At 71.7% G+C, this 115343-nt stretch carries 95 protein-coding genes and 1 pseudogene (2 of these 96 cut by a window edge); 56 read left to right on the forward strand and 40 right to left on the reverse strand.

The annotated features are described in order from the left end of the window. Both ACGFNU_RS16400 and ACGFNU_RS16405 read right to left on the reverse strand, forming a co-directional pair. Nucleotides 1-333: the start of an Nramp family divalent metal transporter gene (locus tag ACGFNU_RS16400; protein WP_392594260.1), read on the reverse strand. The gene continues 1209 nt to the left of window position 1, outside the view; only the first 333 of its 1542 coding nucleotides appear in the window; it begins with the start codon at nucleotides 331-333; its stop codon lies off the left edge, out of view. A 12-nt stretch (nucleotides 334-345) separates the two neighbouring features. Further along, nucleotides 346-531: a hypothetical protein gene (locus tag ACGFNU_RS16405; RefSeq protein ID WP_392594262.1), complete on the reverse strand. Its 186-nt coding sequence runs from the start codon at nucleotides 529-531 to the stop codon at nucleotides 346-348. Nucleotides 532-643: 112 nt separating this feature from the next. On the opposite strand from ACGFNU_RS16405, the gene ACGFNU_RS16410 reads away from it, so the two are divergent. Then, a complete protein-coding gene (locus ACGFNU_RS16410) occupies nucleotides 644-1201 on the forward strand; it encodes a CGNR zinc finger domain-containing protein (protein ID WP_392594264.1) in 558 nt (185 codons plus the stop codon). A gap of 131 nt (nucleotides 1202-1332) precedes the next feature. On the opposite strand, the gene ACGFNU_RS16415 is transcribed toward ACGFNU_RS16410, so the two are convergent. After that, nucleotides 1333-2439 (reverse strand): M14 family zinc carboxypeptidase, encoded by a 1107-nt coding sequence (locus ACGFNU_RS16415; RefSeq protein ID WP_392594266.1) that lies wholly within the window; start codon nucleotides 2437-2439, stop codon nucleotides 1333-1335. A gap of 172 nt (nucleotides 2440-2611) precedes the next feature. On the opposite strand from ACGFNU_RS16415, the gene ACGFNU_RS16420 reads away from it, so the two are divergent. The 5 genes from ACGFNU_RS16420 to ACGFNU_RS16440 all read left to right on the forward strand — a co-directional run bounded on the left by ACGFNU_RS16420 (nucleotide 2612) and on the right by ACGFNU_RS16440 (nucleotide 7946). Then, nucleotides 2612-3925 (forward strand): aromatic acid exporter family protein, encoded by a 1314-nt coding sequence (locus tag ACGFNU_RS16420; RefSeq protein WP_392594268.1) that lies wholly within the window; start codon nucleotides 2612-2614, stop codon nucleotides 3923-3925. A 93-nt stretch (nucleotides 3926-4018) separates the two neighbouring features. Continuing rightward, the gene (locus ACGFNU_RS16425) at nucleotides 4019-4684 is read left to right on the forward strand and encodes a response regulator transcription factor (protein WP_392594270.1); all 666 of its coding nucleotides are present in this window, start codon (nucleotides 4019-4021) and stop codon (nucleotides 4682-4684) included. After that, nucleotides 4674-6002: a sensor histidine kinase gene (locus tag ACGFNU_RS16430; protein ID WP_392594272.1), complete on the forward strand. Its 1329-nt coding sequence runs from the start codon at nucleotides 4674-4676 to the stop codon at nucleotides 6000-6002. The genes ACGFNU_RS16425 and ACGFNU_RS16430 overlap by 11 nt, the downstream gene beginning before the upstream one ends. 223 nt (nucleotides 6003-6225) lie before the next feature. Beyond that, entirely contained in the window at nucleotides 6226-6555 is a 330-nt protein-coding gene (locus tag ACGFNU_RS16435) for a hypothetical protein (protein ID WP_392594274.1), read from the forward strand. 5 nt (nucleotides 6556-6560) lie between these two features. Then, nucleotides 6561-7946 carry a hypothetical protein gene (locus ACGFNU_RS16440; RefSeq protein WP_392594276.1) on the forward strand — a complete coding sequence of 462 codons (1386 nt, stop codon included), beginning with the start codon at nucleotides 6561-6563 and terminating at the stop codon, nucleotides 7944-7946. A gap of 310 nt (nucleotides 7947-8256) precedes the next feature. Here the strand turns inward: ACGFNU_RS16440 and ACGFNU_RS16445 are convergent, their stop codons facing one another. Continuing rightward, nucleotides 8257-9705, reverse strand: a complete 1449-nt coding sequence (locus ACGFNU_RS16445) for an LVIVD repeat-containing protein (RefSeq protein WP_392594277.1) — start codon at nucleotides 9703-9705, stop codon at nucleotides 8257-8259. A 266-nt stretch (nucleotides 9706-9971) separates the two neighbouring features. Next, nucleotides 9972-11429: an LVIVD repeat-containing protein gene (locus tag ACGFNU_RS16450; protein ID WP_392594281.1), complete on the reverse strand. Its 1458-nt coding sequence runs from the start codon at nucleotides 11427-11429 to the stop codon at nucleotides 9972-9974. A gap of 162 nt (nucleotides 11430-11591) precedes the next feature. Here ACGFNU_RS16450 and ACGFNU_RS16455 point away from each other — a divergent pair, with 162 nt between their 5' ends. Together ACGFNU_RS16455 and ACGFNU_RS16460 are read left to right on the forward strand one after the other, a co-directional pair. Then, nucleotides 11592-13124, forward strand: coding sequence for an ABC transporter substrate-binding protein (locus tag ACGFNU_RS16455; protein WP_392594283.1), 1533 nt, complete (start codon nucleotides 11592-11594; stop codon nucleotides 13122-13124). 510 nt (nucleotides 13125-13634) lie between these two features. Further along, nucleotides 13635-14042: pseudogene (locus tag ACGFNU_RS16460) on the forward strand (NADPH-dependent FMN reductase); the annotation flags it as partial. Between the two features lie 50 nt (nucleotides 14043-14092). Here ACGFNU_RS16460 and ACGFNU_RS16465 read toward each other — a convergent pair. Further along, nucleotides 14093-15487, reverse strand: coding sequence for an MFS transporter (locus ACGFNU_RS16465; protein WP_392594285.1), 1395 nt, complete (start codon nucleotides 15485-15487; stop codon nucleotides 14093-14095). A gap of 48 nt (nucleotides 15488-15535) precedes the next feature. Here ACGFNU_RS16465 and ACGFNU_RS16470 point away from each other — a divergent pair, with 48 nt between their 5' ends. Continuing rightward, the gene (locus ACGFNU_RS16470; RefSeq protein WP_392594287.1) at nucleotides 15536-16096 is read left to right on the forward strand and encodes a TetR/AcrR family transcriptional regulator; all 561 of its coding nucleotides are present in this window, start codon (nucleotides 15536-15538) and stop codon (nucleotides 16094-16096) included. Nucleotides 16097-16622: 526 nt separating this feature from the next. On the opposite strand, the gene ACGFNU_RS16475 is transcribed toward ACGFNU_RS16470, so the two are convergent. After that, nucleotides 16623-19391, reverse strand: a complete 2769-nt coding sequence (locus tag ACGFNU_RS16475) for an AAA family ATPase (protein ID WP_392594289.1) — start codon at nucleotides 19389-19391, stop codon at nucleotides 16623-16625. A 261-nt stretch (nucleotides 19392-19652) separates the two neighbouring features. On the opposite strand from ACGFNU_RS16475, the gene ACGFNU_RS16480 reads away from it, so the two are divergent. Together ACGFNU_RS16480 and ACGFNU_RS16485 are read left to right on the forward strand one after the other, a co-directional pair. Beyond that, a complete protein-coding gene (locus ACGFNU_RS16480) occupies nucleotides 19653-20708 on the forward strand; it encodes a glycosyltransferase family 2 protein (protein WP_392594291.1) in 1056 nt (351 codons plus the stop codon). Between the two features lie 272 nt (nucleotides 20709-20980). Beyond that, the gene (locus ACGFNU_RS16485; RefSeq protein WP_392594293.1) at nucleotides 20981-23074 is read left to right on the forward strand and encodes a M28 family peptidase; all 2094 of its coding nucleotides are present in this window, start codon (nucleotides 20981-20983) and stop codon (nucleotides 23072-23074) included. Nucleotides 23075-23591: 517 nt separating this feature from the next. Here ACGFNU_RS16485 and ACGFNU_RS16490 read toward each other — a convergent pair. Then, a complete protein-coding gene (locus ACGFNU_RS16490; RefSeq protein WP_392594295.1) occupies nucleotides 23592-24581 on the reverse strand; it encodes an NAD-dependent epimerase/dehydratase family protein in 990 nt (329 codons plus the stop codon). 80 nt (nucleotides 24582-24661) lie between these two features. Continuing rightward, on the reverse strand, nucleotides 24662-25930 hold the full coding sequence (gene mtnA / locus ACGFNU_RS16495; protein WP_392594296.1) for an S-methyl-5-thioribose-1-phosphate isomerase: 1269 nt from the start codon (nucleotides 25928-25930) through the stop codon (nucleotides 24662-24664). A 634-nt stretch (nucleotides 25931-26564) separates the two neighbouring features. On the opposite strand from mtnA, the gene ACGFNU_RS16500 reads away from it, so the two are divergent. Continuing rightward, nucleotides 26565-27122, forward strand: coding sequence for a hypothetical protein (locus ACGFNU_RS16500; RefSeq protein WP_392594298.1), 558 nt, complete (start codon nucleotides 26565-26567; stop codon nucleotides 27120-27122). A gap of 365 nt (nucleotides 27123-27487) precedes the next feature. Here the strand turns inward: ACGFNU_RS16500 and ACGFNU_RS16505 are convergent, their stop codons facing one another. Then, nucleotides 27488-27868: a MerR family transcriptional regulator gene (locus ACGFNU_RS16505; protein ID WP_392594300.1), complete on the reverse strand. Its 381-nt coding sequence runs from the start codon at nucleotides 27866-27868 to the stop codon at nucleotides 27488-27490. Between the two features lie 47 nt (nucleotides 27869-27915). Between ACGFNU_RS16505 and ACGFNU_RS16510 the strand changes: the two genes are divergently transcribed. The 5 genes from ACGFNU_RS16510 to ACGFNU_RS16530 all read left to right on the forward strand — a co-directional run bounded on the left by ACGFNU_RS16510 (nucleotide 27916) and on the right by ACGFNU_RS16530 (nucleotide 38138). After that, a complete protein-coding gene (locus ACGFNU_RS16510) occupies nucleotides 27916-29058 on the forward strand; it encodes an alkene reductase (RefSeq protein ID WP_392594302.1) in 1143 nt (380 codons plus the stop codon). Nucleotides 29059-29203: 145 nt separating this feature from the next. Then, on the forward strand, nucleotides 29204-30157 hold the full coding sequence (locus ACGFNU_RS16515) for a hypothetical protein (protein ID WP_392594304.1): 954 nt from the start codon (nucleotides 29204-29206) through the stop codon (nucleotides 30155-30157). Then, nucleotides 30154-31716 (forward strand): DNA polymerase Y family protein, encoded by a 1563-nt coding sequence (locus ACGFNU_RS16520; RefSeq protein WP_392594305.1) that lies wholly within the window; start codon nucleotides 30154-30156, stop codon nucleotides 31714-31716. The genes ACGFNU_RS16515 and ACGFNU_RS16520 overlap by 4 nt, the downstream gene beginning before the upstream one ends. Before the next feature lie 776 nt (nucleotides 31717-32492). Then, the gene (locus ACGFNU_RS16525; protein WP_392594307.1) at nucleotides 32493-35831 is read left to right on the forward strand and encodes an error-prone DNA polymerase; all 3339 of its coding nucleotides are present in this window, start codon (nucleotides 32493-32495) and stop codon (nucleotides 35829-35831) included. Between the two features lie 153 nt (nucleotides 35832-35984). Beyond that, the gene (locus tag ACGFNU_RS16530; protein ID WP_392594309.1) at nucleotides 35985-38138 is read left to right on the forward strand and encodes an MMPL family transporter; all 2154 of its coding nucleotides are present in this window, start codon (nucleotides 35985-35987) and stop codon (nucleotides 38136-38138) included. Nucleotides 38139-38311: 173 nt separating this feature from the next. On the opposite strand, the gene ACGFNU_RS16535 is transcribed toward ACGFNU_RS16530, so the two are convergent. Beyond that, nucleotides 38312-40966, reverse strand: coding sequence for a protein kinase (locus ACGFNU_RS16535; RefSeq protein WP_392594311.1), 2655 nt, complete (start codon nucleotides 40964-40966; stop codon nucleotides 38312-38314). 255 nt (nucleotides 40967-41221) lie between these two features. On the opposite strand from ACGFNU_RS16535, the gene ACGFNU_RS16540 reads away from it, so the two are divergent. Then, complete coding sequence (locus ACGFNU_RS16540) at nucleotides 41222-42706, forward strand: polysaccharide deacetylase family protein (RefSeq protein ID WP_392594313.1); 1485 nt, start codon at nucleotides 41222-41224, stop codon at nucleotides 42704-42706. Between the two features lie 63 nt (nucleotides 42707-42769). Here the strand turns inward: ACGFNU_RS16540 and ACGFNU_RS16545 are convergent, their stop codons facing one another. Continuing rightward, nucleotides 42770-43699, reverse strand: coding sequence for a Ppx/GppA family phosphatase (locus ACGFNU_RS16545; RefSeq protein WP_392594315.1), 930 nt, complete (start codon nucleotides 43697-43699; stop codon nucleotides 42770-42772). Between the two features lie 152 nt (nucleotides 43700-43851). On the opposite strand from ACGFNU_RS16545, the gene ACGFNU_RS16550 reads away from it, so the two are divergent. Then, nucleotides 43852-44268 (forward strand): PH domain-containing protein, encoded by a 417-nt coding sequence (locus ACGFNU_RS16550; RefSeq protein WP_392594317.1) that lies wholly within the window; start codon nucleotides 43852-43854, stop codon nucleotides 44266-44268. Here ACGFNU_RS16550 and ACGFNU_RS16555 read toward each other — a convergent pair. Then, nucleotides 44252-44779: a WYL domain-containing protein gene (locus ACGFNU_RS16555; RefSeq protein ID WP_392594319.1), complete on the reverse strand. Its 528-nt coding sequence runs from the start codon at nucleotides 44777-44779 to the stop codon at nucleotides 44252-44254. The genes ACGFNU_RS16550 and ACGFNU_RS16555 overlap by 17 nt on opposite strands. Before the next feature lie 114 nt (nucleotides 44780-44893). Here ACGFNU_RS16555 and ACGFNU_RS16560 point away from each other — a divergent pair, with 114 nt between their 5' ends. The 4 genes from ACGFNU_RS16560 to ACGFNU_RS16575 all read left to right on the forward strand — a co-directional run bounded on the left by ACGFNU_RS16560 (nucleotide 44894) and on the right by ACGFNU_RS16575 (nucleotide 46842). Next, the gene (locus ACGFNU_RS16560) at nucleotides 44894-45205 is read left to right on the forward strand and encodes a hypothetical protein (RefSeq protein WP_392594321.1); all 312 of its coding nucleotides are present in this window, start codon (nucleotides 44894-44896) and stop codon (nucleotides 45203-45205) included. Nucleotides 45206-45261: 56 nt separating this feature from the next. After that, a complete protein-coding gene (locus ACGFNU_RS16565) occupies nucleotides 45262-45543 on the forward strand; it encodes a hypothetical protein (RefSeq protein WP_392594322.1) in 282 nt (93 codons plus the stop codon). A gap of 64 nt (nucleotides 45544-45607) precedes the next feature. Further along, nucleotides 45608-46099 (forward strand): DedA family protein, encoded by a 492-nt coding sequence (locus tag ACGFNU_RS16570; protein WP_392594324.1) that lies wholly within the window; start codon nucleotides 45608-45610, stop codon nucleotides 46097-46099. Beyond that, a complete protein-coding gene (locus ACGFNU_RS16575) occupies nucleotides 46099-46842 on the forward strand; it encodes a PIG-L deacetylase family protein (RefSeq protein WP_392594326.1) in 744 nt (247 codons plus the stop codon). Before ACGFNU_RS16570 ends, ACGFNU_RS16575 begins: the two co-directional genes overlap by 1 nt. Here the strand turns inward: ACGFNU_RS16575 and ACGFNU_RS16580 are convergent. After that, a complete protein-coding gene (locus ACGFNU_RS16580; protein ID WP_392594328.1) occupies nucleotides 46826-47266 on the reverse strand; it encodes a VOC family protein in 441 nt (146 codons plus the stop codon). The two genes, ACGFNU_RS16575 and ACGFNU_RS16580, sit on opposite strands and share 17 nt — an antisense overlap. Nucleotides 47267-47342: 76 nt before the next feature. On the opposite strand from ACGFNU_RS16580, the gene ACGFNU_RS16585 reads away from it, so the two are divergent. Beyond that, nucleotides 47343-47921, forward strand: coding sequence for a TetR/AcrR family transcriptional regulator (locus tag ACGFNU_RS16585; protein ID WP_392594330.1), 579 nt, complete (start codon nucleotides 47343-47345; stop codon nucleotides 47919-47921). An 89-nt stretch (nucleotides 47922-48010) separates the two neighbouring features. Here ACGFNU_RS16585 and ACGFNU_RS16590 read toward each other — a convergent pair whose 3' ends face one another. The 5 genes from ACGFNU_RS16590 to ACGFNU_RS16610 form a co-directional block, all read right to left on the reverse strand. Continuing rightward, complete coding sequence (locus tag ACGFNU_RS16590; RefSeq protein WP_392594332.1) at nucleotides 48011-48895, reverse strand: ribokinase; 885 nt, start codon at nucleotides 48893-48895, stop codon at nucleotides 48011-48013. Nucleotides 48896-48903: 8 nt separating this feature from the next. After that, nucleotides 48904-50835 (reverse strand): substrate-binding domain-containing protein, encoded by a 1932-nt coding sequence (locus tag ACGFNU_RS16595; RefSeq protein WP_392594334.1) that lies wholly within the window; start codon nucleotides 50833-50835, stop codon nucleotides 48904-48906. A gap of 4 nt (nucleotides 50836-50839) precedes the next feature. Further along, nucleotides 50840-52423, reverse strand: a complete 1584-nt coding sequence (locus ACGFNU_RS16600; protein ID WP_392594336.1) for a sugar ABC transporter ATP-binding protein — start codon at nucleotides 52421-52423, stop codon at nucleotides 50840-50842. Then, nucleotides 52420-53463: a LacI family DNA-binding transcriptional regulator gene (locus tag ACGFNU_RS16605; protein WP_392594338.1), complete on the reverse strand. Its 1044-nt coding sequence runs from the start codon at nucleotides 53461-53463 to the stop codon at nucleotides 52420-52422. The genes ACGFNU_RS16600 and ACGFNU_RS16605 overlap by 4 nt, the downstream gene beginning before the upstream one ends. Nucleotides 53464-53552: 89 nt before the next feature. After that, the gene (locus tag ACGFNU_RS16610) at nucleotides 53553-53732 is read right to left on the reverse strand and encodes a hypothetical protein (RefSeq protein WP_392594340.1); all 180 of its coding nucleotides are present in this window, start codon (nucleotides 53730-53732) and stop codon (nucleotides 53553-53555) included. Between the two features lie 121 nt (nucleotides 53733-53853). Here ACGFNU_RS16610 and ACGFNU_RS16615 point away from each other — a divergent pair, with 121 nt between their 5' ends. Further along, a complete protein-coding gene (locus ACGFNU_RS16615) occupies nucleotides 53854-54918 on the forward strand; it encodes a DUF2293 domain-containing protein (RefSeq protein WP_392594342.1) in 1065 nt (354 codons plus the stop codon). 9 nt (nucleotides 54919-54927) lie between these two features. On the opposite strand, the gene ACGFNU_RS16620 is transcribed toward ACGFNU_RS16615, so the two are convergent. Then, nucleotides 54928-56073 (reverse strand): glycerophosphodiester phosphodiesterase, encoded by a 1146-nt coding sequence (locus ACGFNU_RS16620; protein WP_392594343.1) that lies wholly within the window; start codon nucleotides 56071-56073, stop codon nucleotides 54928-54930. Between the two features lie 235 nt (nucleotides 56074-56308). Between ACGFNU_RS16620 and ACGFNU_RS16625 the strand changes: the two genes are divergently transcribed. The 8 genes from ACGFNU_RS16625 to ACGFNU_RS16660 all read left to right on the forward strand — a co-directional run bounded on the left by ACGFNU_RS16625 (nucleotide 56309) and on the right by ACGFNU_RS16660 (nucleotide 70340). After that, entirely contained in the window at nucleotides 56309-57127 is an 819-nt protein-coding gene (locus tag ACGFNU_RS16625; protein WP_392594345.1) for an SAM-dependent methyltransferase, read from the forward strand. 41 nt (nucleotides 57128-57168) lie between these two features. Continuing rightward, on the forward strand, nucleotides 57169-57849 hold the full coding sequence (locus tag ACGFNU_RS16630) for a dual specificity protein phosphatase family protein (RefSeq protein WP_392594347.1): 681 nt from the start codon (nucleotides 57169-57171) through the stop codon (nucleotides 57847-57849). A 242-nt stretch (nucleotides 57850-58091) separates the two neighbouring features. Further along, complete coding sequence (locus ACGFNU_RS16635; protein ID WP_392594349.1) at nucleotides 58092-58823, forward strand: BTAD domain-containing putative transcriptional regulator; 732 nt, start codon at nucleotides 58092-58094, stop codon at nucleotides 58821-58823. A 94-nt stretch (nucleotides 58824-58917) separates the two neighbouring features. Beyond that, nucleotides 58918-61845 carry an AAA family ATPase gene (locus ACGFNU_RS16640; RefSeq protein WP_392594351.1) on the forward strand — a complete coding sequence of 976 codons (2928 nt, stop codon included), beginning with the start codon at nucleotides 58918-58920 and terminating at the stop codon, nucleotides 61843-61845. 119 nt (nucleotides 61846-61964) lie between these two features. Beyond that, on the forward strand, nucleotides 61965-63335 hold the full coding sequence (locus tag ACGFNU_RS16645) for a cytochrome P450 (RefSeq protein ID WP_392594352.1): 1371 nt from the start codon (nucleotides 61965-61967) through the stop codon (nucleotides 63333-63335). Between the two features lie 306 nt (nucleotides 63336-63641). After that, nucleotides 63642-66608, forward strand: coding sequence for an AAA family ATPase (locus ACGFNU_RS16650; protein WP_392594354.1), 2967 nt, complete (start codon nucleotides 63642-63644; stop codon nucleotides 66606-66608). A gap of 188 nt (nucleotides 66609-66796) precedes the next feature. Beyond that, entirely contained in the window at nucleotides 66797-67891 is a 1095-nt protein-coding gene (locus ACGFNU_RS16655) for an alpha/beta fold hydrolase (RefSeq protein WP_392594356.1), read from the forward strand. A 16-nt stretch (nucleotides 67892-67907) separates the two neighbouring features. Next, nucleotides 67908-70340, forward strand: coding sequence for a GMC oxidoreductase (locus tag ACGFNU_RS16660; protein ID WP_392594358.1), 2433 nt, complete (start codon nucleotides 67908-67910; stop codon nucleotides 70338-70340). A gap of 72 nt (nucleotides 70341-70412) precedes the next feature. Here the strand turns inward: ACGFNU_RS16660 and ACGFNU_RS16665 are convergent, their stop codons facing one another. Beyond that, a complete protein-coding gene (locus tag ACGFNU_RS16665; protein ID WP_392594359.1) occupies nucleotides 70413-72446 on the reverse strand; it encodes a CehA/McbA family metallohydrolase in 2034 nt (677 codons plus the stop codon). 169 nt (nucleotides 72447-72615) lie between these two features. Continuing rightward, entirely contained in the window at nucleotides 72616-73167 is a 552-nt protein-coding gene (locus ACGFNU_RS16670) for a CGNR zinc finger domain-containing protein (protein WP_392594361.1), read from the reverse strand. Nucleotides 73168-73238: 71 nt separating this feature from the next. Between ACGFNU_RS16670 and ACGFNU_RS16675 the strand changes: the two genes are divergently transcribed. Continuing rightward, nucleotides 73239-74015 carry a class I SAM-dependent methyltransferase gene (locus ACGFNU_RS16675; RefSeq protein ID WP_392594363.1) on the forward strand — a complete coding sequence of 259 codons (777 nt, stop codon included), beginning with the start codon at nucleotides 73239-73241 and terminating at the stop codon, nucleotides 74013-74015. 18 nt (nucleotides 74016-74033) lie between these two features. Here the strand turns inward: ACGFNU_RS16675 and ACGFNU_RS16680 are convergent, their stop codons facing one another. The 3 genes from ACGFNU_RS16680 to ACGFNU_RS16690 all read right to left on the reverse strand — a co-directional run bounded on the left by ACGFNU_RS16680 (nucleotide 74034) and on the right by ACGFNU_RS16690 (nucleotide 75991). Continuing rightward, nucleotides 74034-74588 carry a hypothetical protein gene (locus tag ACGFNU_RS16680; RefSeq protein ID WP_392594365.1) on the reverse strand — a complete coding sequence of 185 codons (555 nt, stop codon included), beginning with the start codon at nucleotides 74586-74588 and terminating at the stop codon, nucleotides 74034-74036. Nucleotides 74589-74770: 182 nt separating this feature from the next. Continuing rightward, entirely contained in the window at nucleotides 74771-75205 is a 435-nt protein-coding gene (locus ACGFNU_RS16685; RefSeq protein ID WP_392594367.1) for a PPOX class F420-dependent oxidoreductase, read from the reverse strand. 81 nt (nucleotides 75206-75286) lie between these two features. Next, nucleotides 75287-75991 (reverse strand): hypothetical protein, encoded by a 705-nt coding sequence (locus ACGFNU_RS16690; RefSeq protein WP_392594368.1) that lies wholly within the window; start codon nucleotides 75989-75991, stop codon nucleotides 75287-75289. Nucleotides 75992-76293: 302 nt separating this feature from the next. On the opposite strand from ACGFNU_RS16690, the gene ACGFNU_RS16695 reads away from it, so the two are divergent. From ACGFNU_RS16695 to ACGFNU_RS16705, 3 genes are all read left to right on the forward strand, one after another. Next, nucleotides 76294-77124 carry a hypothetical protein gene (locus ACGFNU_RS16695; protein WP_392594370.1) on the forward strand — a complete coding sequence of 277 codons (831 nt, stop codon included), beginning with the start codon at nucleotides 76294-76296 and terminating at the stop codon, nucleotides 77122-77124. A 166-nt stretch (nucleotides 77125-77290) separates the two neighbouring features. Next, the gene (locus ACGFNU_RS16700; RefSeq protein ID WP_392594919.1) at nucleotides 77291-77779 is read left to right on the forward strand and encodes a sigma-70 family RNA polymerase sigma factor; all 489 of its coding nucleotides are present in this window, start codon (nucleotides 77291-77293) and stop codon (nucleotides 77777-77779) included. Then, the gene (locus ACGFNU_RS16705; RefSeq protein WP_392594372.1) at nucleotides 77776-78504 is read left to right on the forward strand and encodes an anti-sigma factor family protein; all 729 of its coding nucleotides are present in this window, start codon (nucleotides 77776-77778) and stop codon (nucleotides 78502-78504) included. Before ACGFNU_RS16700 ends, ACGFNU_RS16705 begins: the two co-directional genes overlap by 4 nt. A 4-nt stretch (nucleotides 78505-78508) precedes the next feature. Here the strand turns inward: ACGFNU_RS16705 and ACGFNU_RS16710 are convergent, their stop codons facing one another. The 3 genes from ACGFNU_RS16710 to ACGFNU_RS16720 form a co-directional block, all read right to left on the reverse strand. Beyond that, entirely contained in the window at nucleotides 78509-79201 is a 693-nt protein-coding gene (locus tag ACGFNU_RS16710) for a hypothetical protein (RefSeq protein ID WP_392594374.1), read from the reverse strand. A gap of 149 nt (nucleotides 79202-79350) precedes the next feature. Continuing rightward, entirely contained in the window at nucleotides 79351-80184 is an 834-nt protein-coding gene (locus tag ACGFNU_RS16715) for an ABC transporter permease (protein ID WP_392594376.1), read from the reverse strand. Continuing rightward, entirely contained in the window at nucleotides 80181-81134 is a 954-nt protein-coding gene (locus ACGFNU_RS16720; protein WP_392594378.1) for an ATP-binding cassette domain-containing protein, read from the reverse strand. The genes ACGFNU_RS16715 and ACGFNU_RS16720 overlap by 4 nt, the downstream gene beginning before the upstream one ends. A gap of 78 nt (nucleotides 81135-81212) precedes the next feature. Here ACGFNU_RS16720 and ACGFNU_RS16725 point away from each other — a divergent pair, with 78 nt between their 5' ends. Then, entirely contained in the window at nucleotides 81213-81977 is a 765-nt protein-coding gene (locus tag ACGFNU_RS16725; RefSeq protein WP_392594380.1) for a TetR/AcrR family transcriptional regulator, read from the forward strand. 58 nt (nucleotides 81978-82035) lie between these two features. Here the strand turns inward: ACGFNU_RS16725 and hrpB are convergent, their stop codons facing one another. After that, nucleotides 82036-84591 (reverse strand): ATP-dependent helicase HrpB, encoded by a 2556-nt coding sequence (gene hrpB, locus ACGFNU_RS16730; RefSeq protein WP_392594382.1) that lies wholly within the window; start codon nucleotides 84589-84591, stop codon nucleotides 82036-82038. Nucleotides 84592-84795: 204 nt separating this feature from the next. On the opposite strand from hrpB, the gene ACGFNU_RS16735 reads away from it, so the two are divergent. Then, on the forward strand, nucleotides 84796-85560 hold the full coding sequence (locus ACGFNU_RS16735; protein ID WP_392594384.1) for a nuclease-related domain-containing protein: 765 nt from the start codon (nucleotides 84796-84798) through the stop codon (nucleotides 85558-85560). A gap of 33 nt (nucleotides 85561-85593) precedes the next feature. Here the strand turns inward: ACGFNU_RS16735 and ACGFNU_RS16740 are convergent, their stop codons facing one another. Further along, the gene (locus tag ACGFNU_RS16740; protein WP_392594386.1) at nucleotides 85594-86037 is read right to left on the reverse strand and encodes a hypothetical protein; all 444 of its coding nucleotides are present in this window, start codon (nucleotides 86035-86037) and stop codon (nucleotides 85594-85596) included. Further along, nucleotides 86030-86392 (reverse strand): hypothetical protein, encoded by a 363-nt coding sequence (locus ACGFNU_RS16745; protein ID WP_392594388.1) that lies wholly within the window; start codon nucleotides 86390-86392, stop codon nucleotides 86030-86032. The genes ACGFNU_RS16740 and ACGFNU_RS16745 overlap by 8 nt, the downstream gene beginning before the upstream one ends. 167 nt (nucleotides 86393-86559) lie before the next feature. Here ACGFNU_RS16745 and ACGFNU_RS16750 point away from each other — a divergent pair, with 167 nt between their 5' ends. Then, nucleotides 86560-87270, forward strand: a complete 711-nt coding sequence (locus ACGFNU_RS16750; RefSeq protein WP_392594389.1) for a histidine phosphatase family protein — start codon at nucleotides 86560-86562, stop codon at nucleotides 87268-87270. Here the strand turns inward: ACGFNU_RS16750 and ACGFNU_RS16755 are convergent. Further along, nucleotides 87267-88775, reverse strand: a complete 1509-nt coding sequence (locus ACGFNU_RS16755) for a GAF domain-containing protein (RefSeq protein WP_392594391.1) — start codon at nucleotides 88773-88775, stop codon at nucleotides 87267-87269. The genes ACGFNU_RS16750 and ACGFNU_RS16755 overlap by 4 nt on opposite strands. Nucleotides 88776-89106: 331 nt before the next feature. After that, on the reverse strand, nucleotides 89107-89238 hold the full coding sequence (locus tag ACGFNU_RS16760) for a hypothetical protein (protein ID WP_392594393.1): 132 nt from the start codon (nucleotides 89236-89238) through the stop codon (nucleotides 89107-89109). A 98-nt stretch (nucleotides 89239-89336) separates the two neighbouring features. Between ACGFNU_RS16760 and ACGFNU_RS16765 the strand changes: the two genes are divergently transcribed. The 6 genes from ACGFNU_RS16765 to ACGFNU_RS16790 all read left to right on the forward strand — a co-directional run bounded on the left by ACGFNU_RS16765 (nucleotide 89337) and on the right by ACGFNU_RS16790 (nucleotide 95694). Continuing rightward, a complete protein-coding gene (locus tag ACGFNU_RS16765) occupies nucleotides 89337-89903 on the forward strand; it encodes a hypothetical protein (protein WP_392594395.1) in 567 nt (188 codons plus the stop codon). A gap of 24 nt (nucleotides 89904-89927) precedes the next feature. Next, nucleotides 89928-90704 carry an SDR family NAD(P)-dependent oxidoreductase gene (locus ACGFNU_RS16770; RefSeq protein WP_392594397.1) on the forward strand — a complete coding sequence of 259 codons (777 nt, stop codon included), beginning with the start codon at nucleotides 89928-89930 and terminating at the stop codon, nucleotides 90702-90704. Beyond that, nucleotides 90685-91746, forward strand: a complete 1062-nt coding sequence (locus tag ACGFNU_RS16775; RefSeq protein WP_392594399.1) for a threonine aldolase family protein — start codon at nucleotides 90685-90687, stop codon at nucleotides 91744-91746. Before ACGFNU_RS16770 ends, ACGFNU_RS16775 begins: the two co-directional genes overlap by 20 nt. 124 nt (nucleotides 91747-91870) lie before the next feature. Further along, nucleotides 91871-93064, forward strand: a complete 1194-nt coding sequence (locus ACGFNU_RS16780) for a beta-ketoacyl synthase N-terminal-like domain-containing protein (protein WP_392594401.1) — start codon at nucleotides 91871-91873, stop codon at nucleotides 93062-93064. Nucleotides 93065-93247: 183 nt separating this feature from the next. Next, complete coding sequence (locus ACGFNU_RS16785; RefSeq protein WP_392594403.1) at nucleotides 93248-94162, forward strand: oxygenase MpaB family protein; 915 nt, start codon at nucleotides 93248-93250, stop codon at nucleotides 94160-94162. Nucleotides 94163-94530: 368 nt separating this feature from the next. Next, complete coding sequence (locus ACGFNU_RS16790) at nucleotides 94531-95694, forward strand: YbhN family protein (RefSeq protein ID WP_392594405.1); 1164 nt, start codon at nucleotides 94531-94533, stop codon at nucleotides 95692-95694. Here ACGFNU_RS16790 and ACGFNU_RS16795 read toward each other — a convergent pair. From ACGFNU_RS16795 to ACGFNU_RS16805, 3 genes are all read right to left on the reverse strand, one after another. Beyond that, nucleotides 95648-96601, reverse strand: a complete 954-nt coding sequence (locus tag ACGFNU_RS16795; protein WP_392594407.1) for a hypothetical protein — start codon at nucleotides 96599-96601, stop codon at nucleotides 95648-95650. The two genes, ACGFNU_RS16790 and ACGFNU_RS16795, sit on opposite strands and share 47 nt — an antisense overlap. A gap of 255 nt (nucleotides 96602-96856) precedes the next feature. Then, nucleotides 96857-97666, reverse strand: coding sequence for an amidohydrolase family protein (locus ACGFNU_RS16800; RefSeq protein ID WP_392594409.1), 810 nt, complete (start codon nucleotides 97664-97666; stop codon nucleotides 96857-96859). After that, nucleotides 97656-98231, reverse strand: a complete 576-nt coding sequence (locus tag ACGFNU_RS16805; RefSeq protein ID WP_392594411.1) for a TetR/AcrR family transcriptional regulator — start codon at nucleotides 98229-98231, stop codon at nucleotides 97656-97658. The genes ACGFNU_RS16800 and ACGFNU_RS16805 overlap by 11 nt, the downstream gene beginning before the upstream one ends. Nucleotides 98232-98329: 98 nt before the next feature. Between ACGFNU_RS16805 and ACGFNU_RS16810 the strand changes: the two genes are divergently transcribed. After that, nucleotides 98330-99163 carry a hypothetical protein gene (locus ACGFNU_RS16810; protein ID WP_392594413.1) on the forward strand — a complete coding sequence of 278 codons (834 nt, stop codon included), beginning with the start codon at nucleotides 98330-98332 and terminating at the stop codon, nucleotides 99161-99163. 197 nt (nucleotides 99164-99360) lie between these two features. Next, nucleotides 99361-99954 carry a gamma carbonic anhydrase family protein gene (locus ACGFNU_RS16815; RefSeq protein ID WP_392594415.1) on the forward strand — a complete coding sequence of 198 codons (594 nt, stop codon included), beginning with the start codon at nucleotides 99361-99363 and terminating at the stop codon, nucleotides 99952-99954. A gap of 126 nt (nucleotides 99955-100080) precedes the next feature. Here ACGFNU_RS16815 and ACGFNU_RS16820 read toward each other — a convergent pair whose 3' ends face one another. After that, nucleotides 100081-101283: an MFS transporter gene (locus tag ACGFNU_RS16820; protein ID WP_392594417.1), complete on the reverse strand. Its 1203-nt coding sequence runs from the start codon at nucleotides 101281-101283 to the stop codon at nucleotides 100081-100083. Nucleotides 101284-101343: 60 nt separating this feature from the next. Here ACGFNU_RS16820 and ACGFNU_RS16825 point away from each other — a divergent pair, with 60 nt between their 5' ends. Further along, nucleotides 101344-102312 carry an ArsR/SmtB family transcription factor gene (locus tag ACGFNU_RS16825; RefSeq protein WP_392594419.1) on the forward strand — a complete coding sequence of 323 codons (969 nt, stop codon included), beginning with the start codon at nucleotides 101344-101346 and terminating at the stop codon, nucleotides 102310-102312. Nucleotides 102313-102345: 33 nt separating this feature from the next. Here ACGFNU_RS16825 and ACGFNU_RS16830 read toward each other — a convergent pair whose 3' ends face one another. Beyond that, nucleotides 102346-103782 (reverse strand): PLP-dependent aminotransferase family protein, encoded by a 1437-nt coding sequence (locus ACGFNU_RS16830; RefSeq protein ID WP_392594421.1) that lies wholly within the window; start codon nucleotides 103780-103782, stop codon nucleotides 102346-102348. Nucleotides 103783-103850: 68 nt separating this feature from the next. Between ACGFNU_RS16830 and ACGFNU_RS16835 the strand changes: the two genes are divergently transcribed. Beyond that, nucleotides 103851-105137, forward strand: coding sequence for an MFS transporter (locus ACGFNU_RS16835; RefSeq protein WP_392594422.1), 1287 nt, complete (start codon nucleotides 103851-103853; stop codon nucleotides 105135-105137). Between the two features lie 185 nt (nucleotides 105138-105322). Here ACGFNU_RS16835 and ACGFNU_RS16840 read toward each other — a convergent pair whose 3' ends face one another. Then, nucleotides 105323-106078: an alpha/beta hydrolase gene (locus ACGFNU_RS16840; RefSeq protein WP_392594424.1), complete on the reverse strand. Its 756-nt coding sequence runs from the start codon at nucleotides 106076-106078 to the stop codon at nucleotides 105323-105325. 180 nt (nucleotides 106079-106258) lie between these two features. Between ACGFNU_RS16840 and ACGFNU_RS16845 the strand changes: the two genes are divergently transcribed. The 6 genes from ACGFNU_RS16845 (at nucleotide 106259) to ACGFNU_RS16870 (ending at nucleotide 114359) form a co-directional block, all read left to right on the forward strand. Further along, nucleotides 106259-108133: a potassium transporter TrkA gene (locus tag ACGFNU_RS16845; RefSeq protein WP_392594426.1), complete on the forward strand. Its 1875-nt coding sequence runs from the start codon at nucleotides 106259-106261 to the stop codon at nucleotides 108131-108133. Between the two features lie 70 nt (nucleotides 108134-108203). After that, complete coding sequence (locus ACGFNU_RS16850; RefSeq protein ID WP_392594428.1) at nucleotides 108204-108896, forward strand: hypothetical protein; 693 nt, start codon at nucleotides 108204-108206, stop codon at nucleotides 108894-108896. 14 nt (nucleotides 108897-108910) lie between these two features. Continuing rightward, nucleotides 108911-110578 carry an ABC transporter ATP-binding protein gene (locus ACGFNU_RS16855; protein WP_392594429.1) on the forward strand — a complete coding sequence of 556 codons (1668 nt, stop codon included), beginning with the start codon at nucleotides 108911-108913 and terminating at the stop codon, nucleotides 110576-110578. 10 nt (nucleotides 110579-110588) lie between these two features. Next, complete coding sequence (locus ACGFNU_RS16860) at nucleotides 110589-112415, forward strand: ABC transporter ATP-binding protein (RefSeq protein ID WP_392594431.1); 1827 nt, start codon at nucleotides 110589-110591, stop codon at nucleotides 112413-112415. A gap of 167 nt (nucleotides 112416-112582) precedes the next feature. Continuing rightward, nucleotides 112583-113803 (forward strand): hypothetical protein, encoded by a 1221-nt coding sequence (locus ACGFNU_RS16865; RefSeq protein WP_392594433.1) that lies wholly within the window; start codon nucleotides 112583-112585, stop codon nucleotides 113801-113803. Nucleotide 113804: 1 nt separating this feature from the next. Beyond that, nucleotides 113805-114359, forward strand: coding sequence for a hemerythrin domain-containing protein (locus ACGFNU_RS16870; protein WP_392594435.1), 555 nt, complete (start codon nucleotides 113805-113807; stop codon nucleotides 114357-114359). A gap of 74 nt (nucleotides 114360-114433) precedes the next feature. On the opposite strand, the gene ACGFNU_RS16875 is transcribed toward ACGFNU_RS16870, so the two are convergent. Next, nucleotides 114434-115343 carry the 3' portion of a hypothetical protein gene (locus tag ACGFNU_RS16875; protein WP_392594437.1) on the reverse strand. The gene runs 80 nt beyond the window's last position, so 910 of the gene's 990 nt are visible here — the last part of the coding sequence; its start codon lies off the right edge, out of view — the gene reads right to left on this strand; the stop codon is at nucleotides 114434-114436.

Here is a 115343-nt window from a genome sequence, read left to right on the forward strand (position 1 = left end):
GCGCGAGCACTCGATGTTGTAGAGCGTCTGGAGCACGGCCGAGACGACGATGACCCAGCCGACGCCCTCGAAGCCGTACTTGCCGACCGCCTGCGGGCCCAGCAGCCACTCGCCGCTGCCGATCGAGATCCCGAGCGCGATCAGGCTCGGGCCGAGCGCGTACCGGAACAGCTCCTTCGGGCCGATCCGGTGGACGCCGAACACCTCCTCCGGGGTGGGGAGGTCGGCGACGGCCAGATCGGGCCGGCTGACGCCGAGGGGATGGGCCGTGTCGGGGGCGTGGTCGGCCATGGTCGCCTCCTGGGCGTACCTGCCCCCGAATCGTTCGGTCACCCGGATGATGCGTCAGGGCGAGGGCCGCGACAACCCCCCGGCGGTGACGACCTGGCCGAGGTCGTAGGGCTGGAAGCGCATCTGCACCTCACCGCAGGCACAGCGCGTGTAGCTGACGACGCCGTCGGAGGTGAGGTGCCTCGACAGCACTTCGTAGGTCTCGTCCTCGGGCCAGCCGCACCGCGGGCAGTCGTCCACCGTGATCCCGTCGCTTCTCCCGGGTGTCGCACCGGGCTGTAAGGGTTAAACTTCAGTAAGAGACGTACACACATTAACACTTACGGCACCACGTGTGCGATAGTCGGGGCAAATGGCAACGCAGATCACCGGATACAAGAGCAAGGCCGTCGCCGCGGCGGTCGCTTTGGTGAACGCGGTCACGACGGCCGAGGGCGACGACGGCGAGGACGCCCTGCGCGAGATCCTGCGCGACAACGAGTTCTTCTGGCAGCAGCTCGAGCCCGGGGACGTCGAGTCGTTCCGCGAGTGGGGCCGCACGCTGCGCCCGTTCTTCGAGGCCGGGGAGCTCATGGAGGCCGCGGAGCTGCTCAACGACCTGATGTTGCGGATCCCGATGCATCCGCACATCTCCAACCACGAGCCGCACGGCGTGCACATGCACTACGCGCCGCCGTCGTCGCGGCTGCCGGACCGCTTCCGGGCGGCCACCCTCATGAAGCTCTCGGAGCTGATCTGCCAGTACGGGCTAGGCCGCACGGGCGTGTGCGCGGCGGACGGATGCGAGAACGTCTACGCCGACACGTCGAAGGCGGGGCGGCGGCGCTTCTGCTCGGAGGCGTGCGCCAACCGCACCAACGTCGCCGCCTTCCGCGCCCGCAAGCGCACCGTCCCCGACACGACCGGCTAAAAGCCGAACACGGGGCACGGCGCCACTCACGGACGCGGTGCTGCCCACAAGACCGTCCGCTCACAGGTCGGCTCTGCTCGCGGTGCTTGCGGACGCGGTGGTGGGACTGGCGAGGTGGGGGTGGTGGGGCCTCAGCTTCCGTCGGCGTGCTCGGAGTGGGCGCTGTTCGTGCCGGGCAGTTCCGGCCCGCGCAGCGGGATCTTGTCGGCGGCGGCCGGGTCGATGCCGTCCAGCCGCCGGTAGGCGGCGGCCTGGGCGAGATCGACCATGGACACGTACGCGGTCTGGACCTGGAAACGCTGCCGCTCGGGCGGCAGGTCGCTCAGCTCGATGAGCAGCGAGGCCCCGCCGAGGATGCCGTAGGCGTTGCGGGCGATGCCCTCGTAGTCGCCGCCCGGGTACTGCGAGACGACGGCGCCGGCGCGGGTGAACGCGTTGTACACGCGGACGCCGACCTGCTTGGAACGCTTGAGCGCGTCCGCCGGGACGGTGGTGTTGGTCGGCCACAGGATGGACGTGGTGATCTCCCGGCCGTCCGGCGGCGGGAAGGCGTACCGGCCCTGCATGTGGTAGTCGACCATGATCGACGGACGGAACCGGTCGAACGTGCGGCGGATGGCGGCGGCCTCCGGCACCGGGTTGTCGGCGGGCTTCATCGACGGGTTGTGGTAGCGGTTGATGTCGTAGCCCTTGCCGGGCTCGCCGTACTCCGGCTTGGCGTCCGGGTCGTAGTTGTAGCGCCACTGCCGCTGGTGCCCGTCGGGGTTGGCGCGGACAAGGATGCCGAGGGTGATCTTCGACCGCAGCCGGCGGGCGTCCCGATCGTCGCGGACGCCGAGGGTGTCGAGGGCCTTGAGGGCGGACTCGGTGCCGAGGGGCTCGTCGCCGTGCTGCTGCGTCACGTACATCAGCCGCTTGGGCCCGTCGCCCAGGGTGGCGAACCACAGCGGACGGCCCTCGTTGCTCTTGCCGACGCTGCGGACGCGGACACGGCCGTGGCTCGCGCGCTCGATCCGCTTCAGGGCCTTGGCGAGCTCGGCGTTGGTGTGGAGCCGTACGCCGCCCTTCTGCCCCGTCGCACTCTGCGGCGCGGCAGGCGCGGCAGGCGCGGCGGGTGTGGCGGGGGCCGCGGGCGTGGCGGGGGCGGCGTGGGCCGGGGCGGCGAAGACTCCGGCGGTGAGCGCGAAAGCGGCAAGACCGGCGAGGGGACGGGCCGTACGGCCCGGGAGCGAGGTCACGAGCTGCCTCCATTGGCATCGGTGACGGCCGGGCCTCCCCCGCGCGGCCCGTTGATCATCTCGATCGGACGCTATCCGATAGAGATGCCGTTTGCGAAGCCGTTCATCCCTTTAGTCATCTTTTGTGCTGGTCAGGCCCTCCGTACAGGCCGGCTGCGGTTGAGTGGCAGAGATGACCACCGTTCACCTCCGCCCACCCCATGTCCATGCCGTCCGATCGCCGCTGCGGGTGACGACCGAGATCCAGTCGAGAGCGTTCTTCATCGCCCGCCTGACGGTCACGGCCGTGGCCGCCTACGTGCTGGCGCTGGCCGTGTTGCCCGATTCCGGCGTCCCGCCGCTGCTGGCACCGCTCACCGCGCTCCTGGTCGTCCAGTACTCGGTGTACGAGACGATCAAGTCGAGCGTGTCCCGGGTCGGCGCGGTCGCCTCCGGCGTGCTGGTGGCGGTGTTCTTCGCGGGCGCGATCGGATTCAGCTGGTGGAGCCTCGGCCTCAGCATCCTCGCCGCGCTCGTCCTCGGTCATCTGCTCCGCCTGGGCGACCAGGTCCTGGAGGTGCCGATCAGCGCGATGCTGATCTTCGCGCTCGGCGCGGGCAGCGGGATCGCCGCGTTCGACCGGGTGCTGGAGACGCTCGTCGGCGCGGCGGCCGGGCTGGTCGCCATGCTGGTGGTGCCCACGGTGCGGGTGCGGCCCGCCGAGCAGGCGGTCGAGGATCTCGGCACCCGGCTGTCGGAACTCGTCGCCCGGATGGCCGGCGACGTGCGCCGCGAGCCGGGCGCGCGGGCCGCCGAGCACTGGCAGCAGGCGGCGCAGCGCCTCTGCCGCGACATCGCCCGCACCGACCGGCAACTGGGCGCCGCCGAGGACAGCATCCGGCTCAACCCCCGCGCCCGCGGGCTCATCGACGCGGGAGTGGCGCTGCGCAACGGCCTGGAGACGATGGAGCACGTCACGCTGACCCTGCGCATGCTCACCCGGGCGCTCGCCGACATCTCCCGGCTCGGCGAGGAGGACCGCCTGCTGACCTTGGAGCCTCTCCGCGGCGAACTGGCCGCCACGCTCGACGACATCGCCGCCAGCATGGCCGCGTACGGCTGCCTGGCCCGCTCCGACCTGCGCAGGAACGCCCTGCCCGTCGACGCCGAACGCGAGCTCGCCAAGCACGTCCGCGCCGCCGAAGGACACCGCGACCGGCTGTACGAGCTGCTCGGCGAGCCGACCGCCGGGGACGACCAATGGCCCCTCTACGGCGAGATCCTCATGCAGCTCGACCGCCTGATCGACCAGTTGCGCGTCGAGCACCGCACCCGGGCGCGCGAACGCTGGCGCCGCCGCCGTGGCGCGGCCCTGTACCTCCCCGAGCCTCAGGCCCGGATGGTGCACCGGGCGGGCCACGGCCTGCGCCGCGCCGCCACCGCCGCGCAGATCGCCGCCGAACGCCACGCCCGCGCCATCGACAACGGCTCCCTGCGCCTCCGGTGACGCACGTCCCGCCGTTCAGCCTGGAGTCAGCTAGCTCCGGCCAGGATTGCCATCTATCTCGTGCCCGGCGACAGTGGACACGGAGGCGCGGGCATGCGAGTCCTGGTGGTCGAGGACGAACGGCGGCTGGCGTCCGGGCTGCGCACCGGGCTGGAGGCGGACGGGTTCGCCGTCGACGTGGCCCTGGACGGCACGGACGGGCTCTGGCTCGCCCGCGAGAACCCCTACGACGCGATCGTCCTCGACATCATGCTGCCCGGCGTCGACGGGCACCGGATCTGTGCCACGCTGCGGGCCGAGTCGGTGTGGTCGCCGATCCTGATGCTCACCGCGCGCGACGCGGAACGGGACGAGATCAGGGCCCTGGACGCCGGCGCCGACGACTACCTCACCAAGCCGTTCTCCCATGCCGTGCTGGTCGCGCGGCTGCGCGCACTCATGCGCCGGGGCGCGCCGGAACGGCCCCCGACGCTGACAGCAGGCGATCTGCGGCTCGACCCAGCGACCCACCAGGCGTGGCGGGGCCCAAACCCGATCATGCTCACCGCACGCGAGTTCGCGTTGCTGGAGTTCCTGTTGCGGCGGCCGGGCGAGGCGGTGTCCAAGCGGGAGATCCTCGCGCACGTCTGGGACTTCGACTTCGAGGGCGACCCGAACATCGTCGAGGTCTACGTCCGGCGGCTGCGCGCCAAGGTCGGACGGTCCGCGATCGAGACTCTGCGGGGCGCGGGTTACCGGCTGGCCGCCGATGGCGGCTGACCGGTCCTTCGGCACCGTGCGGATGCGGCTCACGCTGACCGCCGTGGTGATCGTCGGCGTGGCCCTCGCGGCCGCCGGCCTGATCCTGGTGAACGTGCTGAGCACCACGCTGACCGGCGAGGTGCGGTCAGCCGCGCGGGTCCGCGCGACGGACATCGCCGCACAGCTGACGGCGGGAGCCCGGTCACCCGCGCTCACGGTCACCGATAGCGAGGAGGAGCTGATCCAGATCCTCGACCGGAACGGCGTCGTGACCTCCGCCAGCGCCAACATGGCCGGCCGGCCCGCCGTCGCGAGGCTCCATGACGGCGAATCGGCGGAGATCGGCAAACCCTTGGACGAGGACCCGTTCATCGCCGTCGCCGCCGACACCCCGGACGGCCGCCTCACGGTCATCGTCGGACGCGCGCTGGCGGACGTGCTGGAACCGACCGCGATCGTCATCCGGTCGCTGGCAGTGGGCCTTCCCGTCCTACTGGCCCTGATCGCGTTGCTGACGTGGACGATGATGGGCCGCGCGCTCGCCCCGGTCGAGGCCGTCCGGCGGGAGGTGGACGCGATCTCGGCGGCGCAGCTGCACCGGCGCGTGCCGCAGCCCCCCGGCGCCGACGAGATCGCCCGGCTGGCCGCCACCATGAACCGCATGCTCGACCGGCTCGACCGGGCGGCGGCCGCGCAACGGCGCTTCGTGTCGGACGCCTCGCACGAGCTGCGCTCCCCCGTCGCCTCCATCCGGCAGCACGCCGAGGTGGCACTGGCGCATCCCCGCCACCTCGACGGCCTGGCCGAGACCGTCCTGATCGAGAACGCCCGCGTCCAGCGCCTGGTCGACGACCTGCTCATACTGGCCCGAGCCGACGAGCAGACACTCGCGCCGAAGCGCGTCCCCGTCGACCTCGACGATCTCGTCTTCGACGAGGCCCGGCGCCTGCGCTCCGGCACGACACTCCGGATCGACACCGCCCGGGTCTCGGCGGGACGCACGCTGGGCGACGCGGACGCACTGCGGCGCGTCCTGCGCAACCTCGGCGACAACGCGTCCCGCCACGCCTCGCGACACGTGGCGTTCTCCCTAGCGGAAGAAAAAGGCACAGCCCTGCTCACCGTGGAGGACGACGGCCGAGGCATTCCGCCAGCCGACCTTGAGCGAATCTTCGAACGCTTCGTCCGCCTGGACGAGGCACGCACCCACGACGGAAGCGGCCTCGGCCTCGCCATAGTCGCCGAACTCATCCACGCCCACGGCGGAACGGTAACCGCGTCCACCTCAAATCTAGGCGGCGCAAGAATCACGATCACCCTGCAGACATCTACCTAACACAAGCGAGGCAGCACGGGGCCCGACGGACGCGGGGGCGCGACGGACGCGGGGCGCGGCGCAGGACCCAGCGGGCGCCGCAGGTAGCGGAGACGGTGAGCGCGGGACTCAGATACGTGAGGCGCGGGGATCTGAGGGCGCGGGGTGTGGGGGCGGATTCAGGTTCTGGTCAGCGGGCCGTCTGCATCGTGGGAGCCAACGGCCACGCCTCAGGGAGGATCTGATGAGCCGCAGAAGCAGATGGATCACAGCGGCCCTGCTCGCCGTCGCGCTCACCTGCGCCGGGGCGGCGATCACTGCCGCGACGGCCGGTGACACCGAGCGGCCCATCACCGGCGCCGCCTACGCGAAGGCCACCCGGGCCGCCCTGGCGCATACCGGCGGCGGACGGGTCACCGGCACCGAGGCGGGCGACGAAGACAGCCACTACGAGGTCGAGGTCACCCTTTCCGACGGATCGCAGGTCGACGTGCAACTCGACCGCGGCTTCGGCGTCGTCGGCAGCAAGACCGACCATGAGAGCCCAAATGACCGCGACGGTACCGGTCGGTGAGCGTCATGACCGAGACGCGGCGTACGAGAGCGGCGGCGCTGACGGCCTTCGGCCTGGCCGGGGCGCTGACAGCCGGTGCCTGCACCGGCGGCGGGAACTCGTCGAAGGCCGCCGCACCGGTGACGAGCCCGAAGGCCCCCGCCTGCATCAAGGAGGAGAACGGCGGCAAGTGCCTGCCGCTGGCACCGGACGGTAAGCGGGTCGACCTGATCAAGCCCGTCTTCTCCCGTCCCACGTCGATCACCAACCGGCTGCATCCCACGAGCGGCCTCGACCAGGTTTTGTACGGCGGCCAGGTGGACGGCGAGCCGTTCCGGACGGAGTTCACCCGGCTGCCCGGATCCAAGACCTACACCTGGGACGGCCAGCGGATCGAGACGGTCGTCGTGCAGTACCTCGCGTTCTCCGGCGGACGGGTGACCGAGGTGGCCACCGACGCGTTCGCGCAGGCCGACGACGGGGCCGTCTGGTACTTCGGCGAGGACGTCACCGATTTCGAGGACGGCCTCCCCGTCTCGCACGAGGGCACCTGGCACGCCGGCACGCACGGACCGCCGGCGATGATCATGCCGGCCGCGCCCCGGGTCGGCGTGGTCTACCGGTCGGAGAACATCCCCGGCTTCGTCTTCGAGGAGGTGACGGTGAAGGCGGTCGGCGGCCGGGTCGCGGGGCCGAGCGGGCCGGTCACCGGCACGATGACCGGCACCGAGCTGCACATGGACGGGCAGCGCGAGGACAAGATCTTCGCTCCCGGCTACGGCGAGTACTCTACGGGCAGCCCGAAGGGTGATCTGGAACAGGCCACGCTCGCCCTGCCCACCGACGCCCGGCCGGGACCGGTTCCGGCGCGGCTCGCCGCCCTGTCCAAGGCCGTGCACGAGGTGTATGAGGCCGTCGGCAAGCGCGACTGGTCCCGGGCGTCGACAGCGGCCGGGTCGCTGCGGACGGCGTGGGACCCCTACCGCGCGGACGGCCTGCCCTCCCTGCTCGAAAAGCAGATGACCAGGGACATCGCCTCGCTCGGTACGGCGGTGGGCTCGCGCTCGTCCGCCGAAGCCCGCGGCGCCGCGCTCCGCGTCGCGCAGAACGACCTGGATCTCCACGCCCGGCACGAGCCGGTGGCCAAGGTGGATTTCGCCCGGCTGGGCCTCTGGACCCGGCAACTGGTGATCGACGCCGCCGCCCGTGACACCGGGTCTGCGGCGGGAGACATCACCACGTTCGAACTGACCCGCGACCGCGTCCGGCACACCATCGACCCGGCCACCGCCGCGAAGCTCGACGCCGCGTTGCGGAACCTGCGCGGCGCGATCAACCGCAAAGACTTGGCGGCGGTCACACGTTCGGCCCCAACGCTCGTAACCATGGTCGCCGACCTCCACCAGAGCTGACGCTTCGCCAGCCTGATTGACGACAGCCGCCAGGCTGGCCGTCGCTGCACACAAGGGCCACCGCGCGTGGGGCCGCAGCGCATGAACGCCGCTGTACACAAGGGCCGCCACACGTGAAGGCCGCCCCGTGTGAGGGCTGCCGCGTGTGGGGCAGCCGCGCGTAGGGCAGCTGCACGCGAGTGCTGTGCAGGAAGGCTGCTGCGCATGAGCGCTGCTGCGTATGAGGGGCGCGGTGTATGGAGGAGGTAGGGCATGCGGAAGGGCCCGCCCCTTGGGGTGGGCCCTTCTGCTCGTGCGGGTTCTGGGACGCTCAGAAGTTCGCCTTCAGGATGTCGATGCCGCGGGCGTGGTCGACCACGTAGATGTACTTGCCGTGGTAGTACGCCGCCCAGGTGCGGGCGTCGTCCGGCCGGTAGTAGGCGATCTGCTTGATGTTGGTGGGGTCGCGCACGTCGAGGAAGCGGGTGCCCTGGGTGTAGAACGCCTGGGCGAGGATGCCGTTCTTGACGTCGAAGTAGTGCGCCGAGCAGTCGTCGGTGTCGGTGCGGCTGCCCTCCTTGCCCGCGACGCCCCAGGTGCCGAGCGTCCTCAGGCGGAACTTGTTGTCCGGCGTCGAACGCCAGCCCTGCCCGCCGTACGAGCCCTTGAGGGAGGCGATGACCAGGAGGCCGTCGGCGGCGCAGCCGTCGTTGAAGGTCTCCTCGGTGATGACGAGCGTCTGGCCGCGGCCCCACTTGCGCGGGTCGGGGCCCTGGTCGGCGGTGCGGCCGACGGGCCGGAAGCTGTTGTGCATGAACGAGGAGTTGACGGTCGCCTCGTCGAGGCCGCCGCCCGCGTACGGCACCGGGTTCCACGGCACGGCCTTGCGGACCTTCTTCAGCACCGGGTCGTAGTGCCAGCCGGAGGTGTGGTAGCCGCGCACGCCGCCGCGTCCGGACGCCCAGGCGATGCCTGAGGAGTCGACCTGGATGTCGTGGGTGTAGTCGGTCTTGCCGTCGTTGCGCCCGGTGTCGATCGGGTCCTTGAAGACCTTCGGCTTGCGCGGGTTGCGCACGTCGGTCACCCAGACCGGACGGCCGCCCCAGTCCGCCGGCTGCCAGTCGGCCTTGGCGGGCCCACCTGTCCAGAGGTACTGGCAGTCGTTGATGCAGGACGTCGTGTGGCCCGCCGGGAGCACCTGGTAGGCGATCTGCTTCAGGCTCTCCGGCTTGGACACGTCGACGACGTACACGCCGGACTCGCCTGTGTTGGTCGTGCCGCCGAACGCGCGCGGGTCACGCGAGAGGTAGAAGATCTTCCGCTTGTGGTCGGCCTCGCTGTCCTCGCCCTGCCAGAAGCCGGGCAGGTCGAACGAGCCGACGAGCTTGGGGCTGCGCGGGTCGGCGGAGACGTCGTAGGCCTTCAGCCCGAACCGGCCGCTGATGAACATGATCGTGCGCTTGTGCCGGCCCTTGCCATAGTCCATGAACACCAGGGAGGTCCCCTCCTTGGCGTCCGGCACGTTCCCGACCCGTTCGACGCCCTTGACCGCGTCGGAGACCCGGGTGGAGGTCTTGCCCACCTCTCCCGCCCCGTGGCCCGCGTGGGAGTTGAGATCACGTCCCTCCCCGGCCGCCTGCGCCGCGCCGGTCGTCGCCGTCTGCGAGGCTCCGGGATCGGGCGGGCAGGCCCACGCCGTCCCGGCGGCCAGCAGTACGGCGGCCGCCGCGCCGGCGACGCTGCCGGAGAAGACACGCCTCGTTCGTCTTCGGGGGAACATTCGTGCCTCCAGGTCGCGCGGATGTCGCCGACGCAAGTCTGAACGGAAGGATCAAGCTGATCAAGGGGCTAAGTGTCACAACGAAACCCCTCGCGGCTGTGAGCAGATGACGGAAGGCCCGCCCCCGGACGGGGACGGGCCTTCACGCCTGCACGACCTGCCTTGGCCGGTTTGTGCCGTGGCCGAGGCAGCTGCGCCAAGGCAGCTGCGCCGTGGCCAGCGGACGACGCCTAGGCGTAGTGCTTGGGCGTCGCCGAGGCGGTGCTTCAGCGGAACGCGGGCTTCAGTACGTCGATGCCACGGTTGTTGTCGGCGACGTAGACGTACTTCCCGTGCCAGTACGGCTGCCACGACTGGGCGTCGGCGGGCCGGTAGTAGGCGAGCTGCTTGATGTTCGTGGGGTCACGGACATCGAGGAAGCGGGTGCCCTGGGAGTAGAACGACTGCGCGATCACACCGTTCTTGACGTCGAAGTAGTGGGCGGAGCAGTCCTTGCTGTTGGGGTCGCTGCCCTCCTTGCCCGCCACGCCCCAGGTCGCGACGGTGCGCAGCCTGAACTTCTTGTCCGGGGTCGAACGCCAGCCCTCGCCCTTGTAGGAGCCCTTGAGGGACGCCACGACCAGCAGGCCGTCGTTGGCGCAGCCGTCCGCGAAGGTCTCCTCGGTGACGAAGAGCAGCTTGCCGTTGCCCCACTTCTTCGGGTTCGCCGCCTGGCCGGCGGTGCGGCCCACGGCGCGGTAGCTGTTGTGCATGAACGAGGAGTTGGTGGTGGCCTCGTCGATCCCGCCACCCGCGTACGGCACCGGGTCGGACGCCGTGGCCACGCGCGACTTCTTCTTCAGCGGGTCGTAGTGGCGGCCCTTGGTGTAGTAGCCGCGCACGCCGCCGCGTCCGGACGCCCAGGCGACGCCGTTGGAGTCGACCTGGATGTCGTGGGTGTAGTCGGTCTTGCCGTCGTTGCGTCCGGTGTCGATCGGGTTCTTGAAGACCTTCGGCTTGCGCGGGTTGCGCACGTCGGTCACCCAGACGGGACGTCCGCCCCAGTCGGCGGGCATCCAGCTGGCCTTGGCGGGGCCGCCGGTCCACAGGTACCGGCAGTCGTTGACGCAGGTCGTGGTGTGCCCGGCCGGGACCTTGACGTAGGTGATCTGCCGGAGCTTCTCGGGCTTGGAGGCGTCCACGATGTAGACGCCGGATTCGCCGGTGGCGGTGTTGCCGCCGAACGCGCGCGGGTCCCGGGACAGGTAGATGATCTTTCGCTTCGGGTCGAAGTCGGTGTCCTCGGTCTCCCACATGCCGGGCATGTTGAGCTGCCCGACGAGCTTGGGGCTGCGGGGGTCGGCGGTGATGTCGTAGGCCTTCAGCCCGAAGTCACCGGTCGCGTACATGATCGTGCGCTTGGCCCGGCCCTTGCCGTAGTCGATGAACATCAGCGAGATGGCGCCCTTGGCGTCGGTGACGCCGCCGACGCGCTGGACGCCCTTGATCGCTTCGGACGTGACCGCGGCCGACTTCTCGACGCGGCGCGTATGGCCGGCGTGACCGCCGGCGTTCTGTCCCTCGGCCTGGGCGCTCGCGGCGCCGGCCTGGGTGGTCTTGGTCTGCGGATAACCGGGCTCGGGTGGGCAGGCCCAGGCGGTACCGGCCGTCAGCGCCAGGCACGCGGCGACCGCGCCGGTGCCCTGTGCCAGCCGCCGGGCGGGCTTTGAGTTGCGGGGGGACATCGAGCCTCCACATCGACGATCTTGACCGATCCATGGGATCAGAGATCCTCCGCCGCGTTCAATGGGATCCGCGTCACGAAACGGCCTCAGCACCGTAGACACACCACGCTCCTGTCACAGTCCGGTGGCCTCAGGCCGCGGTGGTGCCGTACGCTCACCCGCGTGAAGAGCACCACCCGTACCGCCGCACTCCTCGCCGGGGGCGTGGTGATGCTCGTGAGCCCGGTCGTCGCCATGAAGGCCCTGGACGATCCGGCCGACCCGCGCGTCTCGGTCGGCGCGGCTCCGGCCGCCAGCCTCATGCCCGGCGACGTCCGCGACGGCACCGGGCGCATGATCGCCGGCGCCGTCTGGACCGGGCTGGTCGCCTACGACCCCCGCACGGGCGTGCCCGCGAACGCCGCCGCCGAGGCCGTCACGAGCGACGATCGCAAGGTCTGGACCGTCAAGCTCAAGGCGGGCGGGCGGTTCCATGACGGCTCGCCGGTCACCGCCCGCTCGTTCACCGGCGCCTGGAGCGCCGTGCTGCGCGAAGGATGGGCCGGGGCGCGGCTGTTCACCGAGGTGGCGCATGTGCGCGGCGCCAAGGTGAAGCAGGAGCGGATGGACGGGCTCAAGGTCGTCGACGACCTCACGTTCAAGATCACCCTCGACCGGCCGATGAACGGTTTCCCGGCGCTGCTGGGCGATCCCGCGTTCCTGCCGATGCCGGACGGGGTGCTGCGGTCGCGCGACTGGGCCTCGTACGGGAAGCGGCCGATCGGCAACGGCCCGTACCGCGTGCGCGCCCACGACCAGCGCGAGACGGTCCTCGACCGTGACGGCGCCCGCACGATCGTGGTGAAGACGATGCCGGACGCGGCCGCGCAGTACGCCGCGGTGCAGGCGGGCGACCTCGACTTGGCCACGGCAGTACCGGCCAACCGGCATGAGTCGATGGAGGCCGATTTTCGCCGCCGGCACCTCATCGTCCCTGGCCGAGCCATGACTTACCTGGCGTTCCCGCAATGGGAGAAGCGCCTCACGAACCCGTCGATCCGGCAGGCGATGTCGATGGCGATCGACCGGAACGCGGTCTCGGAAGGGCCTCTCGGCTACCAGACGAGCCCTGCGAACGCCTTGGTCCCGCCAGGGGTACTGCCTGGCCGCCGCGACGAGGGCCAGTGCCGTCCATGCGTCCACGACCCGGCCGCCTCCGCCGCGACCCTCGCGGACGCGGGCGGGCTCAGCGGGCCGGTGCCGATCTGGTACGAGGCGGGCGCGGGCGACGACGCCTGGGTGAAGGCCGTCGCGGACCAGCTGCGCAAGCAGTTGAAGCTCGATGCCCAGCCCAAGGCCGTCGCGACGGCGGAGCTCCAGAAGGCGCTCGCAGACCGCAAGGTGGACGGGCCGTTCGTCCTGAAGTCGGCGCCGGCGTACCCCGCCCCGATCGCGGCGCTGGCGCCCCTGGTCGACGCGCGCACGGGCTATGACGACGACTACGCCCTCGACCTGATCGGCGAGGCCGAGCGGGCGGCGACGCCGGACGAGGCCGTGACACCGGCACGGCTTGCGGAGACGGCGCTGCTGCGCGACATGCCCGCGATGCCGCTGTGGACCGTCCACGATCACCTCGTCTGGTCGGAACGGCTGCGCGGCGTCACCGCCGACGCCTTCACCGGCGTCCGCCTCGACCGCCTGACGATCAAGGATTGACCCGGCAGGCCGGCAGAGCCGAAACTCGAGCTGGCCTTCCAGGGCAGACAGAGCCGGAACACGGGCTAGCCGCCTGAGACAGACAGGGCGCGAACGCGGACTGACCACCTAAAGCAGACAGCGCCAGAACGCGGGCTAGCCGTCACAGGCAGACAGCGCCAGATCGTGGGCTGGCCGCCTGAGATAGGCAGGGCCGGAATGTGAGCTGGCCACCTCAGGCAGACAGGGCTGGAACGCGGACCGGCTGCCTGAGACAGACAGGGCCGGAACATGGGCTGACCGCCTCGGGCAGACAGGGCGCGAACGTGGGCCGCCGCCTCAGGTAGACAAGGCCGGAACGTCGGCCGGTCACCTCAGGCAGACAAGGCCCGAACGTGGGCTGGCCGCCTTAGGCAGACCGGACTCGGACCAAGCCCGGCCAAGGAGGCGAACCTGCTCGAACGTAAGGCTCGCCGCCAGGGCTGACCTGGCCCGAACGTAGGCTGGCCTGTCATGACGTACCGAATCCTGATGGTGTGCGGGAGCCTGCGGGCCGGATCGACGAACGAGGCCGCGCTGCGCACCGCGCTGGAGGTCGTGCCGGCGGGCGCCGAGGGGGCGCTGTTCGAGGGGCTCGGGGCGCTGCCCCACTTCAACCCCGACGATGACCGCGAGCCGCTCGATCCCGCGGTGGCGTCGTTGCGGTCGGCCATCGGGGCGGCCGACGCGCTGCTGATCTGCACGCCCGAGTACGCGGGCGCGCTGCCCGGATCGTTCAAGAACCTCCTCGACTGGACGATCGGCGGGGGCGAGATCTACGAGAAGCCCGTCGCGTGGATCAACGTGTCGGGGCCCGCCGCGCCGACGGGCGGGGCCGACGCGCACGACTCGTTGCGGAAGGTCCTCGGCTACGCGAGCGCCGACATCGTCGAGGAGGCCTGCGTCCACATCCCGGTGACCCGCGCGAACGTCGGCCCGGACGGGCTCTTTCACGACCCGGCGTTGCGCGACCGGCTCGCGGGCGTCCTCACCGCGCTCACCTCGTACCTCTCCCGGCGTCCGAGCGCCGACGACGCGCACAGCGCCAGCGCGGGGATCGACCCCAGCGCGGCGATCGCGGCGGCGGCGAACATGACCGTCCCCAGGCCGCCGGCGTCGTAGGCGATTCCCAGCACCGCCACGCCGACGGCGATGCCGACCTGCTTGGCGGTGTTGGTGATGCCCGACGCGATGCCGGCCCGTTCGGGGGGCGCGGCGGCGAGCGCGACCTGCCCGGCGACGAGATTGCCGATGCCGCCGCCGATCCCGCCGAGGACGAAGCCGGGAGTCAGCGCGGGCCAGTTGTGGCTCTGGTAGGTCGCCGCGACGAGAAGGCTGGACGCGGTGATGAGCAGCGGTCCGGCGGCCACCAGGACGGCGGGCGGTATCCGGTGCGCCCGCCTGGCGAGCAGCAGCGGGGTGGCGAGGGCGGGCAGGCTGTACGAGAGGAACCACAGGCCCGCCACGGCGGGTTCGGCGCCCATCGGGCCCTGCACGTACATCGAGAAGTAGGCCAGCGACCCGGCGCCGGCCACATGCGCGACGAACGCCCCGGTCGCGTTCGCCGCGTACAGCCGGTCGCGCAGCAGCGACAGGTCGATCATCGGATCGGCCACCCGCCGGGTGAGGAGCCTGCCGAGCGCGAGCACCGCGACCAGGAGCGCGCCGATGACGAGCGGCGACGTCCAGCCGCCGCCGTGCCCCTCGATCAAGCCCCACATCAGCAGGACCAGTCCGGCCGTCAGATAGCCGGTCCCCCGCACGTCGAGCGGCCGCGGCCGGCGTTCGTACGACTCCCGCAGTGCCGGTAGCGCCACCGCGAAGGTGGCCACTCCCACCACGGCGGTCAGGACGAAGATCGCCCGCCAGCCGAACAGCGCGGTGAGGGCCCCGCCGATCACCGGGCCGGAGGCCAGGGCACCGCCCGACCCCGCCGCGAAGACCCCCAGCGCACGATTGCGTTCACGTCCCGCCGGAAAGGCCGCGGCGATCAACGGCGCCGCGCTCCCGTACAGGACGGCGGCGCCGCCTCCTTGCACGGCCCGGAGCAGATCCAGGGCGAGCGCGGACTGCGCCAGAGCACACGCCGCTGACGCCAGCGTGAAGATGCCCAAACCGGTCAAGAAGAGCCGCCGCCTGCCAAGACGATCCGAGAGCGCCCCGGAGAGCAACAACAGAGCGGCCAGCGGCAGCGCGTACCCATCGATCGTCCACTGCGCCTCAGCGAGGCCCGCACCCAGGTCCTCCCGCATGTCGGGCAACGCGAGCGTGACCCCGATGAGGTCGAGTATCAGCAGAAATCCTGCCGTCGTCGCCACCGCGAGCGTCCAGGCACGTCGTTCCATCGCCGCCTCCTAAATATACGGCGTATATTAACGGCTAGACTGCGGTCCGTGAAGACTCGTGGACGCGGCACCCGGGGCCTCACCCGCGACGAGGTGCTCGACGCCACCCTGGCCCTGGCGGAGGAACGCGGCCTCCCCGCCGTCAGCATGCGCGCGGTCGCCGACCGCCTGGGCGTGACCCCGATGGCGCTCTACCGCTATGTCGGTGACAAGCAGGGCCTGCTGGACGGCCTGGTGGAACGCATCGTCAGCGAGATCCCGCTAGATGACCCGGCACTGCCGTGGCGGGAACGCCTGCGCGTCTTCGGCACCGCGATCCGGGAGGTGGCCCGCCGCCATCCGGACGTCTTCCTGCTGCTGTTCCAGCGCCCGACCGTCACCCCGGAGGCCCGGCGCCCGCGCAACTCGGTGCAGCACATCCTGCGCGACGCGGGCGTCCCCGAAGACAAGATCGCCCCACTCCAGCGCCTGCTCGACACGGTCGGCATGGGCCTGGCGGCCTCCGAGGCCAGCGGCCGCTTCACCGGCGACCAAGACGACGTGAACGCCGTCTTCGACATGGCCGAGGACATCTTCATCCAAGCCATAGAACGCTACGCCGAATCCTGACCCACCCAGCACAACCACCCGCCGCAAGGTCACCCCCAACACAAACTGGCCCCTGCCCCAACCCGGCCAGCCAACGTCACCCTGAGCCACCCGCCCAACCCAGCCCAGCGGCCCAGCCACCCAACCCAGCCACACAACCCAGCCCAGCGGCCCGACCCAGCCGCCGTACGTCACGCCGACCCCACCTTGAGCCAGCGCGGCAAACCGCCAGCAACGCCAGCCCTGAGCAACCTGACGCACACGAACCTCTGGCCCAAGCCAGTACAGCTATCGCACGCAACGCCGGGCGCTGACCAACTCGGCCCAGCCATCGAACGTCGCGCCAGTCCTCAGCCCAATCCAGGACAGCCACCGCTTGCCGAGCCCCGGCCTCAGCCCAGCACGGACAACGCGCTATTCCAGCCGCAATGTCACGCGCCCCGCCTGCCTCGGCACAGACACCGGACGCAACGCCAGCTCATGCCTCCAGCCCAGGCAGCTAACGTGACACCAGCCCTCCGATCCGAACCGGCGCAGCGGTCGCGCGCTATGCCGGTCTCTGGCTCAGCCGGTGGGAGAGGGCGGTGAAGCGGCGGCCCGCACCTGCCGTCCGCACAGCGGCGGCGAGCGCGCGCCGGGAGCCGACCAGGACGACAAGTCTCTTGGCGCGGGTGATGCCGGTGTAGAGGAGGTTGCGGCGCAACATCATCCACGCGCCCGTGGTCAGCGGGATGACCACGGCCGGGTATTCGCTGCCCTGCGACCGGTGGATCGTGATCGCGTACGCGTGGGTCAGCTCATCGAGCTCGTCGAAGCCGTACTCGATGTCCTCGTCCTCGTCCGTCCGCACGGTGAGCGTGTGCTCTTCGACAGACAAGGCCGTGACCACGCCTACAGTGCCGTTGAAGACACCTGCCTCTCCCTTGTCGTAGTTGTTGCGCAGCTGCGTGACCTTGTCACCGATGCGGAAGACTCGGCCGCCGAAGCGTTTTTCGGGTCCCTCCCCTGGTGCCAGGGCCTCCTGGAGGAGGCCGTTGAGCGAGCCGGCCCCCGCCGGACCGCGGTGCATCGGAGTGAGCACCTGTACGTCGCGCCGAGGGTCGAGCCCGAACTTGCGCGGTATCCGGTTGGCGACGACATCCACGGTGAGCTCAGCGGTCTCCTCGGCGTCGTCGGACGGAAAGAGGAAGAAGTCCTTGAACCCCCGTGGATGCTGACCACGGTTCACGCTGTGGGCGTTGACGACGATGCCCGACTCCTGCGCCTGCCGGAAGATCCTCGTCAGCCTGACACGCGGAACGATCTCCGAATTGAGCAGATCGGCGAGCACCTCACCGGCACCGACCGACGGCAACTGGTCGACATCCCCCACGAGCAGCAGATGAGCACCCCGCGGGATCGCCTTGACCAGCTTGTTCGCCAGGATGAGGTCGACCATCGAGCTCTCGTCGACCACGATCAGATCGGCGTCCAACGGTTTGTCCCGGTCGTACTTGGCGTCCCCGCCGGGCTGGAGCTGCAGCAGCCGATGGATGGTCGCGGCCTCATGCCCGGTGAGCTCGGCCAGTCTCTTGGCCGCCCTCCCCGTGGGCGCCACCAGCACGATCTTCGCCTTCTTGGCCGCGGCGAGCTCTACGACGGACCGCACGGTGAAACTCTTGCCGCAGCCGGGCCCGCCCGTGAGCACGGCCACCTTGGAGGTCAGCGCGAGCTTGACCGCCTCCTCCTGCTCGGCCGCCAGCTCGGTGCCCGTGCGCTGCCTGAGCCAGCCGAACGCCTTGCCCCAGTCGACGTCCGCGAACGCCCCGAGCCGGTCGTCACCCGCATCCAGCAACTCCCGCAGGCCCCGGGCCAGCGACTGCTCAGCCCGATAGAACGGCACGAGATAGACAGCCGGAACAGTCAGCTCCCCACTCTCGAAGAAATCGCCCCACCCATCTTCATCAGAGCCCTGAACCGAAGTGCCGGTCATGGCCCGTGCAGCGGAATCCGACACCGGCGCGCCGCTCATGGTCTCTGCCGCAGAATCCTGCACCGGCGTCTCAGTTACGCTCCCCGCAAGGGGACTCTGCGCCAACGACTCGGTCACGGCCTGGCCCGCGGAATCCTGCACCGACTCGCCGCTCATAGACTCCGCGCCGGGACCCTGCACCGGCGCCTCCGCCACGGCCCGTGCACCTTTGTCCGACATTGGCGCGCCGCTCCTAGTCCGCGTTGCGGAATTCTGCGGCGGCGCACCCGCCACGGTCCCCGATGTGGAATCCAGTTCCGGCCCGCCGCTCATGGTTCCTGCTGCGAAGCCCTGCATCTGCGTTCCGGTCGTGGGCCGTGCTGCGGATGGTGTGGCATCTGCGGGGGCGGGCGGCTCCGTGGCAGTGGTTTCTGTGTCGGTCTCTTGAGGGTGGTCGCTGGCGGGCTCGTTGCGTGAGGTGGGGCCGTGGGCGGCTTCGGAGGCGGGGATGTTCGCGCGGTCGCTGGGCGGGATGGAGACGCGTTCGCGGATGACTCCGCCCTCCGCCGCGAGCGTGTCGAGGGCGGGGACGATCAGGGTGCGGGGGACGGCGAGGATCTTCTCGGCGTCGGTGATGAGGTTGGGCTCGGGCAGGAAGCAGTGCCCGGCGTCAGCCGCTTCGGACAGGGTGTACTGCAGGCCCGCCTTGATGCGTTCGGGACTGTCGTGGGGGATGCCGACCGCCTGCGCGATCGTGTCGGCCGTCTTGAAGCCGATGCCCCACACGTCCGTGGCGAGCCTGTAGGGCTCGCGGCGAACCGTGTCGATGGAGGCGTCGCCGTACTGCTTGTAGATGCGCACGGCGAGGGAGGTCGAGACGCCGACTCCCTGCAGGAAGACCATGACCTCCTTGATGGCCTTCTGCTCTTCCCAGGCATCGGCGATCCGCTGGGTGCGTTTGCGGCCGAGGCCCCGTACCTCGATCAGGCGTTCCGGCTCCTCCTCGATGATCCGCAGAATGTCGAGGCCGAAGTGCTCCACCATCCGGTCGGCCATGACCGGGCCGATGCCTTTGATCATCCCTGACCCGAGATAGCGCCGGATGCCCTGCACCGTGGCAGGCAGGACGGTGGTGTAGGACTCGACCTCGAACTGCCGACCGTACTTGGGATGCGAGCGCCAGCGGCCCGTGAGCTTCAGGCTCTCCCCCACCTGGGCACCGAGCAGCGCGCCGACGACGGTCAGCAGGTCGTGCCCCGTCTGCGCGGTGGCGACGCGGGCGACGGTGTAGCCCGTCTCCTCGTTGGCGTACGTGACGCGTTCGAGCACCGCCTCCAGTACGGCCGGTCTCACGGGGTTGGTCATGAATCACATGATGTCGGGTCCGCACGGATGGATCCAAGCGAATCGAATTCTGTGGATAACCCGGCCGCTGAGTTATCCACAGATTCGCCGGGGTCTGGAATTCGATCTCGGGCCGAGTCCACGATGGCGAAGTCCGATCGAAGAAAGGGGCCACGAAATGCATGGCGGAATGCCCGGGCTTGGGCTGAGCACTCTCGTTTATGGCGCGGTCTGGCTCGCCACCAGCGGCGGCCGCGCGTTCCTGCGCCTGAGGGGGCGTCGATGATCACGGTGACCGTCATCGTTCCCGCGCACAACGAAGAGGAGGGGCTGCCCGCGACGCTGGAGTCCCTGCTCACGCAGACCGTACCGGCCGAGGAGATCATCGTCGTCGACGACGGCTCCTCCGACCGCACGGGCGACGTCGCCAGGTCGTACGGCGTCACCGTGCTGCGTCCTGAGCACAACCTCGGCAGCAAGGCACGCGCGCAAAACCATGCCCTTCCCTACTGCCGGACGGATTTAGTGTTGGCGGTCGACGCCGATACCGTCCTGGCGCCGGACTACATCGAACGTCTGAAACCCGCGTTCGACGATCCGGACGTGGTGATTGCGGCGGGCAACGTGCAGACACGCTTCACCCATACGATCTGGGAGCGCGGCCGTTCGATCGAGTACCTCTTCGGGTTTCATTTCCACCGTCCCATCCAGGCCGCGGCCGCCAGCCCCATGGTCTGTTCCGGCTGCTGCTCGGCGTTCCGCCGCGAGGCCCTCGTCACGTTCGGCGGATTCCCGGAGCGCACCATCGTCGAGGACATGGACGTCACCTGGTCGTGGCAGATCGGCGGCCGCAAGGCGATCTACGTCTCCGACGCGGTGGCGTGGGCCGCCGACCCCGAGTCGCTCACCTACCTCCGCAAGCAGGTATGGCGCTGGATGGCGGGCTTCTTCCAGAACGTGCGCCTGCACCTGCGCCCCATGGTGAGGCGCAAGCCCATGCTCGCGCTGTGGGTCGTCCTCGCCGTCCTGGAGATCCTCCTCGCCCCGATCTGGTGGACGACCCCGCTGCTGCTCACCCTCGTCTGGCGGGTCCCGTTCACCGAGACCCTGGCCTGGTGGCTCGGCACCGAGCTGCTGCTCTTCATACCGCCGCTGGTGTACGCGGCGCGTCGCCGACATCTCTCGGTCCTACGTGTTCTCGCCAACATCCCGTTCGCCTACCCGACGCGGGCGGTCAACACTTACTACGCCTGGAAGGGCCTGCTGGTCGAGCTGGTTCTCGTCCCTCTGGGCCTCGCGAAAACCCTCACCGTCTACGAGAAGGGCCGAGCCGGCTGACCCGACGCCACCCTTTCCGCGCAATGGTGAGCTCCGGCCGTCCGAGGACAGCCGTCCGGGAGGCAGCCGTCCGGGGCCAGCCATCCAAGGCAGCCGTCCCGGAAGCAGCCCGTCCCGGGGCCCTCGGCCGGCTCATGAGAAGGCCCCAGTGGCGGTGAGATGCCACCGGGCGGGGAGAGGGTGGCCGGTTCCGGCAGGCGATCTGGATCTCCGTGTGATCGCGACGTACGTTCCGGGCGCACGCGTATCACGAGTGCCGGGAGGTTTCTCTGATGTTCCGTTCCCGCTCCTTGGCGCTGGCGGCCGCCGCTGCCACCGTCCTCACTGTGGTCGCCGCTCCCCCGGCGGCCGCCGCCGTCTCCATTCCGGGCTTCACCGCCGACAACGCGCAACGGCAACGGCAGCTGGAAAAGCTGTTCAGCGCCATACCGTCCAGCGACAAGGCCCGGCGGCTGGACGCCGAGCTGGCGAGCGAGCCCGCGCTCACCACGACGACAGGCGACCGGCACCGGGTCGAACGCATCGTCCGGGAGCTGCGTTCTTACGGGCTCAAGCCGGAGGTGAAGACGTACTACACCTACCTGTCGCTGCCCAAGCACCTCAAGGTCGAGATGACGGCACCGACCCGGCAGGCACTGCCGACCAAGGAGAAACAGCGTCCCTGGCAGCGATATTGGGAAGACGTCATCCCCGGGCACAACGGATTGTCGCCGTCCGGCAACGTCGAAGGTGACCTCGTCTACGCCAACTACGGGCGCCCCGAAGACTTCGCGCTGCTCGCCAAGAACGGCATCTCGGTCAAGGGGAAGATCGTCCTTGCCCGTTACGGTCAGGTCTTCCGTGGCGTCAAGCCGCGTGAGGCCGCCAAGTACGGGGCCAAGGGCGTGCTCATCTACTCCGACCCAGCCGATGACGGCTTCACCAGGGGCAAGGTGTATCCGGAAGGGCCGTGGCGGGCGGCGGACGGGATCCAGCGCGGCAGCGTCGCGCAGATCATGCTCGCCGCCGGCGACCCGCTCACGCCGGGCTGGGCCGCGACCAAGAACGCCCGCCGGCTCAAGCCGTCCGAGGCGCCGATGTTGCGCGGGCTCGTTCCCACGACGCCGATCTCGTACGGCGCGGCCGAGCCGTTGCTGCGTGCCCTCAAGGGCAGTCAGGTGCCGAAGGAGTGGCAGGGCGGGCTGCCGTTCCCGTACAAGTTCGGTCCGGGCGGCACCCGCGTGCACCTGGACGTGCGGCACGACTACAAGATCAGGCCGCTCTGGGACGTGACCGTGCGGATCCCGGGCAAGGAGCGCCCCGACCAGGAGGTCATCCTCGGCGCGCACCACGACTCCTGGACGTACGGAAGCGTGGACAACCTCTCCGGCACCGAGAACGTCCTGCAGATCGGCCGTGCTCTGGGGCAACTGCTCAAGAAGGGCTGGCGGCCCAAGCGCACGATCGTCCTCGCCACTTGGGACGGCGAGGAGTACGGCATCTACGGTTCGACCGAGTACGCCGAGGAGCGGGGCAGCCAGCTTCGCAAGGCCGTGGCGTACGTGAACATGGACGGCGCAGGCGGATCGACGTTCGGTGCCTCCGCGACTCCCGCGCTCGACCAGTCGGTCATCGACGCGACCAAGGAGGTGCAGTGGCCCGGCACCGGTAAGTCCCTCTACGAGGTGTGGAAGCAGCAGAACGACGGCAAGACGCCCATCAGCCGGATCGGCGGCGGCTCCGACTTCCAGCCGTTCTTCCAGCGCTTCGGCGTACCGGCGATGGACATGGGCTCGGCCACTCCCGGCTCCGCCGGCAGCTACCACTGCGCGTGCGATGACTTCTATTGGACGAGCCACTTCGGCGACCCCTCCTTCGAATACCACGCGGCCATGTCGCGGCTCGTCGGCATCGCCGTCCTCCGCCTCGCCAACGCCGACGTCGTCGCCATGCGCTACCAGCCGTACGCGGCGGAGACCGCGACCTACCTCAGCGACTTCACCGACCAACAGCGGCAGAAGTATGGGCGCGTCGTGGTCGACGTCTCACGCGACATCGCGCAGGCCAAGGCGTGGCAGCAAGCCGCGCAAGCACTCCAGGCCCGTGCCGACGCCGCGCTCAGCGCCGGTGACACCGCCGCGTTCCGCCGCCTCAACGACAAGCTCATGCAGGCCGAACGCGATCTGCTCACCCAGGTGGGACTACCGGGCCGCCCCTGGTACCGGCACCAGATCTACGCGCCCGGCATCGACACCGGCTACGCGACCCAGCGCCTCCCCGCCCTCAACGACGCGCTGATCCTCAACAACGACGTCCGAACGGCCAAGGCGTACGAGGCCCGCCTCTACGCAAGCCTCCGCGCCGCCACCCGAACCCTCACCCCCTGACCTGGTGCTGCGGCGCGCCACAAACCGCGCCGCAGCCCCCACCCCCGTCCCACAAAAGGAGGCCCACCCCCAACCTGGCCCCCGCCCCAGGCAGGCCCGTCCCAAGCCCAGGCAAGCCCGTCCAAGACACGCACGAGCTGGGCACGCGTGACCTGGGCATGCGTGACCCAGGCTGGTGTGTCCCTGGCATGCGTGACCCAGGCAGGCGCGTTCAGACACGCGTGTCCCAGGAGGTGCATCCCAGACACCGCGTCCCAGACACGCACGCCCTAGACACGCGTGGTCTGGGCTGGCGCGTCCCTGGCACGCGCGATCCAGGCCAGCGCGCCCAGACACGCGTCTCCCAGGCGGGCGCGTGACGTGGGCGGGCTTGTCGCTTACGGATGGGTGAAGGCGGGGCTGCGCTCTCTATGTGAACACGACCGAGCCGAAGGTGCGGCTCTGCACTGGCGACCTTCTGAGGCGGCACGCTTGTCGGTCTGGGTACTACCACGGCGACGCGTCTTGTCAGTGCGGGTCAGCGCTGGGCTTGGGCCATGGCCTGGAGGGTCTGCTGAGCGGTGTGCCGCGGGGCCCAGCCCAGTTCGCGGCGGGCCTTGGCGGTGTCCATGATCATCGGGTGCCGGACGGCGTGGATCCATTCGGCCTGGGAGGGCACGAGCGGCAGGAGGTTGACCAGCTCGGCGGTCAAGCCGACCAGGCCCGAGGGGATCGGAACGGAGTACGCACCTATCGCGCGGGCCAGGTCACCGATGGTGAGCTCACCGTCGGCGGCCAGGTTGTACGCGCCTGGCGGGCCGTCCCCGGCGACGGCCGCGGCCAGCGCGGACGCCACGTCGTCATGGTGAACGAGCTGGAAGCGAACCCCGGGATCGGGGAGAACCGGGCGCAGGCCGGGGACGACGCCGAGGAGGCGGCGGAGCGGGTCGGGAACGTAGGGCGCGGCCTGTTCCCACGGCATGTTGCGGAGGAGGACGGTCGCCTCAGGACCGGCGACGATGCAGGGACGCAGAACGTAGACGTCCAGCCCCTCGGTCGTCTCGGCCAGGAGCTTCTCGCACGCGGCCTTCTGCGCGGAGTAGTAGTGCGCGTCCGAGCCACGGGGCGGGATGTCCTCGGTCAGCGGCACCGGGTTGTCGGCGTGGTAACCGTAGGCGGCGACGGAGGAGGTGTAGACGAGACGAGACGGTCGTACCGCTGCCTGAGTGGCCTCGAAGACGTTGCGGGTGCCGGCCAGGTTCACCCGTTCGCTCTCCTTATGGGAGCCCAGAATGATGAACGCGAGATGCAGGACCACGTCAACCCCGGCCACGAGGGCGTCGGCGGCGGAGCGGTCCTGGATGTCGCCCTGGTGGTAGACGGTCTTCTTCCAACCTCGGCTCGCCGGATCGAACGGCCTGCGCGCCATCCCGATGATCCGTTCGACACGGTCGTCGTCTTCGAGCGCGTGCACCGCCGCCGTGCCGATCTCACCTGTCGGCCCGGTCACCGCAACCGTCAGTCCCATGGCGTCTCCTCGCGTCGGCCGGGATCTGCCCGCAGTCTGACGGCCCACACCCGCGCAGGGAACAGCCGTGTGCGCCAAAGTCAGCGCTGACCAGGCGTCTCTCCCGCAGAGATTTCCATCACCCCGGTTTCGGTCACGAGCGCGCTCACCAAACGGGCGGGCGTGACGTCGAAGGCGGGGTTGAACGCGCGGGAGCCGGCAGGCGCGGTCCGGACGTCGCCCCAAGCGAGAACCTCGTCCGCCGCCCGTTCCTCGATGGGGATGTCGGCGCCGGAGGCGGTTCCGAGGTCGATCGTGCTCCAGGGGGCGGCGACCACGAAGGGGATGCCCGCGTCGGCGCAGGCCAGCGCCAGCCCCACCGATCCGATCTTGTTGGCGGTGTCGCCATTGGCGGCGATCCGGTCGGCGCCGATGATCGCGACGTCGACCAAGCCGCGCAGGATGGTGCTGGCGGCGGCCCCGTCCGCCTGGACCACATGGGGAATGCCGAGCTGGCCGAGTTCCCAGGCCGTAAGCCGGGCGCCCTGGAGCAGTGGCCTGGTCTCATCGGCATAGACCAGATCCAGCCTTCCACGGGCATGCAACTCGCGGACGACCCCGAACGCGGTCCCCCAACCCGCAGTGGCGAGCGCCCCGGCGTTGCAGTGAGTGATCACGCGAAGAGGCCGATCCTTGGATCGTTCCAATAGCCAGTCGGCGCCGAACGCGCCAATGGCCCGGTTGCCGCGCACATCCTCGTCCAGCAGCGCCTGTGCCTCCGCGACGACGGCCTCCACGCCCTTCGACATGAACGGGATCACCCGGTCCACGCCCGCCGCGAGGTTGACCGCCGTCGGCCGCGCGTCCCGCACCCGCGCGACCGCCGCCGCGAGCGCATCCTGGCCCCAGCCCTCACGACCGGCCTGGATCATGGCGATGGCGACACCAAAAGCACCCGCGACCCCGATCGCCGGCGCTCCCCGCACAGACAACCGCTGAATCGCCCCGACCAGCCCCTCAACATCACGGATGTCCAAGTGATCCAGCCGACCAGGCAGCTGAGTCTGGTCGATCAGCCGCAGCCCCTCACCCGTCCACTCGACCGCCCGCACATCCTCAACCATGGCCGCAGCATACGACCCGTCCCGCCGGTCGAATGCCCGCGCCGCACCCGACGCCACACCGTCCGCCATGCCGTACGACTTTGACTCCGTACGACTTTGACTCCGTACGACTTTGGCGCCATGCGCCTCCACCCCGCGGCCAGTTCGTGCGTCGCCGAGCGGTCGCGCCCCCGCCCTGCGCACCTTCTTGCCATATCGGGCCGCCATGTCCTCGCGCCGCATGGCCCACGGCATGTCCTGCTCCATGCACCTCGACCGTTTCCCGCCCAATGGCCCCATAGGGCGTGCGCCACGCCTCCGAGCGTCCGCCTACGCCATACGCCGCACTACGCTCCCCGCACTGCGCACCCCGCTTAACGCGCCCGCACCACGCACTACCGCTTGATACGCCCGTGCCACGCACCACCTCTTAATGCGCCCGTGCCACGCACCACCTCTAAATGCGCCGTGCCACGCACCACCGCTTGATGCGTCTGCGCCACGCGCGTTCGCGCCATATCCCGCTTCATCCCCTGCCGCGTCCCCGTTCCATGCGCCTCCGCCGCGTGGGCCCACGGCGCGTCCCGTTCCATGTGCCGCCGCCCTCCCGCACCATGTGCCCGCGCCGCATACCTCACGGGGCGCGTCTCCGCGCTGTGCGGCCCCCCGTTGCCCCGCACGCGCGTGCTCTGCGCCCTTTGCTCACGCACTGCCGCGCTGCGCTGCTGCGGGTTTGCCTTGCGCCGGATGTCTCGCGTGTGTGTTTGAGCGGATTGCTGTGGCTGGGGAGAGTCGCAGGGGGCGGCTCCTCACCGCTTGGTGATGGCGGTCTGACGTGGTTGACGTCCGGCTTTGCTTGAATGCGGCGGAATCCGACGCTTGCGCCCCTAGGGTGGTGGCCATGCGCGGGCGATCTTGGCTCATCGTCGGGGCGGTGCTCGCCGTCGGTGGAGCCGCCACTGGGATTGTGGCGTGGCCGGACCCCGAACCACCCACTGTCGAGGGGCACCTGCGCACCGAATTGATTCCGCTGATCCAGGCGCATCTTGAGACCAAGGCCAAGCTCGGCGGCGCACTTGACGCGCAGCCCGAGCTGAAGAGCCGATGGTTCTGCGATCTCGAACTGATCGAGATCGAACAGCGCGGTCCCGACCTGCTGGCCGGCGTTTACACGTCCTGCCAGGAGTACGCCAGGAAGGGCACCTCGCTCCTCGCCGGCACCGGTTTCCTTTCGCCGATGCGAATCACGGTTCGTTCAGGCGGGGTCACGGCGATCGAACAACCCCTCGACGGGGCCGGGTTCCGGCCCACAATGAGCCGCATGTTCTCCGCGGCCGGCGAGCGGAGGGTCTTCGACCTCATCGACTCGGGCAGCCCGTTCGGAAGCGACCATCTCCCCACCCGCGCCCGCCGGGCCTTCGTCCTTCCCGGCAATGCCCCCATCCGCGACTTCCCCTAGCCGCACCCGACGCCTCAGGCAGGCGCGCCACGGAGCCAGGTTGGACGCGGAAGACACTCGCCGCAGGGGTAGGCGCAGAGCTGACGCGGACCGTGGTCGTTGCGGTTGACCTTGTCGTCATCAAGCGCGGCGGCGCGTCAGCAGATGGAGGCATCGCGGCCTGGCGGGCCAGGGATATTGGTATGGCCTGGCCGTATGTTCTGCGGTGCTCGTCCCCACTCCGCCAAAGACCGAGTCGCGTGCGCCACGGGTGGAGGGCGCATGTAGACGCGACTGGACGGACGCGATGCGGGGGGTGACAGCATCGTTGAGCGCTGCAGATGCCCCTCGCAGGTGCGGAGACTCGCGGACGGCTGTGGTGGAGGTCAGAGGGAATGCACGTCTGCGGGGCGGCCTCCGGCCGTGTCGATGACCTCGTCCAGGACGTCCCGGGAACGGATCAGGTCGTTGATCATCCGGTCGATGCGGTCGCGTTCCTCGGACAGCTCGGTGACCAGGAGCGGGGTGGCGATCTCGGACGGGCCGCCGTCGGTGTCGCGCATGCAGGGGAGCAACCGGGCGATCTTGGTGCTGTGCAGGCCCGCGGCGAAGAGCTCCTGGATGCGGATGACCCGGTCGACCGCGCTCTCGGGGAAATCGCGGTGGCCACCGAGCGTACGATCTGCTGAGAGCAGGCCCTGCTGCTCGTAGTAGCGCAGCGAACGTTCACTCACGCCGGTGCGCCGGGCCAGTTCACCGATGCGCATTCCCACCCCTTGAATTTGACACCAATGTCAGCTTCTACCGTACCGGCATGACGAACGCACCGGTTGCCCGCAGCCTCTTCGAACCCGCTCAACTCGGCGACCTGCGCCTTCCCAACCGGCTGGTCATGGCGCCGATGACCCGCAACCGCGCCGGTTCCGACGGCGCCCCTCAGCCGATCATGGCGACCTACTATGCGCAGCGCGCCACCGCCGGGTTGATCATCGCGGAGGCGAGCACGCCGAACGCCGTAGGGCAGACGTATCCCGACATCAGCGCGATCTACAACGAGAGGCATGTGGCCGGATGGCGGCAGGTGACCGATGCCGTGCGTGTTTCTGGTGGCCGGATGTTCCTGCAGTTGCAGCACGGTGGGCGGGTCGGGCATCCCGACACCAGCGGCCTGATGCCCGTCGCGCCGTCGCCGGTCGCCTTGCCCGGCACGATCTTCACCCCGAGCGGACACCAGGACGCCGTGGTCCCGCGCGAGATGACCGCCGAAGAGATCCGGTCCACGATCGCCGACTTCGCCGCCGCGGCTCGCCGTGCCATTGACGCTGGGTTCGCCGGGGTGGAAGTGCACGCAGCCAACGGCTACCTCGTCCACCAGTTCCTGGCCAAGGGCACCAACCACCGCACCGACGCCTACGGGGGTCCGGTCGAGGGCCGGATTCGCTTCGCGCTCGAGGTGGTTCGTGCCGTCGCCAGCGCGATCGGCCCCGAACGGGTAGGAGTGCGCATCTCCCCAGGGGTTACGGTCAATGGCATCGAGGAGGGCGACACCGAGAGCATCTATCCCGCGTTGATCGGCGCCTTGGCCGATATAGGGCTCGCCTACCTGCACTACGTCTTTGCCGATCCGGAGCAGACTCTGTTTCACGAGATCCGGAAGGCATGGACGGGCACGCTGATCGCCAATCCAAGGTTGCCGTGGCCCGGGCCGCTCCCCGCCGACGGCGGCAAGGAGGCGGGTGAACGGCTGCTGGGCGCCGGGGCCGATCTGGTGTCCCTCGGCCGCGCGTTTCCGGCCAATCCCGATCTGGTCGAACGGCTGCGCGTCGGCGCACCGCTCAACCCCGTCCGGGACCGGTACTTGATGTACGTGGGCGGCGAAACCGGATATACCGACTACCCGACACTGGCCGTCCGCCGGGAGGTCCACGATCTCGAACCGGCCGGTCTCCGAGCCTGATTTTCGTCGGATTCCCTTGCGCCGTAGGCCGATCGGACGATTCAGACCACCCCCTTGTCCAGCCTGTGACCTGCAACAACTTGACATACTCGAACCTATGTTCGACATTATGGGAGAGGTCGAGGCGACGTCGTAGGGAGGGACCGTGGCGGACGCGGCGCTGGCCAAGGCCGCGCTCGCGAACGCGACGGCGCTCGGCCTGGAGACCGCATCCCGGCTCGACCTCGTGCCGGTCCTGCCGGCGCTCCGCCCGGTCGTTCCGGGGCTCCGGCCCGGCTCGATCGTGGGGGTGGCGGGGGCGGGGGCCGCCTCCCTCGGGCTCGCGCTCGTGGCGGGTGTCTCGCGGCACGGCGGCGAGAGCGGGACGGGAGGGTGGTGCGCGGTGGTCGGGATGCCGGAGTTCGGTGTCGCCGCCGCCGTCGGGATGGGCGCGGCACCCGAGCGGCTCCTCCTGGTGGACGAGCCGGACGGGCGATGGCCGGACGTGGTGGCCGCGCTGATCGAGGCGGTCGACCTCGTCCTCGTCCGGCCGCCGGAACGTCCCGGCACCGCTGCCGTACGGCGATTGACGGCCCTCGCGCGCAAGCACGGGTGCGTCCTCACCGTCACCGGGCACGATTGGCCGGGCACAGCGGTCCGCCTGCGGATCGACCAGGCCGAATGGATCGGTCTCGGCGACGGTCACGGCCGCCTGCGCGGGCGGCGGGCGCGGATCGTCGCGGAAGGACGCGGAGCTCCGGGCGCGGGCCGCCGCACGTGGGTGTGGCTGCCGGGCCCGGACGGCGAGGTGGCCCCGTACGAGCCCGCCGTGCCCGCCGACCTGCGTCCGGTCGAACCGCCCGAGGGCGAGCGGCGGACGGTCGGACGACGCACGGCCGGACCACACCCCGTCGGCCCCCCGACGGCCGCGCCACCTCCGGCCACGCCACATCTGATCGGGCCCCAGACAGCCGGGCCACGCTCGGTTGACCAGGAGGCGGTCGAGCGGCGCGCTGCTGGGTCACTCGCGGTCGATCAGCAGACGACTGGCGCGCGTTCGGCCGAGTCGCGGCCGGCGTTGGAGGTCGTGCGGGAACCGCCAGGCGAGGACGTCGCATGAGCCGGACGCTGGTGGTGTGGTGCCCGGACTGGCCGGTGACGGCGGTCGGGGTGGACGCGGCCACGGCCGGGGCGGTGGTCGTCCAGGGGCAGGTCGCGGCGTGCACGGCGGCCGCGCGGGCGGAGGGCGTCCGGCGGGGGCAGCGGATTCGGGACGCGCAACGCCGCTGCCCTGACCTGGTCGTACGCGAACGTGACACCGATGCCGAGGGACGGTTGTTCGAGACGGTCGTGGCCGCGGTGGCGGCGCTGACGCCGAAGGTCGAGGTCGTCCGGCCCGGGCTGTGCGCGATCGCGGCCCGTGGCCCGGCGCGGTTCTACGGCGGTGAGGAGTCGCTGCGGCTGATGGTGCAGGACGCGGTCGTGGAGGCCGGGTTCGACTGCGGTGCGGGCATCGCGGACGGCCTGTTCGCGGCCGAGCTCGCCGCCCGAACCGAGGACGGCGGGACGGTCGTGCCGCAGGGCGGGGCGGCGGGTTTCCTGGCTCCCTACCCGCTCTCGGTTCTGGGGCGGCCGGAGCTCGCCGATCTCCTCAACCGCCTGGGCGTGCGGACGCTGGGCACGTTCGCGGCGCTTCCGTCCGGGCATGTGGCGGGACGGTTCGGGGCGGACGGCGCGCTGGCCCAGCGGCTCGCGAGGGGTGAGGAGCCACGGCCGCTGGCGCCGGGACACTCGGTCGTCGACCTGTCCGTGCGGGACGAGTTCGACCCGCCCGCCGCACAGGCGGAACAGGTCGTCTTCGCGGCCAAGCGCCTGGCCGGGGAGCTGCACGAGGGGCTGGGCGCGGGCGGGCTCACATGCGTCCGGCTCTGTGTGGAGGTCGGCTTCGCGGACGGGCACGTGCTCGAACGCGTGTGGCGGCATGACGGGCTGCTCTCCACGCTGGCGATCGCCGAACGGGTGCGATGGCAGCTCTCGGCGTGGCGGTCGGAGCGGCCCACGCCGGGGGTGGATGCCGACGGCGTCGAGCTCGCCGGGGACGAGCAGGCGATCTGGGGCGGCGTCGCGTGGCTGGAGCTGACCCCCGACCAGCTCGTTCCGGACGAGGGCAGGCAGCAGGCGCTCTGGGGGCAGAGCTCGGTGACCGACCGGATCGCGCGAGCCGCCGACCGCATCCAGGCGCTGCTCGGCCACCGCGGGATCACCCGTCCCATCCTGACCGGCGGGCGCGGGCCCGGCGAGCAGGTGACGAAGGTACCGGTCGGCGACCTGATCCCCGGCGGCATCCCGGACGGCCCGTGGCCGGGCAGGATCCCCACGCCCGCGCCCGCCTCCGTCCCGCCCGCGTCCCTGGCCGCGGAGGTCACGGACGCGGCGGGCACGCCGGTGGTGGTCTCGGCGCGCTGCACGATGTCCGCGCCGCCCGCACACGTCTCGTTCGGCGGCGGGACGGGCGCCGCCGTGGCCTCCTGGACCGGGCCCTGGCCGGTGGACGAACGCTGGTGGGACCCGGCCCGTTCGCAGCGGCGCGCACGCTTCCAGGTCGTGACCGATGACGGACGCGCGTTCCTGCTGGCCGTGGAGGGCGGCCGCTGGCTGGTGGAGGCGGCCTATGACTGAGGAGACACCCCGTGGGCTGGCATAACCCCCCGATCTCCTGGCGGGACTTCGAGAAACGACTCACCTGGAAGCCCAGCCCCGAATCCCAGGAACCGCCGCCCGGCAACGCAACTGGCGCCGAAGCGCCCGGCGGCGCGACGGCTGGCGCCAGCGGAACCGGCAGCGAGACGTCCAGCAGTGAAGCGCCCGGCGCCAGCGCGCCCTCCGGCGACGCCAAGGCACCCGGCGGCGCAACCGGCAGCGAGGCGGCAGGCGGCGGCGGAGCTGGCGGTGACGTAACCAGTGGCAAGGCGCCCAGTGCCGAGGTGACTGGCACTGAGGTGGCTGGCGTTAACGCAACCGGCAGCGAGGCGCCAGGCAGCAGCAAGACGCTCAGCGGCACGATTGACAGTGAGGTACCCGACGGCGAGACGTCCACCGGCGCAGGCGACGGCAAGGCGCCCGGTGCCACAGCCGACGGCGAGACGCGTGGCGGCACAACCGGCAGCCAGACGGTTGGCGGCGCAGCCAGTGGTAAGGCGCCTGGCGGCACAACGGGCGGCGAGACGGTCGGTGGCACGACTGGCGGTGAGGCGGTCGGTGGCGCAGCCAGGGGTGGGGCGGCTGGCGGCTCGAACGGCAGCGAGGTGTCTGGCGGCACAGCCGGTGGTGACACGTCCGGTAACGCAACAGACGGCGAGGCGGGAGGCGGTGAGAGGCCCGGCAGGGCAACCGACAGCGCGGCTGGCGGTGTGGCGGAGTGCGGTGGCGCAACTGGCGGCGAGGCGGCTGGTGGGGTGGTTGGTGGGGGTGAGCGGGCGCGGGGGCGGCGTGGTTTTGGGCGGCGGGCTGGGGGTGGGGTTCCGTGGGCGGAGTTGCATTGTCACTCCTCGTTCAGCTTCCTGGACGGGGCCAGTGAACCGGCTGCGCTGGCGGAGGAGGCGGCGCGGCTGGGCGTGGAGGTGATGGCCATCACCGACCACGACGGGATGTACGGGGTCGTGCAGTTCGCGCAGGCGGCGAACGAGCTGGGCGTCCGCACGATCTTCGGCGCGGAGCTGAGTCTGGGTCTGCCCGCCCCGCAGACCGGTGAGCCCGATCCTGTCGGGGAGCATCTGCTCGTCCTCGCCCGCGACCCCGTTGGGTATGGGCGGCTCTGCTCGGCGATCACGGCGGCGCAGCTCGAGGGTGGGCAGAAGGGGCGTCCGCTGTACGACGTGGACAAGCTCGCCGGTGCGCACGACGGGCATTGGGCGGTGCTGACCGGGTGCCGCAAGGGCGCCGTTCCGGCGGCGTTGGCGGCGGGCGGCCCGGACGCGGCCGAACGGGAGCTGCGGCGGCTGGCGGAGATGTTCGGCCGCGACAACGTGTTCGTCGAGCTCATCGACCATGACCAGCCCGACGATGACGTTCGCGACGACGTGCTCTTCGAGCTGGCGGCCCGCACCGGCCTTGGTGTTGTGGCCTCCAACAACGTCCACTTCGCGGCGCCCGGCCCGGACGCCCGGCTCGCCCAGACCCTCGCGTCGGTCCGGGCGCGGCGCAGCCTTGACGACATGGTCGGCTGGCTGCCCGCGGGCGGCACCGCGCATGTGCGCACCGGTGCGGAGATGGCGGCCCGGCTCGCCCGCTTCCCCGGTGTGCGCGAACGCACCGTCGAGCTGGCGTGGGCGTGCGAGTTCGACTTCGAGGTCGTGGCTCCGCGGCTGCCCGACTGGCCCGTGCCGGAGGGGCACTCCGAGGCGAGCTGGCTGCGGCACCTGGTCGCCGAGGGCGCGCTCAAGCGGTACGGGCCACCTGAAAGCGAGCGGACGCCCGGTGCGTATGCCCAGATCGCCAAAGAGCTCAACGTCATCGAGGAGCTGGGATTTCCGGGCTACTTCCTGATCGTCCACGACATCGTCCAGGCGTGTGAGAAGCGCAACATCCTCTGCCAGGGACGCGGTTCGGCGGCCAACTCGGCGGTCTGTTACGCGCTCGGCATCACCGGTGTCGACGCCGTCCGGCACGGGCTGCTCTTCGAGCGTTTCCTGTCGCCAGGACGCGACGGGCCGCCCGACATCGACCTCGACATCGAGCACCGCCGCCGCGAAGACATCATCCAGCACGTCTACGACAAGTACGGGCGCAAGTGCACGGCGCAGGTCGCCAACGTGATCAGTTACCGGCCCCGGATGGCGGTACGGGACGCGGCGCGCGCGCTGGGCTTCTCCCCCGGCCAGCAGGACGCCTGGTCGAAGGGCATCGACTCGCGCGATCCGGTGGGCACCGAGACCGAGATCCCGACCGCGGTGACCGAGCTGGCCGGCCGCATGCTCAAGCTCCCCCGCCATCTGGGCATCCACTCGGGCGGCATGGTGATCGCCGACCGGCCCGTCGGCGAGGTCTGCCCGATCGAGTGGGCGACGATGGCCGACCGCAGCGTCCTGCAGTGGGACAAGGACGACTGCGCGGCGGCCGGGCTCGTGAAGTTCGACCTCCTCGGCCTCGGCATGCTGGCCGCGCTGCACGACACGTTCGACCTGGTCGCCGAACACCACGGCCAGCGCTACGACCTGCAGTCGATCCCCCACGAGGACTCGCAGGTGTACGACATGTTGTGCGACGCCGACACCGTCGGGGTGTTCCAGGTGGAGTCGCGGGCGCAGATGTCGACGCTGCCCCGGCTCAAGCCGCGCAAGTTCTACGACCTGGTGGTGGAGGTCGCGCTCATCCGTCCCGGCCCCATCCAGGGCGGCTCCGTGCACCCGTACCTGCGCCGCCGCAAGGGCGCCGAGCCCCCGCTCTGCCCGCATCCGCTCATGCAGAACGCGCTCGCCCGCACCCTCGGCGTTCCGCTGTTCCAGGAGCAGATGATGCAGCTCGCGGTCGACTGCGCGGGCTTCACCCCCGGCGAGTCCGACCTGCTGCGGCAGGCGATGGGCGCCAAGCGCGCGCCCGAACGGGTCGAACGGCTGCGCACCCGCCTCCTCGACGGCATGGCCGAACGCGGCATCCCCGCTGGCATCGCCGAGGACATCTACGAGAAGATCCTCGGCTTCACCGGGTTCGGCTTCCCCGAGTCGCACGCGCAGAGCTTCGCGCACCTGGTGTACGCGAGTTCGTGGCTCAAGCGGCATCACCCGGCCGCCTTCACGGCCGCGCTCGTCCGCAACCAGCCGATGGGGTTCTACAGCACGCAGTCCCTGTACGCCGACGCCCGCCGCCACGGCGTGGTCGTACGTCCCGTGGACATCAACGCCAGCGGCGCCCACCCCACGCTCGAAGAACCGGTTCCGGTCGACAGCGACCACCCGCACGCCCCCGAAAAGCCGCAGCCCGCGATCCGGATGGGCCTCACCGGCATCCGCAACCTGGGCTCCGACGCCGCCGAGGCGATCGCCGCGGGCCGCCCGTACGAGAGCATGGAGGACCTCGCCCGCCGCGTCCCCCTCTCCTCGGCCGCCCTGGAATCCCTGGCCACCGCAGGCGCCTTCAGCAACCTCGAAGTCCGCGCCCCCGCAAAACACCCGGCAAGGCACTGGCGCCAAGACTCCCTAGCACCAGCCGAAGACGAACAGCTCACAGATCACGATCCCCCCGTGGCGGACGAGCAGCGGGTGGATGGGGAGCGGGTCGGGTTGAGTAGGCGGGAGGCATTGTGGGCGGCGGGGGCACTGGCGGGGGCCGGGCCGGGGCAGCTCGAAGGGGTCACCCCCGGCGCGGCCGCGCCCGAGTTGCCTCCGATGACGCCGGTCGAGGAGACCTTGGCGGATCTCTGGGCGACGGGCGTGTCGCACACTCATCCGATGGCGCACGTGCGGGAGGCGCTGGACGAGCTCGGCGCTTACTCGTCCAAGCGGCTGGAGAAGGTGCCCGGCGAGACGAACGTCGTGGTGGCCGGGCTCGTCACCCATCGGCAGCGGCCGCCGACGGCGGGCGGCATCGTGTTCATGACGCTGGAGGACGAGACCGGGATCATCAATGTGACGTGCCCGCCGCAGGTGTTCCAGCGCTACCGGGGGCTGGCCGTCGACTCGCAGGCGCTGCTGGTGAGCGGGCGGCTGGAGAAGGCCGACGGGGTGACCAGCGTGCGGGCGACACGGCTGCGGCGGCTCCCCGTCCCGGGCAAGGTCAAGGCGCGCAACTTCCACTGACGCTGTCCGGATCCGGACGCATAGCACCTGACCTGCAATGTCACCCTAAATGTCGGCTTTGAAGAGATTCAAAATAACGCGATATGTCTTGACGTCGGGGAGGCGCGGACGTAGGTCTGAGGGTGCGGGCGGCGCACACCCAGGGGGTCCTTCATGTTCGGCGGGTACCGGTTCTCGTCCATCCCATGCGGACGCATCAGCAAGTGGATCGTCCTGGTGGTCTGGCTCGTGCTCTTCGTCCCCTCGATGATGCTCGCGTCCAAGCTGACCGACGCCCAGAGCAACGAGGCGTCCGCGTGGCTCCCCAAGAACGCCGAGTCCACCCAGGTCGTCGACCTGTCGAAGAAGTTCGTCCCGAGCGACACGTTCCCCGCCGTGGTCGTCTACCACCGGGACGGCGGCGCGATCACCGCCGCCGACCGCGCCAAGGCCACGGCCGACGCGGCCCGGCTGGCGCAGGTGATGGGCGACCCGCCCGGCGACGGCGGGCCTCGCAAGATCGTGCAGAGCATCCAGGGACCGGCACCCTCCAAGGACGGTCAGGCACTCCAGACGCTGGTCAACGTCAAGGTCGGCAACGACGGCTGGGAGTTGCTGGGCCCGGCGGTCAAGGACTTCCGCGCCATCGTCCAGTCCGGCGGCAACGGGCTCGAAGCGCACGTGACCGGCCCGGCCGGGTACGGCGGCGACTTCAGCAACGTGTTCTCCGGCTTCGACGCCACCCTGCTCTACATCACCGCCGCCATCGTCATCGTCATCCTGCTGATCACCTACCGCAGCCCGATCCTGTGGCTGGTGCCGCTGATCTGCGTGGCGTTCTCCCTCCAGGCGGCGGAGGCGGTGGTCTACCTGCTCGCCGAGCACGCGGGCCTGACGGTGAACGGGCAGGCCGCGTTCATCCTCACCGTGATGGTGTTCGGCGTCGGCACCGACTACGCGCTGCTCCTCATCGCCCGCTACCGCGAGGAACTGCGCCGGCACGAGGACCGTCACGAGGCGATGGCGTTCGCGCTGCACCGCGCCGGGCCGGCGATCGTCGCCAGCGGATCCACCGTGGCGCTGAGCATGCTGTGCCTGCTCCTCGCCATGCTCAACTCGACCAAGAGCATGGGCCCGGTCATGGCGATCGGCGTGGGCGTGGCGCTGCTCGCGATGGTCACCCTGCTGCCCGCGCTCCTGGTGATCTTCGGCCGCTGGATGTTCTGGCCGGTCCGGCCCCGGTTCGGCTCGCAGGAGCCGGCCGAACGCGGATTCTGGGCCCGGGTGGGCGCCTTCATCACCCGGCGCCCGCGCATGACGTGGGTCGTCACCGCGGTGGTGCTCGGCGTCATGGCGATCGGCCTGACCTCGCTCAAGACCGACTACCTGGCGCAGAAGGACTCGTTCAGCGCGGGCAAGCCCGACTCGGTCGCCGGCGAGGAGGTCCTGGTCGCGCACTTCCCGGCGGGCACCGGCGCCCCGATCCAGGTGATCGCCGACGCGCCGGCGACGAGCGGCGTGCAGGCGGCGCTGGCCGGCGTGCCGAAACTCAGCGACGTCAAACCGGTCGGGAAACCCGTCGACGGCCTCGTCTACTTCGAGGGCACGCTGAACGCGCCGCCCGACACCGAGGAAGGCTTCTCGATCGTCAAGCAGGCCCGCGACGCGGTCGACCGGGTCCCGGGCGCGGACGCCAAGGTGGGCGGTTCGAGCGCCATCACCCTCGACATCAACGACGCGTCCCGGCGCGACCAGAACCTGGTCATCCCGATCGTGCTCGTGGTGGTCTTCGTGATCCTCGCGCTGCTGCTGCGCGCGCTGGTCGCGCCGCTGATCCTGGTCGCGACCGTGGTCCTGTCGTTCGCGGCGGCGCTCGGCGTGAGCGCCCTGGTGTTCACCCACGTCTTCGACTTCGCGGGGGCGGATCCGTCCTTCCCGCTGTGGGCGTTCGTGTTCCTCGTGGCGCTCGGCACCGACTACAACATCTTCCTGATGACCCGCGTCCACGAGGAGGCCAAGCAGCACGGCACGCGCCGCGGCGCGCTCATCGGGCTGGCCGCCACCGGCGGGGTCATCACCTCGGCGGGCGCCGTCCTCGCGGGCACCTTCGCCGCGCTCGGCTCGCTGCCCCTGGTGTTCGTCGCCGAGCTCGGCTTCGCCGTCGCGTTCGGCGTGCTGCTCGACACGCTCGTCGTGCGGTCGGTGCTGGTCACCGCCCTCAACCTGGACGTCGGCGCGCGCATGTGGTGGCCGAGCTCACTGGCCCGCGAGCCCGCGGCCCTCCAGACCGACACCGCCGAGGACGAGACCGCCCCGGTCTCCCGCTGAGCGAACCGAGCCGCCCGAGACCGGGCGGCCGCCAGACCCGGCGCGCGCCGGTCCCACACATCCCCCGGCGCGCGCCGTCCCCGCCACCGCCGGTCGCCAGGCCTTGCGTGCTTCAGCGCGCGGGCGCTGGAGGCGGCGGTCACGACCGTCCAGGTACATGTCCTAGGGGCGGGTCACCAGTTGGGGTGGGCGATCTTGGTGTCGTCGGTGACCGCGCGGTCGCCGGTGCCGTCGAGTCGGACGGCCCGGATGACGGGCTTGGCGAACGTGCCGCGCACGTACGCGAGCCACTTGCCGTCACGGGACCAGTTCGGGTCCATCTCGTGCTCGGAGCCCTTGGTGAGCTGGTGGTCGTTGCGGCCGTCGGCGTCCATGACCCAGATATGGCCCTTGGGGTAGGTCCCGCGCGTGTAGGCGATCTGCTTCCCGTCCGGTGACCATTCGGGGTCGTTCGTCTTGACGCCCGGCTGGGAGATCCTGGTCCACTTGCCCGGGTTCCGGACGTCGAGCGTGTAGATCGTCTGCTCCCCGTCCCGGCTGCTCCAGAACACCAGCTTGTTCGGGTCCGTCGGCGACCACATCGGGTCGTCCTTGACCGAGCCGTCCGAGGTGACCTTCTGGGGCGTCGAGCCGTCGAGCGGGATGATGTAGATCTGGCGGGCGCCGCCGCCGTCCTTGCGCATGCCGGCCAGCTTCGTGCCGTCCGGCGACCAGGTCAGCCGCCCGCCCGCGAGGTCCGCGTCGACCTCCTCCAGGTTGCCGCCGTTGGCGTCCATCACCCACGCCGACTGCTTGTCGCCGGCCTGCCGGGTGAACGCGACCTTGCCGCGGTCGGGCGAATGCTCGGGCAGCATGTCGCACGTGGATCCGCTGACCAGCGTCTCGGCCTTCTTACTGGCGGGCGTGAAGCGGCCGATGTCCCCGTAGCACTTGCTGGGCCAGCCCGGCTTGGAATCGATCCGGACGAACATCGGATCGGTCGGGAACGGCGCGGGCCCGGCGGACGAGTTGCCGGTGGGGGCCGCCTTCTTGTCGTCCGACTGCAGGAACCAGACGGCGGCGCCCGCTCCCGTGGCGGCGACCAGCGTGAGCGCGGCGGCGCCCGCCACGACGAGCCCGTTGCGCCTGGGCCGCTCATGCCGGGTCGACGGCTGCCTGCTCACCGGCCGTGCGGCCGGTGGATGCGTTGGTGCCTCGACCGCGTGCACGGCCTGCGGGTCGGGCGTCGGACCGGGCGGGGGAAGCGCGGAAGGCCGGCGCAATGACGGGTCGGTGATGGTCTCCCCGGCCGGATCCGTGTGCTCGGGCAGAGGCCAGCCGCGGGGATCGGCAGGCGCGACCGCGCCGTTCGCGCCCGCCTCGGCCTCGTGGGCGGCGGCCGCGTCTCCCGCCTTCGGCTGCGGTTCCGCGGGGCGCTGCGAGGCCGGTGGCGCCGGTATCTGCCAGCCGGGAGCCGCCCCCTGCCCTCTCTCGGGCGCCTGCGGAGGCGCAGGTTGCGGGGATGCCGAGGGCGAGTTCTGCGCGGCGCCCCCGCGTTCGGGCGGCGACGCCCACGGAGCGGGCGGAGGGGGCTGCGGCGAATTCTGCTCGGCGGCCGCGGGCGGCTGGGATTGCTCACGTTCAGTCGGCGGCGCCCAGGCAGGCGGCGGAGGAGAGGACGCCTGCGGCGAACTTTGCGCGGCTGCGGGTGGCTGAGACTGCTCGCGTTCAAGCGGCGACGCCCAGGCAGGCGATGGCGGAGAGGACGCCTGCGGCGAGCTTTGCGCGGCTGCGGGTGGCTGGGACTGCTCGCGGTCAGGTGGGGGTGACCAGTTCGGGGTGGGCGGAGCTGCCGGTGGCGCGCTCTGCGGCTGGGACTGCTCGCGGTCGGGGGACAGGGCCCACGGGGCCGGTGGCGGGGTCTGGAGGTTGACCGGGGGCGGGCTCGCGGGCGTCTCGTCCGGGGCGGCGAAGGCCTCACCGAGGTGGGTGGTGATCTCGCTTTCGCCGCCGGCTCCGCCCACCAGGGAGAGGAGCAGGCCCCGTGCGGACGGGCGGTGCTCCGGCTCCTTGCTCAGCGCGGTGCGGACGAGCGAGGCCAGCGGGTCGGTGAGGGCGCCGAGCTCGGGGTCGGCGTGCAGGGCGCGGCCGACCATGATCTGGAACGAGCCGGTGCCGAACGGGTTGCGGCCGTTCGCGGCGTACGCGACGAGGCAGCCCCAGGCGAAGATGTCGACCGCCGGCGAGATCTGCTGGGTGAGGATCTGCTCGGGCGCGATGTAGCCGGGCGTGCCGACGACCTGGCCCGTCTTGGTGTGGGACGTGGCGGCGTCGAGCGCGCGGGCGATCCCGAAGTCGATGACGCGCGGGCCCGAGATCGACAGCAGCACGTTGCTCGGCTTGAGGTCGCGGTGCACCAGCCCGGCCGAGTGGATGGCGACGAGGGCGGCGGCGACGCCGACCGACACCCCGTGCAGCATGCCCGGCGTGAGCGGCCCGTTCTCCTGGATGTGCTGGAGCAGCGAGGGGCCGTCGATGTACTCGGTGACCATGTAGGCCATGCCGAGGTCCTCGCCGTGGTCGAGGACCTGCGCGGTGCAGAACGAGGCGACCCGTTCGGCGTTGGCCATCTCGTCGTTGAACCGGGACAGGAACGCCCGGTCCTCGGCCAGCTCCGGCCGGACGACCTTCACCGCGACGAGCTGGCCCCCGGGCGCCCGGCCCAGGTAGACCGCGCCCATCCCGCCCTCGCCGATCTTGGCTTCGAGCTCGTACGGACCGACCCGTGTCGGGTCGTCGGAACGCAGGTCACGCAACCCCGCGCTCGGCCGGGACCGCTGGTCCGACATGCGACTCACCCCTTGCACCCCGGGGGCCGCCCGCCCGTACGACGACACGGTCCCCACCCCGTGTCAACACGATGGCAGAGGAGAAGCGGTTCAGCCAGATGTCCGGGGAGGTCAACGTTGCGTCAAGTCCGTCTCGATCCCAGGCAAAACCCTGGGCGGTGGATGTGAATACGCCATTTTGTCGACTCTACGGACATACGCTGACGAATCAGTCACGTCTGGTCAAAATTCGTCACAAGGTCATCGGGGGATGCTTTGCTCACGCCAGGACGGCTGCTCAATCTGGCAACGTCCAGCGCCGGAGTGCTCGTCGTGCTGGCGGGTTGCGCTGGGGCACCCGCGCACCGGACGGCACGTCCGATCGTCGACGTCACCGCCGTCCACACGGTCGATCCGGGATCCGTGCCGGGCCTGTCCACGGTGACGCGGAGCGAGCAGAACGACCGCCGTCACGTCTTCGCCGGTTATCCCAGGATTCCCGGGGCCGAGCCGCTCACCGACGCGCTCGCCAAGGCGGTGGAGGCCCAGGTCCGGCCGTTCGAGGCGGCCACGAAGAGGCCTGGCACGCTGCCCGGCGCGAGCGTGCCCGAGCTCAACGTCCGGTGGTCTCTCGCGGCCGCGTCGGGCGACGTCGTCGGGGTACGGCTGCTCGCGGACCAGTTCCTGGGAGCGTCCGGCGGGGAGTCGCGCCAGACCCTCTGGTACGACGGGTCCGCGCGGGCCGTCCGGCCCTCCGCCGCGCTGATCGACGGCAAGGCCGGGCTGGCCGGGCTCACCGAGGCGGTCCGCGCCCGGCTGGGCACCGAGACCAACCCCTCCCGGGTGCGGGCCGTTCCGGACACCTACTCCTCGATCGCCTTCAACGACGACGGCGACATGGTCGTGGAGTTCAGCGACTACTCGGTCGCCGCCGGCGCCGCCGGCCGGATCGCGGCGGCCCTGCCCCGCGCCACCTACGATCCGCTGCTGTCGGAGTTCGGCCGCCGTGCCCGCGACGCCGCCGTGGCCACCCCGTCCAAGCTCGCCCTCGGCTCGCGGGCGCCCGCGGCCCGCTCGTCCGCGCCTCCCTCCGCCCGTCCGTCCGCGCCACCCTCGACGCGCACGCCCCCACCCGCGCGGACCGACTGCACCAAGGTCAAATGCGTCGCCCTCACGTTCGACGACGGGCCTGGCCCGTACACCGCGCGGCTGCTGGACATGCTGGCCGAACGCAAGGCCCGCGCCACGTTCTTCGTCGTCGGCACCAACGCCGACGCCCACCCCGAACTGCTGCGCCGCGAGGCCGCCGGAGGCCATGAGATCGGCAACCACACGCAAAGCCACCGCGACCTCAGCCGGCTCCCCGCCATGCAGGTGAACTCCGACATCCAGCGCACCGACGAGATCGTCCGGGCGGCGACCGGCAGGGCCCCGACTCTGCTGCGGCCCCCGTACGGCGCGACCAACGCCACGGTCGCCGGGGTGGCGCGGTCGCTCGGGATGCCGCAGATCCTGTGGAACGTCGACACCCGCGACTGGCACGACCACGACGCGCGGATCGTGGCCGATCGCGCCGTGTCGAACGCGCGGCCCGGCGCGATCATCCTGATGCACGACATCCATCGCACCTCGGTCGAGGCGGTCCCGCGGATCCTCGAGCGCCTGCGGGACAAGGGCTACACGTTCGCGGCCGTCTCGGAGCTGCTCGCCGGGCGCACCGTCACCCCCGGCGCCCGTTACCGCGACGGCGGCGACCGCTGACCCGCGTCCACGGCGCCCGTGACCGCGGCGCCCGTGACCGGCGCGAGCCGGCGGGCCCGGACGTCATGTCGTGATCTTGTCGAGGCGGCGGAGGATGACGCCCTCGCGCAGAGCCCAGGGGCACACTTCGAGCTGGTCCAGCCCGAAGAGGTCCATGGCCGCGTCGGCGACGATCGCCCCCGCGGGCAGCTGGCCCGCGCGCCGTTCAGAGACGCCGGGGAGATCGCAGCGTTCCGCCGGGGTGATCTTGGCGAGCTGGTCCGTCCACTCGGTGAGCGCCTCGTGCCGCAGCGTCCGCCGGATGAACGGCCCCTCCGAGGACGGCGCGGCCCCGGCGATGCGGGCGAGCTGCTTGAACGTCTTGGACGTGGCCACCGCGTGGTCGGGCGCCCCGTACCGCACCACCTCCCCGACGTGCCGCGCGATCTCGGCCCGCACGTGGCGGCGCAGCTTGCGCGCCTCGTCGGCGGACGGCGGATCGGAGGTGAACCAGTCGCGGGTGAGCCGCCCCGCGCCGAGCGGCAGCGAGATCGCCACGTCCGGGTCCTCGTCGATGCCGGACGCGATCTCCAGCGAGCCGCCGCCGATGTCGACCACCAGCAGCCGGCCGGACGACCAGCCGAACCAGCGCCGGACGGCCAGAAAGGTCAGCTTGGCCTCGTCCGCCCCCGACAGGACCTTGATGTCGACCTGCGAGCGTTCGCGGATCCGGTCGAGGACCTCCTCGCCGTTGGAGGCGTCGCGCACCGCCGAGGTGGCGAACGCGACGAGGTTCTCCACGCCCTTGTCCTCGGCGATCTGCAGGGCCTCCTCGACGAAGGCCCTCAGCAGCCCCTCACCCTCGGCGGACAGCTTGTCGCCGTCCTCGAGGTGGGCCGCCAGCTTCAGCTCGGCCTTGTGGGAGAACGCCGGCAGCGGGCGCGCCCCCTGGTGCGCGTCCACCACCAGCAGATGCACCGTGTTCGAGCCGACGTCCAGCACTCCCAGTCGCATGGGCATGACGCTACCGAACCGGCGGACCGGAAAATGCCGCCGGACCACACCTAACGTGGACAGATGCCGCCCGCAACCGCCCGACGTGCATGATCATAAAGATCCCCGGCCGGAAGCCACCGATCTTCACCGCCTCGGCTACCGTGGCGGTCGTGGACGAAGAGCGCAGCTGGCGCGTGCCGCCGCCCCAGATCGTGGTGAAGTGCGCCGCGACGGTGGCGCTGGCGGTGCTGGCCGTCCTGTCGATCGACGACCCCCAGCTGCTCTTCCTCGCCGGGATCGCCACGGCCGGCGCCGGCGCCCTCGCCCTGCGCGACCTGCTGGCCCCCGTACGGCTGACGGCGGGCGCCGACGGGCTCACGGTGATCAGCGGATACGCGGGCAAGCGGCACATTCCGTGGTCCGAGGTGACCGCGATCCGGGTGGACGAGCGCCAGCGCCTGCTCATGCGCACCCGCCTGCTGGAGATCGAGACGCCGGACGACCTCCATCTGCTCAGCACCTTCGACCTGGGGGACCACGTCCGGGATGTCGAAGCCGAGCTGCTCAGGCTCAGCGCCCGCGACTGACCTCCCCGCCGTTCGAGCCGTCCCCGCCGGTCGCGGCGTCCTCGGCGCGGCGAACGGCCCCGGCCGCCGCGTCTGCCAGGCGATCGGCGAGGACGGCGATGCGGTCGACCAGCTCCGGTGGTTCGTGCACCTCGAAGCGGAGGCCCGTCAGCGCGACCCAGACGGCGAGTTCGTCGAGGGTGTGGGCACCGCAGCGCAGCGTGCAGGTCCGCTCGTCGATCGGCTCGACCGCGCCCATGGTCGGAGGGATGCGCCCGGCCACGGCCCCGGCAGAGGCGTGGACGGTGAAGACCCCCTGGTAGCGGTACGGGGAGCTGGCGATCGCGCGGGAGGTGTAGGCGGCCACGTCCTCGTCCGGCGGGTCCCGGGGGACGAAGCGCGGGCCGTTCGGCGTGCGGAGCCGCAGCCGGTCCACCCGGTACGTTCGCCAGTCCTCCCGGTCGATGTCCCAGCCGACGAGGTACCAGCGGCGCCCGGAATGGACGAGGCGGTGCGGCTCGGCGGCGCGCACGCTCTCCGCACCGTCGGTGTCGGCTCAGGCCCCGCGCATGATCTTTGGCAGCGGTCCAGGTTTTGGCCGGTGAAGACGGCCCGCCGGTACTAAGTGGCGCTTGTGAAGCTAGTGGTGCAGGTGAAACTGGTGCCGACATCCGAACAGGCGCTGGCGCTGGCGGAGACCCTGGACACGGCCAACATCGCGGCGAATTTGGTGTCGGGGGTGGCGTTTGAGAAGAAGGTGTTCTCCCGTGCCGGGCTACAGAAGCTGCTGTACCGCCAGATAAAGGCGCAAGGGTTGTCGGCGCAGCCTGCCTTGCACGTAATCCGTAAAGTTGCCGACGCTTACACCACGCTGCACGCCCAGGTCGACGCGGGCTTGTTGGGACCGGAGAGCTCCCAGCCGAGCCGCAAGCTCGGCCGTTCACGGCCGAGAAGCTGACGGAGTGGACCGACCCCGCCCGCGAGCCGCCCGAGGACGCCGTCGACCGCGACCAGATGCTCACCGACGTCACGATCTACTGGCTGACCGGAACCGCGGGCTCGTCCGCGCGCCCCTACAAGGAGGGCGCCACCGACTGGGGCCAGCCGGTCGGGCAGTCCGCGCTGTCTCACGGCGTCGCGGTCTTCCCCGGTGATCCCGGCATCCGCCGGCTCGCCGAGCGCGAGCACCGGGTCGTCCACTGGTCGGAGTTCGACCGCGGCGGCCACTTCGCGGCCATGGAGGTCCCGGACCTGCTCGTGGACGACGTCCGGACGTTCTTCCGCCTGGTCCGGTGAGTTAGGTTTACCTAAGCTCGGGGAAGCCGGAGCCGCCGCCGACCGAAACGAGGCCGCCCACGCCATGCCGAAAGATCTCTTTGGGCTGCCGCTGTGGGCGGCGCTCGCCGTCGCGATCCTGATCATCTTCGTCCGGGGCCAGGCGTACTACTGGATCGGCCGCGGGCTCGGCGCCAGGATCCACACCTCCCGGCTGGGCCGCCGCGTCGGCGAGGAGCGGCTGCGCTCGGTGGAGGCCCTGGTCGCGCGCCGGGGCGCCCTCGCCGTCTTCGCCGCCCACTGGGTCGTGGGCCTCCGCCACGCGATCCCGATCTGCGCCGGCGGCATGCGCATGCCGCTCCCCCGCTACCTGCTCGCCACCGTCCTCGGCTCGATCCTGTGGACCTCCATGGTCATGCTCGGCGGCTACGCGCTCGTCTGGGGCTGGCTGGAGATCGCCGCCCGGTCACCGCTGATCGCGGCGGCCGTTGTCGTCGTCCTCGCCCTCCTCGGCGCCTACGCCATCTACCGGCGGCGCCGCGCTCCCGCCGACGACAAGGACGAGGCGCACGTCTGATGGCAGTGATCGTGGCGTTCCACGCCCATCCCGACGACGAGGCGATCCTCACCGGCGGCACGCTCGCCCGCGCCGCCGCCGAGGGGCACCGCGTGGTGATCGTGGTCGCCGCCGACGGGCTCATGGGCCCGCGGCCGCCCCACGAGCCGCCCCGCTTGCGCGAGCTCCGCACCAGCGCCGCCGTCCTCGGCGCGGCACGCGTCGTCCACCTGGGCTACGCCGACAGCGGCCACGGCGCGCTGCTCTATCCCGACCCGCCGGACCGGCCGCGCTTCATGCGCGCCGACCCCCGCGAAGCCGCCGGACGCCTCGCCGCGATCCTCCGCGAGGAGAGGGCCGACCTGCTGCTCAGCTACGACCCCAACGGGGGCTACGGCCACCGCGACCACGTCAGGGTGCACGAGGTCGGGGCGCTCTCCGCCGAACTCACCGGGGTCCGCGTCCTCGAAGCCACCATGCCGCGCGACACCGCCGCCCGGCTGCTCTCCCTGGCACGCCGCCTGCGCATCCCCGTCCGGTACGACCCGGCCGCGCTCGACTCCGCCTTCAGCCAACGAGCCGAGATCACGCACGTCCACGACGTCCGCCGGTTCGCCCGCCGCAAGCAGGTGGCCCTCGCCGCCCACCGGTCACAGCTGAACGGCACCGGCCGGCTGGCTCCTGTCGCGCGGGTCCTCACCCGCCTCCCGGCCCCGGTCTTCGGCCTGCTCTTCGGCCGCGAGTGGTTCATCGAACGTCACTGACCCCGCCGTCGCCGACCACGTAGTTGCCCGCGTACGACGCGGCGGGCGGGATCTCCTTGATCACGTCGATGAGGACGCCGTCGGGGTCGGCGACGATGAAGTGGCGCTGCCCGAACTCCTCGGTCCGGATGCCGAGCTGCGGCTTCAACCCCTCGCCGACGACAAGCCGCTCCCATTCGGCGTCCACGTCCTCGACCTCGAAGTTGAGCAGGAGTCCCTGGACGGGCTTGCGGTAGGCCTCGGGCACGGTCGGGTGGGTGTGGTCGAGCAGCGCCAGCTCGTACGGCCGGTCACCGCCGCGGCGCAGGCTGACGTACCAGTCGGCCTCGAACGTCACCTCGAACCCGAACAGCCGGGTGTAGAAGTCGCGTGACTCGGCGAGCCGGGTGGCGGCGAGGACCGGATAGAAGCTGGTCAACCTCATGGGGATCCCTTTCACATACCGATGGTATGCGACGGTAGGCTATTGACCTACCATCGGTATGTCAATGGGAGCGCGGATGGCGAGCAGGGCGGAGCAACGCGAGCAGACCCGGCGGGTCCTCCTGCGGGAGAGCAGGCATCTGTTCGCGACGAAGGGCTACGCCGCGGTCGGCCTGGCGGAGATCGTCCAAGCGGCGGGGGTCACCAAGGGGGCGCTCTACCACCACTTCGAGAGCAAGACCGAACTCTTCCGGGTCGTCCTGGCCGAGGTCCAGCAGGAGGTCGCCGCCACGGTCGCCGCGACCGCGGACGCGCGGAACGACCTCTGGGACAGCTTCACGGCCGGCTGCCAGGCGTTCCTCACCGCCACCACCGACCCGGACATCCAGCGGATCATGCTCATCGACGGCCCGGCCGTCCTGGGCTGGAACGAGTGGCGCGCCATGGACGAGGCGGGCTCGGCCCGGCACCTGGCCGAGGCCCTCGCCGACCTGATCGAGGCGGGCCTCATCGCCCGCCAGCCCGTAGCCCCGCTCGCCCACTTGCTGTCGGGCGCCATGAACGAGGCAGCCCTGTGGCTCGCGACCGCCCCCGAAGCCCTCGATGACACCCGCACAGCCCTATCGCGCATGCTGGACGCCCTCCGCACCGGCTGAGCCGGACGGATCGGCCGCAGGTGGCGTCTTCGGCACGGCCGAGCCCCGGGGCCATGAGGCTTAGGCGCCCGCAACGCACCCGCTTCGATTCAGGCGGGGAGGTCCTCGTCGGCGGTCGGGTAGGAGCTCTGCGCGCCGGGCTTGCGGACGGCGGCGGCGCCCACCCGGACGGCGAAGCGGGCCGCGTCGGCGAGGGTGTCGCCGCGCGCGAGGCGGAGGCAGAGGGCGGCGGTGAACGCGTCGCCGGCGCCCGTGGTGTCGACCGCCTCGACCTTGGGCGACGGGACGGCGGTGATGCCGTCGGCGTCGGCCGTGAGGGCGCCCTCGGGGCCGAGGGTGATGACGGCGGAGCGGGGGCCCCGGGCCAGGAGCGCTTTGGCCATCGCGGGTGGGTCGTCGTTGGCGTCCAGGAGGAACGCGGCCTCGTGCTCGTTGACCACCAAGGGGTCGCAGAGGGCCAGAAGGTCGTCCGGGACGGCGGCGGCCGGCGACAAATTGAGGACCACCCGGGCGCCGCCCTCGGCGGCGGTGCGGGCGGCGGCCTCGACCGTGGGCAGCGGGATCTCCAGCTGGAACGAGACGACGGCGGCCGAGAGGAGCCCGGGGTCGACGTCGGAGGGTTCCAGGTGGGCGTTGGCGCCGGGCGAGACGATGATGCTGTTGTCGCCGTCCGGGCCGAGGGTGATGAGGGCGACGCCGCTCGGGCCGGGGGTGACCAGGAGATGGCCCAGGTCGACCCCGGCCTCGGCGAGGGCACTGCGAAGCAGGTCGCCGTGGCCGTCGTCCCCGATGCGGGCGAGGATGGCGGTCCGGGCCCCGAGGCGGGCGGCGGCGACGGCCTGGTTGGCGCCCTTGCCGCCCGGATAGGTGGCGAGGTCGGAGCCGAGGACCGTCTCTCCCGGGGAGGGGCGCCGGTCGACGCCGACCACCAGGTCCGCGTTGACCGACCCCACGACGACTACTTCGTGCGTCACCTGATCTCCTAGGAGGCGAACTCGGACGCGTTCGCCTTGGTCGCGACCTTCACCGGCACGGCATAGGTTGACCCGATCTTGTCACCCTTGGCGGCCTTGATGGCGCTCTGCACCGCGATCTGCCCGAGAAGCCGGGGCTGCTGGGCGATGGACGCGGTCATCGTGCCGGCCTGGACCGCCTTGATCCCGTCCGGAGTGCCGTCGAAGCCGACGACCTTGACCTGGCCGCCTGACTTGCCGCCCAGCGCCTTGACCGCGCCGAGAGCCATCTCGTCGTTCTCGGCGAAGACTCCGGTGACGCCGGGGTGCGACTGCAGGAGGTTGGTCATGACGTCCAGCCCCTTGGTCCGGTCGAAGTCGGCGGGCTGCTTGGCCACGACCTTGACGCCGGGAAAGGCCTTGATGCCTTCTGCGAAGCCCTGGCCCCGCTCACGGGAGGCCGACGTGCCCGCCTGGCCCTGGATCCAGGCGACCTCGCCCTTGCCGCCCATGGCCTCGGCGAGGGTCTTGGCCGCGTCCCTGCCTCCGGCGACATTGTCGGACGCGACGAGCTGGGCGATGGTGGCGTTGTTCACGGCGCGGTCGGCCGCGATCACCGGGATGTCCGCCTTGTTGGCCGCCTTGACGGCGGGCGAGGCGGCGTCGGAGTCGACCGGGTTGACGATGATCGCCTTCATGCCCTGAGTGGTGAAGTTCTGCAGCTGGTTGGCCTGCTGGGAGGCGTCGTTCTGCGCGTCGCCCACGGTGAGGTCGACGCCCTGCCGCTTGGCCTCGGCCTCGGCGCCCTGGCGGAGCTGCACGAAGAACGGGTTGTTGAGCGTCGAGACCGACAGGCCGATCTTGGTGTCGCCGCCCGTGCCCGAGCCGGTGCCGTTGACCGCGACGGCGATCGCCAGCGCGGCGACGGCCGCGACCACGACGCCGCCGCCGGCGTAGAGGGTGCGCGGGCTGAACGAGGTGCCCCGGCGGCGCAGGGTGTCGAGGAGCACGGCAAGCGCGATGACGACACCGATCACGACCTGCTGCCAGAACGCGTTGACCGACAGCAGGTTGAGGCCGTTGCGAAGCACCGCGAGGATGAGCGCGCCGACGAGGGTGCCGAACGCCTTGCCCTTGCCGCCCGACAGGCTGGCGCCGCCGATGACGACGGCGGCGATGGCGTCCAGCTCGTAGCCGGAGGCCGCCTGCGGCTGGGCGGAGGAGAGACGGGCGGCGAGCACGACGCCCGCGACGGCGGCGAACGCGCCGGACAGGCCGTAGGTGACGAGCTTCTGCCGGGAGATCTTGATCCCGGACAGCCGCGCGGCCTCCTCGTTCCCGCCGATGGCGTACATCGCCCGGCCGCTGTAGGTGCGGGCCAGGACGAGCGCGGTCAGCAGCCCCATCACCGCCATGACGATGACCGGGACGGGCAGGTACGAGCCGATCGTGTCGCCCAGATGGGTCACCGCGCCCGGCACCGCGATCGGGCTGCCCTCGGAGATGACCAGCGCCAGGCCCCGCGCCACGCCGAGCATCGCGAGCGTGGCGATGAACGGCGGCAGCTTGCCGTACGTGATGAGTGCGCCGTTGACCAGGCCCGCGGCGATGCCGACGGCGATGGCGATGACGAGCGCGATCGGCCACGGCACGCCGTGGTCGGTGGCAGTCCAGGCCAGCACGACGGCGGAGAGCGCCGCCACGGCGCCGACCGACAGGTCGATGCCGCCGGTGACGATGACGAACGTGACGCCGAACGCGAGGATGGCGACCACGGCCGCCTGCACCCCGACGTTCAGCAGGTTGTCGACGGTCAGGAAGTCGCCGGACAGCAAGGCCAGGGCCACCACCAGGATGACCAGGCCCGCCAGCGCCCCGTTCTCGCCCAGCAGCCGCGCGGCGGTCTGCCTCGACCCGCCGTTCCGCGAAGAAGGCTGCTCGCGCAGCGTGTCAGTACCCACCCGATCAGTGGACATCGGTTCCCTCCACCGCGGCCGTGCCGCCGTTCACGTCGCCGCTCGTCGCGTCGCCGTTCCCTGCGCCGGTGACGGCGAGCGCCATCACCGCGTCCTGTGTCGCCTCGCCGGCCGGCAGCTCGCCGGCCAGCCGCCCGCGCGCCATCACCAGCACCCGGTCGCTCATGCCCAGCACCTCGGGGAGGTCGCTGGAGATCATGAGGACCGCGTGCCCGGAGGCGGTGAGCCTGTTGATGAGCTGGTAGATCTCGACCTTGGCGCCGACGTCGATGCCGCGGGTCGGCTCGTCGAGGATCAGCACCTTGGCGTCGGCGAGCAGCCACTTGCCGATCACGATCTTCTGCTGGTTGCCGCCGGACAGCGTGCGCGCCTCCTGGCGCAGCCCGCTCATCCGCACGTTCAGCTTCCCGGCGATCTCCTCGGCCGCCCGGTGCTGCCCGGCGCGGTCGACGAACCCGCCGCGGGTGGCGCGGCCGAGGGTGACCAGGCCGAGGTTCTCCCGCACGTCGGCGCCGAGCACGAGGCCCTGGCCCTTGCGATCTTCGGGGACCAGGCCGATCCCGGCCTCCATCGCCGCGTGCACGTCGCCGCCGCGCAGTGCCTCGCCGCCGACCAGGACGTCGCCGCCGTCGTACCGGTCCGCGCCGAAGATCGCGCGGGCGACCTCGGTGCGGCCCGCGCCGACCAGCCCGGCGAGGCCCACGACCTCGCCCGCCCGGACCTCGAACGAGACGTCGGCGAAGGCGCCCTTGCGGGTGAGCCCGCGCACCTGGAGCAGGGGTTTCCCCGCCTCGGCGGGCTCGCGCGGATACTGCTGCTCGATCGAGCGCCCGACCATCAGCCGGACGAGCTCGTCGTGCGGGGTGTCCGCGGGCACCTCCGCGACGGACCTGCCGTCGCGCAGCACCGTCACCCGGTCGCCGATGCGCGGAATCTCCTCCAGGTGGTGGGTGATGAAGATGATCGCCACGCCCTGCTCGCGCAACTGGCGGACGATCGCGAAGAGCCTGTCGACCTCGCTCGTGGTGAGCACGGCGGTGGGCTCGTCCATGATGAGCACCCGCGCCTCCTGGCCGAGCGCCTTGGCGATCTCGACCATCTGCGCGCGGGCGATGCCGAGGTCGCCCATCCGCTGCCGCGGGTCGGCGTCGACGCCGACCCGGTCGAGCATCGCGCGGGCCCGCTCGGCCATCGCGCGCTTGTCGACGAGGCCGAAGCGGCGCGGCGGGCGGCCGAGGAACAGGTTCTCGGCGACCGTCAGCTCCGGCACCAGGTTGAACTCCTGGTAGATGGTCGCGATGCCGAGATCCTGCGCGTCCTGCGCCGAACGGATCCCGGTCTCCCTCCCGTCCACCACGATGCGCCCGGCGTCGGGCTGGTACGCGCCGGAGAGCGACTTGATGAGGGTGCTCTTCCCGGCCCCGTTCTCGCCGAGCAGCACATGGACTTCGCCGGGCCGCAGGTCGAAGTCGACCCCGTCCAGCGCGACCACGCCGGGGAAGGCCTTGCGCAGGCCGTGCACCCGCAGGATCTCGCCGGCCGTATCGCCCGGCGCTCCGGATTCCGCTGTCATTCCGGACCGCTCCCTTCCATCGAGTCGTTCTCTCCGCATGACCGGCGCACCACCAGCCGTGCCGACAGCACCACCGGCTCCACCGGGCCGCCGCCGACGCGCTCGACCAGCCCGCGGACCGCCCGGCGGCCGAGGTCCTGGACGGGCTGCGCGATGGCCGTGATCGGCGGATCGACGTGCCTGAACCACGGGAGGTCGTCGTAGGAGGCCAGCGCGACGTCGCCCGGGACCGCCAGGCCCCGCGCCCGGATCTCGTCGAGTGCGCCGAGGGCCATCAGGTTGTCGCCGGCGAAGATGACCTCGGGCGGCTCGGGGAGGTCGAGCAACCGCGCCGCGCTGGCCCGGCCGCTCGCCGCCTGGAAGTCGCCCGCCTCCAGGTACTCGTCCCGGACGGGCAGCCCGTGCTCGGCGAGGGCGGCGGCGAACGCGGCCGTGCGCTCGCGCCCCGTGGACAGGAACGCCGGGCCCGAGATGAACGCGATCCGCCGGTGCCCGAGGCGCCGCAGATGGCCGACGAGCTCGCCGATGGCCGCCGTCCCGTCCGCGCGCACGGTGGGCACGTCCAGGCCGGGCAGCGTCCGGTCGAGGAAGACCAGGGGCTTGCCGTCGCGCACCAGGTCCCGGACGAGCGGGGTGATCTCGGCGGTCGGGCAGAGCAGCAGCCCGTCCACGCGCTGCTCCAGCAGCGTGCGGACGTAGTGGTCCTGGCGGTCGGGGCGCTCGTCGGCGTTGCCGATCACGACCGAGTAGCCGAGTCCGCGCGCCTCGTCCTCCACGGCCCGGGCCAGCTCGGTGAAGAACGGGTTGAGGATGTCCCCGATGATCAGGCCGATGGTCCGGGTGGCGTCGGTGCGCAGCGACCGGGCCACGGCGTTGGGCCGGTAGCCGAGCTCCGCCACGGCCGCCAGGACGCGCTCCCGCGTCTCGGGCGTGACGGGCGCGCTGTCGTTGAGGACGCGGGACACCGTGGCGACCGAGACGCCCGCCAGCCGGGCGACGTCCTTGACGCTCGCCATGCCCGCCACCTCCCGCGATGTCATGTGAACTACCGTGTAAACGATTACATCGTGCTCTGTGTAAACGTTTACACGCATCTCGCTCATCCCGCAAGTGCCGGCCGTCCGCGATCTCAGCGGGCGGAGAGCGTGGAGAGATCGACGACGTCCCCCAGCGCCTCGACGGACGCGTAGTAGCCGCGCCCCACAAGCCCGCCCTCGTCCGTCACCAGGAACGCGCTCGTCACCTCGGCCGGAATCCCCGCGAAGTCGGCCCACACCCGATGCGCGCCCACCAGACGCACGCCGGTCACCCGTAAGGCCCCCGGTCCCGCCCAGCAACGCGACTCCCCCCGATCACTCTCCATAAGATCAAAGTTACGTTCCGTGACAATGCCACTACGACGTCACCCCCACCCGGTAGCGTGTGCGGGCGTGAGGGAGGTCCATGAATCACGGCTTGCGCGACGGGTGACGGACGCGGCCGAGGCACTCCTCGAGCAGTCGAAGTCCGTGGCGCCGGTCGACGTCTTCCTCGGCATCGGATGGCTGCGGCGGCCCCGCGTCGACGAGTGGCGCCAGGGCAGGCTCGACCATCTCGAAGCGGCCCTCTCCGTCCGCCCCGACAAGATCTCGACCGCTCTCCAGGCCCTGCGCGCCTGGGCCGAGCGCAACGGCCTGGAAGCGAGCGAGACGGCCTACATCGCCGCGACCCGCGACCGCAGGCCCCTGCGTTTCACCGCGTCCGGCGATGAGGCCGCCGAACGCGCCTACCGCACCCACTGGATCTCAGCCGGCCTCTCCCCCGCCCAGCGCGAACGGCTCACCGCCAAGGAGAACAAGGTCCCGGACCTGGTGGCGATCCTGCCGCTCAAGGAGTGGACCTGCGCGGGCTGTCACGGCACCGGCGAGTTCCTCGTCATGGAGGATTCCGAACCGCACTGCCTCACCTGTGCCGACATGGACCACCTGGTCTTCCTCCCCTCCGGCGACGCCGCGCTGAGCCGCCGCGCCAAGAAGGAGAGCGGGCTGTCGGCTCTGGTGATGCGGTTCAACCGGCGGCGCAAGCGCTACGAGCGGCGCGGCGTCCTCATCGAGGAGGCGGCGCTCGAACGCGCCGAAGAGCAGTGCCTGGCCGACGAGGACGCGCGCGCCCGCCGCCGCGACCGCGACCGGGAGCGGCGCGAACGGCTGGACGTGACCTTCCAGGGCCAGATGGCCGCCGAGATCCTGCGGCTCTTCCCGGGGTGCCCGGCCGGGCGCGCCGACGAGATCGCCCGGCACGCGGCGGTCCGCGGCAGCGGCCGCGTCGGCCGGTCGGCGGCGGGCCGTGCCCTGGACGAGAACGCGGTCACCCTCGCCGTGGTCGCCTCCATACGCCACCTCGACACCGACTACGACGAACAACTGATGTCGGGCGTCCCGCGCCAGGACGCCCGCGCCGCCATCCGCACGACCGTCGACACGGTCCTCGACGGATGGCGGCGACCGCCCGGCTGAGCCGAGCCGCTAGCCGCGGGAGCCGAGGAACTCGGTGCGGGCGACGATGGCGGTGTCGGGGTTGTCGCTGAAGAGGGCGTCGATGCCCGTGCGGTAGAAGAGGTCGTACTCCTTGAGGGCCTGGCCGTAGTCGCTCTTCACCGTGCCGTTCCGCAGGTCGGTCGGCAGGAAGTCGTTCTCGTTGCGGAAGGTGTACGGGCAGACCTTGAGGCGGGCGGCGTGCGCGTCCTTGACGAGTGACGACGGGGTGCCGAGGGAGCCGTCCGCCTTGCGCGGGATGACGAGGTTCTTCTCCGGCCCGATCCAGTCGGCGTACGTGCGGACCTGCTTGAGCCCGGCCGGGGTGATCATCTGCGCGAAGGTCGGGCCGGTGCCGTTGGCGATGGTGTCGTAGGGAGCGCCCGTGGCCGAGATCGCCTGGAGCGCGGGGACGCGCAGCGACTTCGTGAGCATCTGGAGGCTGGTCGGCTCGAACGACTGGACGATGGCGCGGCCGTCCCGGTGGTCGAGACCGTTGCGCTTCAACGTCCGGATGACCGCGGGTTCGAGCGGCAGCCCGATCGAGCGGAAGTACGTCGGGTGCTTGGTCTCGGGGAAGATGCCCACGCGGCGGTCGTTCTTGCGGCTCAGGCGCTTGGCCAGGTCGATGACCTCCTGGAGGGTCGGCACCTGGTAGCGGCCGTTGTAGAGGGTGTTCTCCTGCCGGATGTCGGGCAGCCGTTCCGCCGCGCGCAGCGTCTTGAGCTCGGCGAGCGTGAAGTCCTCGGTGAACCAGCCGGTGACCTTCGCCCCGTCGATGGTCTTGGTGGTCCTGCGGCCCGTGAACTCGGGGTGCTTGGCGACGTCGGTCGTGCCGCTGATCTCGTTCTCGTGCCGGGCCACGAGCTGGCCGTCCTTGGTCGGCACCAGGTCGGGCTCGATGTAGTCGGCGCCCAGCCGCACCGCGAGCTCGTACGAGGCGAGCGTGTGCTCGGGCCGGTAGCCGGAGGCACCCCGGTGGCCGACGACGAGCGGCCCGCGCGCGGCGGCCGCGTTCCCCGCCGGAGCCGCCTCGGCGGACCCCACGACCGCGAGCATCGGCAGCAGCATCGCGCCCGCCGCCAGCAGGGCGGCCTTGGCGCGGACCCTCCCTCTCAGGGCTGTCACGGCGACCATCTCGGCTCCTCTCCCGCGGCGCTCCCCCGGACGACCGTCGCCGGGCGGATCACCGCCGCCCGGAACGTATCCGGCGGCGGGTACCCGGGCCAGGGCCTGACCGATGACGGCCCGGCCAACCTTGATCGTCTTCTCGGTGAACGGCGCCGCCACCGCCGCGCACGGGGGCTGATCGTTTCTGCCACAATTCCTCGCAAAAAGGGCACAATGACGGGGCGAGGACGGGGAGGAAGAGGTGAGCGGACCGCGGAGTTTCGACCAGCGGAGTTTCGACCAGCGGAGCTTCGACGCGAACGTGCCGAACGCGGCGCGGATGTACGACTACTGGCTCGGCGGGAAGAACAACTTCGCCGCCGACCGCGACGCCGCCGAGCAGATCGTCAAGATCACGCATGGCTGGATCCGCCACGACGCCCACCTCAACCGCGCCTTCCTCGGCCGCGCCGTCCGCACCATCGCCGCGAGCGGCGTCCGGCAGTTCATCGACCTCGGCTCCGGGCTGCCCACGCAGGAGAACGTGCACGAGGTGGCCAAGCGGGCCGATCCCGCCGCGCGGGTCGTCTACGTCGACTACGACCCGATCGTCACCGCGCACGGTCAGGCCCTGCTCGCCGGAGCGGACGGCGTCGGCTTCGTGCAGGCCGACATCCGCAAGCCCGAACTGATCCTCGACGACCCGGCCGTCCACCGGCTCATCGACTTCGAGCAGCCCGTGGGCCTGCTCGCCGTGGCCGTGCTCCACTTCGTCTCCGACGAGGAGGATCCGTACGGCATCCTCGCCGCGTTCCTGCGCCGGCTGGTCCCCGGCAGCCATCTGGCCGTCTCGCACCTGGAGAAGGACTCCTACCCGAAGATCATCGACCGGGCGCAGGAGGTCTACCGCCGGGTCAGCACGGGCTTCACGGTGCGCGACCGCGACGAGCTCACCCGCATGTTCGAGGGCTTCGAGCTGCTGGAGCCCGGCCTCACCCATCCGGCGAAGTGGCGGCCCGACGACCAGATCGAGACCGCCGAGACGTTCGCCCGCCTCGTCGGCGTCGGCGTGCTGCGCTGACTCAGCCGAGGCATCGCGCGGGCGGGGTTATTGTCGGTTCCGTGCCGATCCCACGCCCGCGTCCGCCGAGACCGCGCGCGCTCGGCTGGTTCCTGCTCGCCGGCGTGACGGGATACGCGCTCGCGTGGATCGTCGTCAGCCTCACCATTCTCGCGATGAGCACCTCCGCCCGGTCCGCCGAACGCGCCCAGCGCGCGCCGGCCGGCGTCCCCGGGATCCACAACTTCGCGCACGTCGATTCCCACCTCTGGCGCGGTGCCGCCCCGACCGCCGAGGGCTACCGCCGCCTCGCCGACCTCGGCGTGCACACGGTCGTCGACCTGCGCGCGGAAAATCTGGCTCCGGCTGCCCTGCGGCTTCCGGTGGACGCCGGGCTGACGGTCGTGCGGCTGCCCATGCGCGACGGGCAGGCGCCCGCCCCCGGCCAGGTCGAGCGGTTCCTCGCGACGGTCAAGGCGGCGCGGGGCCCGGTGTTCGTGCACTGCGGCGCGGGCGTCGGCCGGACCGGCACGATGTCCGCCGCCTACCTCGTCCGCACCGGCCAGGCGGACGCGGCGGAGGCGACGGCGCGCAGCCTGGCGGTGGGCCCGCCGACCCTCGAGCAGGTCGCCTTCATGCGGGGCCTGACCGGCGACCGCGTCGCCCGTCCCCCGGCGGCCGTGGTGGCGCTCAGCCGGGTCGCCGACTCCCCTCGCCGATCCTGGGCCCGCCTGGGTTTCTGACCCCTCGAATTCCGGCAGCGAAAACCAGGGATAGACGCCATCCCATAACCGCGCCGCCTCCCCGGCGCCCGCGATCCTCACCCCGTTCATGCCGTTCACCTGCGACGGAAGGCCCGCGAGCCACCCTCCTCGTAGGTGTCTCCCGCTAATCGGGGTCGGCCACGATGCGTGCTCGTCCGCCCCGCCGACATCCTCGTCTCCGTTGGCAGTCATCGAGTCTCGGTTCCAGCGGGGAGACACAGTTGAAGGAGCACGCATCACCATCACCGGCGGTCGTCGGGCTGCTCCCGGAGTTCGGGTGCTATCTGAACGACGCGCACGTGGCCCTGCCTCACACGCCGGGCAGGCTTCTGATCCGGCTCGCGCTCGGCGGTGAGACGTCCCGGAAGGCCATCGCGGCGAGCCTCTGGCCGGACACCGAGCCCTTCCAGGCGGCCAAGCGGCTGAGCCAGGCGCTCTGGCGGATCCGCGACAGGACCGGCGACCTCCTGCTCATCTCCCAGGCGGACCGTTTGCGCCTGGCCGAGGACGTCTCGGTGGACTACTGGGCCGCCAAGGCGATCGCGCACTCCATCCTCAAGGGCGTCAGCCGGCCCGTCGACCCCGATCCCGTGGTGGTGCGGATGCTCGGCACCGAACTGCTGCGCGGGAGGGACGACGACGGCATCGACCGCGAACGCGAACGGTGGGACCGCCTCCGGACGCTGGCCCTGGAGAGGATGGCGGCCGAACTCCTCCGGCGCGGCGAGCCGGACAAGACCATCGAGATCGCCCTCCTCGCGTCGGAGGTCGACGAACTCGCGGAGGGGCCGCATCTGCTGGTGGCGTCCGCGCACCTCACCCGCGGCGACACGATCGGCGCGCGCCGCGTCTACCGGCGCTACACCACGATGGTGCGGCGCGAGCTGCAGGTCGACCCGAGCGCCGCGTTCCGCGACCTGATCTCGCTGGGAGGGGACGTGCGAACCCGCTGAGAACGGGCGTATGGATGTCGCCACCGTTCCATGGAAAGATGCGGAACCGCCGAAGCACCGATCTTGTTCGCGCATCCGGAACGGAAGAGGTGACATGGCGCCGCCTGCCGCCACGACGCCCCCGCAGCCGCCTCCCCTGGTCGGACGGCACGACGTGCTCCAGGTGTTCGATCAGACCCTGGACTCCTGGCGGGACGGCGGGTTCCGGCATCTGACGCTCGTCGGGGAACCCGGGATGGGCAAGACCCGGCTGCTGAAGGAGCTCCAGCGGGCCGCCCGGGCACGGGGCCTGCCGACCCTGGCGGGACGGGCGGCGCAATTCGAGCAGGACACGCCGTTCGGCCTGGTGATCGACGCCCTCGACGACCTGATCGAGGGGGCGGACGCGGACCTCGGCGCGGACCTCGACGCGGATCTGCGCCGGCTGCTGTCGCCGGTCTTCCCCGTCCTGGCGCCCGATCCGGCGGCGGCGCGATCGGAGGGGGCGCGGATCGAGGATCTGTCGGGGCTCGCGCGGCACCATCTGCACAAGGCGATGCGGAAGCTGCTGGACCTCATCGCGGGCCCCGCGGGCCTGGTGCTCCTCCTCGACGACGTCCACTGGGCCGATGAGCCGTCCGTCGACCTCCTGGACTACCTCGTCCGGCACCCTCCGCGCTCGAAGGTCCTGCTCGCGATGGCCTACCGGCCCGCGCAGGCCGCGCCCCGGCTGATGACGATCACCGGCGGGCGCCGGATCCCGGTCCGGCCGCTGACCGAGACCGAGGCCGCGGAGGTCGTCGGCCCGCGGGTCGAGGGGGCGCGCAGCCGTGAGCTCTTCCGGGCCAGCGGCGGCAACCCGTTCTATCTGGAGGCCCTCGCCCAGCTGGACGAGGCGACGACCGCCGCCCCCGGCGGGGACGGCGGCTCGATGCCGGACCTGCCGCTCGCCGTGCGCGCGGCGCTCCAGGCCGACTTCGCCGGCCTGACCCCCGCGGCGCTCACGGCGGCCCGCGCGGCGGCGGTGGCCGCGGGCGAGTTCGGCGCCCAGGTCGTGGCGGTGGCCATGGGAGCGTCCGAGGACGAGGCGCTGGCCGCCCTGGACGAGCTGGCCGCGCGCGACATCATCCGGCTCACCGCGCCCACGCGCTTCCAGTTCCGGCATCCGCTCGTCCGGCAGGCCGCCTACGAGTCGGCGCCCGCCGGCTGGAGACTCGGCGTCCACGCGCGCCTCGCCGGATATCTGGCCGAGTCGGGCGCGCCGGCGACAGCGCGGGCACGGCATGTCGAACGTTCCGCCCGCGACGGCGACCAGGCCGCCATCACCACCCTGATCAAGGCCGCCCGCGCCGTCTCCACCCACGCGCCCAGCACCGCCGCGCACTGGCTGAAGGCGGCGCTCGGGCTGATGCCGGAGAGCCCGGAAGGATCCGCCGGGGAGATCGGCGGGCAGGACGCGGTCCCGTCGCGGAGCGAGCTCCTCTTCGAGCTTCTCCAGGTCCAAGCGGTCAGCGGGCAGGCGGAGGAGGGCACCGTCACCGCGCGAGCGCTGCTCCGGATCCTCCCCGTCCACGATCACGTCCGCCGCGCCAAGGCGGTCCAGCTGTGCGGGGTCATGCAGCGGCAGCTCGGCAGGCACCCGCACGCGCGGGCGCTCGTCCGCGAGGAGCTGGACCGGATCTCGGACCCGAAGACGGCGGCGGCCGCGATGCTGAACCTCCGGCGGACCGCCGACCTGCTGCAGCGCCTGGACATCGTGGGCGCGCAGGCCGCGCTCGACCAGATCCCGGACGACGCGCCCGGCCGGGACCCGGGCCTGGAGATCGCGATCGCGGCCATGCGCCCGCTGGTCGCCTACGGCGAGGGACACGTCCTCGACGCCCTCCGGCAGGTCGACCTGGTCGGCGCGCTCTTCGACCGGACCTCGGACGATCAGCTGGCCCGGTACATGGACTCCCTGGTCTGGCTCGGCTGGACCGAGGTGCTGCTGGGCAGGTACGACGCCGCGCTCCGGCACCTCGAACGGCTCACGACGATCACGCGGGTGACGGGACAGAGCTACATCCTCGCCTACCTCCTCTCGGCCCAGGCGAGACTGTTCGTGCTGCGCGGGCAGCTCTCGGACGCGGTGACCCCCGCTGAGGAGGCCGCGGAGATCGCCCGCCTCCTCAGGTCGCGCGAGAGCCTCACCTACGCGCTCACGCAGCAGTGCCTGCTGGCGAGCTACGAGGGCGACCACGACCAGGCCCTCGCGCTGGGCGAGCAGGCCGTGGACAACGATCCCGGCGTGGGCGAGTGGGGCGGCAGCATGGCCCGCTTCGCGCTCGCCGCGGCGCTGGTCGGGGCCGGGCGGCTGGACGAGGGCGCGGCGGCGATCCGCGAGATCTGGAGCGACGACACCGCCTCGCGGCTCGACCCCGGCACCCAGGTCTCCTGCGCCGAGCGGATGGTCTACGTCCAGGGTTCGCTCGGACGATCCGAGGAGGCCCTGCGCTGGGCGAGCCTCGCCGAGGCGATCGCCCATCCCGATCTCGCGGGCGAGACCGGGCTCGCCCGGCTCGGCCGCGCGCACGCGCAGCGCCTGGCCGATCCCGGTGCGGCGGCGCGGTCGGCGGCGGACGCGGCGGAGCTGCTCCTGGCGGCCGGACGCAAGCCCGAGGCCGGGCAGGCGGAGCTGACCGCCGGGCTCGCCCACAGCGAGGCCGGCCAGCGCGACGCCGCCCGGCGGCGGCTGCAGGCGGCGAGGGAGATCTTCGAAGAGTGCTCGATGCGCGGCCTGCACGCCCAGGCCGTCCGCGAGCAGCGCCGCCTCGGCGTCTACGTGCCGGCGGCGACGAGCCGTTCGGGGGGCGGCCACGGGCTGTCCCGCCGGGAGCTGGAGGTGGCGACGCTGGCCGTCGCGGGCGATTCCAACCAGGAGATCGCGGAGAAGCTCTTCATCAGCGTCCGCACCGTGGAGACGCACATGTCCCACATCTTCGCCAAGCTGGGCGTCACCTCCCGCGTCGGCGTGGCCACCGCGCTGGCCGACGCCGCGCGCTGAACACGCGCTGAACGCGCGAGACGGATGAGACGGGGGGAATGTCGGGGTTTCCCACGATGCGACACCTGGAGGCAGCACGAAGGATCGAGGTGACACCGTGTAGCGACAGGAGTCCCCCGATGCCAGCTCCCCCCGGTTTCCGCCTTCCCCCGCCGCTCCAGGTCGCCTGGCTGATCAAGGATCCAGCGGGCTTCTACGAGGCGGGGCGGCGCCGGTACGGTCCCGTCTTCCAGGTCCGCTTTCCCGGCCTCCCGCCCGAGGCCTGCGTCGCGAGCGCCGAGCTCGCCGAGGAGGTGTTCGCCGTCGACGGCGGCGCCGGGCGCGCCGGTGACATCCGCCGCACCTTCGTGGGGCCGCTCGTCGGCGAGGAGTCGCTGCTCTGCCTGGACCGCGAACCCTGGTGGCGGCACCGGCGGCTCATCAGCCCGCCGCTGCACGGCCGGGCCGTCGCCTCCTGGCGGGACACGATCGCCGAGATCGCCGCGGCCGAGGTCGCGGGCTGGCCGGCCGGCACGCCGTTCGCGCTGCGGACGCGGATGGAGCGGATCACCCTCGAGGTGATCATGCGGGTGGTCTTCGGGATCCGGGACGCCGAGCGGCTGAGCCGGCTGCGGGTCCTGCTGCCGGAGCTGATCGCCCTCGGCGGATCGGCCGCCCTGCTGCGGCTGCCGCCGAAGACGCGCGAGCGGGCGCTCTCCTCGCCGGCGCTGCTGCGGATGGGGGCGCTCCCCACCACGCGGTACGTCCGGGCACGGGACGCGGTCGACACGATCCTGTACCAGGAGATCGCGCGCCGCCGGGCCGCGCCGATCCCCGGCGCGACCGACGTGCTGTCCCAGCTGGTGGCGGCCCGTGACGAGCACGGCGAGCCGCTGACCGACCAGGAGCTGCGCGACGAGCTCATGACCCTCCTGCAAGCGGGTCACGAGACCACCGCCACCGCCCTCGCCTGGACGTTCGAGCGGCTCCTCCGGACGCCGGAGGCACTGGACACACTGTGCGAGGAGCTGACGGTCGACGACGACGGGCCCTACCTCGGCGCGGTGGTGAAGGAGGCGCTGCGCGCCCGGCCGGTGATCCTGGGCGCGCCCCGGACGCTGGACGAGCCGGTGCGGATCGGCGGCTACGACATCCCGGCGGGCTGGTACGTCTCCGCCTCGATCCCGCTCATCCTCAGCGACCCGGACGTCTTCCCGGAGCCGGGCGAGTTCCGCCCCGAGCGGTTCCTCGGCGAAAACGCGGCAGGGGCGAACAAGGGCTGGGTGCCCTTCGGCGGCGGCCGCCGCTACTGCGCCGGGGCACAGCTGGCGACCCTGGAGATGCGGGTCATCGTCAGCGAGGTGCTGCGGCGGGTGCGGCTCACCGCCGTCCGGCCGGGCCCGGAGCGGCCCAGGCTCAAGAACGTCACGCTGGTGCCCGCGCGTCTCACCGAGGCGGTGGCGTGGCCCGTCAATGCCAGGTTCGGCTCGGTGGGCGTGGGCGGAGTGTGACGAACTCGGTACGGTTCTCATTTCCCGGTTGACAGAGCGTTCCCGACAGCGGTTGATAGCACTGGAAGGCCGACCGCGCGGAAGGCGGCCCGCGCTGGCCGGCGAAACGCCCGAGACGCGTGACCTGGAGGCGGTATGCCGCCGCGCGCCGGGCCGGTGGCTCGGTAAAGTGGCCCCCACGATTCCCGGAATCGTGACACGTGGGACAATCACGGCGTATCGACCGCCTGTCACTGGTGGGGTGTGGACATGGAGGGTCGTTCGGGCCGGTCGTCAGGCCGGTCATCAGCCAGTGGCCCCGGCAACGTGCCACTCGTCGGACGGCAGGACGTTCTCCACGTACTGGAAGAGGCGCTCGACGCCACCGCGGCGGGCTCCTTCCGGTTCCTGTCGCTGATCGGCGAGCCGGGCGCGGGCAAGACCCGCCTGCTCGGCGAACTGTCGGCGGCGGCGAGCGCCCGCAAGCTCACCCCGCTGTCGGGGCGGGCGGCCGAGTTCGAGCAGGAGATGCCGTTCGGCGCCGTGGTCGACGCCCTGGACGACCACCTCGAAGACCACGTCCCCGATCTCGCCCCCACCGCCGCGCAGTTGCTGGCCACGGTCTTCCCGGCGATGTCCGCGACGCTGACCGGCCAGCCGCTCCTGGGCACCGCCCCGCAGCCGCCTGCCCCCGTCTCCGGCGACGCCAACGGCGTGACCCACGTGGCCCGCTACCAGCTGTACCGGACGATCCGGCATCTGCTCGAAGAGCTGGCCGCCCCGTCCGGGCTGGTCCTCATCCTCGACGACGTGCACTGGGCCGACGACGCCACCATCGAGCTTCTCGACCATCTCGCCCGGCATCCGCCGCGGGCCAGCATCCTGATCGCCGTCGCCTACCGGCCGGCCCAGGCCGCGCCGCGGCTGGCGGCGCTCGTCCAGGTCGCCGTCGCCACCGGCGGCGGCGACCAGATCGTCGTGCGGCCGCTCACCGAGGCCGAGGTCGCCCAGCTGCTGGGGCCCGAGGTCGGGCGGGCCCGCTGCAAGGAGCTGTTCGAGGCCAGCGGCGGCAACCCCTTCTACCTGGAGGCGCTGGCGCGCAGCGACGAGCCCCTCGCCGGCGGGCCCCGGGAGAGCGACCTGGGCGATCTCCCGCCGGCCGTCCGCGCGGCCCTGCAACTGGAGCTCAGCGGGCTGTCGTCGGCGGCGCTGCGGGTGGCGCAGGGCGCGGCGGTGGCGGCCGACGAGTTCTCGCCCCTGCTCGCCGCGGCCGCCGCCGAGGTCGGCGAGGAGGTGGCGCTCGACGCGCTCGACGAGCTCGTCGCCCGCGACATCGTGCGGCCCGAGGCCGAGCGGTTCCGGTTCCGGCACCCGCTCGTCCGGCACGCCGCCTACGGGTCGGCCGCGGCCGGGTGGCGGCTGGCCGCGCACGGCCGCATCGCCGCCTATCTCGCGGAGATCGGCGCCCCGGCGGCGCTCCGCGCCCGGCATGTCGAACGGTCGGGACGGGTCGGCGACCGGGCCGCGATCATGACGCTGGTCGAGGCCGCCCGCGCGTTCTCCGGGCAGGCGCCCACCACCGCCGCGCACTGGCTGCAGGCCGCGCTGCGCCTGATGCCCGAGAACCTCGCCATCGACCAGGCCGAGGCCCCCGCCGGGTCGCCGGCGCTGCCGTCCCGCCTGGAGCTGATGCTCGAACTCGCCCAGGTCCAGTCGGTCGGCGGGCACCTGACCGAGGGCCGCGAGACCGCGCGGACGCTGCTGCGGCTGCTGCCGCTCGACGACCACCACCGCCGCGGCCGCGCCGCGCGGTTCGCCGCGCTGATGGAACGCCAGCTCGACCGCCCGCACGAGGCCCGCGCGCTGCTGCTCGACGAGCTGCGCCGGATGCCCGACCCGCGCTCTCCCTCGGCCGTGCCGCTGCGCATGCGCCTGGTCGCCGAACGCATGATGCGCCTCGACCATCGCGCCGCGCAGGCCGTCCTCGACCTGATGCCCGACAGCTCCGAGGACTGGGAGCCCAGCCTCGAACTGGCGGTCGCGTCACTGCGCGTCATGCCCGCCCTCAGCGCGTTCCGCATCGACGACGCGCTGCGTTACCGCGAGGCGGCCGACCGGCTGCTGGCCTCGGCGCCGGACGAGCACCTGGCCGAGTGGATGGACGCCGTCGCCTGGCTCTGCTGGGCCGAGACGATGCTGGGCAACTTCCAGAGCGCGGCAGAGCACTTCCGCCGCGCGGTGGCCGTGGCCCGCGCGACGGGGCAGCAGTACGTGGTGACGAACCTCCAAGCGGGGCTGGCCAGGTCGTACGGGATGCTCGGCCGCCTCGCCGAGGCGGCGGCCGCGGCCGAGGAGGCCGTCGAGGAGGCCCGCCTGCTGACGTCCGGCCAGCAACGGGTGTTCGCGCTCACCCAGCAGAGCCTGGTCGCCGGCTGGTCGGGCGACGAGCAGGCCGCCCTGCGGCACGCCGAGGAGGCCGTCGAGGTCGGGGCGGGCGTCGGCGAGTGGTGGGGCTCGATGGCCCGCTACGCCAGGGGGATGGCCCTCATCTCGGGCGGCCGGCCGGAGGAGGGCGAGCAGGCCTTCATGGAGGCGACCAACGGCTTCCAGCTGCCGATCTCCCTGGACCCCGGCACCCTGCTGTCGGTCTGCGAGACCATGGCCGGCGTCGAGGCGGGACGGGGACGGCATCCCGAGGCCACGGCCTGGGCCGATCGTGCCGACAAGCTCGTCATCCCGCGGCTCGACGCCAACAACGCGCTGGCCACGCTCGCCCGTGCGCACGCCCTCCAGGCCGACGATCCGGCGGCGGCGGCGCGCGAGGCGACCACCGCGGCCAAGGCGTTCGGCGCCGCGGGCCTGCGCGTGTGCGAGGGACGGGCCCGGCTCCGGGCGGGCATCGCCCACGCGGAGGCCAAGGACCGCACGGCCGCCCGCGAGGAGCTGCGGACCGCCAACGAGATCTTCACCGCCTGCGGCGCCCGCGCCCTCCAGGGGCTGGCGGCGCGCGAGCAGCGCCGGCTCGGCGTGCGCGTGCCGACGGCGGGCGGCGGCCGGAGCGCGAGCGGCCCCGGCGGGCTGTCCAAACGCGAGTCCGAGGTCGCCGCCCTCGTCGGCGAGGGCTACACCAACTCCCAGATCGCGGAGAAGCTCTTCGTCAGCGTCCGCACCGTCGAGACGCACCTCTCCCACATCTTCGCCAAGCTCGGCGTCACCTCCCGGGTCGGCGTGGTCAGCGCGCTCAACCGGACCGGCGACCCGGGCGCGGGCGACCCCGCCGAGCCACAGGACTGATCGCCGCGTCTTCGGATACCGGCGAGAACCTATCCGCTGTACGTCCCGTCTCAGAGATATCGGACGACTGCACGGATCCGGCGGGGAGCACAACTGATCAGGGTCGTGGGCACAAGTCAGGGTTTCCCACGATGCCGTCACGGCCGGCGGGCCGCATTATCTTCTGGGGCAATCACGGAGGCGACGACATGACAAGCACGATCGCGCGGTTCACTCTCGAAGGCGTCAAGGACGCCGACGTCACGGTGTACCCGTTCGCGACCGAGGACGGGCTCGGGCTGGAGCTGACGCGCTTCCTGCGCGCCGAGTCCGACGACGTCGTCCTGCTGGTCCATGGCCTGACCTCCGCGAGCGACGTGTTCATCATGCCGGAGCACCGGAACCTGGCGTCCCATCTGCTCGACAACGGCTACACCGACGTGTGGGCGCTCGACTTCCGGATGAGCGGCCGGTTCCCCTACGACACCGAGACGCACCGGTACACGCTGGACGACATCGCCCTCTACGACTTCCCGGCCGCGCTCCGGGTGCTGCGCCGCCAGATCGGCGACCGGCGGATCCACGTGATCGCGCACTGCCTGGGGTCGGTGTCGTTCACGATGAGCCTCTTCGGCGGAGCGGTCGACGGCATCGCCAGCCTCACCTGCAACAGCGTGTCGCTGACCCCGCGCGTCCCGGCGTTCTCGAAGCTGAAGCTCACCTTCGGCCCGAACTTCATGGAGTACGTCGTCGGCCTGCCGTTCATCGACCCGCGCTTCGGCAACGCGCCGGTCCTCACCCGCGGCTGGATGATGTCTCGGCTGATCTCGCTGTTCCACAACGAGTGCAAGGAACGCGCCTGCCACATCCAGAGCTTCCAGTGGGGCGCGGGCAAGCCGGCGATGTACGAGCACGAGAACCTGCTGCCGGTGACGCACGAGCGGATGGCCGACATCTGCTGCGCGTCCGGGCTCCACTACTACCGGCACATCCGCAAGATGATCCAGGCCGGCAACTCGGTGAAGTACGACCCGGACAACGCGCGGCACGACGCGCTCCCGGACGACTACATGGAGAACGCCGCCGACATCCGGACGCCGCTGCTGCTGCTCGCCCCCGAGCGCAACAAGGTCTTCACCGACTCCAACAACCACTTCCACCGGCTCCTGGAGAAGGCGGCGCCCGGCCGGCACGAGCTCGCGGTCCTGCCCGGTTACGGGCACCTGGACCCGCTCATCGGCAAGAACAGCCACATCGACGTCTTCCCGCGCATCGTCGACTTCATCAAGCGCCACGGCGCGTGATCGGACCGGCGGACACATGACGAAGCAGGAGCAGAACATGGAGCAGGTCGACGCGCTCGTCGTCGGCTCGGGATTCGGCGGCTCGGTCGCCGCGTACCGGCTGGCCGAGGCGGGGCACTCGGTCGTGCTGATGGAGCGCGGCCAGCCGTTCCCGCCGGGCAGCTTCCCGCGCTCCCCCGCCGAGATGGGCCGGGCGTTCTGGGACCCCGACGCGGGCCTCTACGGCATGTACGACGTGTGGAGTTTCCGGGGTTACGACTCCGTCGTGTCCAGCGGGCTCGGCGGCGGATCGCTGATCTACGCGAACGTGATGCTGCGCAAGCCCGAACGGTGGTTCGTCAACGAGACGCCGGACGGCGGATACGAGCCGTGGCCGATCACCTATGACGACCTCGATCCGCACTACGAGGCCGTCGAGGCGATGATCGAGCCGTCCCGGTACCCGCTGGGCCGCGCTCCCTACGACAACACTCCCAAGGCTCACGCGATGCAGGACGCGGCCGCCGAGCTCGGGCTGGACTGCGACCTGCCACCGCTGGCCGTGAGCTTCGCGCCCGAACGGGGCGCCGCGCCGGGGCTGAGCCTGCCGATCGTCGATCCCGGCTACGGCAACTACCACGGCTCCCAGTTGCGCCGCACCTGCCGGCTCTGCGGCGAGTGCGACATCGGCTGCAACGACGGCGCCAAGAACAGCCTCGACCACAACTACCTGTCGGCGGCCAAGTACCACGGCGCCGACATCCGCACCTCGCACGAGGTGAAGGAGATCCGCCCGCGCGACGGCGGCGGGTACGAGGTCGACTACGTCCACCACGACGTCGACGACCGGCTGATCAAGCGCAGGCTCAAGACGATCGCCTGCAAGCGGCTCGTCCTGGGCGGAGGGGTGTACGGCACGACCCTGCTCCTGCTGAGGTCGCGCAAGAACCTGCCGGGCATCAGCAAGGCCCTCGGCACGCGCTACTGCGGCAACGGCGACCTGCTGACGTTCCTGCTCAAGGCGAAGGACCGCAACAGGGTCCGGCCGATGGACGCCAGCAAGGGGCCGGTCATCACCAGCGCGATCCGGCTGCCCGACGACGTCGACGGCTTCCCGGGCGCAGGGCGCGGCGCCTACATCCAGGACGGGGGCTACCCCGAGTTCGTCAACTGGATGGTGCACTCCTTCGACGGCACCATCGAACGCGCGCTGAAGTTCGTGATGGGCCGGGTCCTGGAGCTGTTCAAGTGGGCCCCGGACACCAGCCTGTCCCGGGAGCTGTCGGAGCTGATCGGCGACGGGGCGCTGACGATGAGCTCGCTGCCGCTGCTCGGCATGGGCCGCGACACCGCCGACGGCGTCCTGCGGCTGAAGGACGGCAGGCTCGACGCCCGGTGGACCACCGAGACCAGCGAGCTGCACTTCGAGCGGCTGCGCAAGACCATGCAGAGCATCGCGCACGTGCTCGGCGCCGACTACGCCGACAATCCCATGTGGTTCCGCAAGCGGATCATCACCATGCACCCGCTCGGCGGCGCCCCGATGGGCGCCACCCCGGACGAAGGCGTCTGCGACGCCTTCGGCGAGGTGTTCGGGTTCCCCGGCCTCTACATCGCCGACGGGGCGGCGATGCCAGGACCGGTGGGCCCGAACCCCTCGCTGACCATCGCGGCCATGTCGGACCGCATGAGCACGCGGCTGCTGGAGAAGGCGGCCGCGGAGAAGAAGCACACCGAAAGGACGCACCCTGTCACGGGGGCCGAGCCGGCCGCGGGGACCGGCTCGCCAGGCGGGGTGGAGGACGACTCGGCGTACGTGCCGGAGTCGGGGGAACTCGCGGGGCCACGGGGGGCCGCCGCGACGGAGTCCGGCCGTACGTCGCTGTCGTTCACCGAGGAGATGAAGGGGTTCATCACCTTCGGAGTGACCGAGCCGCGAGCCGGCGAGCTGAGCGAGGGCCGCGAGCGCATGGCGTTCCGGCTCACCATCACCGCCGAGGACGTGGCCCGTTTCCTGGCCGAGCCTGAGCACTCCGCGCGGGCCGAAGGGTGGATCGACGCCGCTGGCTGCGGGGGCCGGCGTCCCGTCCAGCGGGGCTGGTTCAATCTCTTCGCGTCCGCGGGCGCGGAGGACCGCCGTCTGATGAAGTACCGGCTGTACTTCACCGACGAGCAGGGCCGGCCCCGCACCCTCGCCGGGGAGAAGAACGTGCTGCACGGCCCGCCGACGCGGATCTGGCCCGACACCTCCACCCTGTACGTCAGGGTGCTGGAGGGCCACGTCGACGAGGACGGGGACGCCGGCGCCGTGGTCGCGGGGGCGGGCGTGCTGCACATCCAGCTCACCGACTTCGCCCGCCAGCTCACCACCTTCCGCACCGCGGGCCCCGGCGGCCCCGGCTCGCTGATCAGGTTCGGCCGGTTCTTCGCGGGCGAGCTCTGGGAGGTCTACGGCCCCGACCTCACCTGAACGGGGCTCCACGAACGTGCAGGACAAGGGAACTGCGGGGTGCCCTTGTCCTGCACCCATTTCTGCCCTCTCCTACCTGTCGAGACGTGCGCGGTAGACGGCGCGGGCGGCGTCGATCAGCTCGATGTGGCCGGACAGCTGCTCCTCGGTGTCGAGGCGGCCGTGCGTGCGGATCCTCTCTTCGAGGGCGTCCAGGTAGTCCAGGCACCAGCGGACGTCGCTCCGGCGGGCGACGTGGGCGCCGCCGACGTCGAGATAGACCGGGCTGGTGTGCGCGTACGAGCCGGAGTAGTGGTACGAACGCGGGTTGCTGGGGCCGGTGACGACCGCGACGACGTACGTGGGCTCGGCCACGACGAGCTCGGCCGTCAGCTCGTCCGGCGGGCCCTCGGCGAGGACGCCCTCGGCCGTGCGCACCTGGACGCCGGTGACCTCGGGGCCGATCGTCCGCACGGTGATCGTGACGCGCGTTCCCGGGGCGAGGTCGAGGGTGTGCCCCGGCCCGTGCCCGGCGACGTCGAGCTCCACGAACGGCCCGGTCGTCGCGAACGTGCGGCCGCGCCGGACGGCCTCGGCGAACGACTCCGCGGTCAGGGGGCCGTCGACGCGGGCGTAGACGCGTTCCCAGCCGGGCGGGCTCGACTGGCTGCCCCGGCGGTTGAACGAGAACATCGTGTCGGTGCCCGCCGTCACCGCGAGGGTGTTCCCGGCGCCGATCAGGTGGCGGTAGACGACCGCGGTGGCCTCGATCGAGGAATGGTTGAGCACGTCGAGGCTGTCGATGAGGCCGAGCGCCGCGTCCGCGACGGACTCGCGGGCCGAGCAGTTGCGCCCGGCGGTCAGGGCGGCGGGCGGCGGGTCGTCCTCGCCGAACGGGACGTGGAACGGGTGGCTGTAGCCCATGATGGCGCCGCGTTCCCGCAGTTCCCGGCAGGCGGCGGCGTTGGGCGGCCAGTCGACGGTGCCGAGGAAGCCGGTGTGGTAGCGCCCGGGCGGCTCGGGGACGCCGAACGCGTAGAGGTGCCCGAGCAGGTCGTTCCGGTATTCGACGCCCATCCTGGCGATGTGCGTGGCGTCGGACCACGGCAGGTCGCGGCCCGCCCAGTGTTCCAGCGCCTCCCGGTCGTAGACGCGCTCGGAGGCGACGTTGCCCGCGACGAGGTTGAGGACGTGCAGATCCTCCCCGTGCTGGAGGGCGGCGGCCTGCGCGGGGGTGCCGACGGCGTCGCCGGCCCAGTTCAGGTGGACGTGCAGATCGCCGCCGTACCATCCGCGTCCGGCGGCGTCGTAGAGCCGCCGCGGGACGAGCTCGACGAGGGTCTCCTCGCCGGCGCCGCCGCCGGGCGTGACCGTCCTCTCGACGATCTCGTACTCCATGCCGCGGGTGACGCGCACGGTCAGCGGCTCGGCCGCCGGGACGTCCACGACCAGGTCGTCGCCGTGGAAGTAGGGCATCCGGCCGGCGTCCCGGTTCGGCTCGGCGCCCTCGGGGTACCAGCCCTGGCCGTTCTCTCCGGCGACCGTCCATCGGCAGGGGAACCCCGCGCGCAGCCTGAGCCGCGCTGGGACGGCGGGCCGGGTGAGCGCGCCGAGCGCCACGGCCGCGCCGTCGACGGAGACCGCGCTGGCGCTGGTCACCGCGACCACCTGGGCGCCGCCTGGTTCGATCTCGTAGGCGTGGTCGTCCACGCGCACGGTGACCGGCTCCGTCCGCGAGGAGTCGACGAGCAGGTGCGTGCGGATCGGGCGGCCGTCCAGCACCGCCTGCGCGCGGGCGTCCAGGCGCGTGCCCTCAGGTGTGACGCGCAGCGCCGCGAGGTTGTCCAGCACCCGGCCGCCGAGGGTGTCGCGGATGATCCGCTGGAAGTCCAGGCCGGCGATGCGGGCGGCGAGCTCGTCGTCGGACGCGCCGGGGTGCAGCTCGGCGGCCCGTTGCACGCAGGTCAGCCAGAACAGGCTCTCGTCCACCATGAACGCGTCCACGTCCATCTGCCTGACGTACATGATGGGGTCCTCGCCCCAGGTCGGCCCGTGTTCGGCGAGGAGGTCCCGGTACTCCTGGAGGGCGCGCTTCACCTCGGGCGGCAGGGTCGGGTCATCGCACATGCCGTGTCTCCCGTTCGTCGAGATCGCGGTCAGCGTGACACGGAACGATCGGGAGGGAAACGGACCCGGCGGCGGGCGGGGGCGCTCTGTGACACCCGGGTGGAGGATCCTCCTCCCCGGTCCAAGAATCGCCCCGGCCAGGGCCCGACTTGGCTAGGAACCGACTTGGCTAGGACCCGGCGGCCCGCGCGCGGAACGCCGCGGTCTTGACGCGGTTCTGGCACGCCGTCGAGCAGAACCGGCGGGTGCCGTTGCGCGAGACGTCCACGTAGACACGGTCGCAGTGCGGCGCGGTGCACACGCCGAGGCGGTCATGGTGCCCGCTGTCGATGACCACCGCGAGACCGGTGGCGCACGGCGCCGCGATCTGCGCCGCGAGCGCGTCACCGCTGGCGTGGAAGTGCACGTGCCAGGGCTCGCCGTCGTGCCGGGCCAGGTGCGGTCTGGCGTTGTAGCGCTCGAGCAGGCGGTTGACCTGGTCAGCGGCCGCGTCGACGTCGGCCGCCGCGAACGCCTCGAAGACGGCGCGCAGCTCCCCGGCCGCCTCGGCGATCGCGTCGGCCTCGGCCGGGGTCGGCCTGCTCCACTTCAGCGCCTCCGTCGCGGCGGCGACACGGTCGCCCGGAACGTAGGGCCGGCCGCGCCGCTCGCCTTCGGTGAGCGCGTTCACCAGCGCCACGGCGTCGGCCACGACCCCATCGGTGTGACTGTTGAAGTCCACTTGACCAGTTACCTTTTCTCGATCTACGATGTGACTGTTCAAAGCCTACTCGGCAGTGACAGGAGGACGCCATGTCCACGCTGACCCCCGAGGTCGCCGACCGCTGGATCGACCGCTGGGACCGCCAGCAGGAGGGATTCCTGCCCGATCGCGAGGAGCGGTTCACCGCGCTGATCGACGCCGTCGAGGCGGGCGCGGGGCGGCCCGACCCGCTGATCCTGGACCTCGGCTGCGGCCCGGGGTCGCTGTCGGCGCGGTTGCTCGACCGGCTCCCGGCGGCCACGGTCGTCGCCATCGACACCGACCCCCTGCTGCTGGCCCTCGGCGCGGCCGTGCACGCGGGCCGGGCGGGCCTGCGGTTCGCCGATCTCGACCTGCGCACTCCCGGCTGGTCGGCGTCCCTGCGGCTGGACCGGCAGATCGACGCCGCGGTCAGCACCACCGCCCTGCACTGGATCCCCGGTCCCGAGCTGCGGGTCACCTACGGCGAGCTGGCCAGGCTCCTGCGGCCCGGCGGCCTCTTCCTCAACGGCGACAACTTCAAGGTCGAGGACTCGGCCCCCGCGATCGCCCGCCTGGACCGCTCGCTCCAGGAACGCGAGATCGCGCGCCGCTTCGCCGCCGGCCACCCCGAGGGCTGGCGGGAGTGGTGGGAGGCCGCCGCGGCCGACCCGGCCCTCGCCGCGTTCGTCGCCCCGGACGCCGTGGACGCCGCGGGCACCGACCACAACGGCCTGGAGTCGGGCCTGCTGTCCACCCACGTGGAGGCGCTGCGCGAGTCCGGCTTCGCCGAGGTCGGCACCCTGTGGCAGCACGGCGACAACCGGCTGCTCTGCGCCGTCCGCTGAGCCCACGTCCACGAGCCGTCACCGGTCCCGGGCCCAGGGGGTCCGGGACCAGGGCCTGAAGACCGACAGGACCACCATGGTCACGTACATCGTGAGCGACACGATCGGCGGGGCCAGGGAGTCGGGGCCGCCGTCGTCGAGGGGCGTGGCGATGGCGGCCTCGGCCGCCTCGTGCAGCCCCGGGCGGAGCGAGAAGATCGTGAGGGTGACCGCGGTCAGCGTCAGCACGACCTTGGCCAGCACCCACCAGTGGCGGGTGACGCCCCAGTGGGTGCCCAGCGACAGGACCAGGCCCGTGAGCAGCGTCAGCAGGCCCGCGGGGATCAGCAGCAGGTCGCCGAACAGCCGCATCGAGATGTAGGCGGCGCGCAGCGTCTGCGGGTCCTCGGTGGCCAGCCCGGTGATCGTCAGCGTGAGCAGGCCGATGTCCAGGCCCAGCCAGGTGATCGAGACGATCAGGTGCAGGACGAGGTTGGCCTTGCGGGCGCGGGGTGACATGCGCCAGTGCCCGAGGTTCGCGCCGCGGCGGGACGGGGACCTGGCCGGAGCCTGCGTGCTGGTCGTGGTCGTCATGCCCACGACGGTGCCGGTGCGGTACCCGGCGGGGCGTCGCCCGGCCGGAGGCACCTTCGCTGCTCCGGACGGGGTAGCGGGCGGCCTCCGGCCTACTCTCCCGGACGTACCCGGGCGCGGCCGGGACCCGGCACGTCAGGACCCGGCACGTCAGGACCGCGGCAGGTCAGGACCGCGGCAGGTCAGGACCCGGGCGCCTGACCGTAGAGGCGCTCGACGTGCAGCCGGACGACCAGCCGCCGGTCGGCGACCATCGCGCGGCGGTAGTCGTCCCAGTCGGGATGTTCCTCGCCGCGGACGTCGCGGTAGACCTCGATGAGCTCCTCCACCGCCGCGTCGTGGGCGTCCCCGGCGACCTCGGACAGCTCGGCGGTGCCCTCGGCGACCACGTACGCCCAGCCGTCCGGGGTCATGACGTGCAGGCTGGCACGCGGATCGCGGCGCAGGTTGCGGGTCTTGGCCCGGCCGTCGGTGACCGAGATCCGGATCAGGTTCCGCGTCTCGTCGTAGTGATAGTTGATGTTGGACAGCTGGGGCCGCCCGTCCTTGCTCAGCGTGACCAGCACGCCGAGGTTCCGGTCGTTCAGCAGCTTCTTGAACGCCGCCTCGTTCGCCATCGGATGCGCCTCCCGCAGTGGTCCCTTTGCCAGGCTCAACCTACGGGCGGCGCCCCTGCTTCCCTCGCACGGACGGCCAGGTCACGCGTGTCGCTGGTGCGGGACGAGGGCCGGGAAGTCGTACACGCGCCCGCCATCGCCGCCGCCGCGAACCCTGCCGGCGGGCCGGTCGCCCGGCCCGTCCGCCCCTTCCTCGTCCGCGCCGGCGACCGGCCCCGTGAAGATGTGACCGCGGAACGCGGCGCCCTTGGCCTTGACCTTGATGGCGTGGAACGCCGCGGGCGGCAGAGCGCAGAATCCGGTCTGCACCACGTCCTCGTAGAGCGAGTCGGAGACGACGTAGGCGAGGTCGCGGGCGGGCTCGTCCACCAGCAGCCGGCGCAGCGGACCGGCGTCCAGGAGCCGCTGCACGACGATCGGCGCGTCGCCCGCCGGGCCGAAGGGCCCCGCGGTCAGCGTGCCGTGGTGCAGCGACAGCCGGACGCGCAGCGGCGCCTCCGCCCCCCGCTCACGGTTGATCCCGTGCAGCGCGGCGGCCAGCCGGATCACGAAGTCGCCGGCCACCGGAGCCGGGTCGACGTCCTCGGGGAGCGTGGCCAGCTCGCCGTCCCCGCCGACCTGCTTGTCCCACCGGGCGCGGTCGAGCCCGACGGCCGCCGCGGCGCTGTCGAGCGCGTCGGACAGGTACTGCTGCGCGAGCAGCTGCTCGCGGGTGTCCCGCCTGCTGTACGCCTGGATGTCCACCGCCAGCAGCAGCCGGTAGACCAGGTGCCCGTTGCTGTTCACTCCATCGCCTTCCGGTCCTCCGAGCAAATCGGGCCCGGTGCCCTCATCCGCTCCACAGGGGACGCGGTGTTGCCGTCGCGGAGGATGGCGGCGAACGCATCCTTGGACGGACGGCACACGATCCATGGACCCACGGGTAAGGGACATATGGCAAACAAGTTAGGAGGGCGGCGGCGAAGCAGAGGCGTATGGGCGGTCTGTTGCCCTTGAGCCGACAACCTTGCCTTCGCGTTGAACCTCCCGGTGGCACACCCGCGTACTGCTTCCCGACGTGACACTTGGCTTCACAACGGAGGAGCACCATGGAGGTGCGGCGACGGGTCGCCCTGGCGGGCGGCGCGACGGCGGCGAGCTTCACGCTCGCCGCATGCGGCGGGTCCTACGGATTCGGCGTCTCTTCCTCGGATGGCATCTCTTCCCGGCGCGTGCCGGCGAACACCGCGCCGATCGGCGCGGTGCCCCAGGCGCAGACCACCGAGCGCAGCCTGCGCGCGATCACCCATTCCGCGCTGGGCCGCATGATCATGAACGGCGGCGGCCGCACCCTCTACCGGTACGACCAGGACACCGCGAACCCGTCGCGCTCGAACTGCATCGGCGCGTGCGCGCAGAACTGGCCGCCGGCGCGATGGTTCCCGGACATGAAGATCACCGGCGTGGACCGGTCCCTGGTCGGCCGGATCCAGCGCCCGGACGGGACCCTGCAGCTCACCGTCGCCGGCTGGCCGATGTACATGTTCACCAAGGACATCGGTCCCGGTGACGCCCGTGGCCAGGGCCAGAACGGCGCCTGGTGGGTGACCAGGCCCAACGGGGCCAAGAACCAGGCCTCCACCCGCGTCGCGCGCGAGTTCGCCGCCGGAGAGGCAACCGGGGCCGGAGGCGCCAACGGAGGCGGGACCGGTACCGGTACCGGCGCCGGGACTGGGAACGGCGTAGGAAACGGGAACGGCACTGGGACGGGCAACGGCACTGGCACCGGAAACGTCCCCGGAACTGGGAACGTCCCTGGGAACGGGACTGGAAACGTCCCCGGGAACGGCACAGGCAACGGGAACGGCACGGGGGCCGGGACGGGGAACGGGACCGTGGCCGGAGGCGGGTACGGAGGCGGATCGCCGCCGGGCGGCTGAGCCCGGCGCCCATCGCCCGACCGAGCACTCGCCCCCGTACCTCCCCACCCAGCCGGAGACCCCGATGGCCCACCGATCCCCCACCGCCGCACCGGACCGCCCCGCCGGCCCGTGGAGCTGGTTCCGCGGCTCGCGCCCGCCGGACGGCGTGGACGACCAGGTGATCGTGACCGAGCTCTACCGCGTGTACGGCCGCCCGCTGCTGTCGTTCGTGCTCCGCCTCACCGGCGGCGACCGGCACTGGGCCGAGGACGTCGTCCAGGAGACGATGATCCGCGCCTGGCGCAGCGCCGGGCAGCTCGACGAGAACGCCGCCTCGCTGCTGCCCTGGCTGGCGACGGTGGCACGGCGCATCGTCATCGACGATCAGCGCCGCAAGAACGCCCGGCCACAGGAGGCCGGCGAAGGCCCGCTGGAGAACCTGCGGGCCCCGGACGGGATGGAGAATCTCCTGCGCTCCGTGGTCGTCTCTGAGGCCCTGCTGTCCCTATCGCCCGCCCATCGAGAGATCCTCAACGAGACGTTCTTCCGGGACCGTACGGTGAACGAGGCCGCAGGCCATCTGGGCATCCCCGTGGGCACGGTCAAGTCACGGGTCTATTACGCGCTCCGGGCTCTTCGGGTCGCTCTGGAGGAAAGGGGCGTCACGCCATGACCGCCGGCACCCAGCACATCGACGTCGGCGCGTACGCCCTCGGTCTCCTGGAGGAGCCCGACCGGCGCGCGTTCGAAGCCCATCTGTCCGGCTGCCTGCCGTGCCACGAGGAACTGGGCGTGCTGCGCAGCGTGGCCGCCACCCTCGACGGCATCGCGCCGATCGAGGATCCCGTCCGCACCTTTCCCGCCGAGCCCGATCCCTCCAAGGTGTCGGACCTGCTGCAGCGCCGCGCCCGCCGGGAGCGGAGCCGCCGGATCTCCCGGACGATGCTCAGCGCGGCGGCCGGAGTCGTGCTCCTGGCCGGAGCGTTCGGCACGGGCCTCACGCTGTCGTCCAGTGACGACGGGCAGCAGCAGCCGCCGGCCAAGGCCGACGGCGGCGTCGCGGCCCTCCTGCAGAACGGGCATCGTGTCTCCGCGAACGACCCGGGCACGGGTGTCAACGGCACGGTGGCCATGGAGCCCAAGATGTGGGGCACCAACATCGGGTTCGAGCTGAGCAAGGTGCGCGGCCCGCTGGAGTGCGAGCTGGTGGCGATCGACAAGAGGGGCCGTGCGCACACGGTCATGGGCTGGTCGGTCCCGCGCAAGGGTTACGGGCAGCCCGACTCCCCCGCGCCGTTGACCGCGCAGGGAGGAACGGCCCTCAAGCCCAGCGAGATCGCGCGCTTCGAGGTGCGGACCATCGGCACGCAGCGCACGCTGCTGACGATCCCGACGTAGGGGCTCAGCCGCCGGGGAGGACGGCGGCCCGGTGGCGGGCGAGGGCCAGCGCGGGATAGCAGTCCTGCGGGATCTCGCCCGCGGTGTCGAGGGCGGCGCGTAGCCGCCTTCCGACCGCCTTGGGGTCATACGGCTGGACGACGCAGAGCTCGGCCTGCATCGCCTGCCTCGCGGCCGCCATCAGCGCGGGGACGTCCCCGACGATGACGATCTCGCTCGGCACGTCCCCGTGCGCCAGCCGCACGGCCAGGGCGTGGAGGTCGCCGCCGCCCTCGTACCGGAACTCGCAGATGAGACGGTCGCCGTCGAGCGGCCCCTCCTGGATCAGCCACACCTGGCCCGGCGTCACCTTGCCGAGGGCGCTCAGCCAGGACGGCTCGGCGAGGTTGCGCACCCCGTCGGCGGCCTTGCCGGCGGCGCGGCGGCCCTCGACCGGGCCGATCGCCTCCAGCGCCCGCAGGAAGGCGTAGGCCCCGGGCGTCCCGGCGGCCCGCAGGCTCATCATCAGGTCCGCCATCGCGGCCCGCCGCCCCCGCAGGTCGGGGGCGGCGGCCTCGAGGGCCCCGAGCTGGGCGGACGTCCACACCTCGGCCTGGAGCGCGCCCGGCAGCGAGGGCAGCTCGTCCGCCGCCCGGACGTACGCCTCGTACACCTCACGCAGTCCGGGCAACATCAGCCGGGGGCTCTTCGCAGTCACGCGCCCCAGGATACTGACCGGTAAGCAACCGCCCGTCAGGCACCTGACCGGGGGGCAACCGGCCGGCGGGCACCTGACCGGGCGCGCCCGACCGGGCAACAGCACCCGGCCAGGCGGCACCCGACCGGCAAGCGACGGGCCTCAGGGGCTCAGCGGGACAGGCGGCGGTAGCGGCGCACCGACAGCGGCAGGAAGACCGCGATGATCACCAGTGGCCAGAGCACCGCCAGCAGCAGGCTGTGCTCGCCGGCCCACGAGCCGGTGCTCGTCAGCCCCGGGTTGCCGAACAGGTCCCGCGTCGCGGTGGCCGTCGCCGACATCGGGTTCCATTCGGCGATCACGCCGAGCCAGCCCGGCATCGTGCTGGGCGCGATGAGGGCGCTGGACAGGAAGCTGATCGGCCAGACCAGGATCTGCACCGCCATGATCGACTCCGGTCCCTTGGCGACCAGACCGAGGAAGGCGCCCATCCAGAGCAGCGAGAAGCGCAGCAGGAGCAGCAGCCCGAACGCCATCAGCGCCTTGCCTGCGCCCTCGTGCCACTGCCAGCCGATGAGCAGCCCGCAGCCCATCATCACCGCCAGCGAGACCACCGAGTTGACCATGTCGGCGGCGCACCGGCCGACGACGACCGCCGACGACGCCATCGGCATGGAGCGAAATCGGTCGGTGACGCCCTTGGCCGCGTCGTTGGCGATCGCGGCGAAGGTCGCCTCCACGCCGAAGACCATGGTCATGGCGAACATGCCGGGCATGATGAACTCCCGGTAGTTGCCGCCGCCCGGCACGTTCATCTGGCCGCCGAACAGGTAGCCCATGATCAGGACCATCATCACCGGGAACAGCAGCCCGATGAGCAGTTCGTCGACCCGCCGGGCCCAGTGCGCGAACGCGCGCAGGGTGATCGTCCAGGCGTCGGCGAGGCCCCACCGGAGCCGCCCGGCCACGCCCTTCGGCGGTTCGGGGATCGAGATGACCGTCATGCCGATGCCTCCTCCTTGGTGAGGTGCAGGAACACCTCGTCGAGCGTGGGGCGCCGCAGCCCGATGTCCTCGACCGCGATCCCGGCGTCGGCCAGCGCCCGGACCGCCTCGGTGAGGGCCGCCACCCGCTCGGTGACGGGCGCGTCGATGCGCCGGGTGTCGGCGTGCACGTCGGCGCCGCGGCCGCCGATCCGGCCGATGATCTCGGCCGCCTTGGCGAGGTCGGGCGCGTCGCGCACCACGACGTCGAGCCGGTCGCCGCCGAGCCGGGACTTGAGCTGCGCCGGGGTGCCGGAGGCGATGATCCGCCCGTGGTCGACGACCGAGATGTCACCGGCCAGCTGGTCGGCCTCCTCCAGGTACTGGGTGGTGAGCAGCACGGTCGTGCCGCCGCCGACCAGCGCGCGGACGGCGTCCCACACCTCGATCCGGCTGCGCGGGTCGAGGCCCGTCGTGGGCTCGTCCAGGAACAGCACCGGCGGCGCCAGGATCATGCTCGCCGCCAGGTCGAGCCGCCGCCGCATGCCGCCCGAGTAGGTGGCCACGGGCTTGGCGGCGGCGTCCCGCAGCCGGAACCGCTCCAGCAGTTCGTCGGCCCGGCGCCGCGCCGTGCGCGTGTCCAGGTGGTAGAGCCGCCCGAACATGACGAGGTTCTGCCGGCCGCCGAGCACCTCGTCCACCGCGGCGTGCTGGCCGACCAGCCCGATCCGCGACCGCACCTTCGCCGCCTGCCGCCCCACGTCGTGCCCCGCGACCTCGGCGCGCCCGGAGTCCGGCCGGGTCAGCGTCGTCAGCACCCGGACCAGCGTGGTCTTGCCCGCGCCGTTCGGCCCGAGCACGCCGTGCACGGTGCCGGCGGGCACCGTGATGTCGACCCCGTCGAGGGCCTGGGTGTCGCCATATCTCTTGCGCAGCCCCTCGGCCACGACCGCGAACTCTGCGGAGCCCATCGCATCCTCCAACCATGTACGTCGTACGGAATATAACGTACACCGTACAAAGTTTCGCGTGCGAAAGAATGGACGACCATGGAGTACAGCGGCACCGGAGACCCGAAGCGCAGCCTTGAGCTGCTGTGGGGCGTGCAGGAGCGTCCCCGGCGCGGTCCCAAGCCCAAGCTGACCGTCGAACGGATCGTCACGACCGCGATCGAGCTCGCCGACGCCGCCGACCTGGACGCCCTCTCGATGCGCCGCATCGCCGACGAACTCGGCGTGGCCGCCATGTCGATCTACACCTACGTGCCGTCCAAGGCCGAGCTGATCGACGTGATGATGGACCGCGTCCTCGGCGAGCTCGTCCCGCCCGACGACGTGCCCGGCGGCTGGCGCCCCAAGCTGGCGCACATCGCCCGCCAGAACTGGGACCTCTACCACCGGCACCCCTGGCTCCTGCAGATCTCCACCAGCCGCCCCCCGATGGGCCCCAACCTCATCGGCAAGTACGAGTACGAGCTCCGCGCCGTCGACGGCCTCGGCCTCACCGACGTGGAGATGGACTCGGTGATCTCCCTCGTCACCGGCCACGCCCAGAGCTCGGCCCGCGTCTCGGTGAACGCCGCGCAGGCCGAACGGCGCACCGGCATGACCGACGAGCAGTGGTGGGAGGCGACCGGCCCGGTGCTCGGCGAGGTCCTGGAGCCCGGCGCCTACCCGCTGGGCTCCCGGGTCGGCACCGCCGCCTCCATGGCCTATGGCGGCGCCATCGGCCCCGAGCACGCCTTCGAGTTCGGCCTGGACCGCATCCTCGACGGCATCGCCTCCCTGATAACCACCCGCACCACCTCCGAGTGACCACCACGCGTCCAGCCACCGACGCGCATCCTCACAACGTCACGCCCGACAGCGGTGGTTAGCGGCGGGGGTTGGGGCGGCGGGTGGCGGGTGCCTGGGCCGGGTCTTCCGGCCAGGGGTGGCGGGGGTAACGGCCGCGGAGTTCGGCGCGTACCGCCTTGTAGCCCTCCTGCCAGAACGAGGCCAGGTCGGCGGTGACCGCGGCGGGACGGCCCGCCGGGGAGAGCAGGTGGACGACGAGGGGCACCCGGCCGCCGGCCAGCGCGGGAGCGGCGGTCCAGCCGAAGAGCTCCTGCAGCTTGACGGCCAGGACGGGCCGCTCGCCCGAGTAGTCGACGCGGACCCGGGAGCCGGACGGCACCTCGATCCGTTCGGGCGCCATCTCGTCGAGCCGGGCCGCGCACTCCCAGGGCAGCAGGCCGCGGAGTGCGGCCGTGACGTCGATCTTCGCCAGGTCGGACCGGCGGCGGGCGCCGGCGGGCATCCAGTCCAGGGCGTGGTCAAGGAGCGCCGCGTCGTCCATTGCGGGCCATGGGTCGCCCAGGGCGTCGTGGCAGAACGCGAGGCGTTCGCGTAGAGCGGTCGCGGCGGGCGTCCAGGTCAGGAGGGAGAGCCCGGCGTCGCGGAGGCCCGCGGCGAGGGCTTCTTGTACGAGGCCGGGATCGGGGGCCGTCAGGGGGCGGGCGCTGAGCTCGATCGCGCCTAGCCGTTCGACCCGGCGGGCGACCACGTCGCCGTCCCGCCAGGCGATCTCGTCCGCTGTTCGGAGCAGGGGGGCGGCGGCGAGCCGCGCGACGTCCTCGTCGATCACGACCGCCTGCCGGACGCGGGCCGACGGCGCCCCGGCGGGACGGTCGGCGACGGCGACCGCGAGCCAGCCGGCGCGGGCCGCGGCGAGCGCCGAGCCGTCGGAGAGCAGGGTCGCGCCGGTGCCCGACGCCATGAGGTAGGCGCCGCCGGGGCGTGCCCGTGCCACCCGTTCGGGGAACGCGAGCGCGACGACCGTCCCGGCCGCCACGTCGTCGGTGAGGTGGGGGGCGCGACCGGAGCCGTCCGGGAGGGCCTGCTCCAGGCGGCGGACCTCGTCCCGCCAGCGGGCGGCGTGCGCGTCGGCGGGCGGGCCGCCGCGGCGGAGCGAACGCCAGGCCGCGGCGAGGTCGTCGCCCGTGCCGCGCGGCGGCGGCTCGGAGAGCAGCGCCACGATCTGCGCGGCGTTCCGGCGGCCGACCCGCGGCGCGCCGTCCAGCAGGGCACGGGCGAGCCGGGGATGGACGCCGACGCGCGCCAGCCGACGCCCGCGCTCGGTGGCCCGGCCGTCGTCCTCGACGGCGCCGATCGCCGTGAGGGTCGCGCGGGCCGCTTGCAGCGCCGCGTCCGGCGGCGGGTCGAGCAAGGCCAGGCCGCGCGCGTCGGGCTCGCCCCAGCAGGCGATCTGGAGGGCGAACGAGGTGAGGTCGGCCAGCTCGATCTCGGGCCGGGGCCGGCCGGGCAGCCGCTCGTGCTCGGCCTCGCTCCAGCACCGGTAGACGGCGCCGGGCGCTTCGCGTCCCGCCCGCCCGGCGCGCTGCTCGGCCGCGGCACGCGAGGCGCGGACCGTGGTCAGCGCGCCCAGCCCGCGAGCGTGGTCGGTGCGCGGCTCGCGGGCCAGGCCGGAGTCGACGACGATCCGCACGCCGGGCACGGTGAGGCTCGACTCGGCGACCGACGTCGCCAGCACGACCCGCCGCCGCTCCCCCGGCGCGAGCACCGCGTCCTGCGCCGCGGGCGGCGCCTGGCCGTGCACCTGGAGCACGTCGGCCGAGGCGAGGCCCGGCAACATCCCGGCGACCCTGGCGATCTCTCCGACGCCGGGGAGGAAGCACAGCACGTCGCCGTCGCGCTCGGCCAGCGCGCGGCGCACCAGGCCGGCGACGTGCGCCAGCAGCGCCGGATCGACCCGCATCCCGTGCGGGGGCGGCAACGTCCGTTCCGGCGGCGCCCAGACGGCCTCGACCGGATGGAGCGCCGCCTGCGTCTCGACGACCGGCGCGGGACCGCCGTCGCCCCTGTCGCCGCCGCCGAGCAGGCGCGACCACGGCGCGGTGTCCGCGGTCGCGGACGCGGCGACCAGCCGCAGGTCCGGCCGGAGCGCGGCACGGACGTCGAGCAGGAACGCGAGGGTCGTGTCGGCGTCGAGGTGCCGCTCATGGCACTCGTCCAGCATGACCGCCGACACGTCCGCGAGCTCGGGATCGTGCTGGAGCCGCTGGAGCAGCACGCCGGTCGTCACGACCTGCACCCGCGAGCCGGGCCGGTGCTCGCCGCGGACCGTGAAGCCGACCCTGTCGCCGACCCGCTCCCCCAGCAGCCACGCCATCCGGCGGGCGGCCGCACGCGCCGCCAGCCGCCGCGGCTCCACCACGATCACCTGCCCGCCGCCGCGCGGGGTCTCGTCGTCGAGCAGTCCGGCGAGGGCGAGGGGTACGAGCGTCGTCTTGCCCGTCCCGGGCGGCGCGGCCAGCACGGCCACGCCCCCCTCGGACAGCGCCGAACGGAGGGCGGGAACGGCATGGCGGACGGGCAGCCCGGAAAGGGCCTCCCGGCGGACGGTCTGCATCGGGCCAGTCTTCCGCATCGGTCAAATGCCGTGCCACCGAAACTGGTCCCGGACCTTGCGGTGATAGTTGCACCGCGCATTTCTATAAACGGCTGAGCTGCAATAACGCAACCGCTTTTCGTTTCCTTTACGCTCGACTTTCCTAACCAGGGTGGCCCTTCCCGCCAATCACCGGGTATGCCTCATAATCAGGGACGTAGCCGCAGGTACACGGAGGTTCGGATGATCGGCAGCTCAATCTATCTCAGGGATCGGACAGCGTTCACCGGTGGGTCTCCACAGGCCGTCTACGAAGAACTCTGGCAGCAGGGCCGGAAGGGCAGACTGCGTACCCGCGCAATTCTCTCCGGCGCCACTCTGATACTCTGCTCGCTGCTGGTCAACGCCGTTCTGGGCCTTGTGATGGCACTGCTGGTGGCGGCCGCCGACACCTACTTCCATTGGCGCGGATACAACGCCTGCCGTGTCTGGCGGCTGGGGCTGCGCGGCGACCAGCGGATGAACCGGCTGCTCCGCTTCACGCTCGAACGCCGCGGCCACCGCGTGCTGCACGCCCGCACCGTGCCCGGCCAGGCGGTCATCGACCAGTTGCTCGTCGGGCCCGGCGGGGTCTGGCTGATCCACAACGAGGCCTGGCATCCCGAGGCGGAGATCACCCAGCACGGCGGCAAGGTCTTCATCGACGGCCGCACGCAGTCGGCGCTGGTGCGGCAGCTCACCGGCGCCGCGGCGAGCGCCTCCCGGCTGCTGTCGGACCGGACGGGCCTGCGCGTCCAGGTGATGCCGCTGCTCGCCGTGCACGGCGGCCAGCTGACCAGGTCCCCGTTCACCGCCGACGGCATCGTCTTCGCCCGGCCGCTGCGGCTGCTGCGCTGGGCCAGGCGGCACCCGGACGCCGAGTTCACCGCCTCCGAGGTGGAGCTCATCGCGCAGGCGGCCGTCCACACCCTTCCGATCGGCGGCCGGACCATGTCGCCCGCGGCCTGATCCGGGGAATCGGCCGGCGCGGGCCGTCTCGGATCAGCTCGTTCCGGCGGGCGCGGAGCCGGCGCCCGCCGGACGGGTCCGGCGCAGCCAGTAGAGGCCGACGACCGGCAGCACCAGCGGGATGAAGCCGTAACCACGGCCGAAGCCCGACCACACCGTCGCGTCCGGGAAGGCGCCCGGGTCGGCCAGGCTCAGCGTGCCGACGATCAGCACGCCGGCCAGCTCGACCGACAGCGCGGCGAACGCGACGCGGCGGGACGTCCGGCCGCCGAGCGCGAGCGCCACGGTGGCCAGAATGTAGATGAGCGCCGCCAGCGCCGACAGCGTGTAGGCCAGCGGCGCCTCGGAGAACTTGGTCGCGATCTGCACCCCGGCCCGCGCCCCCGCCGCCAGTGCGAAGATCGCGTACACCGCGACCAGCAACCGCCCGGGCCCGCTCCGCGTCGCCGCGGCGTCCGGGGGGAGCGGCTCAGACATCGCCGCTCCAGATCTGGTTCATGCGGACGATCATCACGGCCACCGACAGGCAGGCGACGACGATGACGCCGGGGCCCCAGCGGGAACGCTCCAGCATCCCCCAGCCCGCGCCCGCGGCCGGGATGAGCAGGATGCCCAGCATGTAGCCGATGAACGTGGCCGAGTCACGCGGCCCCTCGTCGTCGGCGAGCTTGAGGAAGCCGAGCACCGCCTGGAGGACGAGCAGCACCTCGACGACGCCGAGCGCGATGAGGTGGCCCCAGTCCATCGGCCGGTCGCGCAGGGCCGTCACCAGGCTGTAGGCGGCGCCGAGCAACGAGACCACGATGATCGTGGTGGCCAGCCAGTTCGTCACGGCAAGAGAGTACTACGCCGTGTAGAGCTCACCGCCGGCAGCGCCGGCCGCAGCTCTGGCGGCGACTTCGGCGGCGCGGCACCGCGGCACCGCGGCGCACGGAACGGTGACCGGTTTCTCACCGGGCGGCCGGTAGTTTCGGCATCGAACGGGCACGACGTGGGATCATGAGGCGCGTGGACACGCTCGAGTGGCTCAACCTGACCAGACACGGAGAGAGCACCGGCAACCTCGCCTACCGCGCGGTGGAGGGCACCGACGCGGAGGAGCTGGGGCTTCGCGAACGCGACGCCGACATCCCGCTGACCGACACCGGGAGAGAGCAGGCGGCGCTGCTGGGCCGCTGGCTCACCGGGCTCCCCGAGGACGAACGTCCCACCGTTGCCGTGGCCTCCCCCTACGTCCGCGCGCTCGACACCGCGCGCATCGCCCTCGCGCAGGCCCCGTACGAGATCCCCCTTGAAGTCGACGAACGGCTCCGCGACCGGGAGCAGGGCGTCCTGGAGGGGCTCACCCCGCGCGGCATCGGGCTGCGGTTCCCCGAGGAGGCCCTGCGGATGCGGCGCCTCGGCAAGTTCTACCACCGGGCGCCGGGCGGCGAGTCGTGGGCCGATCTGGCGCTGCGGCTGCGGAGCTTCTACCGCGATCTCGGCGAGACCGCGTGCGGCGGTCGGCCGCTGGTCGTGACGCACGACGCGATCATCGTCATGACCCGGTATCTGGTGGAGCGGCTCTCGGAACGCGAGATCATGGAGATCGAGCGGGAGCCCGTCGCCAACTGCTCGGTCACCCGCTGGCAGGACGACGGCGGCACGCTGCGCCGCCGCACGTACAACGCCTGCGACCATCTCGTCCCCGTCGACGCCGGCAACGTCTAGGCGCCCTCGTCGAGGCGGGAGGCGACGGTGACGCGCCGCGGATCGCCGGGCGGGAGGAAGGTGTCGAGCCGTTCCAGCACCTCGATGTCACTGCGGCCGGGCTCGGCCTGCGCGTAGGCCCACAGCGGCTCGGCGCCGCCGCGGTCGAGCACCTGGCGGCGCAGGCGCGCGGCGAGCTCGTCCCGCTCGACGCGGATGGCCGGGGCGTCCGACCCGGGCAGGAGCTCACCGCGGTACAGGCGCACCGCCGACACGACGTCGCCCTCGTCCAGGAGCCGGCGGACGGCGAGGAAGTCGGCGTCGACCTCGCAGGCGAGCCGGTAGGGCTTGGCCCGGACGAGATCGCCCAGCTGGGCCCGCAGCCGGTGGATCTCGGCGCGGATGGTGACGGGGTTGCCCACGTCCCCGTACAGCTCCAGCGACAGCCGGCCGGCGTTCAGCCCGCGCGGATGCAGCGCCAGCAGCGCGATGATCTCGGCGCGGCGCAGCGACAGCGGCAGGCGGCGGCCGTCGAGCCGCGCGTGCGGCCGTTCGGTGCCGAGCAGCGAGAGCGTCAGCAGTGGCCGCGCCGCGGGGCGCGGCTCGCAGGCACCGCCGGACGGGACGCCGTCCGGGCCGGGCAGCCGGACGAGGAACAGCTCGCCGACGGGCTCGGCCACGGCCTGGCTCCCGTCGGGCAGCGTGAGGGCGAGGCCCGGCGCCGGGACGGGAAGGCGCAGCCCGTGCCAGCCGGCGGGCTCACCCGCCAGGACGCGTCCGGTCGGGGTCACGAGCATCCCCCGCTCGCCGCGCAGGGCCCGCAGGTGACGCATGCCGCGTTCGCGCAGCCGCTCGTCGCGCCTGCGCATCTCCATCTCCAGGTGTGCCTCGGCGAGCTGCGCCGCCGCGCCGACGAGCGCCAGCGTGGCCGGGTGGAGCGCCGCCACGGTCGCGCTCACGTCGATGCAGCCGATCATGGCGCCCGAGTCGGGGTCGGTGATCGGCGCGCCCGCGCACGACCATCCGTGCAGGACGCGGGCGACGTGCTCGGCGGAGTAGACGTACTCCGGGCGCCCGGAGGCCAGCGCCGTGCCGATGCCGTTGGTGCCGATGGACCCCTCCGACCAGCAGAAGCCCTCGGTCAGGCCGACCCGTTCGGCCTGGCGCCGGACCTCGCCGGGCCCCTCCGTCCACAGCGCGTGCCCCTCGCCGTCGGTGATGACCATGAGATGCGCGGTCTCGTCCGCGACCTGCCGCAGCAGCCCGCGGAGGATCGGCAGGTGCCGGTCGAGCGGGTGGGCGGCGCGGGCGTCGGCGATGACGTCGCGGTCGTACACCAGCGGCGCCGACGCGACCGCGGTGTCGACCCCCGCTCGCCACGACCGCCGCCACGACGCGGAGATCGACGGCCGGGCGCCGGCCGGATCGGCCGACTCGTGCGCCGCGCTGAGCGCGCGGAGGCGATCGGAGGCGTCCCGGCACGCGTGGGGGCGAGGTTGCGCCGGTGCGGTGGAGCCATGTCCCATCGACACTCCCGCGGGAAGGAGAACGTGGATCGAACCGAGCATCGCCTCATCCGGCAGGCGCCGCAACCGGTTCAGGGTAACGCGCCTACCTTGCCGTTAGCACATACGGTGAACGCCCGACTGCAACGTGCTTGCAACGTCCTTGTGACTAACGTGCGGCCTCACCCGGCCGGGGCAACCGGCCTCGAAGCCGGGACCGGCCGTGTCGGGCGCCCCCGGGGGGAGGCGCCCGGTGCGGTGGGTCTGGCCGCCTGCGGCCAGAGGCGCGAGAGGGATGGTCGTTGTTGTGTCTGACCTGTAATCGTGTACGCCCTGCGGAGAGCCGGGACGACTACACCACCGCCAGGGCGCGGCTGATCGTCGACCATGGGCTTTGCGTGTGCCCGGCGGCCGGCCACCGGCCCGGCGGCGCCGCCCGTTCACCCACGCCGGGTGAACCGGCCGCGTACGCGACGTAGTTCACTCCATGAACACCTGAATGAAATGCTCTGTTCACGCCCGATTCGCCTACAGTTTAGGTGGCGTCCCCCGCGTCAAGATCCCCCACTCCAGAGGAGCATCATGACCGTGTTCTCGGGTCCCGTCCGCCGCGTCGCCGCCGAGGCGGAGCGCCGGCTGCGCGAGGGCGCCGCCCTTCTCGCCCGGCTCGGCCAGGACACCCGGGAACGGCCGGCGGAGCTGGCGCGGCTGCAAGCCTACGACGATCGTATCCAGCGGCTGGAGGAGACGCTCAAGGAGCAGGACGCCGGCCTGCGCGGCCTGCGGACCGAGCTCGACTCCCTCGTCGTCCAGCTGAACGACCGGCTCCTGCCGCGCATCGACGAGCGCATGGACGACGCCGAACGCGACCTCACGGTGGTCGCGACCACCCTCGTGCGCGCCGGCAAGGACACCGCGGGCAACAGCAGCCGCCTGGAGCACGTCGAGCAGCGGGTCGCCGACCTGCGCGGCAAGCTGGCGCGGATGGAGCAGCGCTCCGGCCTGTGGCGCGAGCTCCAGGGCAACATGGCCAGGCTCGGCGACGACGTGGACGCGCTGCGCACGCGAATGGGCGGCCGTGCGGGCGAGCCCGTGAACGTCGCCGGACCGGAGCCGGTCGCCGACCCGATGGGCGAGCGCGTCCTCTGATCCCGGCCGGTGGAAGATGGGGGCATGACAGCATCTTCCAGCGCACAGCCGTCCGGGACTCCGGGCGGAGAGCGAGTGATCGTGGTGGCGGGCGCCGGCGGGGCCGCCGGGAATGCCGTCGTCCGCGCGCTGGCCGCGAGCGGGGCACGGGTCGTCGCCGCCGACCGGATACCGCGCGAGTGGGACGACGAACGGATCTCACCCGTCGTCGTGGACCTGCTCGACGCCGCCGCGACCCGGGCCTGGGCGGGCGCGGTCGTGGCCGAGCACGGCCGGGTCGACGGGCTGATCCACCTGGTGGGCGGCTGGCGCGGCGGCACGCCCTTCGCCGAGACCGACCTGGCCGACTGGGCGTTCCTGCACGACCTGCTCGTCCGCACCCTGCAGCACACCACGCTCGCCTTCCACGAGCACCTCGCGCGCAGCCCGTACGGGCGGGTCGCGATCGTGTCGCAGCACTCCGCGCAACGCCCCGCGCAGGACATGGCCGCCTACTCCACCGCCAAGGCCGCGGCCGAGGCGTGGATCCTGGCGCAAGCCGACGCCTTCGGGACGACCGCTGCCGCGTCCGCAGGCGCCGATGACGTGCCTGTGGGCACCGGTGACGCGCCCGTGGGGAACGCGGCCGCGACCATCCTGGTGGTCAAGGCACTGCTGACGGATGCGATGCTGAAGCAGAGTCCGGACGACTCCTTTCCCGGGTTCACGCATGTCGACGACCTGGCCCAGGCCATCGCGGACCTGTGGACCCGGCCCGCCGAACAGCTGAACGGAAGACGCCTTGACCTCTCCCACTCCTGAATCCCCCGGGCCCGCCGTCCGTACGTTCGCCAGCGACAACCGGTCGGGCATCCACCCCGAGGTCCTGGCCGCCATCGCCACCGCCAACGAGGGACACCAGACCGCCTACGGCGACGACGTGATGACCGCCCGGCTGCGCGAGGTGTTCAAGCGGCATTTCGGTGCGCGCACCGAGTCGTTCCCGGTGTTCAATGGGACGGGCGCCAACGTGGTCGGGCTGCAGGCCATGTCGGACCGGTGGAGCGCGGTGATCTGCGGCGGCTCGGCCCACATCAACACCGACGAGGGCGGCGCGCCCGAGAAGGTGGCCGGGCTCAAGCTGATCCCGGTGCCCGCCCCGGACGGCAAGCTGACGCCGGAGCTGGTCGACCGGTACGCGACGGGCTTCGGCGACCCGCAGCACGCGCAGCCCAAGGTCGTGTCCCTCACCCAGAGCACCGAGCTGGGCACCGTCTACACGGCGGAGGAGATCGCCGCCGTGTCCGCCGCGGCGCACGAGCGCGGCCTCCTCGTCCACATGGACGGCGCCCGCATCTCCAACGCCGCCGCCGCGCTCGGCGTGCCCATGCGGGCCATCACGACCGACGCGGGCGTGGACGTGCTGTCGTTCGGCGGCACCAAGAACGGGCTCATGCTCGGCGAGGCGATCGTCATCCTCAATCCGGACGCCGTGCGCGGCACGCTCTACCTGCGCAAGGCGGGCATGCAGCTGGCGTCGAAGATGCGATTCGTGTCGGCCCAGCTCGTCGCGCTGCTCGACGGCGACCTGTGGCTGCGCAACGCCGCGCACTCCAACGCCATGGCACGGGCGCTGGAAGCGGCCGTCCGCGATCTGCCGGGCGTACGGATCGTCCGGCCGGCCGAGGCGAACGCGGTGTTCGCGATCCTGCCCAAGGACGTCACCGAGCGCCTGCAGAAGCGTTTCCCGTTCTACACGTGGGACGCGCGGACGGGTGAGGTCCGGTGGGTCACCTCGTTCGACACGACCGAGGGCGACGTCCAGGCGTTCGCGGCCGCGCTGGCCGAGGAGCTCGCCGCCTGAGCGTCGCTCGGCGGCCCGGAGGTCCGGGGGCTGGGTCCGGGGGTCCGGCACCCCTGACCGAGCACTTGCTTGGTCGTCCGGCTATCGTGGTGTCGAACTGGATTCGGTACAGGAGGCGAGCCTGATGGCCAACCGCACCTTCGTCGTCGGCGTGGGCATGACCAAGTTCGAGAAGCCGGGCTCCCGCGACTGGGAGTACCCCGACATGGCCAAGGAGGCCGTCGGCAAGGCCCTGGCGGACGCGGGCATCGCCTACGACCGGGTCGAGCAGGCCTACGCCGGCTCGATGTACGGCGCGATGGGCCAGCGCGCCCTCTACGAGACGGGCATGACCGGCATCCCGGTGATGACCGTCGCCAACGCGTGCGCCACCGGTTCGAGCGCCCTCTTCCTCGCGCGGCAGTCGGTGCGCGGCGGGCTGGCCGACTGCGTGCTCGCCCTCGGCATGGAGAAGATGCAGAAGGGGTCGCTCGGCGCGGGCGTCGGCAAGTCGAAGGTGACCATCATCGACCACCACCTCAACTCGATGGTGGAGGGCCGTCCCTGGGAGATGGACAAGGCCCCGATGCCGCAGATGTTCGGCAACGCCGGGCGCGAGCACATGGAGAAGTACGGCTCGTCCGCCGACCATTTCGCCTGGATCGGGTGGAAGAACCACAAGCACTCGGTGAACAACCCGTACGCCCAGTTCCAGGACGAGTACTCGCTCGACGACGTCAAGAACGCGACGATGATCTTCGAGCCGCTGACCAAGTTGCAGTGCTCCCCCACCTCCGACGGCGCGGCGGCCGCGATCGTGGTGAGCGAGCGGTTCGTGGACGAGCACGACCTGTGGGACCAGGCGGTCGAGATCGCCGGGCACCACATCGCGTCCGACACCGCCGACAGCTTCGCCGACCACTCCTCGATCCAGGTCGTCGGGTTCGGCTGCTCGCAGCGGGCCGCGAGCAAGGCGATGGACGAGGCCGGGATCGGGATCGACGACGTCGACGTCATCGAGCTGCACGACTGCTTCAGCGCCAACGAGCTCATCACCTACGAGGCGCTGGGCATGGCCGCCGTCGGCGAAGGCCACAAGCTGGTGGACGACGAGGCGACCACATACGGCGGCAAGTGGGTGGTCAACCCGTCCGGTGGGCTCATCTCCAAGGGGCACCCGCTGGGCGCGACCGGGCTCGCGCAGTGCGCCGAGCTGACCTGGCAGCTGCGCGGCAAGGCCGACAAGCGCCAGGTGACCGACGCCAAGGTCGCCCTCCAGCACAACATCGGCCTGGGCAGCGCTTGCGCCGTCGCCGTCTACACGAAGCCGACCGCCTGAGCCCTGGGACCTGAGCCCCGACGACCGGGAATTGATGCAGGTGTAAGCCGTCCCCTGAGCGAGGAGCAAGTCTCCTCGCCCAGGGGACGCGCATGTGGACGGCCTCCGGGCAAGACATGAGACAGATATTGACTTTCGTCTCACGATCTCTACGCTGATAAGTGAGGGATCACTGGAGGTGCGATGCCCGTCCCGCCCGACCGCCCGGCCGCTCCCACCTCCTCTCCCGCCACCGCACCGATCGGGCCCGGCTCGCTCCTCTGGCGGTACGCCGCCGATCTGCGTTCCCTGATGCCCGGCGCGGCGGCCGGGCTCATGCAGCTGCTGCACCCCGGGATCGGTGCGGGCGTCGCCGAGCACTCGGCCTTCTTCGACGCCCCGTTCGACCGCATCTACCGTTCCGTCCCGCGGATCTGGGCGACGATACTCGCGCCGGACGCCGGGACGCGCGGCCTCGGCATCCGCGACCTGCACCGCGGCATCGGCGGCAAGGACGAGCACGCGCGCCGCTACCACGCGCTGGAGCCGGAGACGTTCTGGTGGGCGCACGCCACGTTCACCTGGGAGATCTTCAAGGCCGCCGAGCTCTTCCACCCGAAGCGGCTGACCGCCGACGACCACGAACTGCTCTACGCCGAGACCGTCACCTGGTATGCGCGCTATGGCGTGAGCATGCGCCCGGTGCCGGCGGACTACGCGGCGTTCCAATCGAAGTTCTGGCGTATCTGCGCCAAGGAACTGGAGCTCACTCCAGCGGCCGCCCGTGCGCTCGACATCGCCAAGCACGGCTCCGACACCATCTCGCTCGTGCCCGCACGTGGCGCTGTCCTGGACAGAGCCAGCAAGCTCGTGGCAGAGAAACCACTGCGGCTCGTCACGTTCGGCTGCCTGCCGTCGATCGTGCGTGAACGGTTCGACATCGCGTGGAGCGCCACCGACCAGGTCCGCTTCGCCGCGATAGCGCTGGCCAACCGGCAGGGATACCGGATGATGCCCACGCGTCTCAACCACTGGACGCTGCGCAGCACCCTTCGCTACATCGGGTCACAGACACGCGAACACCGCTACCAACCCGAGCCCGACCAGCCCGCCGCCTGACCCACCCGCTACCTGACCCACGCGCGCTGCCTGACCCACCCGCCGCCTGACCCAGACTGCTCGACCCAGACTGCTCGACCCGGACACTGCTTGACCCGGACTGCTTGACCCACGCCGCTTGACCCACGCCGCTTGACCCACGCTGCTTGACCCACGCCGCCGCTTGACCCACCCGCCACTCGTGCAAAGGGACCGTCGCGGTGACCTTCGATCGGTCGTACGTTCCACCGGTCTCGTCCGCATACAGTGAAAACGCGCCGCTGGAGGCGGCAGCGAACCGGCCATGATCCCGTCGTTTCCGTCCAACGTTCTTCCGCGATGAATCAACCGGTCGCATAACCTTCAACCGAAAAGCCGACAAATAAGGTGTGGAGACTATCGCCGCCGGCGCTGAACGCGCGGCGCCCGCCGGATTCTCGACTTCCGGCGGTCGCGCCGCCACCCCCGCACTCCGCCGTCCCCTCCGGCTCGCACTCCGCCGGACGTACCGGTCCCCCTATGCCCTGACCGCGATCCTGCTGGCCGCCGCCACCATGGTGACGGTGGCGCTGAAAGGCACCTCTCCTTTCGTCTCGGTCGCGACGGCGTTCCGGAACGTTCACTGGGAATTCGTGCCGGTTCTGGTCACGCTGTCAGTGCTGCACTACGTGCTCGCCGCCGTGACACTGCGCGGTGCGGCCGGGCGTCGCCTGCCGCTGTACACGACGACGCTGGCCCAGTTCACCGCCGCGGCCGCCAACCGCGTCACGCCCGGCGGTCTCGGCGCCGTGGCGGTCAACACTCGCTACCTGGTCTGCCGCGGTGTCCCGCTCGCGCACGCCGCCGTCGCGGTCGCCGTGATGCAGGTCGTCGGCATACCGGCCGATCTACTGCTGATGGGGGCCGTCCTCGGCATCGACGGCGGCGACGGGCGGGTGCTGGGCGCGATGGGCGCCCACGCGTCCCAGGTCGCCGGGATGGTTCCGCCGTGGCCGGTACTCGCGGGCGTCGGTGTCGTACTGCCCGCCGCGCTTCTGTGGGGCCGCCGAGCCGCGCGTTCGACCGCGGTAGAACGGACGCTCGGCGGACTCACTGACCTCTGCCGTCGTCCAGCCGACCTGGCCGTGACAGTGTGCGCCTCTGCGGCGACCACGTTCGTCATGGGGCTGGCCTTCGCTCTCAGCGTGCTCGCCGTACCAGGCGCGGCCGGGCCGGGCGACACCGTCACACTGCTGGCCGCCTACCTCGTAGGTGCCGCGGCAGGCGCCGCGCTGCCTTCGCCAGGAGGTGTGGGCTCCACCGAAGCCGCACTGGTCACGGCCCTGGCAGCACTGGGCATCGCTGCCGGGCCCGCTCTGCAGGCGGTGCTGCTGTTCCGCGCCATCACGTTCTGGGCGCCGGTCCCCATCGGTCTCCTGACGTGCCGCACCCTGCGCCGCGACCAAGCCGGTGGCGACCGGGCCAGTGGTGACCAGGTCACCAGCTGCCAGCTCACCAGCGGCCAGGTCAGTCCTGCGCCAGCCGTTCCAGAAGGTCTTGGAACTCAGCTGTGATCTTCACGCTCAGCGACTCCTCGCCGGGCTCCACCGCACCGGCCAGCAGGAGCGGCGTGCCCTCCTGCCACCAGTAGACGTTCGGGCTGACCGAACGCGGCCCCTCCTGGTACCCCGACCAGGCGATCTTGATCAGCAGGTCCATGGCGTTGAGCACGTCCATGCCGCGGATCGGGGCGGCGTGGATGACGCCCTGGACGGGCACCGTGACGAGCACGCCCTCGGGACCGGTGACCGGGTAGTCGCCCACCCAGACCGCGTGCGCGGTCACGTAGGCCGTCTCGCCGTGCAGCGTGGACAGCCGCACGCCGTCGAAGAGCTCCGACTCGACTTCGAGCGGCCCGTCACGCCGTACGTTGTCGTACGCGGCGCGGAACGCCTCGTCCGCCGAGACCGGCCAGGCCGCGGCCATGTCGGCGCGGACGAGCATGAGCGAGGTCGGCCGGTCGACCACCAGGATCTCGATGAGCCCCGGCGCGACCGGCCGCCGAACGATCTCCCCGGGCCCCACCTGGAAGTCGTCCGCGTACAGCCGCGTCCGCAGCAGCGGCCGGACGAGGCCGTAGTCCTCCAGGTCGAGCTCGTCCTCCTCGTCGACCTCGGTGGTCGCGATGAGGCTGCCCACGAAGTCGCTGACGACGGCGGCCCACTCCTCCCGGGGCTCGCGCGCGACCCACTGCCGCAGGTTGGTCAGCCACATCTGCAGCGGCGCGTCCCGTCCGGGCCGAGTGATCTCGACCTGGTCGCCGCTGATGATCCGGCACTGGTACCCGTGCTGCTCGACGACCGTGACGAGCAGCGCCAGGAGCGGGTCGTCGGCTATGGAGCGGTCCACCCATTCGCCTGGCCCCGCCTCCAGTACACCTCCTGCCTCCAGCACAGCAGGGGCGCCCTCGAACGTCCCCACCGCATCAGCGGCAGGCGGCACCCGGAATCCGCCAACCGGCTCGTCCTGGTTCCAAGGCGGAGTGCCATGCTCGCCAGAGGAATCTCCCAGCCCCTCAGACGGCGGCGGCTGCTCGCTCGGCTGTGGAGTGGCATCGGCGTTGGGCCGGCGCTTCCGGAACCACTTCATGGGGACCCCTCGACGGAAGGTTCGTCGTAACGGCCCAGCCTAGGGGTGGAGCCGGACAAAAGCCCGCACCTTTACATTGTAGATCAATTACAGCCGGAAGGCGTGACGGGCGTTGCCGGCCAGGAACGCCGCGCGGGCCGCGTCGTCCAGGCCGAGCTCGTCCAGGCCTTTCAGGGCCCGGTCCGGCGTGATCATCGGATGGTTGGTGCCGAACATGACCTTGTGGTGGCGATCCTCGGTCATGTAGCGGACCAGCTCAGGCGGGTAGCGCCGCACCGTGTACGCGGACGTGTCGATGTAGACGTTCGGGTGCTTGCGGCACACCGCGATCATCTCCTCCGTCCACGGGTATCCGATGTGGCCGCCGACGATGACGAGCTCGGGGAAGTCGAGCGCGACCTGGTCGATGTACGGAATGGGCCGTCCGGTCTCGCTGGGACGGAGCGGCCCGGTGTGCCCGACCTGCGTGCAGAACGGGATGCCCAGCTCGACGCACTCCGCGTAAAGGGGGTAGTACCTCCGGTCCGTGGGCGGTAGCTCCCACAGCCACGGAACGACCCGCAGCCCCTTGAAGCCGAGCTCGTTCACGCAGCGGCGCAACTCCCGGACGGCCTCCATCGGCTTGCGCAGATCGACGGACGCGACGCCCACGAGCCGTTCAGGCGCGACGGCCACGAACGAGGCGACCTCGTCGTTGCTCACCAGGGCGCCCTCCGGCCCGTACCACGCGCTGATCAGGCCGACGTCCACTCCCCCGCCGTCCATCGCGCCGATCGTCACCTCGACCGGGACCTCTTCGGCGGGCGGCTTCCGGCCGATCCACCGCCACAGCGATTCGAGCATCTCGTGCTGCAGGAACCGGACCGTCCCATGCTGCATCCAGGCGTCAACGATCATCGCCGTCTCCTTCCAGCGCACGCCAGGCCGCCCGTCCCAGCCGCGCGATCTGATGGTCCCCCGGGGTGGGGATCTCTCCGTTCAGCCACAGCCGGCAGAGCTCCTGCGCGGGGCCCAGCCACAACACGAACGTGGTCACCAGATCAAGCTCGGGCAGGGCTCCGTGATGAACGTGGGTCCGCCACCACGCGCGCACCTCGCTGAAGAACGCGCGGTTGCGGTCGGTGAGCTCGCCCCCGGCAGGCCGGCGTTCGGTGAAGAGGAACCGCGCTCGATCGGGGTGCTCCATGCACCACCTGACGTGGAACGCGACGACCGCCGCCACGCCCTCACGCGGGTCCTGGTACCGGCGCAGTTCCTTGACGAACGCCGCCTGGTACAGCTCGACGCACTCGACGAAGAGAGCCTCGACCAGCTCTTCCTTGCCTGCGAAGTGGTGATAGAAGCTTCCGACGCTCACTCCGCCGGCCTGCCGGAGGCGGCTCAGCGTCGTGCTCGCCACCCCGTCCCGCCCGAACAGCTCGAGCGCCGCGCGGAGCACCTTGTCCCGGCCGATCTCAGTCACAGAACATCATTCTGGATCACTAGAACAATGTTCTGCAAGTTATCCACAGTTCACGCGGCCCCTGCCGCCCGGCTCTGACCGGCGGCACCATCGGCGGCATGGACGTGACCTCCCTCCGCGCACGCGCCGAAGCGATGAGCCCCCTCCTGCCACCCGACGCGGTCATCGGCCGCCGCACGGCCGCGTGGATCTGGGGCCTCGACGTCTTACCGCCCGGCACGAACCAATCAGCCTGGAAGATCGAGTTACTGGTGCCGCCGGGCTCCGAGGCCGACCATCCCGGCTGCGAGTCGTTCGAGGGCAAACTGCCGCCCGAGCACGTCACTGTGAAGTCGGGCGTCCGCGTGACGACACCGACACGCACGGCACTCGACTGCGCCCGCTGGCTTCCCCGGCGTGAGGCGGTGGCCGCTCTCGACCAGTTCCTCCGTGACGGCGTCGACCTCGCGTCCCTCACCGAGATGGCGGCACCCGCCGGATACCGCCGCTCGAAACTCCTGCGCGCCGCCCTCGACGCCGCCGACCCCGGCGCGCAGTCGCCCGGCGAAAGCTGGACGCGCGTCACCGTCATCGACGCGGGTTTCCCACGCCCCCGCTCGCAGATCCCCGCAAGGGGCCCGCACGGCGCCTGTATCTACGTCGACCTCGGCTACGAGGATCTCCGGATCGGCCTGGAGTACGACGGCGAACGCCACCACTCCGGCCCCGCCGCCCGCGCCCGCGACGAACACCGCCGCCGCTGGCTGCGCGACGAGCTGGGCTGGGAGATCATCCCCGTCTTCCGCGACTTCCTCGCCAGACCCACCCCCTACCTCGAAGCCCTCCTGACCGCGATGCTCAACCGAGGCTGGAGCCCGCCGAACGAAACCATGGACACCATCACCACCCGCCTGTTCCGCCTAAGAAACCCCATCAGAAGACAGGTGCCCTGACACCCGACCAGCGAACTGCCCCAGACCGTGACCTCACCGAGCCACCCCACAACGGCCAGCAGGCACATGGACGAGGAGGAAGGTGAGTGAGCCGGGCGGTAGGGACGTAGGTGAGCTAGGCGAAGGGACGTAGGTGAGTGCGGCGAAGGCCGCGAGTGGGGGTGGGTGAGGTGAGGGAAGGGACGTAGGCTGATCAGATGTTGCTGGAGCATCGTGGGCGTCGGCCGGTCGTGCCGGAGTCGGCTTATGTGGCCCCGTCCGCAACGCTCTGCGGAGCCGTCGTCCTTGGCGAGAACGTCCGCGTTCTGCACGGCGCGGTGCTCACGGCCGAGAACGGCGAGGTCCGTACGGGTGCGAACGTGGTCGTCATGGAGAACGCGCTCGTCCGGGGGCGGGCCGCCAACCCGGCGGTCCTCGGCGAGGCGGTTCTCATCGGCCCGCACGCGCATGTGAACGGCGCGACCGTGGAGGACGAGGTCTTCGTGGCGACGGGCGTCTCCATCTTCCCGGGCGCGGTCGCGGGCGCCCGTTCGGAGCTGCGGATCAACAGCGTCCTGCACGTCAACTCCCGCCTTGCTCCCGAGTCGGTCGTCCCCATCGGCTGGATCGCCGCGGGCGACCCGGCGCGGCTCTTCTCGCCCGACCGCCACGAGGAACTGTGGGAGGTCCAACGCGATCTCGACTTCCCCGGCACCGTCTACGGGGTCCCCCGTGGCACCCCGATGCGCGACATCATGTCCCGCCAGACCGAGTTCTACGGCGCGCACAAGGACGATCGTCCCCTCGACTGACCGAAGTCACATGGTGGCTAGTTCCCAGAGTCGCGTGGTGGCTGGTGCTCGGAGTCACGTCGTGGCTTGGGCGCGGAGTCACGTCGTGGTTGGTGCCCGGAGTCATGTGGTGGCTTGGGGCCGGAGTCATGTGGTGGCTTGTTCGGGGATCGGGGTGGGCTTGGGGGGTTGAGGGAGGGGGCGGAGGCCGGGGGCCAGGGCCAGCGTGATGGTCACGGAGAGTCCCGCCATGAGGGCCATCGCGGTCGCGGGGGAGGTCTGCTGGGCCGCCGCGCCGGCGAGGAGCGCGCCTACGCCCTGCATAGTGATCATGCCGGAGTTGTCCAGGCCGAGGGCTTGGCCGTGGAGGTCGTCCGGGGTGAGGGCCATGAGGCGTTCCTGGAGGAGCAGGCTGGTCGAGTAGCCGATCGAGGCGAGCATCACGGCGGCGACCGCGAGCGGAAGGGGCGGGTGCAGGGCGAAGAGCAGGTACGGAGTCGCGAGGAGGAGCCGGAGGTAGGGGGCCAGGCGCACGCGCCACCTCGCGGAGACGAAGCGGCCGGTCATGACGTCGCCGAAGAGCATGCCCGCCGCCGCCAGCGCGAGGAGGAGGCCCGCGTCATGGGGCGCGTACGGGATGAAGAGGGCCTCGCAGCCGACGATCAGCCCGTTCGGCAGCCAGTTGGCCAGGTAGACGTACCGGCGCGGTACCGAGGACCACAGGCGCGCGTTCGACCGCCAGGTCTGGGTGATCGACGGGCGCCCTTCGGCGCGCGGCGCGCGGCGGGTGAGGCCGAAGCGGGCGATCGCGGCGGCCGTGAGGTGCAGGCCCGCGCCGGCGAGGAGGGTGCCGCGCGGAGACAGGAACGTCACGAGGACGCCACCGGTGGCGAAGCCGCAGATCTGCATGGTGCCGACGGACATGTTGAGCACCGAGCGGCCGAGCAGGTAGCCGTTCTCGGGGAGGATCTCGCTGAGCAGGCCATAGCGCACGCCGCCGCCCACCGAGCCGATCAGCCCCTGGGAGAAGATGATCGCGAAGAGCGCCCAGACGGGCACGCCGGGGATCGCGAGGGCGGCCGTGCTGAGGAACGCGATCAGTGCCAGCCCCGTCATCGCGGCACGCGGGGGCAGCCGATCGGCCGCTGACAGGAGCATGGTCGCGCCGACGACCTGGGCGAAGGAGGCGCCGAACATGCTGAGGGCCGCCAGCAGCGGCGAGCCCGTCGCGTCGTAGACGAGGGTGCCCAGGCCCAGCCCGCTGACCGTCATGGCGGCGATCTGCAGGGACACCGTCGCGAAGAGGGGCGTGAACTCCGGCGTGCGGAAGAGTTCGCGGTAGCTGCGCATGGCCGGAGTCTGACGATCTTCATGGCGAGAGCGTTATTGTTTCGCACGGAGGCGAAACCAATGGGATGGTGGCAGGTCAGCACGGACACGCTGGCAGGCAGCCGCTTCGTGGTCTCGCCCCTGGCCGAGGCCACCGCGGCCCTCTTCACGTTGCAGCGGCCGAGGGCCACGCACCCCGGCGAACGGGCGTGGCTCGACACCCATCTGCCCGCGTACCGCGAACGTCTGGCGAACGATCCGATCACGGCGCTGCTCATACGCACGGCGCTGGGCAAGGCCTGGATCGCCGACTTCCTGACGCCTCCGCCGTCCGGTGACTCCACGTTCGAGGACGAGGTGGCGCGGATCCGGGAGACGCCGGACGACACGGCGCACGCGGACCTGGAGATGGCGCTCGGAGGGAGTCCGCTGCCACCGGAGCTGCGCCGCGATGATCTGCCGGCGCGCCTCGCGCTGCTGCTGGAATGGGTGTGGGCCGAGACCGTGCTGCCGTACTGGCCACGGCGTCAGCGGATCATCGAGTCGGACATCGTCGCCCGGATCGGGCAGCTGAGCCAGGGCGGCTGGGCCGCCGCGCTCGGCGACATGCGGCCGGGCATGCGCTGGCTGGGCGACGGCCGTCTCCAGATCAACACCTACGACTACCCGCCGAGGAAGATGACCGCGGCGCAGATGTTGTTCGCCCCCGTGACCCTCGGACGTGGCTGGGTGGCGTGGGACGAGCCGCACACCTACGCGGTCATCTACCCCTGCTCGGGCGCTCTCGCAGAGACACATTCCGCACCGGCTCCGGAAGCGCTGGCGCGCCTACTGGGCAACGCACGGGCAGGTGTACTGGTCCTCCTCAGTACGCCCAAGAGCACTACGCAGCTGGTGGCTTTGACCGGGCAGGGCCTCGGTTCGGTGGGCCGGCACCTGAAGGTCCTGCTCGACGCGCAGCTTGTGCAACGGCGCCGTGCGGGACGCTCCGTGCTCTACTACCGCACCCCTGCCGGGGACGCACTCGTGCAGGCCCAGACAAAGAATTAGTACAGCAACGCGTCACCCTCACAAGGGCTTCATTCAGACAGCCTGCTGGGTGGCGCAGAGGTGGGTGTGCAGGCGGCGCAAGCCTTCTTCTACTCGGTCGATAGGTATGGCGCCGTAGCCGATGACGACTCCTTGCTGAGCGGGAGTACTGGTGCAGTAGGCGGCGAGTGACTCCACTGCCACGTCCGCCTGGCGTGCGTTTGCCAGCCGTTGTTGGAGGTCGAGATCCCGTCCCGGCTTAAGACGCGCGCATAGGTGGAGACCGGCTGCGGAGTGGACGGGTGTCAGCCATTCAGAGAAGTCGTTGTTAAGCGCGGTGAGGATCTTTTCGTGGCGGGCAGCGTACTCACGGGTGGCCTTACGGATGTGACGTGCCAGCAGTCCTTCGTCGATGAAACGGGCCAAGGCGGCCTGGGTAGTGGGCTCGCCATGCCAGTCGGAAAGCTGCTTGGCCGTACGAAGCGCGCGCTGGAGAGACGCGGGTGCGACCATGAAGCCGACCCTCAGCAATGGCAGCAGTGTCTTGGAGAACGAGCCCACATAGATGACCCGGCCCGTCCGGTCGAGGCCTTGCAGGGGTTCGAGCGGGCGGTCGGAGAACCGGAATTCACTGTCGTAATCATCCTCGACAATCACCGCCTCACCGTTACGTTCGGCCCAGGCGAGCAGGTCGGTACGCCGCGCCAGAGACATTGGCGTGCCCAACGGGAACTGATGCGACGGCGTCACATAGACGAGTCGCGCATTCTTAGGGATCGCAGAGACGTCCAGCCCCTCATCGTCCACCGGTATGCCGACGACGCGCGCTCCCAGGGACTCGAAGAGAATCCTTGCGGGCGGATAGCCGGGTTCTTCGACGGCGACGCAATCGCCTGGCTCGATGAGCACACGCCCGATGAGATCGAATGCCTGCTGGGCGCCTTGAGTGACGATGACGTCGTCCGGTTCGGCGCGTATACCACGCGACAGACCGGCAGAGCGTGCGATCGCCACACGCAGAGCGGGGTGACCCGCGGGCTCGCCGTACCCGGCTGAGCGTAGCGACGCAGGCCGCAGCTCCCGGGAGATCAGCCGCCGCCAGGTTTCCAAGGGAAACAACGTGGCGTCGGGCATGCCCAGCCGGAAGTCGAACGTGAACTCGCTCCGGTCGTTGGGCACCGCGGCCAGGGACTCCCAGCGACTCCTCGGCCGAACGCCGCCTGCGGCCCTTTTCCTACGACGTCGGCGGAGGGGCTCGCCCCGAACGAACGTGCCGGCACCGGCGCGGCCCTCAAGGAATCCCTCGGCCGTCAATCGATCGTACGCCGCGGCGACGGTGTTGCGGGAGACGTCGAGGCGCGCGGCCAGTTCGCGTGTGGGCGGCAGACGTTCACCTGGACGCAGCAGGCCGTCGAGGATCGCGTCCAGGATCTGCCGGTAGATGCGGGCGGCCAGGTCACCCCGCCCCTCAAGCCTGATGTGGAGGTCCAACTTGGCCCAATCAGTTCGACGATGATTGGAGCTTATGAGGAGCCAAGTGTCCCTGCCATAGTCGGGGCATGCAAGCGTTCACCAGCAGGTTCGTGCCCCCGGCCGGGGCACCACGCGTTCTCGCGGCCGCGCAGCTGGCCGGTTCGCTCGGCGACGGTGCGTTCCTCGTCTGCTCCGCGCTGTTCTTCATCCGCGTCGTCGGGATGTCGCCGGGCCAGATCGGCCTCGGCCTCACGGTCGCCTGGGCCGCCGGCTCGTTCGCCGGCGTCCCCCTCGGCGCCCTCGCCGACCGCCGCGGCCCGCGCGGCACGGCGATCCTGCTCGCCCTCGCGACCCCCGGCTCCGTGGGAGCGTTCCTCACCGTCCGGTCGTTCCTGCCCTTCGTGCTGGCCGCCTGCCTGTACGCGAGCTTCCAGAGCGGCCTCGGCGCCGCCCGCCAGGCGCTGCTCGCGGGCCTCGTCGAGCCGGGCCGCCGGACCGAGGCGCGCGCCTTCCTGCAGTCCACGGCCAACGCGGGCCTGGCGATCGGCGCCGCCCTGGGCGGTCTGGCGCTGCAGTTCGACACCGAGGGCGCCTACCTCGCCATCTTCGCCGTGGACGCCGTCGCCTTCCTGGTCACCGGGCTCATCCTCACCCGGCTGCCCGCCCTACCGCCCGCGCCGCCCGTCGAAAGCGGAGAGCCCAAGCTCGCCGTGCTCCGCGACCGCCCGTACGCCCTGCTGACGCTGATCAACACGGTGATGCTGCTCTACATGCCGATGCTCAGCCTGGTCATGCCGCTCTGGGTCGTCGAACGCACCGGCGCGCCCCGCTGGACGGTCGCCGCCATGCTCGTGATCAACACGGTCTGCGTGGTCCTCTTCCAGGTCCGCGTGGCCCGCGGCGTGACCGGCCTGGCGAGCGCCACGAGGTTCGTCCGGCTGGCGGGCATGATCATGCTGGCGTGCTGCGCGGTCTTCGCCCTCTCCGCGTACGGCTCGTCGGCGTGGCCGACCGCCCTCATCCTCCTGGCCGGCGTCGTGCTCCAGGTGGCCGGCGAAATGTTCCTCGCCGCCGGGGCCTGGGAGATCGGCTTCGGTCTCGCCCCCGCCCGGCGGCAGGGCCAGTACCAGGGCTTCTTCGGCATGGGCGTCCCCCTGGCCCGCATGCTGGGCCCCGTCCTCCTCACCACTTTGATCATGGGCTGGGGCGCCCCCGGCTGGCTCGTCCTCGGCGCCATCTTCCTGGCCGCGGGCTCCGCCATGGCCCCCGCCGTCCGCTGGGCCGAACGCACCCGCCACGCCGCCGCCCCCGAACCCGTCCCAACCCCGCCACCCGCGACCATGTCCGCAGCCCCGCTCCCCACCACCCCCTGACCACCGCCCGCACCCCGGCCCAGCTCTGGGCAGCACCAGTTAGCGCTACCCAGCGCTGGGTAGCGCTGGGTAGCGCTGGGCGTGGCTAGCTGGAGCCGCCGCCGGCGCTGGCCGTTAGCGCTGGGGCCACTGTAAGGCTGGGCACCGCCGGTTGCGCTGGGCACCGCCGGTTGCTGGGGGCGGGGCTAGGGGTGGGGGCCGTTGGTGCTGGTGGCGCTCCAGTCGGCTATGCGCTCGATGAGGTTCCGGGTGACCGCTACCTCGGCGTGGCCGAAGGCGGGTTCGATCCAGAGCTCGCGCGGCTCCCGGGCCGCCTCGTACAGCTGGTAGGCGTGCTCCAGGGGGAGGAACGCGTCGGCGTCGCCATGGACGATCAGGAACGGCGCGGGGGCGATGCGCCCGGCGACCTCGTGGGGCGCATCGGGCACCGGGTTCCAGCCGTTCGCGGCCACGCGCGTGCCGCGTGCGAGCCGTACCGCCAGCCGTCCGGTCCGCCGTTCGATGGCCCAGTGGACGCGGCGCATCGGCACCGTTCCGCGGTAGTACCAGCGGGCGGGGGCGCTGACCGCGACCACCGCGTCGATGCCGCCGTGCAGGCCCGCGTGGCGGATGGCGACGGCGCCGCCCATCGAGAAGCCCGCCACCACGACCCGCTCGTAGCCCCGGCGCCGCGCCGCCGCGACGGCGGCCTCGATGTCGAGCACCTCGCGGTCGCCCACCGTGGAGCGGCCGGCGGACCGCCCGTGGCCGCGGAAGTCCAGCCCGATCACACCGCCGCGCCGGTTCAGCACGTGGGCGATCCGGCGCAGCTCGGGTTGCCGCCAGGTGCAGGTGAATCCATGTGCCAGGACGAAGCACAGCCCGCTCCCGCCGGGGAAGTGACCGGCGTCGATGCGGACGCCGTCGCTGGTGAAGAGGGTGATGGGCTCCGGAGCTCGCACCCCTCAATGATCGGTCATCGCGGGGCGCGATCCAGCGGAGGGGCGAAAGAATCCATCACCACCGGCCGCTGGATCCTCGTGACCGGATCTGGCGGGGTCCGGGAGGGTCTGCCCTAAGATCTCTGCGGGGTGAGGAGCGGCCGCCGGGGACGGCGCGGCCGTGCGGGCACGGGAGGGCGCTTGGCTCGGATCGGCAGGCGCGAGCGCGTCCGGTACTGGTTCGACAACACCATGTCGAAGGGCACCCCCGCGCTGATCGGCTGGCTGGGGCTGGCGTCGGGCGTGCTGATCCTGGTGGTCGCCTCGCTGGCCGTGGTGCTCGCCCCCAAGGACTCCCGCGAGAACGGCCACTGGCCCGGCGTCCTGTGGCGGAGCCTGCTGCGCACCCTCGACCCGGGGACGATGGGCGACGACACGGGCACGGCTCCCTTCCTCGCGCTGATGCTGGTGTCGACCGTCGGCGGGATCTTCATCGTCAGCGCGCTGATCGGTGTTCTCACCACCGGGCTCGAGAACAAGATCGACGAGCTGCGCAAGGGACGGTCGCGGATCATCGAGCACGACCACACCGTGGTGCTCGGCTGGTCCGAGCAGGTCTTCACCGTCATCGCGGAGCTGGCCGAGGCCAACCAGAGCAAGCGCCGGTCGTGCGTCGCGATCCTCGCCGACCTCGACAAGGTCGACATGGAGGACGCCATCCGGGCGCGGGTGGGCGACACCAACCGCACCCGCGTCGTCTGCCGGCACGGCAATCCCCTCAAGGTCGCCGACCTCGACCTGGTCAGCCCGGATACGGCGCGGTCCATCGTGGTGCTCGCCCCGCCGGTCGAGGACGCCGACAACCACGTCATCAAGGTGCTGCTCTCGCTGGGCGGGCGGGCCTGGGACGGCGCGCGGCCCCACGTGGTGGCGGCCGTCCACGACTCCGCCAACCTTCGCGCCGCCCGGCTCGCCGGCGGGCCCGAAGCGCAGGTCATCGACGCCGACGACATCGCCATCCAGCTCATCGTGCAGTCGCACCGCCAGTCCGGGCTGTCGCAGGTCTACACCGACCTCCTCAACTACCGGGGTCATGAGTTCTACATGCGGCCCGAGCCCAGCCTGGCGGGGATCACCTACGGGGACGCGCTGAACGCGTACGAGCTGGGCATCCCGGTCGGGCTGCGCGGCGCGGACGGCGCCGTCCAGGTCAATCCGCCGCCGGACACCGTGATCCGCGCCGACGACGAGATCGTCCTGCTCGCGGAGGACGACCTGCTCATCAGGCTCGGCGGCGACCGTCCGGAGATCGTCGAACGGGCGATCACCACCGCGACGTCCCGGCCGGTCACCCGCGGGCGCACGCTGCTGCTCGGCTGGAACCACCGCGCCCCGGCGATCATCAACCTGCTGGACGAGTTCACCGAGCCCCGTTCCGGCCTGACGATCGCCGCGCAACGTCCCGATCCGCGGGAGACCCTCGGCGCCCTCACGAACCTCACGGTCGCGTTCACCCGGTGCGACCCCACCGACCGCAACCAGCTCGAAACCCTCGACGTGGGGGCCTACCAGCACATCATCGTGCTGGGCGACGCGGGATACGAGGACCAGCACGCCGACGCCCGCACCCTGGTCACCCTGCTGCACCTGCGGGACCTCGAAGAGAGCCTGGGCGATCCGTACTCCATCGTCAGCGAGATCCACGACGACGCCAACCGGGAGATCGCCCAGGTCACCAAGGCCGACGACTTCGTGGTCAGCGACAAGCTGATCAGCCTGATGCTCACGCAGCTCAGCGAGAACCGGCACCTGTTCGACGTCTTCGCCGACCTCCTCGACCCTGCCGGTTCGGAGATCTACCTCAAGCCCGCGCCCGACTACGTCCGCCCGGGCGTCACCGCGAACTTCGCCACCGTGATCGAGGCCGCCCGCCGCCGTGACGAGACCGCGATCGGCTACCGGTTGCAAGAACGTTTCCACGAGCCCTCCGACTACGGAGTCGTTCTCAACCCTGCCAAGAGCCCACCGCTGGAGCTCGGTGCCGACGACCACGTGATCGTCATCTCCGAAGACTGATCACCCCGCCGCACCGCGGATCTTGCTTGGGCAAGTTAAGTTAGGCTTGCCTTATTTCGTGGAGGTGTGGGTGGAGGCGACGTCGTCCGGGGTGGCGCTGGAGCCGGTCTTGGAGGTGCTTCGGGGCGCCGAGGAGGCCGGAATCACGTTGGGCCTGGCTCCCGGGCTGCGGGCCGGGGACGGCTGGTCTTCGGGTGCCGAGCTGGCCCGGTCTCCCCACGACGCCCTTGGCGCGATGGTGGAGCAGGCCGCGGCACGGTGGTCGGCTCCCCCGCACGTCGCTGCCGCCTTGTGGTGGAAGGGGTTCGCCTACTGGACGGCCCTCCCGGTCGTCGTGGGCTGGGCGCTGCATGGCCGCGTTCCGCTGATGACGGCGGAGAGCACGGCGGTGCTGCCGCTGGCGGACGAGCCGTTCATGCTCGTCGGGCTGAACGAGGCGCGGGTCGTTTCCGGCGGGCCGGACGAACTGGGCACGGTCGTGCGCGACACCCTGATCGACGATCTGCACGCGCCCGTGATCGAGGCGCTGCACGCCCTGACACGGACCGGGCGGCGAGGGCTGTGGGGGTCGGTCGCCGAGGCGCTGACCGAGCCGTTCGACATGCTCGGAATGGGCGCCGACGCGGCGGCCGGCCTGGTGAAAGCGGTCGGCGGGCCGGTCGCCGGGCTGATGGAGCTGCCCTCGCTGCGACGGCGGACCTGCTGCCTGTGGGTGACGTTGCCCGGCGCCGACGCCTGCCCCACCTGCTGTGTGAACGAATGACCGGAGGAGCCGGAGTGTCCGACGTGCTGAAGCGCGCGATCATCGGTCAGTGGCGGCACACGGCGCGCGGGGCGCTGCTGGCCTCGGGGCACCAGGCGGGCGAGGCGATGGTGCCCGTGGTGATCGGCGTGGTCATCGACAGGGCGGTGGCGACCGGGGACGGCGGGGCGCTGGTCCGGTGGGTGGCGGTGCTCGCGGTGGTCTTCGCCGTGCTGTCGTTCAGCTACCGGTTCAGTTTCCGCGCCGCCGAACGCGCGTCGGAGCAGGCCGCGCACGGGCTGCGGATCGAGCTGACCGAACGGGTCCTGCATGCCCGGGGCGGCGCCGAGGACGGCCGGCTGCCCGGCGAGCTGGTCAACATCGCCAGCGGTGACGCCAAGCGGGTCGGCGCGGTCCACCTCGCGCTGACAGCCGGTGTCGCGGCGCTCGGCGGTCTCGTCGCCGGCGGGTTCGCGCTGCTGTGGGTGTCGGTGCCGCTCGGGCTGGTCGTGCTGCTGGGGATTCCTCCGGTGCTGCTGCTGGCCCACCTGCTGGGACGGCCGCTGGAACGCCGCAGCGGCACCGAGCAGGAACGCGCCGCGCACGCGTCGGGCGTCGCCGCCGATCTGATCGCGGGCCTGCGCGTGCTCAAGGGGCTCGGCGCGGAGTCCACGGCCGTGGGACGCTACCGGCGGACGAGCCGCGACTCGCTGGCCGCGACCCTGCGCGCGGCCCGGGCCCAGGCCTGGCACGACGGCGGCATGCTCGCCCTGACCGGCGTCTTCATCGCCGTCGTCGCCCTCGTGGGCGGCCGGCTCGCGGCCTCGGGCGACATCACGGTGGGACAGCTGGTCGCCGCGGTGGGCCTCGCGCAGTTCCTGCTGACCCCGCTGTCGATCCTCGCGTGGGCGAACGGCGAGCTGGCCCAGGCCCGTGCCTCCGCCGCGCGCATCTCCGCCGTACTCGCCACTCCCCCGGCGGTCGCCGACGGAACGGGTGATCTGCCGCCGCAGGTCAGGGGCGAGGTGCGGCTGAGGAACGTCTCGTACGGAGCGTTGAACGATCTGAGCCTGGTGGCCGCGCCAGGCGAGATGCTCGGCGTCGTGGCCGAACCCGCCGTCGCCACCGCGCTGCTGCGGGTGCTCGGCCGGGCGGCCGACCCCGACGCCGGGGTGATCGAACTCGACGGCCTTCCCTTCTCCGAGCTCGACCCCGCCGCGATCCGTGCCGCCGTGCTGGTCGCCGAGCACGACGCCGATCTCTTCGAGGGGACGCTGCTGGCGAACGTCGGGGCCGCGGCCGCCCCGGACGGGATCGAACGGGCGATGTCCGCCGCGTCGGCCGACGAGGTCGCCGACACCCTCCCCCAGGGACCCGAGACGACGCTGACCGAACGGGGCCGTTCGCTCTCCGGCGGGCAGCGCCAGCGCGTCGCCCTGGCGCGCGCGCTCGCCGTGGCCGCGCCCGTGCTGGTCCTGCACGATCCGACCACGGCCGTGGACGCGGTCACCGAGGCGCGGATCGCGGCGGGCCTTCGCGAATCTCGCACCGGACTTACGACGATCATCGTGGCCACGAGCCCCGCCCTCCTCGCGGCGGCCGACCGGGTGGTGCACGTCGCGGACGGCACCGCCGTCGCCGAGGGAACCCACGCCGATCTCGTGCACGGCGACGACGCCTACCGCGCCACGGTCCTGGCCTGAAGGAGAGCGCATGACGAACGACGACAAGGCCCAGCCGCTCCTCCACGCGACCGACCGGCACGCGGACGCCGAACCCGGCTCGGGCGCTGGCGCTGGCGGCGATGGGCGGGAGCTGCTGCCGACGGCGACCGCCGCGCGGACCCGTTCCGCGCTGCGGGAGCTCGCGCGGCCGCATCGGGGCACGGCCTGGGCGGGCTTCCTCGTGCTGGGGGCCGCGACCGGCATCGGGCTGCTGACCGCGCCCGTCCTCGGGCACATCATCGACCTGGTGGCCGATGGGCACCCGGCGAGCGCGATCACGACGCCGGTCACGTGGCTGGCGGTCATCGCCGCCGTCCAGGGCGTCGCGACCTCGCTCGGCGTCATCCTCGTCGCCCGGGTCGGCGAGGGCATGCTGGCGTCGCTGCGCGAGCTCTTCGTGGAACGCGCCCTGGGGCTCCCGCTCGAACGCGTCGAACGAGCCGGGTCCGGCGACCTCACGTCCCGCGTCACCAACGACGTCTCGGTGATCACCAATGTCTTCCGGGACGCGCTGCCCGCGCTGGCGCGTTCGGTCCTGACGCTCGGCCTCACCCTGGTGGCGCTGGCCATCCTCGACTGGCGGTTCCTACTCGTGGCGCTGCTGGCAGTCCCCATCCAGGCGTGGACCGTGCGTTGGTACGTGCGGCGGGCGGTCCCGCTGTACGCGGCGCAGCGCGTCGCCGTGGGCGACCAGCAGCAACAACTGCTGGGCACCATCGGCGGAGCGTCGACCGTCCGCGCGTTCCGGCTGGCCGACGACCACGTGAAGCAGGTCGCCGCCTTGTCCAGCAACGCCGTCGATCTGGCGCTGCGCGGCATGCGGCTAGTGACGCGGTTCTACTCGCGCCTCAACCTCGCCGAGCTCGTGGGGCTGTCCGCCGTCCTGGTGGCCGGTTTCCTGCTGGTCCGCGACGGGAGCGTCAGCATCGGAACGGCCAGCGCCGCCGCGCTCTACTTCCACAGCCTCTTCACGCCGATCAACATCGCCCTCGGGCTCGTCGACGACGCGCAGGCGGCGACCGCGGGGCTCGCCCGTCTCGTCGGCGTCGCGGACCTGGCGCCGCCGCGGGCCGCGTCCGGCGACCGCCCGGACGACGCGTCCGTCCAGATCTCCGGGGTCGAGTACGCCTACCGCCCGGGCCACCCCGTTCTGAGCGACGTCACCCTCGACATCGCCGCCAAGGAACGCGTCGCGCTCGTCGGCGCGAGCGGCGCGGGCAAGACCACCCTCGCCAAGCTCATCGCGGGCATCCACCATCCGGATCGCGGCACGATCAGCGTCTGCGACGCCGGTCCCGCCACGACCGGCCGCACCGTGGCCCTGGTCACCCAGGAGGTGCACGTCTTCGCCGGAACCCTCGCCGACGACCTGCGCCTGCCCCGGCCCGGGGCCGCCGACGACGAGCTCCTCGCCGCGCTCGACCAGGTCGGGGCCTCGTCGTGGGTCGAGGCGCTGCCCGGCGGCCTCGGCACCGTCGTGGGAGAGAGCGGGCATCGCCTCACCGCCGCGCAGGCGCAGCAGCTCGCGCTCGCCCGCCTCGTCCTGGCCGACCCGCCGGTCGTGGTCCTGGACGAGGCGACCGCCGAGGCGGGCAGCGCCGGGGCCCGCACCCTCGAAGCCGCCGCCGCGGCCGCCATCGAGGGCCGCACCGCCCTCATCGTCGCCCACCGCCTCACGCAGGCCGCCGAAGCCGACCGCGTCGTGGTCCTCGACAAGGGCCGCGTCGTCGAGACCGGCACGCATTCCGACCTGGTCCACGCCGGCGGCCGCTACGCCGCGCTCTGGGCAGCGTGGTCTGACAACAGCCGCCCCTGAACGCGGATATCGCCACGTCGCCGCACGGTGTTCTCGCCATCTCGACGGGCTGACCAGCCCGTCAAGAATCCGGCAAACCCGACGCGCTTGCGGCGGGGATCGAGGGGTAGGGCGGACTCGCTCTTCGCCCCGGGACATGACCCGGGGCGCCGCGAAAGGAGAGCCGCATGTCCTTCAATCCACTGGAACATCGTGGAATCCCCCTGGACCGTCAGGTCCGCAACTGGCGGGAGCTCAACGTCGACCCCGTCGACCCGGATCGGAGCGATCCGTACACCAAGTGCCGGATCATCACGATGAACGGCATCGAGGTGGAGGCGATCTTCTTCAGCCACCACTTCAACCGCATCTGCCCCGACCCCGACGTCAAGCGGCAACTGGCCGAGGTTCGCCTCATCGAGCAGCAACAGCAGAAGGTCGTCAACTGGCTGCTGCCCGGCCAGGCCTCCGTCCTGGAGACGACGATCTCCTACGAGCAGGTCGCCGTCGACCTCACCGCGTGGGTGTCGCGGATGGAGCCGGACCCCTACCTGAAGCAGGCGTACGAGTTCGGCGTGCTGGAGGACTTCGACCACCTGTACCGGTACGCCAACCTCTACGAGATCCTGGAGCACCGCAAGGCCGAGAAGATCGTCGGCGACCTCACCGAGATCATGCCGGGACGGCCGACGCTGGTCGAGCACCGGCACCCCGCCGACAACCTCCGCGACCCGTACGACCGGAGCAAGACCGAGCCGATCTCCAAGCTGCACGCGCTGACGATCATGTCCGCGGAACAGCAGACGATGAACTTCTACATGAACGTCGGCCCGATGTACATGGAGCCGATCGCCCGTCAGCTCTACCAGGAGATCGGGCTCATCGAAGAGGAGCACGTCACCCACTACGAATCCCTGGTCGACCCGGGTGAGACCTGGTGGGAACGACTGGTCAACCACGAATACAACGAGTGCTACCTGTACCACTCGTTCATGGAGACCGAGACCGACCCCAAGGTGAAGGCCATCTGGGAACTCCACCTCAACATGGAACTCGAACACCTCCGCCTGGCCTGCGACCTCATGCGCCGCCACGACGGCCGCGACCCCGAGAGCGTGCTGGCGGCCGAGCTCCCGCCACCGGTCACGTTCGAGCCCAACAAGGAGCTCCTGCGCAACCTGCTGGCCACGCAGATCGACCTCAACACGCTCGGCGCCGGGTACGTGCGCGAGGCCCACGAGCGGTTCGAGACGATGCAGGAGCAGATCCACGGCGGCGAGAAGCCGCCGACCGAACGGATCATCGACCTGCATCGCGAGCGGTTCGGCGAGGAGTACCGGCTCCAGACCGAGGGGCCGCACCCGGTCGAGAGCCTCCGGGAGATCCGCGTCCGGGAGGAGGAGGGCTGACATGCCGGCGGCACCGACGAAGACCGATGTCGTGGACGTGCTGATCAAGCAGCACAGCCAGATCCGGGAGCTCTTCGACGAGGTGGCGGCGAGTGACGGCGACGCCCGCCGCGACGCGTTCGGACGTCTCGTGCGGTTGCTGGCCGTCCACGAGACCGCCGAAGAGGAGATCGTGCATCCGGCCGCGCGCAGGTCGCTGCCCGGCGGCGAGGGCATCATCGACGACCGGCTGACCGAGGAGCGCGAGGCCAAGGAGCAGCTCGCCGCGCTGGAGGCGATGGGCACGGACGACCCGCGCTTCGACGCCGAGCTCGACGTGCTGCGCATCGCGGTGCTCACCCACGCCCGTGCCGAGGAGCGGTACGAGTTCTTCCGGATCCGCGACGAGTTCGGCGAGACGCAGCTCGCGGCGCTCGCCGCCGCCGTCAAGGCCGCCGAGGCCACGGCCCCCACCCACCCGCACCCCGGTACCGAGAGCGCCACCAAGAACCTGCTCGCCGGGCCCCTCGTCGCGATGGTCGACCGCATCCGCGACATCATCCGCAAAGCACACTGAATCCGCTGAGACCACTGCCCCGAAGAGCTTCCGCTGCCATGGCACTCGCAGCGGAAGCCCCCTGAGACCGAGTGCTACCAGGCGAACGAGTACGGCTCGACTCCGCCGGAGAACGGGATCCGCGAGGTCCGCCCGGTGGAGAGATCGACGCGGTGGGCATACCCGCGGGAGACGGCCATCAGATAGCGGCCGGTCGCATCACGGTCGAGCTGGGTGAACATCCAGGTGCTGTTCCAGTCGTTGTCCACGTACTTCTGCTCGCGGAGGACGCGCAATTGCCGCCCCGTCGCGGCGTCGACCTCGATGACGCGCGTCCACGACGGCTTGCCCTGGGCCACGATCACGTACAGCTTCGTGCCGTCCGCGCCGAGCACAGGCGAGACCGGCAGGCCTTGGACCGGCACGCGGCGGGAGGCCTTCAGCAGATCGTGTCCCGCCCCGGTGTCCAGGACCCAGATGCCGCCCCTGTCGGGCGAGCCCCCGATCGAGTACGCGAGGCGACGCCCGTCCGCGGACCAGCTCAGCGACTCCAGCAGGCCCGTGGCCGTGGACGTGAAGACCTCCCGGCGCCCGGTGACGACGTCCACCACCGCGATCTCAACGGGCCCGTACGGGCTGCCCAACCTCGCCTTTTCCTCGGGTGACAGGGACGGGGCCTTGTCGGGGACAGGCTCCTTCCTCGGGTCGATCGGCAGCACGGGGGTCTTCGGATCGATCTTCACCCTGACCCCCTTGCGCACGGCGTCCACCGGGTACGCGACGCGGCGTCCGTCCGGGCTGGCGGCGATGTAACGGATGTGGCCGTCGCTCTTGCCGCCCTTGACCGGATCGAGTCCTCTCAGGCGGCCCGCCGAGGTGAGGCTCAGGCGATAGAGCTTGTGCTCGGCCTGCCCGGGCTTCCCTCCCGCGAGGTAGAAGAGCGTCTGGTCGTTGGTCGCGGTGATGGCACTCCATTCCACGACGCCCTTCGGCGGCGGGACGGTC

Source organism: Spirillospora sp. NPDC048911, from assembly GCF_043198015.1.
Lineage (GTDB): Bacteria > Actinomycetota > Actinomycetes > Streptosporangiales > Streptosporangiaceae > Spirillospora.

Bases quoted from the DNA above. Each gene is read 5' to 3' on its own strand.
- ACGFNU_RS16500 (WP_392594298.1), top strand. From the start codon at position 26,565: ATGCGCGGGCGATCTTGGCTCATCGTCGGGGCGGTGCTCGCCGTCGGT.
- ACGFNU_RS16705 (WP_392594372.1), top strand. From the start codon at position 77,776: ATGACCGCCGGCACCCAGCACATCGACGTCGGCGCGTACGCCCTCGGT.
- ACGFNU_RS16410 (WP_392594264.1), top strand. From the start codon at position 644: ATGGCAACGCAGATCACCGGATACAAGAGCAAGGCCGTCGCCGCGGCG.
- ACGFNU_RS16530 (WP_392594309.1), top strand. From the start codon at position 35,985: ATGTTCGGCGGGTACCGGTTCTCGTCCATCCCATGCGGACGCATCAGC.
- ACGFNU_RS16585 (WP_392594330.1), top strand. From the start codon at position 47,343: ATGGCGAGCAGGGCGGAGCAACGCGAGCAGACCCGGCGGGTCCTCCTG.
- ACGFNU_RS16640 (WP_392594351.1), top strand. From the start codon at position 58,918: ATGGCGCCGCCTGCCGCCACGACGCCCCCGCAGCCGCCTCCCCTGGTC.
- ACGFNU_RS16435 (WP_392594274.1), top strand. From the start codon at position 6,226: ATGAGCCGCAGAAGCAGATGGATCACAGCGGCCCTGCTCGCCGTCGCG.
- ACGFNU_RS16485 (WP_392594293.1), top strand. From the start codon at position 20,981: ATGTTCCGTTCCCGCTCCTTGGCGCTGGCGGCCGCCGCTGCCACCGTC.
- hrpB (WP_392594382.1), bottom strand. From the start codon at position 84,591: ATGCGGAAGACTGGCCCGATGCAGACCGTCCGCCGGGAGGCCCTTTCC.
- mtnA (WP_392594296.1), bottom strand. From the start codon at position 25,930: ATGGAGCAGGACATGCCGTGGGCCATGCGGCGCGAGGACATGGCGGCC.
- ACGFNU_RS16735 (WP_392594384.1), top strand. From the start codon at position 84,796: ATGATCGGCAGCTCAATCTATCTCAGGGATCGGACAGCGTTCACCGGT.
- ACGFNU_RS16475 (WP_392594289.1), bottom strand. From the start codon at position 19,391: ATGACCAACCCCGTGAGACCGGCCGTACTGGAGGCGGTGCTCGAACGC.
- ACGFNU_RS16565 (WP_392594322.1), top strand. From the start codon at position 45,262: ATGCTCACCGACGTCACGATCTACTGGCTGACCGGAACCGCGGGCTCG.
- ACGFNU_RS16480 (WP_392594291.1), top strand. From the start codon at position 19,653: ATGATCACGGTGACCGTCATCGTTCCCGCGCACAACGAAGAGGAGGGG.
- ACGFNU_RS16685 (WP_392594367.1), bottom strand. From the start codon at position 75,205: ATGGCGAACGAGGCGGCGTTCAAGAAGCTGCTGAACGACCGGAACCTC.
- ACGFNU_RS16715 (WP_392594376.1), bottom strand. From the start codon at position 80,184: ATGACGGTCATCTCGATCCCCGAACCGCCGAAGGGCGTGGCCGGGCGG.
- ACGFNU_RS16765 (WP_392594395.1), top strand. From the start codon at position 89,337: ATGACCGTGTTCTCGGGTCCCGTCCGCCGCGTCGCCGCCGAGGCGGAG.
- ACGFNU_RS16740 (WP_392594386.1), bottom strand. From the start codon at position 86,037: ATGTCTGAGCCGCTCCCCCCGGACGCCGCGGCGACGCGGAGCGGGCCC.
- ACGFNU_RS16420 (WP_392594268.1), top strand. From the start codon at position 2,612: ATGACCACCGTTCACCTCCGCCCACCCCATGTCCATGCCGTCCGATCG.
- ACGFNU_RS16725 (WP_392594380.1), top strand. From the start codon at position 81,213: ATGGAGTACAGCGGCACCGGAGACCCGAAGCGCAGCCTTGAGCTGCTG.
- ACGFNU_RS16450 (WP_392594281.1), bottom strand. From the start codon at position 11,429: ATGTCCCCCCGCAACTCAAAGCCCGCCCGGCGGCTGGCACAGGGCACC.
- ACGFNU_RS16780 (WP_392594401.1), top strand. From the start codon at position 91,871: ATGGCCAACCGCACCTTCGTCGTCGGCGTGGGCATGACCAAGTTCGAG.
- ACGFNU_RS16520 (WP_392594305.1), top strand. From the start codon at position 30,154: ATGAGCCGGACGCTGGTGGTGTGGTGCCCGGACTGGCCGGTGACGGCG.
- ACGFNU_RS16490 (WP_392594295.1), bottom strand. From the start codon at position 24,581: ATGGGACTGACGGTTGCGGTGACCGGGCCGACAGGTGAGATCGGCACG.
- ACGFNU_RS16755 (WP_392594391.1), bottom strand. From the start codon at position 88,775: ATGGGACATGGCTCCACCGCACCGGCGCAACCTCGCCCCCACGCGTGC.
- ACGFNU_RS16820 (WP_392594417.1), bottom strand. From the start codon at position 101,283: ATGCGCAGCTACCGCGAACTCTTCCGCACGCCGGAGTTCACGCCCCTC.
- ACGFNU_RS16440 (WP_392594276.1), top strand. From the start codon at position 6,561: ATGACCGAGACGCGGCGTACGAGAGCGGCGGCGCTGACGGCCTTCGGC.
- ACGFNU_RS16620 (WP_392594343.1), bottom strand. From the start codon at position 56,073: ATGGTCGCCGTGACAGCCCTGAGAGGGAGGGTCCGCGCCAAGGCCGCC.
- ACGFNU_RS16580 (WP_392594328.1), bottom strand. From the start codon at position 47,266: ATGAGGTTGACCAGCTTCTATCCGGTCCTCGCCGCCACCCGGCTCGCC.
- ACGFNU_RS16575 (WP_392594326.1), top strand. From the start codon at position 46,099: ATGGCAGTGATCGTGGCGTTCCACGCCCATCCCGACGACGAGGCGATC.
- ACGFNU_RS16770 (WP_392594397.1), top strand. From the start codon at position 89,928: ATGACAGCATCTTCCAGCGCACAGCCGTCCGGGACTCCGGGCGGAGAG.
- ACGFNU_RS16810 (WP_392594413.1), top strand. From the start codon at position 98,330: ATGGACGTGACCTCCCTCCGCGCACGCGCCGAAGCGATGAGCCCCCTC.
- ACGFNU_RS16815 (WP_392594415.1), top strand. From the start codon at position 99,361: ATGTTGCTGGAGCATCGTGGGCGTCGGCCGGTCGTGCCGGAGTCGGCT.
- ACGFNU_RS16865 (WP_392594433.1), top strand. From the start codon at position 112,583: ATGTCCTTCAATCCACTGGAACATCGTGGAATCCCCCTGGACCGTCAG.
- ACGFNU_RS16835 (WP_392594422.1), top strand. From the start codon at position 103,851: ATGCAAGCGTTCACCAGCAGGTTCGTGCCCCCGGCCGGGGCACCACGC.
- ACGFNU_RS16720 (WP_392594378.1), bottom strand. From the start codon at position 81,134: ATGGGCTCCGCAGAGTTCGCGGTCGTGGCCGAGGGGCTGCGCAAGAGA.
- ACGFNU_RS16870 (WP_392594435.1), top strand. From the start codon at position 113,805: ATGCCGGCGGCACCGACGAAGACCGATGTCGTGGACGTGCTGATCAAG.
- ACGFNU_RS16510 (WP_392594302.1), top strand. From the start codon at position 27,916: ATGACGAACGCACCGGTTGCCCGCAGCCTCTTCGAACCCGCTCAACTC.
- ACGFNU_RS16535 (WP_392594311.1), bottom strand. From the start codon at position 40,966: ATGTCGGACCAGCGGTCCCGGCCGAGCGCGGGGTTGCGTGACCTGCGT.
- ACGFNU_RS16680 (WP_392594365.1), bottom strand. From the start codon at position 74,588: ATGACGACCACGACCAGCACGCAGGCTCCGGCCAGGTCCCCGTCCCGC.
- ACGFNU_RS16800 (WP_392594409.1), bottom strand. From the start codon at position 97,666: ATGATCGTTGACGCCTGGATGCAGCATGGGACGGTCCGGTTCCTGCAG.
- ACGFNU_RS16445 (WP_392594277.1), bottom strand. From the start codon at position 9,705: ATGTTCCCCCGAAGACGAACGAGGCGTGTCTTCTCCGGCAGCGTCGCC.
- ACGFNU_RS16600 (WP_392594336.1), bottom strand. From the start codon at position 52,423: ATGACAGCGGAATCCGGAGCGCCGGGCGATACGGCCGGCGAGATCCTG.
- ACGFNU_RS16660 (WP_392594358.1), top strand. From the start codon at position 67,908: ATGACGAAGCAGGAGCAGAACATGGAGCAGGTCGACGCGCTCGTCGTC.
- ACGFNU_RS16430 (WP_392594272.1), top strand. From the start codon at position 4,674: ATGGCGGCTGACCGGTCCTTCGGCACCGTGCGGATGCGGCTCACGCTG.
- ACGFNU_RS16695 (WP_392594370.1), top strand. From the start codon at position 76,294: ATGGAGGTGCGGCGACGGGTCGCCCTGGCGGGCGGCGCGACGGCGGCG.
- ACGFNU_RS16605 (WP_392594338.1), bottom strand. From the start codon at position 53,463: ATGACATCGCGGGAGGTGGCGGGCATGGCGAGCGTCAAGGACGTCGCC.
- ACGFNU_RS16425 (WP_392594270.1), top strand. From the start codon at position 4,019: ATGCGAGTCCTGGTGGTCGAGGACGAACGGCGGCTGGCGTCCGGGCTG.
- ACGFNU_RS16645 (WP_392594352.1), top strand. From the start codon at position 61,965: ATGCCAGCTCCCCCCGGTTTCCGCCTTCCCCCGCCGCTCCAGGTCGCC.
- ACGFNU_RS16505 (WP_392594300.1), bottom strand. From the start codon at position 27,868: ATGCGCATCGGTGAACTGGCCCGGCGCACCGGCGTGAGTGAACGTTCG.
- ACGFNU_RS16675 (WP_392594363.1), top strand. From the start codon at position 73,239: ATGTCCACGCTGACCCCCGAGGTCGCCGACCGCTGGATCGACCGCTGG.
- ACGFNU_RS16570 (WP_392594324.1), top strand. From the start codon at position 45,608: ATGCCGAAAGATCTCTTTGGGCTGCCGCTGTGGGCGGCGCTCGCCGTC.
- ACGFNU_RS16665 (WP_392594359.1), bottom strand. From the start codon at position 72,446: ATGTGCGATGACCCGACCCTGCCGCCCGAGGTGAAGCGCGCCCTCCAG.
- ACGFNU_RS16785 (WP_392594403.1), top strand. From the start codon at position 93,248: ATGCCCGTCCCGCCCGACCGCCCGGCCGCTCCCACCTCCTCTCCCGCC.
- ACGFNU_RS16825 (WP_392594419.1), top strand. From the start codon at position 101,344: ATGGGATGGTGGCAGGTCAGCACGGACACGCTGGCAGGCAGCCGCTTC.
- ACGFNU_RS16655 (WP_392594356.1), top strand. From the start codon at position 66,797: ATGACAAGCACGATCGCGCGGTTCACTCTCGAAGGCGTCAAGGACGCC.
- ACGFNU_RS16545 (WP_392594315.1), bottom strand. From the start codon at position 43,699: ATGCGACTGGGAGTGCTGGACGTCGGCTCGAACACGGTGCATCTGCTG.
- ACGFNU_RS16860 (WP_392594431.1), top strand. From the start codon at position 110,589: ATGACGAACGACGACAAGGCCCAGCCGCTCCTCCACGCGACCGACCGG.
- ACGFNU_RS16465 (WP_392594285.1), bottom strand. From the start codon at position 15,487: ATGGAACGACGTGCCTGGACGCTCGCGGTGGCGACGACGGCAGGATTT.
- ACGFNU_RS16750 (WP_392594389.1), top strand. From the start codon at position 86,560: ATGAGGCGCGTGGACACGCTCGAGTGGCTCAACCTGACCAGACACGGA.